Source organism: Salmonella sp. FC25216, assembly GCF_057751355.1.
In genome coordinates, this window is the sequence record NZ_JBDGON010000010.1 from 1 (window position 1) to 115,343 (window position 115,343).

A 115,343-nucleotide genomic window follows, 5' to 3' on the forward strand; every position below is an offset into this window, starting at 1 on the left:
ATCCGTATCTTCGAGTGCCCACACAGATTGTCTGATAAATTGTTAAAGAGCAGGTGCGACGCGGCTTTCAGCTCACCGTCGCGAGGTGGCGTATATTACGCTTTCCTCTTTTTGAGTCAAGCATTTATTTTTGCTTTCCTCACCGACTTCTTAACGAAGCCTTCCTGACCCGGCGGCCTGTATGCCGTTGTTCCGTGTCAGTGGTGGCGCATTATAGGGAGTTATTTGGGGCTGACAAGACCTAAATGCAAAAAAAAGCTCAATCGGTCACCTTTCAAACAACATTTGAACCAAAAGCTTATTTTTGCCTGGTTTTTAAACAAAAACGAGCCCGTCAGGGCCCGTTTTATTCAAATTTGTGACTTACTGCACTGCCACAATACGATCACCATTGGCTTCAAGGCGAATCACTTTGCCAGGAACCAATTCACCAGACAGGATTTGCTGCGCCAGTGGGTTTTCGATCTGCTGTTGAATAGCACGTTTCAACGGACGTGCTCCGTAGACCGGATCGTAACCGTTGGCGCTCAACAGTTTCAGCGCCTCGTCGGAGATATGGATTTCATAACCACGCTCTTCCAGACGTTTGTACAGACGCTGCAGCTGGATCTGAGCAATAGAAGCAATGTGTTGCTCACCTAACGGATGGAATACCACGACTTCATCAATACGGTTGATAAATTCCGGACGGAAGTTTTGGCTAACCACACCCAGCACCATCTCTTTCATCCGACCGTAATCCAGTTCGCCAAAACGCTCCTGAATGAGATCAGAACCGAGGTTAGAAGTCATAATGACGACCGTATTACGGAAGTCGACCGTTCTCCCTTGCCCGTCAGTCAAACGACCGTCGTCCAGCACCTGCAACAGGATGTTGAATACATCCGGATGCGCTTTCTCCACTTCATCCAACAAGATGACGGAATAAGGGCGACGGCGCACCGCTTCCGTCAAATAACCGCCTTCTTCATAACCGACATATCCCGGAGGCGCCCCGACCAGACGAGACACCGAGTGTTTCTCCATAAACTCAGACATGTCAATACGCACCATCGCGTCGTCGCTGTCGAACATAAAGTTAGCCAGCGCTTTACACAGTTCGGTTTTACCCACCCCCGTCGGCCCGAGGAACAGGAAGGAACCAATCGGACGGTTCGGATCGGACAGCCCCGCGCGGCTACGACGTATGGCGTTCGAGACCGCTTCAACGGCTTCATTCTGTCCGATCACGCGGCTGTGTAACTCTTGTTCCATACGCAACAGTTTTTCACGTTCGCCTTCCAGCATTCTGGCAACCGGAATACCGGTCCAGCGCGCCAGTACTTCGGCAATTTCCGCATCCGTCACTTTGTTACGTAACAGACGCATGGTTTTGCCTTCGGACTGGGTGGCTGCTTCCAACTGTTTTTCCAGCTCCGGAATTTTGCCGTACTGCAACTCGGACATCCGCGCCAGATCGCCAACACGACGCGCCTGCTCAATGGCGATCTTCGCCTGCTCCAGCTCCGCTTTAATGGTTTGTGTACCAGAAAGTGACGCTTTTTCCGCTTTCCACTCTTCTTCTAACTCAGAGTACTGACGCTCTTTATCGTCCAGTTCTTCATTCAGCATATCGAGGCGTTTTTTGCTCGCCTCGTCAGACTCTTTCATCAACGCCTGCTGTTCCAGTTTGAGCTGGATAATGCGGCGGTCGAGCCTGTCCAGCTCCTCCGGCTTAGAGTCAATCTGCATACGAATGCTGGATGCCGCTTCATCGATGAGGTCGATAGCTTTATCCGGCAACTGACGGTCGGCGATATAGCGGTGAGACAACGTTGCCGCCGCCACAATCGCCGGGTCAGTGATCTGCACATGGTGGTGCAGCTCGTAACGTTCTTTCAGGCCACGCAGAATCGCGATGGTGTCTTCAACGCTTGGCTCAGCCACAAACACTTTCTGGAAGCGACGTTCCAGCGCCGCATCTTTTTCGATGTACTGACGGTATTCATCCAGCGTGGTGGCGCCCACGCAGTGCAGCTCACCACGCGCCAGCGCCGGTTTCAGCATGTTCCCGGCATCCATTGCGCCATCAGCCTTACCAGCGCCGACCATCGTGTGCAGTTCGTCGATAAACAGAATGACGTTGCCTTCCTGTTTTGCAAGGTCGTTCAGCACGCCTTTCAGTCGTTCTTCAAATTCGCCGCGATATTTTGCCCCGGCCACCAGCGCGCCCATATCCAGCGCCAGTACGCGGCGGCCTTTTAAGCCTTCAGGGACTTCACCATTAATAATGCGCTGCGCCAGTCCTTCAACAATTGCCGTCTTACCGACCCCTGGCTCACCGATTAACACCGGGTTGTTTTTAGTACGGCGTTGCAATACCTGAATGGTACGGCGAATTTCTTCATCACGACCAATTACCGGGTCAAGCTTGCCTTGTTCAGCCCGCTCGGTCAGATCGACAGTATATTTTTTCAAGGCCTGACGTTGGTCTTCAGCCCCTTGATCGTTCACGCTTTCACCTCCACGCATCTGTTCAATTGCCTGAGTGATATTGGCCGTGGTCGCACCGGCTGATTTCAGCAGATCGGTTAACGTGCCGCGAGACTCAAGCGCCGCCAGAACAAACAGCTCTGACGAAATAAAATTGTCCCCCCGTTTTTGCGCCAGCTTGTCGCAAAGGTTCAGTACGCGTACCAGATCCGAAGAAGGCTGTACGTCGCCGCCGGTGCCTTCCACCTGCGGTAAACGGCTCAGCGCCTGATCGATAGCGGTGCGCAACTGGCCAGCATTAATGCCGGCAGAGGTTAATAAAGGACGTATTGATCCCCCTTCCTGGTTCAGCAAGGCGCTCATTAAATGAAGAGGTTCGATGAATTGGTTGTCGTGCCCCAGCGCGAGCGACTGGGCATCGGCAAGAGCAAGCTGGAATTTATTAGTAAGACGATCCAGACGCATAACTCCTCCCATAACAGGTCAAAATTGCTACTGGAGATTAAATGAGGTCATCCCTCAATTATTCAAGGTGAATGACCTGAATTATGTGAAAAGAAAGTTACCCGTACCGGATCGTCTTGATTCTTTAGGTTATATCAGCCAAATAAAACTTGCCATACGACCTGTCGTCTTGTCGCGACGATAAGAGAAGAAAGTCTCACTTTCGCTAAAGGTGCAGCGATCCCCGCCATAGACATGTTCAACGCCGGTATTCGCCAGACGTTGGCGTGCAAGCTGATAAATATCCGCCAGAAATTTTTCCCCGCGCGGCAAAAATGCGCTATCGGCTTGCGCATCTTTTGCTAAAAATGCGTCACGTACTTCCGGCCCCACTTCAAACGCGGTCGGGCCGATCGCCGGGCCTAACCAGGCGATGATATTTTCTGGGTTGTCAGCAAAGCAGGCGACAGTTTCCTCCAGTACGCCTTCACATAATCCGCGCCAGCCCGCATGAGCCGCCGCCACTTCTGTTCCCTCACGGTTACAGAATAGCACAGGCAGACAATCTGCCGTCATTACCGCGCAGACGGTTCCTGGCGTATTGCTGTAAGACGCATCCGCACGTTTGGAGGCATACGGTTCCCCGGTAAGCCTCAACACATTTTTACCGTGAACCTGTTCAAGCCAGACAGGTTTCGAAGGCAGATTGCCCGCCGCAAACAGACGCTTGCGGTTCTCTTCAACATGCTCCGGGTTATCGCCGCAATGCGCGCCCAGATTCAGCGAGTCGTAAGGCGGTAAACTCACCCCGCCAATACGGGTAGAGCTACAGGCTGCGACGCCTTTCGGCAGCGGCCACTGCGGGACAATCAGTGCATTCATAACCAGTCCACATCATCTTTATGAGCTTCGAAATCGGCGCGCATCGCATCGATAAGGTCCACCATATCTTGTGGAATCGGCGCGTGCCACTCCATTTCGATACCCGATACAGGATGGTAGAGACGCAGCATCGTTGCATGAAGCGCCTGTCGGTCAAACTTACGCAGCGTGGAAATAAATTCTTCCGATGCGCCTTTCGGTGGACGTGGACGCCCGCCATATACCTGATCGCCCACCAACGGATGCGTAATATGCGCCATATGCACGCGGATCTGGTGCGTACGTCCGGTCTCCAGACGCAGCCTAAGGCGCGTGTGCACACGGAAATGTTCCATAATACGGTAATGAGTCACCGCCGGTTTGCCCATCGGATGCACCGACATATGCGTACGTTTGGTCGGGTGACGACTAATTGGCTCATTCACCGTTCCTCCCGCCGTCATATGTCCGATCGCGACAGCTTCATATTCGCGGGTGATCTCGCGCAACTGTAAAGACTCCACCAGGCGCGTTTGCGCCGGAACGGTTTTCGCCACCACCATCAGCCCCGTCGTGTCCTTATCCAGACGATGCACGATGCCCGCGCGCGGGACATCCGCAATCGGCGGATAATAATGTAGCAACGCGTTCAGTACCGTACCGTCCGGGTTACCGGCGCCAGGGTGTACCACCAAATCGCGTGGCTTGTTGATAACCAGAATATCGTCATCTTCATAAACAATATCTAACGGGATATCCTGCGCTTCAAAACGAATCTCTTCATCGATCTCCGCATCAATAGCCACCCGCTCGCCGCCTAACACTTTTTCTTTTGGTTTATCGCAAAGTTGACCATTGACCAACACGCGCTGATTCAAAATCCATTCTTTTATACGCGAACGTGAATAATCCGGGAACATTTCGGCCAAAGCTTGATCTAAGCGTTGACCGAGTTGGTTTTCGGAGACCGTTGCGGTGAGTTGTACTCGTTGTGCCATATACAGCTTCTTCGTTTAACGTTGGGTTTTACGGCTTTGCCGTTTAATATAGTGTGCTATTGTAGCTGGTCTTAACCGGGAGCAGGAACAGAGAATCTCCCGTAAAACATTTTGAGGAAAGTCAAAACGTCATGACGCGCATGAAATATCTGGTGGCAGCAGCCACGTTGAGCCTGTTTCTGGCGGGTTGCTCGGGTTCAAAGGAAGAGGTGCCCGATAATCCGCCGAATGAAATCTACGCGACTGCTCAGCAAAAGCTGCAGGACGGTAACTGGAAACAGGCAATAACGCAATTGGAAGCGTTAGATAATCGTTATCCATTCGGACCGTATTCTCAGCAGGTGCAGTTGGATCTTATCTACGCCTATTACAAAAACGCCGATCTGCCGCTAGCGCAGGCCGCCATCGATCGTTTTATGCGTCTTAATCCAACGCACCCTAATATTGATTATGTCATGTACATGCGCGGCCTGACGAACATGGCGCTGGATGATAGCGCGCTGCAAGGTTTCTTTGGCGTCGATCGCAGCGATCGCGATCCGCAGCATGCGCGGGCGGCGTTCAATGACTTTTCGAAACTGGTACGCAACTATCCTAATAGCCAGTACACAACCGACGCCACTAAGCGTCTGGTATTCCTGAAAAACCGTCTGGCGAAATATGAATATTCCGTCGCAGAGTACTATACCGCGCGCGGCGCATGGGTTGCGGTGGTAAACCGGGTAGAAGGTATGCTACGCAATTATCCTGATACGCAGGCCACGCGCGATGCGTTGCCGCTGATGGAAAACGCCTATCGTCAGATGCAGCTAAATACGCAAGCTGACAAAGTAGCGAAAATTATTGCCGCTAACAGCAAAAACACCTGAAGCAATACAAACAAGCAAAACGGCAGCCTCCCGGCTGCCGTTTTTTTATTCGGTATCTGATGCAACAGAAATGATTTCACTGCAATACATCCAGTCAAATATGGCCTGCTTTCAGGCATTCCTCAAGTAAAAGATCGCTTCTTCCTGCGATGCCTCACAAAAAGTTCGCCTTGACAAAAAGTGACAAAATAATGTGATTTACATCACACATTTTGACATTAAGAACGGTATGCTGGAATCACCAAGACGGGAAAGACAAGAGGTAAAATTTATGACAATGAACATTACCAGTAAACAAATGGAAATTACTCCGGCAATCCGCCAACATGTCGCAGACCGTCTCGCCAAACTGGAAAAATGGCAAACTCACCTGATTAATCCCCATATCATTCTGTCCAAAGAGCCACAGGGCTTTATTGCTGACGCCACCATTAATACACCGAACGGACATCTGGTCGCCAGCGCAAAACACGAAGATATGTACACCGCTATTAATGAATTGATCAACAAGCTGGAACGGCAGCTCAATAAAGTGCAGCACAAAGGCGAAGCCCGTCGTGCCACCGCATCGGTGAAAGATGCCAGCTTCGTCGAAGCAGAAGAAGAGTAGTCCCTTACATTGAGTGTATCGCCAACGCGCCTTCGGGCGCGTTTTTTGTTGACAGGATTAAAACAGTACGGGTACTGTACTTACGTACACAAAGGAAACAGTTATGAAGCTAGCCCGGTTTTTCTTCGCATTCTTTTTTACCTTCCCCTGACCGGGAGGCGTTTCGTCATGTGATAAAGAATGCGAAGACGAACAAGAAGGCCTCCCCCCACCGGGAGGCCTTTTTTATTGATAACAAAAAAGGCAACACTATGACATCGGAAAACCCGTTACTGGCGCTGCGAGATAAAATCAGCGCTTTAGACGAAGAGTTACTGGCTCTACTGGCAAAACGACGCGCGCTGGCGATTGAAGTGGGACAAGCGAAGCTACTGTCACATCGTCCGGTTCGGGATATCGATCGTGAACGCGCGCTGCTGGACAGGCTCATCCATCTCGGTAAAGCTCACCATCTCGACGCACACTACATTACCCGTCTGTTCCAGCTTATCATTGAAGACTCCGTGCTTACTCAGCAGGCGCTGCTGCAACAACATCTGAATAATACTCACCCTCATTCGGCACGTATTGCGTTTCTTGGGCCGAAAGGCTCTTATTCTCATCTCGCGGCGCGCCAGTATGCCGCACGCCATTTTGAGCAATTTATTGAGAGCGGCTGCGCAAAATTCGCCGATATTTTTCATCAGGTCGAAACCGGCCAGGCCGATTACGCCGTGGTTCCGATAGAGAACACCAGCTCCGGCGCCATCAACGATGTGTACGACTTATTGCAACACACCAGTCTGTCGATTGTCGGTGAGATGACCGTAACTATCGATCACTGCGTACTGGTTTGCGGCACCACGGATCTGAATACCATCGAAACGGTGTACAGCCATCCGCAACCGTTCCAGCAGTGTAGTAAGTTTTTGAGCCGCTATCCGCACTGGAAAATCGACTATACCGAAAGTACGTCGGCAGCGATGGAAAAAGTCGCGCAGGCGAACTCTCCGCGCGTCGCGGCTCTCGGCAGCGAGGCAGGCGGCATGTTGCACGGTTTACAGGTGCTGGAACGCATCGCCGCAAACCAGACGCAGAATATCACCCGCTTTCTGGTACTGGCGCGCAAAGCCATCAACGTTTCCGATCAGGTTCCGGCAAAAACCACTCTGTTAATCGCCACCGGGCAGCAGGCTGGCGCGCTGGTTGAAGCGTTGCTGGTGCTGCGTAACCACAATCTCATCATGACGAAGCTGGAGTCGCGCCCAATTCACGGCAATCCGTGGGAAGAGATGTTTTATCTCGATATTCAGGCGAACCTGGAGTCGCAGGTAATGCAAAGCGCGCTAAAAGAGCTGGGCGAGATCACACGCTCAATGAAAGTGCTTGGCTGCTATCCCAGCGAAAACGTCGTGCCGGTAGAACCTGCCTGACGTTCAATAAAGCGGCTTTTCTTCATCCCTGCGACGGTTACCTGCAGGGTGAAGATGGCGCCTGAGAGCGGATAATCCGCCACTTCCTGAGCAGACATATTTTCTCTGGTAGTCGTAATAAACAACGTTTTCATGTCTGCGCCGCCAAAGCAAACCATCGTCGGACAACGTACCGGCAACCGGTACTCTTCCAGTGGCTCTCCTTGCGGTGAGAAACGCGCCACGCGCCAGCCGTCAAACATCGCGCTCCAGTAGCACCCTTCGCTATCCATCGCCGCGCCGTCGGGAAGTCCTTCTCCTTCGCCAAAATGGCGAAAAAGTTCACGCTTACCCGGTTCGCCATGCTTATCAAGTAACGTGCGGTAAATCACGCCATTCGGCGTATCGGAGGTATACATCCACTGGTTATCCGGGCTGAACGCCAGGCCGTTGTGTCCCTGGATATCGCACTGGATCACTTTTGCCGTCAGATCATGATCGATCCGCATCAGCAACGCGCCATTATAGTCACCCGGCGCCCAGAACGTCCCGGCATAAAAACGCCCATCGCCATCGGTGCCGCCATCATTGAAACGCGCCAGTTTCGCATTAGAGGGATTGTCGCAAACCTTACGCTGCAATAATCCATTTTTATCGGCCAGCCAGATAGCATGACGCATGGCCACAATAAATCCACCCTGCTCACGCAAGGCAAAACATCCCACCTCTTCCGGAAACGCCAGCACGCTATGCGCCCCACTCGCCGGATGGTAACGATGGATCTCCTGTTCCAGGATATCGGCCCAATACAGCGCGCTTTCATCTTCGCTCCATGTGGGGCATTCTGGTAAATGTCCGACATAATCAAATAAAACGTGCGGCGTAGTCATACGGTTCCTTAAACGAAAAAAGCCAGCAAAGCTGGCTTTCAGTATAGATGTCATCATTATTGTCGGCTGTCATTCGCCTGACGCAATAACACACGGCTTTCATTCTGAAAATGTCTGGCATAATCGCCAAACCAGTGTTCGACTTTGCGAAAACTGTCGATAAAAGCCTGCTTATCGCCCAGCTCCAGTAAACCGATCGCATCGCCAAAACGTTTATAGTAACGCTTGATAAGCGCCAGATTGCGCTCCGATGACATAATAATGTCAGCGTACAGTTGCGGGTCCTGGGCGAACAGACGCCCGACCATCGCCAGTTCTAGTCGATAAATCGGCGATGATAGCGCCAGAAGCTGCTCAAGCTGGACGTTCTCTTCCGCCAGATGCAGCCCATAAGCGAAGGTAGCAAAGTGGCGCAGCGCCTGGATAAAAGCCATGTTCTGATCGTGCTCGACAGCGCTAATTCGGTGCAACCGGGCGCCCCAAACCTGAATTTGCTCAAGGAACCACTGATACGCTTCCGGTTGGCGCCCATCACACCAGACCACCACCTGCTTCGCCAGGCTCCCGCTATCCGGACCAAACATCGGATGCAAGCCCAGTACAGGACCATCATGGGCCGCCAACATTGCCTGCAACGGGCCGCTTTTCACCGATGCCAGATCGACCAGAATACAGTCGGACGGCAGGTGCGGCAGTTGGGCTATGACCTGTTCAGTAACATGAATCGGCACGCTGACGATCACCATTCCGGCATCGGCGACAATCTCCCTGGCGCGCGGCCAGTCCTGCTGTTCCAGAATACGGACCTGATAGCCCGACAGCGTGAGCATTTTTTCGAACAGACGCCCCATCTGTCCGCCGCCGCCCACAATGACGACCGGACGCAGAGAAGGACAAAGCGTTTTGAACCCCTTATCATTTTCGCTGGAGTAAGATTCACGCATTACCCGGCGCAAGACATCTTCAATGAGATCGGGCGGAACACCGATCGCTTCTGCTTCCGCCCGTCGCGAAGCCAGCATAGAGGCCTCACGTTCCGGCACGTAAATAGGCAGGCCAAAACGGCTTTTCACCTCGCCGACTTCGGCAACCAGTTCCAGGCGCTTAGCCAGTAAATTCAGCAACGCTTTATCGACATCATCTATTTGATCGCGTAACGCGGTCAATTCAGCAACCATAACAACCTCTTATGCTACACGCACCGCCAGTTGGCCGCTCAAATCTTTATGAATCTCACGTAACAGGGCATCGGTCATCTCCCAGCTAATACAAGCATCGGTGACGGAAACGCCATACTTCATTTCGCTGCGCGGCTGTTCGGAAGACTGATTACCCTCATGAATATTACTTTCAATCATTAAGCCAATGATTGAACGATTGCCATCTTTAATCTGCGCAACTACAGATTCTGCCACGGCTGGCTGGCGGCGATAATCTTTATTGGAGTTACCATGACTGCAATCTACCATCAGCGAAGGACGTAGTCCCGCCTGTTCCATCTCTTTTTCACACTGAGCGACATCTGCCGGGCTATAATTTGGCGCTTTGCCACCACGCAGAATCACATGGCCATGCGGATTTCCCTGGGTTTGCAATAACGCTACCTGACCGGCCTGGTTAATGCCAACAAAACGATGGGGTTGCGCAGCGGCGCGCATGGCGTTAATTGCTGTCGCCAGACTGCCATCTGTGCCGTTTTTAAAGCCGACCGGCATAGAAAGACCAGACGCCATTTCGCGGTGGGTTTGCGATTCGGTTGTACGCGCGCCTATCGCCGACCAGCTAAACAGATCGCCCAGGTATTGCGGGCTGTTCGGATCCAACGCTTCGGTCGCCAATGGCAGCCCCATATTCACCAGTTCCACCAGTAGATGACGCGCTATTTTCAACCCGGCTTCCACATCAAATGAGCCATCCATATGAGGATCGTTAATCAGCCCTTTCCAGCCGACGGTAGTCCGCGGCTTTTCAAAATAGACGCGCATTACCAGATAGAGGCTATCGCTGACCTCTGCGGCAAGGGCTTTAAATCGACGGGCATATTCCAGAGCGGTTTCAGGATCGTGAATAGAACAAGGACCGCATACCACCAACAGACGCGGATCGCGCCCGGCAATAATGTCAGAAATGATTCCTCGGGACTGCGCTATCTGCGCTTCCTGCGCCAGGCTCAACGGAAAGGCCGCTTTAAGCTGCTCCGGCGTCATTAATACCTGTTCATCGGTGATACGTACGTTATTCAGCGCGTCTTTTTGCATGATGGCGATCCTGTCTTTTCTTGTTTGCGATAGTTGATCCTCCACGAGGATGTTTAAACCATACCACAAAAAGTAAAGATTTCAATCCATATTACGTAAAATAAACTTTACACTAAACGCAGGATCAGATTAAAACCCTTCATTTCGTATCAAAAAATTTACACTATAAGTAAATTATTTTATTCCCATCCTCGGAAAAGCGCTAAAATGAGCAATGCTCGCCATTTTTTGATTATTTTTTCTCCGCACGCATAATTTTACTTTCTGATATACGTTAATTAATACCGTTATCACAAAAATTTAATATTAGTGATATCACTTAAGACATTCATATTATCAATAAGAAATAATGACGATATGGCAAAATAATGTTATTTTGCTACAAATAATCATGGATGTATTTTAATGCTTTACGACTGAAGATGGTGGGGACTTGTTAATGCGTTTTTCTCACCTATTTATCTTTCTGTTATCGCTATTATTAGCAAGCTTGCCTCTGTATGCTCAACGCGTCACGGAAGAAGAGAAATCCGTACGCGCCATCGTCTCCGGTATCGTCAGTTATACACACTGGCCGACGTTATCCGGACCGCCAAGGCTATGCATATTTTCATCTTCGCGTTTTGTCAGGGTACTTAGCGAAGAGGCTGGCTGGGCTTTCCCTTATCAACCTCTTGTCATCCGTACAACACAAGAGGCCATGAGCGCCCACTGTGACGGTTTTTACTTTGGCAATGAATCGCCATCTTATCAGGTAGAATTAACGCGTCATTATCCAGTTAACGCCTTGTTATTAATTACCGAACAAAATACCGAATGTATTATTGGCAGCGCATTTTGTCTGATCATTAACAATGATGAAGTCAAATTTTCCGTGAATCTGGACTCCCTCTCGCATAGCGGCGTGAGAGTGAATCCAGAAGTATTAATGCTTGCACGGAATCAAAAGCATGAATAAGGAATTTTCTCTGTCCAGACCAACATTTAAACGCACACTACGGCGGATTAGTATAATCAGCGTGCTGCTCACAATGACATTGATCTGGCTATTAATTTGCGTTGCATCTGTCCTTACGCTCAAACAGTATGCGCAAAAAAATCTCGATTTGACCGCCGCCACGATGACCCATAGCCTTGAAGCGGCGCTGGTATTTTCCGATGACGCGGCCGCGGCGGAAACGCTCGCCACTCTGGGACGTCAGGGACAATTTTCAGCAGCGGAGGTCCGCGATAAAAATGGCCGTATCATCGCCTCATGGCGCTATGATGCGCGAGCCGCAGACGATAAGCTCATCGGTTTAATTAGCCATTGGCTTTTCCCATTACCGGTATCGCAACCAGTCTGGCACAACGGTAGGGCCATCGGCGAAGTACGGTTTGTTGCCCGCGATAGCCTTATTGGCCATTTTATCTGGCTATCGCTGGCAGTGCTGACAGGATGTATTCTGCTGGCATCCGGTATTGCCCTGCTGCTCACGCGTTATTTGCATAATGGCGTTGTGGATGCGCTACAAAATATTACTGAAGTCGTACACGACGTTCGCACTAACCGAAATTTTTCACGCCGGGTACCTGATGAGCGTATCGAGGAATTTCACCTTTTTGCGCAGGATTTCAATAGTCTTCTGGATGAGATGGAAGAGTGGCAGCTACGGCTCCAGGCTAAAAATGCACAACTACTGCGTACCGCGCTGCACGATCCGCTGACAGGGCTTGCCAATCGTGCGGCATTTCGCAGCTGTATTAACGCGCTGATGAAGGATAATTACGCCCGTAGCAGTTCGGCATTGTTATTTCTGGATGGCGATAACTTTAAATATATTAACGATACCTGGGGACATGCGGCAGGCGACCGCGTACTTATTGAGGTTGCCAAAAGATTAGCGGAGTTCGGTGGTAACCGTTATCAGACTTACCGACTCGGCGGCGATGAATTTGCGATGGTGCTTTACGGTGTACATTCGGAGTATGAAGTACAACGTATTTGCGCGGCGCTATCCCAGGCGTTTAATCGACCTTTTGAACTACATAACGGCCTGCGGATAACGATGACCCTGAGTATTGGCTTCGCGCTGACATGGGAACATGCCACTGCCGAAAAACTACAAGAACTGGCCGATCGAAATATGTATCAGGCTAAACACCGGCGTACGGAACGCTCGCTAAACTAAGGAGCGAGCCAGAGCATTTCTGACTCAACGTTGATATCACAGACCCAGCCTAATCATAAAATCTTCTATGAAGTGGAGTAACCTATAAAAAAAGGGGCCAGCATAATGCCAGCCCCTTGTTTTCTACAAGCTTTCGGATGTTGCGAAAGCGCGCTCTTAGTTAAGACGCTCTTTGATACGAGCCGCTTTACCAGTACGCTCACGCAGGTAGTACAGTTTAGCTTTACGAACAGCACCACGACGTTTAACAGCAATGCTGTCAACTACCGGAGAGTGAGTCTGGAAGACACGCTCAACGCCTTCGCCGTTGGAAATTTTACGAACAGTGAATGCAGAGTGCAGACCGCGGTTACGAATAGCGATAACCACGCCCTCGAATGCCTGCAGACGTTTCTTGGTACCTTCAACAACCCATACTTTCACTTCCACGGTATCGCCCGGACGGAAGGAAGGTACGTTCTGCTTCATCTGCTCTTGTTCAAGTTGCTTAATAATGTTGCTCATAATTTAATCTCTTATCCTGGGTAAACTGATATTCGGGGGCCTATGCCATCCCATCATGTTTATGCTGCTGTTGTGCGTGTTCTGTTTTGAACTCCGCCAGCAACCTTGCTTGCTCTTCAGTCAGAGCCAGGTTTTCCAGAAGTTCAGGTCTTCTAAGCCAGGTTCGGCCCAGCGACTGTTTCAAACGCCAGCGACGTATCTCGGCATGGTTTCCCGACAGCAATACCGACGGTACTTCCATCCCCTCTAACACTTCAGGGCGCGTATAGTGCGGACAATCCAGCAACCCATCAGCAAACGAATCTTCGATTGCTGATGCCTCATGCCCCAAAACCCCCGGAATAAACCGGGCAACGGAGTCAATCAGCGTCATTGCCGGCAGTTCGCCACCGCTGAGAACGTAATCGCCAATTGACCATTCCTCGTCAATTTCGGTCTGAATTACGCGCTCATCTACGCCTTCGTAGCGACCACACACCAGAATTAGCTTCTGATTCGTGGCCAGCTCGCTAACGCCCGCTTGATCAAGCTTGCGTCCCTGAGGCGACAGATAAATCACTTTAGCGTCTTCGCCAGCCGCGGCTTTTGCTGCGTGAATGGCGTCCCGCAAGGGTTGCACCATCATTAACATCCCCGGTCCGCCGCCGTAAGGACGGGAGTCCACGGTACGGTGCCGATCATGCGCGAAGTCGCGAGGACTCCAGCTTTGGACGTTCAGCAGGCCTTTTTTTACTGCCCGGCCAGTTACCCCGTAATCGGTAATTGCGCGGAACATTTCAGGAAACAGGCTAACTATGCCAATAAACACAAGCCAATCCCCATAACGCCATTTATTACCGTTTATCCGGTGGTTTAAAAACCAGGATCCCAGTCTACTTCGATAGTACGAGTAGCGAGATCGACTTTCTTGATAACCTGCCCATCGAGGAACGGTACAAGTCGTTCCTTGATACCAAATGCATCTTTCAGGTTCGCCTTAATGACGAGAACGTCATTCGACCCGGTTTCCATCATGTCGATGACTTTACCGAGATCGTAGCCTTCAGCGGTGACTACCTGGCAGCCCATCAGGTCTTTCCAGTAGTAGTCTCCCTCCTCAAGCGCAGGAAGTTGCGAGGAATCCACGACAATTTCGCAATTCGTCAGAAGATTCGCGGCATCTCGATCGTCAACGCCTTTCAGCTTGATGATCAGATCCTGATTGTGGTGCTTCCAGCTTTCCAGCTGTACCTGCTGCCACTGACCCGCCTTCTGGATAAACCAGGGCTGATAGTCAAAAATGCTTTCGGCGTCTTCAGTGGAGGAAAACACTCTGAGCCAACCACGAATACCGTATGAAGAACCCATTTTCCCCAGTACAACCGGTTCAGCGGGTACTTGTGCGGTGAGTTGCTTGCTCATCATGACCACCGTGACAGATTAGGCTGCTTTTTTTACTTCTTTGATCAGCGCCGCAACGCGATCGGAAATGGTTGCGCCCTGGCCAACCCAGTGAGCGATGCGATCCAGATCCAGGCGGGTGCCTTCTTCTTTTTCGCTAGCGATTGGGTTGAAGAAACCAACGCGCTCAATGAAGCGACCGTTGCGTGCATTACGGCTGTCGGTGACAACAACCTGGTAGAACGGACGCTTTTTAGCGCCGTGACGAGCTAAACGAATAGTTACCATAACATCCTCTTGTGTGAATAAAACAACCGGGCCCCATCGAGGAACGGAGCCCGGCGTCATATTAAAAGCCCGAAAATTTTACTGATTTCTGGGGAAAATGCAATCAGCATCTTGCTACTGAACACGAAACAAGGGATAGAAGGCGTATATCGGTGCAGCCAGTTTAGTTCCGGCGTGCGCGCAGAAAGCGGAGCGTACACGCAGTACGTGAGCATTTCGAGCACACCCCGGGACTAAAATGGCAAACAAGATAGCCTTATACCCTTGTTTTAGCGGCCACGCAGTACGTGAGGATGGCGAGCACACCCCGGTGCCGAAATAGCAAGTGAGCCAGGCCGGAAAAAAATTAGCGTCCAGGGAAGCCGGGCGGCATCATCCCCTTCATACCTCTCATCATCTTAGCCATCCCACCCTTCTTCATTTTCTTCATCATGCGCTGCATGTCGTCGAACTGTTTCAGAAGGCGGTTAACGTCCTGCACCTGCATCCCACAGCCCTGCGCGATACGACGCTTGCGGGAACCTTTGATGATTTCCGGCTTCGCGCGCTCTTTCAGCGTCATTGAGTTGATGATCGCCTCCATGCGCACTAACACCTTATCGTCCATCTGCGATTTGACGTTGTCCGGAATCTGGCCCATGCCCGGTAATTTGCCCATCAGACTGGCCATACCGCCCATGTTTTTCATCTGTTTGAGCTGTTCGAGGAAGTCGTTCAGGTCGAAACCGTCGCCTTTCTTCAGTTTGGTCGCCAGCTTTTCAGCCTGTGCGCGGTCAACTTTGCTTTCGATATCTTCGATAAGCGACAGCACGTCGCCCATGCCGAGAATACGCGAGGCGATACGATCCGGATGGAACGGCTCCAGCGCGTCGGTTTTCTCGCCCACGCCGAGGAATTTGATCGGCTTACCGGTGATATGACGAATAGATAACGCCGCGCCGCCGCGAGCGTCACCGTCAACTTTGGTCAGTACCACGCCGGTCAGCGGCAACGCTTCGTTAAACGCTTTAGCAGTATTCGCCGCATCCTGACCGGTCATCGCATCGACGACAAACAGGGTTTCTACCGGATTGATAGACGCATGAACCTGTTTGATTTCGTCCATCATCGCTTCGTCAACGTGCAGACGACCAGCGGTATCCACCAGCAGCACGTCGTAGAATTTCAGCTTCGCTTCTTTCAGCGCGGCGTTGACGATATCAACGGGTTTCTGGCCGACATCAGACGGGAAGAAATCCACGCCAACCTGCTCAGCCAGCGTTTCGAGCTGTTTGATCGCCGCCGGGCGATAGACGTCGGCAGAGACGACCAGCACTTTCTTCTTGTGCTTCTCGCGCAAGAATTTACCCAACTTACCGACGCTGGTGGTTTTACCCGCCCCCTGCAGACCCGCCATCAATACTACGGCTGGCGGCTGTGCGGCCAGATTCAGCGTCTGATTCTCTTCGCCCATCGCCGCAACCAGTTCGCTACGGACAATCTTGACGAACTCCTGCCCTGGGGTCAGGCTCTTGTTAACTTCATGACCAACCGCTTTCTCTTTTACGCGATTGATAAACTCACGCACTACCGGCAGCGCAACGTCAGCCTCCAGCAGCGCCATACGCACTTCGCGCAGCGTCTCTTTAACGTTGTCTTCAGTAAGGCGCCCACGGCCACTGATATTGCGCAGCGTGCGCGACAAACGATCGGTTAAATTATCAAACATTGTCTCTCGCCTGGGGTGGAAACGGTTGGTCGCCGCAGCGACACAGTTACAGAATTTCGCCACAGTATACCATGAAGCCGCCTTTGTTGTTATGCAACGGTTGGAGCTGCGGTCACGTAACGCTATACTGCTTTTCTTTCTCACTGGTCAACTGTCGACACAACTATGCCCGTTTTTGCTTTACTTGCCCTTGTCGCCTACTCCTTCAGCCTCGCGCTGATCGTTCCCGGACTGTTGCAAAAAAACAGCGGCTGGCGGCGTATGGCTATTCTTTCTGCGGTCATCGCGCTGGTGTGCCACGCTGTCGCGCTGGAATCGCGTATTCTGCCCGGCGGCGACAGTGGACAAAACCTGAGCCTGCTGAATGTCGGTTCGCTGGTCAGTCTGATGATCTGCACGGTGATGACCGTTGTCGCGTCGCGTAACCGCGGCTGGCTACTTCTGCCCATCGTCTATGCCTTTGCGCTGATTAACCTGGCCTTCGCTACGTTCATGCCTAATGAATATATTACGCATCTGGAAGCGACCCCAGGCATGATGGTGCACATCGGACTGTCGCTTTTCTCTTACGCAACGCTGATAATCGCCGCTCTGTATGCGCTACAACTGGCGTGGATCGACTATCAGTTGAAGAACAAAAAGCTGGCGTTTAGTAATGAAATGCCGCCATTGATGAGCATTGAGCGCAAAATGTTTCATATTACGCAGATTGGCGTCGTACTGCTGACCCTTACCCTGTGTACCGGCCTGTTTTACATGCATAACCTGTTCAGTATGGAAAATATCGATAAAGCTGTGCTCTCTATCGTGGCATGGTTTGTCTATATTGTTCTGCTGTGGGGGCATTACCATGAGGGCTGGCGGGGTCGTCGGGTCGTGTGGTTTAACGTCGCAGGCGCGGGTATTCTGACGCTGGCCTATTTTGGTAGCCGCATATTACAGCAATTTGTAAGCTAAGCTTTTAAAGGAGTTTCCCCTGGAACACATCTCCACCACCACGCTGATTATCATATTAATCATCATGGTGGTCATCTCGGCCTATTTTTCCGGTTCCGAAACTGGAATGATGACGCTAAACCGTTACCGTTTACGCCATATGGCAAAGCAAGGTAATCGTTCGGCAAAACGGGTAGAAAAATTACTGCGTAAACCCGACCGACTGATAAGTCTGGTGCTGATCGGCAATAACCTGGTCAACATTCTTGCCTCGGCGCTCGGCACAATTGTGGGTATGCGGCTTTACGGCGACGCCGGCGTGGCTATCGCCACCGGCGTACTGACATTCGTCGTACTGATATTCGCCGAAGTCCTGCCCAAAACTATCGCCGCGCTCTATCCGGAAAAAGTGGCCTATCCCAGCAGCTTCCTGCTTGCGCCGTTACAGATACTGATGATGCCGCTGGTGTGGTTACTTAACACCATCACCCGCCTGCTGATGCGCCTGATGGGAATTAAAACGGATATCGTGGTCAGCGGGTCGTTAAGTAAAGAGGAATTACGCACTATCGTGCATGAATCCCGTTCGCAAATTTCTCGCCGCAATCAGGATATGCTGCTGTCGGTTCTCGATCTGGAAAAGGTCAGCGTGGATGACATCATGGTGCCGCGTAATGAAATTATCGGGATCGATATCAATGACGACTGGAAGTCTATCGAGCGGCAGCTTACCCACTCGCCGCACGGACGTATTGTGCTCTATCGCGATTCGCTGGATGACGCCATCAGTATGCTGCGCGTACGTGAAGCCTGGCGGTTAATGGCCGAGAAAAAAGAGTTCACTAAAGAGATGATGCTGCGCGCCGCCGATGAAATCTATTACGTCCCGGAAGGTACGCCGCTCAGTACGCAACTGATTAAATTTCAGCGCAATAAAAAGAAAGTCGGACTGGTCGTCAACGAATATGGCGATATCCAGGGGCTGGTTACCGTTGAAGATATTCTCGAAGAGATCGTCGGCGACTTCACCACGTCAATGTCGCCGACACTGGCGGAAGAGGTCACGCCGCAGAACGACGGCTCGGTTATTATTGACGGTACCGCCAACGTCCGGGAAATCAATAAAGCGTTTAACTGGCACCTGCCGGAAGACGACGCGCGTACCGTCAATGGCGTGATTCTGGAGGCGCTGGAGGAAATTCCGGTCGCTGGCACTCGCGTGCGCATTGAACAGTACGATATCGATATTCTCGACGTACAGGAAAATATGATTAAGCAGGTGAAGGTTGTACCGGTAAAACCGTTGCGGGAAAGCGTGGCGGAATAAACAGATAGCGATAGTAGGCCGGGTAAGGCGTTAACCGCTACCCGGCGCTACGAGAAGCAATTAGCCTTTGGCTTTCGCAACAGTTACCATCGCCGCGCGAATGGTACGGCCGTTCAGCGTATAGCCTTTCTGCATAATACCCAGCACATTGCCTGCCGGAATCTCTTCCGACTCCACCATCGCAATCGCCTGATGCACGTTCGGGTCCAGCGGCACGTTGGTTTCAGCAATCACTTCCACGCCGAACTTACGCACCACATCCAGCATAGACTTCAGCGTCAGCTCAATCCCTTCGACCATTGCCGCCATATCCGGATTGGCTTTGTCGGCGACTTCGAGCGCGCGATCCAGGCTATCGATTACCGGCAGCAATTCGTTGACGAACTTCTCCAGAGCGAATTTATGCGCTTTTTCGATATCCTGTTCGGTACGACGGCGCAGGTTTTCCATTTCCGCTTTGATACGCAACACGGTGTCGCGTTCGCGAGTCTGGGCTTCGGCAAGCTGAACTTCCAGATTCGCAATTTTTTCATCGCGCGGATCCACCTGCTCAGCAGAATCGTTTGGTTCAACTGCCTCAACCTCTTCGTGCTGATCCATGATAATTTCTTCCGGGGCTTGCCCCTCAGGCGTTTTCTGTTCTTTACTACTCATGAATTTCTCCGCGTTTTTTTTCGCATTCATCTCGCTAACTTCGCTTATTATGGGGATCAGATTCAGGGTTTCAAGGGAAGCACTCACATTGTCATCAATCTTCGCTACAAGGACCTCAGAAAAATGAATAATCATTTCAAGTGTATCGGCATTGTGGGGCATCCGCGTCATCCCACCGCACTCACGACACATGAAATGCTCTACCGCTGGCTATGCGCTCAGGGTTATGAGGTCATTGTGGAGCAACAAATCGCCCACGAATTACAGTTGAAAAATGTGCCAACCGGCACGCTGGCGGAAATTGGTCAACAGGCGGATCTGGCGGTAGTCGTGGGCGGCGACGGCAATATGCTTGGCGCAGCGCGTACGCTGGCGCGTTATGACATCAATGTGATTGGCATTAACCGCGGTAATCTTGGTTTTCTGACCGATCTCGATCCGGACAACGCCCTGCAACAGTTATCCGATGTGCTGGAAGGACGCTATATCTCCGAGAAACGTTTTCTGCTGGAAGCGCAGGTCTGTCAACAGGATTGCCAAAAGCGTATCAGCACCGCCATTAATGAAGTAGTACTGCATCCAGGAAAAGTGGCGCATATGATCGAGTTCGAGGTTTATATTGATGAAACCTTCGCTTTTTCGCAGCGATCTGATGGTCTGATCATCTCTACGCCGACCGGCTCCACCGCCTATTCGCTCTCCGCAGGCGGCCCTATTCTGACCCCTTCACTGGATGCGATCACCCTGGTGCCGATGTTCCCGCATACCTTGTCGGCGCGCCCGTTAGTCATTAACAGCAGTAGCACGATTCGTCTGCGTTTTTCGCATCGCCGTAGCGATCTGGAAATTAGCTGCGACAGCCAGATAGCGCTGCCTATTCAGGAAGGAGAAGATGTGCTGATTCGCCGCTGCGACTACCATCTCAACCTGATACATCCCAAAGATTATAGCTATTTCAATACATTAAGCACAAAGCTCGGCTGGTCAAAAAAATTATTCTAATTTTACGTCAGCCTCTTTACTGTATAAAAAACCAGTTTATACTGTATTTAATTACAGTTATGGTTTTTCATACAGGAAAACAGCTATGTTGGCGCAACTGACCATCAGCAATTTTGCTATCGTTCGTGAGCTTGAGATCGATTTTCAGAGCGGAATGACCGTCATCACCGGTGAAACCGGCGCGGGCAAATCTATTGCGATTGACGCCCTGGGCCTGTGTCTGGGCGGTCGCGCTGAGGCCGATATGGTCCGTACCGGAGCGACCCGCGCCGATTTGTGCGCCCGCTTTTCTCTGAAAGACACGCCTGCGGCATTGCGCTGGCTGGAAGAAAACCAGCTTGAAGAAGGGCGCGAATGCCTGCTTCGCCGCGTCATCAGCAGCGATGGTCGCTCACGGGGATTTATTAACGGCACCGCTGTGCCCCTGTCTCAATTGCGTGAGCTCGGTCAGTTGCTGATTCAAATTCATGGTCAACATGCGCACCAGCAGCTTACCAAACCCGAACAGCAAAAATCGCTGCTGGATAGCTATGCTAACGAATCCGCTTTAGCGCAGCAGATGGCCGCCCACTACCAATTATGGCATCAAAGCTGCCGCGATCTCGCCCATCACCAGCAACAAAGCCAGGAACGCGCCGCACGCGCGGAACTGCTGCAATATCAGTTAAAAGAGTTGAACGACTTTACCCCGCAGGCTGGCGAATTCGAGCAAATTGACGAAGAGTACAAACGGCTGGCTAACAGTGGGCAGTTGCTTACGACCAGCCAGAACGCTCTGGCGCTACTCGCGGACGGCGAAGACGTTAACCTGCAAAGCCAGTTATATAGCGCAAAACAACTGGTCAGCGAGCTGGTGGGTATGGACAGCAAGCTTTCCGGCATCCTGGATATGCTGGAAGAGGCCACTATCCAACTCACCGAAGCCAGCGATGAATTGCGCCACTATTGCGAGCGTCTGGATTTAGACCCTAATCGCCTGTTTGAGCTTGAACAGCGCATCGCTAAACAAATTTCGCTGGCGCGAAAACATCACGTCAGCCCGGAAGCGCTGCCGCAGCTTTATCAGTCACTGCTCGAAGAACAGCAGCAGCTCGACGATCAGGCCGATTCGCTGGAAACTCTGACGCTGGCGGTCAATAAGCATCACCAACAGGCGCTGGAAACGGCGCAAGCGCTGCATCAACAACGCCTGCTTTACGCCCAGGAACTGGGGCAGTTGATCACTGAAAGTATGCATTTACTTTCGATGCCGCACGGTCTGTTTACTATCGATGTGAAGTTTGATGAGCATCATCTGAGCAACGACGGCGCCGATCGCGTGGAGTTTAAAGTGACTACAAACCCAGGTCAGCCGCTACAACCTATTGCTAAAGTAGCATCTGGCGGTGAACTGTCGCGCATTGCGCTGGCTATTCAGGTGATTACCGCGCGCAAAATGGAAACGCCGGCGCTGATTTTTGACGAAGTCGATGTTGGCATCAGCGGCCCAACCGCCGCCGTGGTCGGTAAGCTCCTGCGTCAGCTTGGCGAATCCACCCAGGTGATGTGCGTCACTCACCTGCCACAGGTCGCCGGGTGCGGTCACCAGCACTTCTTTGTGAGTAAAGAAACGGACGGGGCAATGACCGAAACACATATGCAGCCTTTAGATAAACGTGCGCGTTTACAGGAACTGGCCCGCCTGTTGGGAGGAAGTGAAGTTACGCGTAATACGCTGGCAAACGCAAAAGAACTGCTGGCAGCGTAAACTTTTTTATCTCCCGAAGGTCTGAGTTCACAACAAAAACGCCGTAAGACCCGACAGCAAAAGGTTTTAAAGTGATGAAAGGTCTATTATCATCGGCATATTACATATGAGCCACGTACTGCTCAGGCCCGAAAAGGAACCCAATCACTATGCGCTGTAAAACGCTGACTGCTGCCGCAGCAGTACTCCTGATGTTGACCGCAGGCTGTTCCACTCTGGAGCGAGTGGTTTACCGACCTGACATCAATCAGGGGAACTATCTTACACCTACGGATGTTGCCAAAGTGCGTGTTGGTATGACGCAACAACAGGTGGCGTATGCTTTAGGCACGCCGATGATGTCCGATCCTTTTGGTACGAACACCTGGTTTTATGTTTTCCGCCAGCAGCCAGGACATGAGAACGTGACGCAGCAGACTCTGACGCTCACCTTTAACAGCAGCGGCGTGTTAACGAATATTGATAACAAACCGGCGTTGACGAAGTAATCTTGTGATATCGCCTGATGACGTTACGTTCATCAGGCCTGCAAAACTCTTCCCCGCCATTCGGTACGAGTTTGCCTGATGGCGCTACCCTTATCTGGCTTACAGACACACCTGCGCTTCAGGCCAGGTACGGCTTTCACACCGTTATCCGACAAAAGAGGCTAATTATCTGCCAGCCGATTTTTCGGCGCGCTGGCGGCGTAATGCCTTTGGATCTGCGATTAAGGGACGGTAAATTTCAACCCGATCGCCATCCTGCACCGTATCGGTGAGTTTTACCGGGCGACTGTAGATACCCACTTTATTTTTCGCCAGATCGATATCCGTGCGCAATTCCAGCAAGCCGGAAGCGCGAATCGCCTCTTCGACCGTCGCACCCTCTTCCAGCATTACGCGCTGCAAATACTGCTTTTCCGGCAGCGCATAAGCCACTTCAACTATAAGTTTATCCGGCACGGTAAACCTCTTTGGCACGGACCGTAAAAGCCTGCACCATGTTGGACGCTAACTCTTTGAATACACGACCAAACGCCAGCTCAATGAGTTTATTAGTAAACTCAAAATCAAGCTGAAACTCAATACGGCACGCCTCGGGGCTGAGCGGGGTAAATTTCCAGCCGCCGATCAACTTCTTAAAGGGACCATCAACCAGATGCATCAGAATGCTCTGGTTACGCGTTAGCTGATTACGCGTCGTAAACGTTTTGCTGATACCCGCCTTCGATACGTCAACAGCCGCCGTCATCTGTGCTGGCGATGATTCCAGGACACGACTGCCAACACACCCAGGCAAAAACTGGGGATACGATTGAACGTCATTCACTAACTGATACATCTGTTCCGCACTGTAGGGGACTAAAGCAGTCCGACTAATCTGAGGCATAGCAATTCCCATCAACATAAATCGTGTAAATAATACCACTTATCAGCGAGTAAAAAAAATGCTGTCCCCAACCGTCATGCCTTAATTGTGCGTGCATAGCCCAACTCATGCTAAGATAGATTTTTGCACCTCGTCAGGACGCAATGGGGTGTTTTCGATATCAGATTACCTATGAATTCACGACACTTATGACGAAGAAAAAAGCACATAAACCGGGCTCAGCCACCATCGCGCTGAATAAGCGCGCCCGGCACGAATACTTTATCGAAGAAGAGTTCGAGGCTGGTCTCGCCCTGCAAGGCTGGGAAGTAAAATCTCTGCGCGCAGGAAAAGCGAATATCGGCGACAGCTACGTTATCCTCAAAGATGGCGAGGCCTGGCTGTTTGGCGCAAACTTTACGCCGATGGCGGTGGCCTCTACACATGTCGTATGCGACCCAACCCGAACCCGCAAACTGTTGTTAAATCAGCGTGAGCTGGATTCGCTGTATGGCCGTATTAATCGTGAAGGTTATACTGTCGTCGCGCTTTCTCTGTACTGGAAAAATGCCTGGTGCAAAGTGAAGATCGGCGTGGCGAAAGGTAAAAAACAGCATGATAAACGTTCCGACCTTAAAGAACGTGAGTGGCAACTGGATAAAGCACGCATTATGAAAAATGCAGGCCGATAATAGACATTTTTTGTGACCAGCCTCTCAGTATGAAGCTGGTCAATATTCATATCTAATTAATGTGCCGAAAATATATTCTCTGCGTCTGGTACTTATCAAGAACAATAAATACCACATTTCATTAAGAATATATTCTTTGTTTTTAAAAAAGGTTTGTAGCCTAATAACGCAACATTTCAAATGATTTTTTTAAAATTTATTATCGTTGAATACCTTCACAAAAGGTATTGCTTTTATGTTAAAAAACAAAAACAAGAAAAAATAAAAAGTAATTATAAAACATAAACATAAATAAAAAATTATCTTTAGTTGTTAGCCTACCCTCCCCGCCTTAACACAAACTTCGTTATATTTCAGACGCACTAACATTTCTATCAATAGATCTTAATTTGCAGAAAAGTTTTTTTCTGACTATATCATCTAATACGAAAGCACTAGTCAGGCACAAAAAACAAAGGGTTATTCGGCGAGAAAACTACACCTTCACCTACGCTCATAAAAAAGAATATGGCTACGGAAATTCATCTCTCACGGTGAACGGGAAGGCTCGTCTACGCATTTTGCCCTGAACGTCGTGCCCGTTAATTAATACACAGAGCAAATCCATCAGGAGCTAATTTATGCGTCTACTCGCCGTGGTTTCGAAATTGACTGGCGTCTCCATGACTGTGGAATCCTCAGCGGTCACTCTTAACGCGCCTTCAATTGTTAAATTATCAGTGGCCCGGGATGAAATTAGTCAACTTACGCGCATTAATCAGGATCTGGTGGTGACGCTCCATTCCGGCGAAACGATCACGATTAAAAACTTTTACGTTACCAACGATCTGGGCGCAAGCCAGTTGGTACTGGCGGAAAACGATGGCACGTTATGGTGGGTGGAAAATCCGCAAGCGGGGCTACATTTTGAACAAATCGCTGATATTAATGAGCTGCTGGTCACTTCTGGCGCTTCCCATGAAGCAGGAGGCGCCGTTTGGCCGTGGGTACTGGCTGGCGCGGTGGCGGCTGGCGGCATTGCCGCTATCGCGTCTTCCGGCGGCGGCGATTCTCATCATCATTCGGATGGCGATAATCCGCCTCCCGATAACACCAATCCTGACGGTAATCCCCCTGATAACAGCAATCCCGGCGGCAGTAACCCCAACGGCAATAATCCAGGTAGCAGTAATCCTGTAGATACTACGCCGCCTCTCGCTCCCAGCGAATTATTGATTTCAGCGGACGGAAAAACGGTGAGCGGCGAGGCCGAAGCGGGCAGTACCATTACGATCAAAGATCCTTCAGGCAACGTCGTTGGCGAGGGCAAAGCGGATAGCGACGGTAAATTTAGTATTGATCTGACCGCGCCACAGCTTAGCGGCGAACAACTTACCGTGACCGCTACTGACGATGCCGGCAATACAGGCCCATCCGCAACCATCGATGCGCCCAACATTCCTCTCCCCGATACACCTGTTATCACCGCCGCTATCGACGATGCCGCTCCACTCACCGGCACGCTGAGCAATAACCAGTTTACGAACGATAATACCCCCACTCTGGAGGGAACCGGCAGCGCAGGCGCAGTCATCCATATTTACGCCAATGGTCAGGAAATAGGCTCAACAACGGTTGATACCAGCGGAAGCTGGCGTTTTGCCATTCCCGGCGCGCTAGCAGACGGAGAAAATCGTTTCACCGCCATTACAACTAATGTTAAAGGCGAAAGTAGCGAATCAGCCAGCTTTACGCTGACTATCGACACACTCAGCCCCGATGCCCCACTCGTTGAACTGATTGCCGATAACACCGGTTTGCTCACCGGGCCGCTACAGAATAATGACCGAACTGACGAGGCAAAACCGCTATTTTCCGGGCAGGGAGAGGCAGGCAATACCATCACGATAAAAGAAGGATCAACCGTTATCGGCAGCGCTATCGTAGACGAAAATGGACGCTGGACCTTTACGCCGACTACGCCGTTAAGCGATGGCGAACATACCTTTACCGTCGAACAGATCGACAAAGCCGGAAACGTGAGCAACGTGACCACAACGCCTACTATCATTGTGGACACTACGCCGCCTGACGCCGCTACCATTGATAATGTCGCGAAAGACGGCACAACCGTTAGCGGTACCGCTGAAGCTGGCAGTACCGTGTCGATCTATGACCCGGCGGGAAATTACCTGGGCTCCACGATTACCGGAGAAAATAACCAATTCAGCATCACGCTGAATCCGGCCCAGACCCACGGCGAGCGCCTGGAAGCGCGTATTCAGGACGCCGTCGGTAACATCGGCCCCGCCACAGAATTTACCGCTTCTGATTCACAGTATCCTGCCCAACCGATTATCCTTACCGTGACGGATGACGCTGGCACCGTTACCGGGCTGTTGAAAAATGGCGATGCCACGGATGATAACCGTCCAACCCTCAGCGGTACTGCCGAACCAGGCAGTACGATATCGATTAACGATAACGGCTTTCCTGTACCGACCCTTCCGCCCATTGTCGCTGATGCTGACGGCAAATGGAGCTTTACCCCCTCGCTTGCGCTTCCCGATGGCGACCATGTCTTCACCGCTACCGCGACAAACGATCGCGGCACCAGCGGGCAGTCCGTCTCCTTTACCATTGATATCGACACGCAGCCGCCAGTGCTGGAAAACCTGGCGGTTAGCGACGTCGGCGACAGACTCACCGGCACCACGGAAGCTGGCAGCACGGTGGTTATCAAAGACAGCCAGGGAAATACGCTCGGTAGAGGAACGGCAGGCGACGACGGCACCTTCTCAATAGGTATTAGCCCGGCGAAAATTAACGGTGAAACATTAAGCATTAGCGTTACCGATAAAGCCGCGAATAGCGGTCCGGTAGAAACTCTGAGCGCACCGGATAAAACTGCGCCTGCAGCACCGGACGGCCTTATTGTGGCGACCGACGGTCTGTCCGTAAGCGGTCAGGCGGAAGCCGGGGCAACGGTCACTATCCGCGACAGTAGCAATACCATACTTGGCAGCGCCGTCGCTAACGGCAGTGGACAATTTATCGTTCCGCTGAATACGGCGCAAACTAACGGCCAGGCGCTTATCGCTACCGCCACCGATATAGCGAACAACGAAAGCGCCGCCGCGACGGTCATCGCGCCGGACAGTACCGCGCCGGAAATGCCGAAAAACGTGGTAATTAGTGAGGATGGCGCCAGTATCAGCGGCACCGCCGAACCGGGTAGCTCCATTACGATCACCACGCCGGACGGCACGCCGCTCGGTAGCGGAAAAGTAGATAGCGAAGGTCATTTTACCCTTCCCCTCGTCCCCGCACAGACGAACGGCGAACAGGTTACCGTCACCGCCACCGACAACGCCAACAACGTCAGCCCGCCAACCACAGCGCAAGCGCCCGATATCACCGCCCCGGATAAGCCCATTATCACTCAGGTGCTGGACGATGTTGAAAGTATTACCGGGCCACTGGTTAACGGACAAACCACCAACGACAACCGCCCCACCCTTAGCGGTACGGCGGAGGCTGGCGCGCGCGTCGAAGTCTTTGATAACGGCGTTTCGCTGGGACTCGCCACGCTACAGCCCAACGGCGGCTGGACGTTTACGCCGTCGCAAAATTTAGGCGAAGGCGCGCATCGACTAACCGTAATCGCAACCGACGCTAAAGGCAATGCAAGTCCAGCCGCTTCATTCGACCTGGTGGTCGATACGCAATCGCCGCAGCAGCCGGTAATCACCTTCATTACAGATGATGCGCCGGGTATTCTCGGTAGCGTCGCGCATCTGGGGCTCACTAACGACAGCACGCCAACGATTAACGGTACAGGTGAACCGGGCTCCACAGTACACCTGTATCAGAACGGTACCCGGATGGCCGATATTATCGTCGGTAATTCCGGCGTCTGGAGCTACGCCTACACCACGGCCTCGCCACTGGCGGACAACACCTACACCTTTACCGTGACGGCCAGCGACAGTAACGGCAACACCACGCCTTTTTCCGCCGATTTTACGATTACCATTGATACTCAGGCCCCTGCCGCACCCGGCGTTATCGGCGTGGCTGACGGCGACGGAAATACGATTGATACCAATCAGATTACCCAGGAATCCCGGCCCCGGTTGAGCGGTAGCGGCACCGCAGGCGACACAATCATCCTTTACGATAACGGCAATGCTATAGGTCAGGCGTTGGTCGGCGCGGACGGTCGCTGGCAGTTTACACCGCCTGCCGCACTGGGCGACGGCACCCACCTTCTGACTGCTCGCGCCAACGATCCGGCGGGGAACGAAAGCCCCGAATCCATCAGCTTTACCCTACGCGTAGATACCCAGGCACCGGATGCGCCGCAGATCGTGTCAGCCGCTATCGCAGGCGGAGAAGGCGAGGTGTTGCTGGCAAACGGCAGTATTACCAATCAGCGTATGCCGACCCTCAGCGGCACCGGCGAACCCGGCGCCATCATCACCCTGTACAACAACGGGGCTGTACTGGATACCGTCCAGGTCAATCCACAGGGTAGCTGGACCTATCCGCTAACCAGTAATCTTAGCGAAGGGTTAAACGTACTGACGGCCACTGCCACGGATGCCGCGGGCAATAGTAGCCCGACCTCCGGTGTCTTCTCCGTCACGCTTGATACCCTGCCTCCAGCGCAGCCTGACGCGCCGCTGATCAGTGATAACGTCGCGCCGGTTATCGGCAACATCGGCAATAATGGTGCAACGAACGACACCACGCCGACCTTCAGCGGCACGGGAGAGATCGGCAGCACGATTATTCTCTACAATAATGGCAGTGAAATTGGCCGCACAACGGTAAGCGATAACGGAAGCTGGAACTTTACGCCTGCGGCACTGACGCCAGGAACCTATATCATTACCGTCACGGAAACCGATGTAGCGGGCAATATCAGTCCACCTTCCGCCTCAGTCACTTTTGCGGTAGACACGACTGCGCCCGCAAATCCGGTTATCACTTTTGCCGAAGATAACGTCGGCGATGTACAGGATAATATTGTCAGCGGCGCAACCACTGACGACAATACGCCAGTCATTCACGGCACTGGCGACATCGGCAGCGTAATTACGCTCTATAACGGCAGCAGCGTTTTAGGCGTCGTCACCGTCGATGAGACCGGCACCTGGACGCTGCCGGTGACCAGCGCGTTGCCGGATGGCGTCTACACCCTGACCGCCATTGCCGCCGATGCCGCCGGAAACAGCAGCGGCGTATCGAACAGCTTTACCTTCACCATCGATACCGTACCGTTGCAGCCGCCCGTCGTTAACGAAATCCTCGACGATGTTGCGCCAGTGACCGGGCCATTAACCGATGGCGCCTTTACTAACGATCGGACGCTGACTATCAACGGCAGCGGCGAAAACGGCAGCATCGTCACGATTTACGACAATGGCGCAGAAATCGGTACGGCGCTTGTTATCGACGGAAACTGGACATTCAATACGCCAGTATTGTCAGAAGCCAGTCATGCGCTAACCTTCAGCGCGACTGACGGCGCTGGAAATACCACGGCGCAAACCCAGCCGATCACCATTACCGTGGACGTCACCGCCCCGCCCGCGCCAACAGTCCAGACGGTGGCTGACGATGGTACGCGCGTCGCCGGACTTGCCGATCCTTACGCGACCGTTGAAATTCGTAATGCCGATGGCACCCTGGTCGGCAGCGCTGTCGCTAATAGCACTGGTGAATTCGCCGTCACGCTCAGTCCGGCGCAAACCGATGGCGGTACGCTAACGGCGATCGCTATCGATCGCGCGGGGAATAACGGCCCGGCTGCGGATTTCCTCGCCTCCGACAGCGGTCTGCCCACCGTCCCGACCATCACTGCGATTGAAGATAATGTCGGGAGCGTACAGGGGAATATTGCGGCGGGCGGCGCCACGGACGACACCACGCCGACGCTGCGCGGAACCACCGATATCGGCTCTACCGTTGAAGTCTTCATTGATGGCGATTCGGCAGGCTTTGCCACCGTTGACGCCAGCGGGAACTGGATCTTTGAGATCGCTACGCCATTAAGCGAAAGCGCACATAACTTCACCGTCCAGGCAACCAATGCGCAGGGCCAGGGCGGCCTGTCCGCACCGGTCGGGATCACTATCGATCTTAGCGCGCCGGCGCAACCGGTTATTACCAGCGCAACGGATGATGTCCCCGGCGTGATCGGTACGCTGGTTAACGGCGCGCTCACCAATGATTCACGCCCGACGCTCAACGGGACGGGAGAAGCTGGCGCCACGATCCGCATTCTGGATAACGGCGTAGAAATCGGTTCCGCCACGGTAGATCAAAGCGGTAACTGGCGCTTCACCCCGAACGCGCCGCTGGAGAGCAACACCCATCTATTCACCGCCGTGGCGACCGATCCCGCCGGCAATAGCGGCCAGCCTTCTGATGGCTTTACGCTGAACATTGATGCGCAGGCGCCAGATGTACCGGTTATCACCTCCGTGATTGACGATAACAATCAACCAACCGTCCCGGTGTTACCGGGGCAATCAACCGACGATCGGCAGCCAATACTGAACGGAACTGGCGAACCTGGCGCGACAATCACCATTTTTGACAACGGTACGCCGCTTGGCACAGCTCTGGTAGGCGAAAACGGTAGCTGGACCTTCCCGGTGTCCGGCAATTTGTCAGAGGGAAGCCATAATCTGACGGTTAGCGCTACCGATCCGGCGGGCAATACCAGCGCTGTCTCCGCGCCGTGGACGATCGTGGTCGATATTACGCCTCCCGCGAGCCCGATTCTCACCTCCGTCGTGGATGACCAGCCCGGCATTACCGGCAACCTGGTCAGCGGGCAGCTAACGAACGATGCGACGCCCACCCTGAACGGGCGCGGAGAGGCTGGCGCGACGATTAATGTCTATCTTGACGGTAATCCAACGTCCATCGGTACAACGACGGTGAATAGCGACGGCACGTGGAGTTTCACACCGCAGACGCCGCTTGCAAACGGCAACCACACGCTCACCCTTAGCGCCACCGATCCGGCGGGTAATAGCAGCGCGGTGTCCAGCGGATTTGTGCTGACGATTGACGCTACACCGCCCGCCGCGCCGGTTATCGCCAGCGTGGCAGACAATACGGCACCGGTAACGGGCATCGTCCCCAATGGCGGCTCGACGAACGAAACCCGACCGACGCTCTCGGGTACCGGTGAGGCGGGTGCAACCCTCTCGATTTATAATGGCAGCGCGCTGGTCGGCACGGCGCAAGTTCAGTCCAACGGTAGCTGGAGCTTTACACCGTCTACCTCCCTGGGTGCGGGTGTCTGGAACCTGACGGCGACAGCAACCGATGCGGCCGGCAATACCAGCGCCGCGTCCGAAACACGCTCGTTCACTATTGATACCACGGCTCCCGCCGCGCCTGTTATTGACACGGTTTACGACGGTACGGGACCCATTACCGGCAATCTGAGTTCAGGGCAGATCACCGACGAGGCGCGCCCTGTCATTAGCGGCACCCGTGAAGCCAACACAACTATTCGTCTCTACGATAACGGCACGCTGCTGGCTGAAATTCCCGCCGACAATAGCAGTAGTTGGCGCTACACGCCCAACGCCTCTCTGGCGACGGGAAACCATGTAATTACCGTCATTGCTGTTGATGCCGCAGGCAACGCCAGCCCCGTTTCGGACAGCGTTAATTTCGTCGTCGATACCACGCCGCCGCTGGCGCCGGTAATCACGTCAGTCAGTGACGATCAGGCGCCAGGCCTCGGCACAATCGCGAACGGCCAAAGTACCAACGATCCTACGCCAATCTTCAGCGGCACCGCAGAAGCCGGCGCCACGATCACGCTCTATGAAAATGGTACGGTCATTGGCACGACAACGGCTCAGCCTGGCGGCGCATGGAGCGTCTCCACCTCAACGCTGGCAAGCGGAACGCACGTCATCACCGCCGTCGCCACCGATGCCGCCGGAAACAACAGCCCGAACAGTACAGCCTTCACCCTGACGGTCGATACCACCGCGCCGCAGACGCCGATCCTGACGTCCGTGGTGGATGACGTAGCGGGTGGGGTAACAGGAAATCTCGCTAATGGTCAGATAACCAATGATAACCGCCCTACTCTGAACGGTACTGCCGAAGCGGGCAGCGTGGTCAGTATTTATGACGGCGGCACTCTGCTTGGCGTTACCTCGGCTAACGCGGACGGCGCGTGGAGCTTCACGCCGACTACAGGGTTAAGCGACGGCACGCGTACGTTAACAGTGACCGCCACCGACCCGGCAGGCAATATTAGCCCGGCAACCAGCGATTTTACTATAGTGGTCGATACCCTTGCGCCAACGGTTCCGCTTATAACCAGCATCGTTGATGATGTACCGAACAATACCGGCGCCATTGGCAATGGACAATCGACCAATGACACACAGCCGACGCTCAACGGTACCGCGGAAGCCAACAGCGCGGTAAGTATCTTCGATAATGGCGCGCTGGTCGCGACCGTGAACGCCAATGCCAGCGGCAACTGGAGCTGGACGCCAACCGCCGCGCTCGGCCAGGGAAGTCACGCCTATCGCGTTAGCGCCGCCGATGCGGCTGGCAACGTTAGCGCCGCTTCGCCATCGACAACGATTATCGTGGATACCATTGCGCCCGGCGCGCCCGGCAACCTGGTCATCAATGCTATCGGTAATCGCGTGACGGGCACCGCGGAAGCGGGTAGTACGGTGACAATTACCTCTGATACTGGTGTGGTACTGGGAACCGCCATCGCCGACGGTACAGGCAGCTTCACCGCCACACTCACGCCCGCGCAGACCAACGGTCAGCCGCTGCTGGCATTTGCCCAGGATAAAGCAGGCAACACGGGTATTGCCGCCGGATTTACCGCGCCCGATACGCGCGTACCGGAAGCGCCGATCATCACCAACGTAGTGGATGATGTGGGTATTTATACCGGCGCTATCGCTAATGGTCAGGTCACTAATGACGCACAACCCACATTGAATGGTACCGCTCAGGCGGGCGCCACGGTGAATATTTATAACAACGGGGCGCTGCTCGGCACCACCACGGCGAACGCCAGCGGAAACTGGAGCTTTACCCCGACAGGCAATTTGACCGAAGGCAGCCACGCCTTCACCGCCACCGCGACTAACGCCAACGGAACAGGCAGCGTCTCCACCGCCGCGACGGTGATTGTCGATACGCTGGCGCCCGGAACACCGTCAGGTACGCTCAGCACCGATGGCGGTTCACTTTCCGGACTGGCAGAGGCAAACAGCATCGTAACCGTCACGCTGGCGGGCGGCGTGACGCTCACCACCACCGCCGGCAGCAACGGCGCATGGTCTCTTACCTTGCCGACAAAACAAATTGAAGGTCAACTCATTAACGTGACGGCGACTGACGCTGCGGGTAACGCCTCCGGCACGTTAGGCATTACCGCGCCGGTTCTGCCGCTGGCGGCAAGGGATAATATCACCAGCCTTGATCTGACCTCTACCGCCACTACCAGTACGCAAAACTATTCGGATTACGGCCTGCTGCTGGTTGGCGCGCTTGGCAATGTCGCCTCGGTTCTGGGTAACGATACCGCTCAGGTTGAGTTCACCATTGCTGAAGGTGGTACGGGAGACGTAACCATCGATGCCGCCGCAACGGGAATCGTGCTTTCGCTTCTCAGCACTCAGGAGATTGTGGTACAGCGCTACGACACCAGCCTCGGCGCCTGGACGACGATCGTCAACACCGCCGTTGGCGACTTCGCGAACTTGCTTACCCTGACCGGGAGCGGCGTCACCCTGAACCTGAGCGGACTGAGCGAAGGCCAGTACCGGGTACTCACTTATAACACCAGTCTGCTCGCCACCGGGTCGTATACCAGCCTGGATGTCGATGTACACCAGACCAGCGCGGGTATTATTAGCGGGCCAACGAGTAGTACTGGCAACGTCATGGCCGATGATACCGCACCGACGGGCACTACGGTCACCGCCATCACCAACGCCAACGGCGTCAGTACGCTGGTCGGCGCGGGCGGCGTGGATATTCAGGGGCAATACGGCACGCTGCACATTAATCAGGATGGCAGTTACACCTACACTCTGACTAACCCTACGGCAGGATATGGACATAAAGAGAGCTTCACCTACACCATCACCCAGAATGGCGTCGGTAGCAGCGCCGCGCAATTGGTTATCAATCTGGGTCCCGCGCCTGTAGCGAGCAGCGTGGTGGCGACAGACAATAACGCCTCTCTGGTCTTTGATACCCACGTTAGCTACGTCAACAACGGTCCCTCGACACAAAGCGGCGTCACGGTATTAAGCGTCGGACTTGGTAATGTACTGAACGCGAATCTGCTTGATGATATGGCTAATCCGATCATCTTTAACGTTGAAGAAGGCGCTACGCGAACCATGACGTTACAGGGAACCGTCGGTGGCGTCTCACTGGTCTCCACGTTCGATCTGTACGTTTATCGCTTCAACGATGCCATTCAGCAATATGAGCAGTTCCGGGTGCAAAAGGGCTGGATTAACACCCTGCTGTTAGCCGGACAGTCCCAGCCGCTGACCCTGACGTTGCCTGGCGGCGAATACCTGTTCGTGCTGAATACCGCCAGCGGCATTAGCGTCCTCACTGGCTATACGTTGGCGATTTCCCAGGATCACACCTATGCCGTTGACAGTATCACCGCCAACACCACCGGCAACGTGCTGACCAATGATGTCGCCCCTTCCAACGCCCTCCTCACTGAAGTGAACGGCGTGGCGATTTCTGCGACCGGCACGACGGAGGTAAACGGGCTGTATGGCACGCTCACCATTGACGCAAGAGGCAACTATACCTACACGTTGAAGAACGGTGTCGGCGCCGACAGCATTAAAACGCCGGACAGCTTTATTTATACGGTCAAAGCGCCAAACGGCGATACCGATACGGCCTCGCTCAATATCACGCCAACCGCCAGGGCGCTGGATGCGATTAATGATGTCAGCGATACCCTTAGCGTCGCCACGCTTCAGGACACCGCCGCCTGGCTGGACGCCAGCGTCGGCAGCGCCAGTTGGGGACTACTCGGCAAATCGGGCAGCGGGAGCGGCACCTTTGACGTTGCAACGGGGACCGTGCTTAAAGGCGCATCACTGGTCTTTGATGTCTCCACGCTCATTACGCTGGGCAATCTGAATATTAGCTGGGCCATTCAGGAGAACGGGACCGTCATACGCAACGGAACCGTTCCGGTGGCGAATATCACGCTGGGTGGCGCGACGGTGACCGTCAACCTGAGCGGCCTGGAGCTGGATGCAGGAACGTACACGCTTAACTTCACTGGCACCAATACCCTGGCCGGGGCGGCGACGATCACACCACGCGTCATCGGCACCACCGTCGATCTGGATAATTTTGAAACGTCCGGAACGCATACCGTTCTCGGCAATATTTTTGACGGCAGCGATGCGGCGGGGGCGATGGATCAGCTTAATACGGTGAATACCCGCCTGAGCATTAGCGGGTATAACGGCAGCGCCGCTACGCTGGACGCCGCAGCGAATACCACCAGCGCTACAATTCAGGGACATTACGGCACATTGCAAATTAACCTCGATGGCGCCTACACCTACACCCTGAATAATGGCGTCGCGATGTCGTCCATCACCAGTAAAGAGGTCTTTACCTATCAACTGGATGACAAGATGGGTCATACGGATAGCGCCACATTGACCATTGATATGGCACCGCAAATCGTCAGTACCAACCAAAACGATGTTCTCATCGGCTCCGCCTATGGCGATACGCTGATTTACCACCTGTTAAACGGCGCGGACGCGACCGGCGGTAACGGCGCCGATCGCTGGCAAAACTTCTCCACCGCGCAGGGCGATAAGATCGATATTCACGAACTACTGACCGGCTGGGATCACCAGGCGGCGACGCTGGGTAACTTTGTTCAGGTTCATATCAGCGGCGCCAATACGGTGATATCCGTCGATCGCGACGGTGCCGGCAGCGCGTTTAAATCAACTGACCTTGTCACTCTGGAGAATGTGCAGTTCACGCTAAATGATCTGTTGCAGAACAACCACCTGATCACCGGCGGTTGATGAAAAAAGCCCCGGACGCTACGACGTTCGGGGCAACAAGCTGTGATATTTAAAAGGGATAAACTATGGGAAAAGTCGCGCCTGTCGCCATCGTACTGGCATTTGCTTTGTTTCATCATCAGACCCGGGGCGCAGAAGTGCCGCCGATCATTACATCCGAAGGATTAGCAACGAACCAGATGCTTCCTTCGCTGGATGGCTCCGCCGCCGAGTTACCGCTCAGCGCCGCCGCGCCGGGCAACCTGACGCTCAATGACGCGGTCAATCGCGCCGTTAACTGGCATCCTTCTATTCGCGAAGCCGTCGGCAAACTGCTCGCACAGAATCAACAAATAGAGGTCGCCAGATCGAAATATTATCCGCAAGTCAGCGCTGGCGTGAACAATGGGTACAGCAATACCTACACCGATCACGGGTATAGCCCCTCGCTGGTGCTGTCGGTATCGCAAATGCTTTATGACTTCGGCAAAGTGGCAAGCCAGGTTCGCGCCGAAACCGCAGGCGCAGCGCAGCAACAGGCCAATGTGTTGCTCAGTATTGATACCGTCGCGCACGAAACCGCCAACGCCATTGTTCAAACGCAGAGCTGGCAGCAAATGGTAGAAGCGGCGGAAGAACAGCTCGTCGCGCTGGACGGCATCGGTAAACTTATCCGGCAGCGCAGCGATGAAGGCGCCACGTCGCTATCTGACGTAGTGCAAACCGAAGCCAGAATCGAATCCGCCCGCTCGCAACTGGCGCAGTATCAGGCCAATCTCGACAGTGCGAAAGCATCACTGATGAGCTGGCTGGGCTGGAATTCGCTTAATGGCATCAATAATGACTTCCCGGCAAAACTCGCTCGCAGCTGTGAGACGTCGACTCCCGACGATCGGCTGGTGCCCGCGGTACTGGCCGCCTGGGCGCAGGCCAACGTTGCGCGGGCGAATCTGGAATATGCCAACGCGCAAATGACGCCGACGATTTCGCTCGAACCTTCCGTACAACATTATCTCAATGATAAATATCCCAGTCATGAAGTGCTCGATAAAACCCAGTATTCCACCTGGGTGAAAGTTGAGATGCCGCTTTACCAGGGCGGAGGGTTGACCGCCCGGCGCAACGCTGCCAGCCATGCGGTAGACGCGGCTCAATCGACCATTCAGCGCACCCGGCTTGATGTCCGCCAGAAACTGATGGAGGCGCGCAGCCAGGCAATGAGTCTTGCCAGCGCGTTACAAATCCTTCGTCGGCAACAGCAGCTTAGCGAACACACGCGTGAACTGTATCAGCAGCAATACCTTGACCTCGGTTCGCGCCCACTGCTTGACGTGCTTAATGCGGAACAGGAAGTTTACCAGGCGCGCTTTGCCGAACTGCAAACGGAAAGCCAGTTGCATCAGTTGCAACTGAACTGTCTGTATAACACCGGCGCGCTTCGTCAGGCGTTCGCGTTAAATCATCGCAGTATTCAATCCGTGGAGATCCAGCCATGACCCGCGCCGCCCCCGATATAGAAGAGGTACTCAGTGAGCGCGCGCTGAGCCAATGGGCGCAGGCCATCAGCCATGTCGCCGGTCATTATCGCGTTGCCTGTTCTCCCGGTTCGATTCAGGCCAACGCCCCGTGGTTTAGGGGGAAAAGCAGAACGACCGCCTTAACGCAGCTCGCGCGGCAGGCGGGTTTATCCTTTCATGCGCCGGGCATAGACAAAACGGCATTTAGTCAGTGGCGATTGCCATTGGTTGTCGAGCTCCGGGACGGGCAGTTATTGGTCATCGAACATGTTGATGGCGAAGATGCGGTAGATGTTTTTGTGATCGAAGAAGAGGGTCAGCGTAACCGCCTGACGCTCAACGAGTTATTGCCGGAGATCCGCTATGTTGCCGCGCTACGCCCGCTATCGGCGCTCAAGGATAGCCGCGTCGACCGCTATATCTCCCGCTTTAAACCCGACTGGATGCGCGAGTTGGTTCTGCAGGATATCCGCCCTTATTTACCGGTAATGGTCGCCGCCTTTCTAATTAACGTGCTGTCGCTGGCCGGGATTGTCTTTTCTATGCAGGTTTACGATCGGGTGATCCCCGCACAGTCGTATCCTACCCTGTACGTTCTCTCCTTCGGCGTGCTGGTAGCGGTGTTGTTCGGTTTTCTTCTGCGTGAAGCGCGTACGCACATTATGGACGTGCTCGGTAAACGTGCCGATATGCGCATTTCCGATCGGGTATTCGGTCATGCGTTAAGGCTGCGCAACAGCGCTATCCCCCGTTCCACCGGCAGTTTTATCTCGCAGTTACGCGAACTGGAGCAGATCCGCGAGATGATCACCTCTTCAACGCTGGCGACCATTGTCGATCTGCCTTTCTTTTTCCTGTTTATGATAGTCCTGGCGATTATCGCCCCACCGCTGGCATGGATAGCGCCAGTGGCGGCTCTGCTGATGATCCTGCCGGGCGTCGCACTGCAAAAAAAACTGGCTGTCCTTGCCAACCAGGCCGCCCACGAAGCGACGCTACGCAATGCAGTCTTAGTTGAAAGCGTTCAGGGGCTGGAAGATATTAAACTGATGCAGGCGGAGAACCGCTTTCTCCAGCAGTGGAATAGCTATATCCGTATTACCGGTGAGTCGGGTCTACGCACCCGCAAACTCACGCAAGGGCTTATCAGTTGGGGGATGTCGGTACAAAGTCTGGTGTATGCCGCGGTGATTATGTTCGGCGCGCCGATGGTCATTGAAGGCAGTATGACTACCGGCGCGGTGGTCGCCGCGTCGATGCTCGGCTCGCGGATGATCGCGCCAATGGCCAACCTGTGCGGCGTGCTGGCGCGCTGGCAGCAGGTGAAAGCGGCGAAGATGGGTCTCGACAACATTATGCAACTGCCCACCGAGACACAGCATGACGATAGCCTGATACACCGCGACATCCTCCACGGGCATTACCTCTTTGAAAACGCTCAGTTTCGTTACCATAACGACGATCAACGCATACCGCTGCGCCTCGTGCGTCTGGAGATCATGCCAGGCGAGCGGATTGCGATACTAGGGCGTAACGGTGCGGGTAAATCCACACTTTTACAGGCGATGGCGGGTGGCCTGGAGATGATTCAGGGAGAGGCCCGGATTGATAATCTCAGCTTGCCGCACATCGATATGGCGGATTTGCGCCGCAACATCGGCTTTCTTAGCCAGAACGCGCGGCTTTTTTTCGGTAGCCTACGTGAGAACCTGACGCTCGGCGCGCCACACGCCAGCGATGAACAGATTTTTGACGCGCTCGAAGTCAGCGGCGGCGCCGTCTTCGTCAGACGGCTGGCAAAAGGGTTGGATCATCCCATTATGGAAGGCGGTAACGGCCTGTCCGGCGGGCAGCGTCAGTCCCTGTTGCTGGCGAGAATGCTGCTGCGCTCCCCCAATATTGTGCTACTTGACGAACCCAGCGCCTCGCTGGACGAACATACGGAACGAGAGTTTATTCAGCGGTTACATCAATGGCTTGGCAACCGTACCCTGATCGTCGCGACGCACCGGGTACCAATACTGGAGCTGGTTGAGCGTGTCGTTGTCCTGAAAGAAGGGCAACTGGTGATGGACGCGCCAAAAGCGCAGGCGCTTAACGCGGATCGGATGCAAAGTCACCGTAGGGAGTGGAAAAATGAAAATCAGTCAGCATGATGCCGCGATGGACGATCCCGATATTCAGCGTGAACGGGCGTTTTCCGGCGCGGGTCGTATTGTTCTGATCTGCTCACTGTTATTTCTCATTCTCGGCATCTGGGCGTGGTTTGGCCGGCTGGATGAGGTTTCCACTGGCAACGGGAAAGTGATCCCCAGTTCACGCGAACAGGTTCTGCAGTCGCTGGATGGCGGCATCCTGGCGCAATTGACGGTGCGGGAAGGCGACAGGGTCCAGGCTAACCAGATTGTCGCCAGGCTTGATCCTACGCGTCTGGCGTCCAATGTCGGCGAAAGTGCGGCAAAATATCGCGCTTCACTCGCCTCCAGCGCACGGTTAACCGCGGAAGTCAGCGACTTACCCCTCGCCTTCCCCGATGAGCTAAACGGCTGGCCGGATCTGATTGCCGCAGAGACGCGTCTCTATAAAAGCCGCCGTGCGCAACTGGCCGATACTGAAGCCGAACTACGGGATGCTCTGGTATCGGTTAATAAAGAGCTGGCCATTACCCAGCGGCTGGAAAAAAGCGGCGCGGCCAGTCATGTTGAAGTACTGCGACTGCAACGACAAAAAAGTGATTTAGGCTTAAAAATTACCGACCTGCGCTCACAATATTATGTACAGGCACGCGAAGCGTTGTCGAAAGCGAACGCCGAGGTCGATATGCTCTCCGCCATTTTAAAAGGACGCGAGGATTCCGTTACCCGCCTCACCGTACGTTCGCCGGTACGCGGTATTGTTAAGAATATCCAGGTCACGACGATTGGCGGCGTGATCCCGCCTAACGGCGAGATGATGGAGATAGTACCGGTAGACGATCGTCTGCTGATTGAAACCCGTCTTTCGCCGCGTGATATCGCCTTTATTCATCCCGGCCAGCGCGCATTGGTTAAAATCACCGCTTATGATTACGCCATTTACGGCGGGCTTGACGGCGTAGTAGAAACCATTTCACCGGACACCATTCAGGATAAGGTGAAGCCGGAAATTTTCTACTATCGTGTGTTTATCCGCACCCATCAGGACTATCTACAAAATAAAATTGGACGCCGTTTTTCGATTGTTCCAGGCATGATCGCCACGGTGGATATCAAAACCGGTGAAAAAACCATCGTCGACTATTTAATCAAACCGTTTAATCGAGCGAAAGAAGCGCTGCGCGAGCGGTAAATCGTTGAGGATAAGAAGATACGGGGGCTGGTCACGCGTGTCACAAGTCTGTTATACTCAACTTACACATTGGGGCTGATTCTGGATTCGACGGGATTTGCGAAACCCAAGGTGCATGCCGAGGGGCGGTTGGCCTCGTAAAAAGCCGCAAAAAAATAGTCGCAAACGACGAAAACTACGCTTTAGCAGCTTAATAACCTGCTTAGAGCCCTCTCTCCCTAGCCTCCGCTCTTAGGACGGGGATCAAGAGAGGTCAAACCCAAAAGAGATCGCGTGGATGCCTTGCCTGGGGTTGAAGCGTTAAAACGAATCAGGCTAGTCTGGTAGTGGCGTGTCCGTCCGCAGGTGCCAGGCGAATGTAAAGACAGACTAAGCATGTAGTACCGAGGATGTAGGAATTTCGGACGCGGGTTCAACTCCCGCCAGCTCCACCAAAATTCTCCATCGGTGATTACCAGAGTCATCCGATGAAGTCCTAAGAGCCCGCACGGCGTAAGCCCTGCGGGCTTTTTTGTGCCCTCAATTTGTCCCGCGAAGTCCGAAGAGAACTAATTAAATCCGAACCTTTTAGGCCCATTGATAGGCCCAACGAAAAGCTCTATTGTTTTCGTTGGGCCTAAACGCATGGAGACTCCCATGGCAAGAAAAACCAAGCCGTTAACCGATACGGAAATCAAAGCCGCCAAACCTAAAGATGCCGATTACCAGCTGTATGATGGTGACGGGCTTACTCTGTTAATCAAGTCCAGTGGTAGTAAGCTCTGGCAGTTCCGTTACTATCGACCTCTGACAAAGCAGCGAACCAAGCAGAGCTTCGGTGCCTACCCTGCTGTCTCACTTTCTGATGCGCGTAAACTCAGAGCCGAATCTCGAGTTTTATTGGCAAAAGATATTGATCCTCAGGAACACCAGAAAGAACAGGTGAGGAATTCTCAAGAGGCCAAAACCAACACCTTCTTGTTAGTTGCCGAGCGTTGGTGGAATGTGAAGAAAACCAGCGTAACAGAGGACTATGCCGACGATATCTGGCGCTCGCTTGAGAGAGATGTTTTCCCAGCAATCGGTGATATCAGCGTCACTGAGATTAAGGCTCATACTCTGGTTAAAGCTGTTCAGCCGGTTCAGGCCAGAGGTGCATTAGAGACTGTTCGCCGCCTTTGTCAGCGTATTAACGAAGTGATGATTTATGCGCAGAACACAGGCCTAATTGATGCGGTTCCCAGCGTAAACATCGGGAAAGCATTCGAGAAACCGCAGAAGAAAAACATGCCAAGTATCCACCCGGATCAACTTCCACAATTAATGCAGACTATGCGTACGGCCAGCATCAGTCTGTCAACACGGTGCTTGTTCATGTGGCAACTTCTCACCATTACCCGCCCTGCCGAAGCCTCTGAAGCGAGATGGGATGAGATCGATTTTGATGCCAACGAATGGAAAATTCCTGCTGCTCGAATGAAGATGAACCGGGACCATACGGTTCCATTATCTGATGGAGCTCTCGCTATTCTGGAATTGATGAAGTCTTTCAGTGGTGGCCGAGAATTTATCTTTCCCAGTCGCATCAAACCAATCCAGCCGATGAACAGCCAGACAGTGAATGCAGCTCTTAAGCGTGCTGGCTTAGGAGGCGTTCTCGTATCACACGGTTTACGTTCTATCGCTAGTACGGCACTCAATGAGGAAGGATTTCCACCTGATGTCATTGAAGCAGCACTGGCTCATGTGGACAAAAATGAGGTACGTCGCGCTTATAACCGCAGCGATTACCTTGAGCAACGCCGTCCGATGATGCAGTGGTGGGCTGATTTTGTTAGCAAGGCCGACAGAGGGAGCATTGTTGAAACTGGGAAAACGGGGTTAAAACTTGTGGGCTGAATTTTGAGCTGGACTGGTGTTTTCCCAGCAAAGGTGCATTGGCTCAAACCTGTCCTGGAATAGATCGCCATCGAATCTGACAGTCTGGTTTGTGCCAGGAGCGGACGCTGCAGTATATTCCGCTTTCGGCTCGAATCGGACTGAGGTAACGTAGCGGAAATATTGTTCCGGACTCTACCAAGATGCCTTCCATCGAAACGTTTATAACTTTTCTTCTCGCGCTGACGCTTCTGGAGATTTCTCCGGGGCCAGACATGATGCTAACTATCGCCAGAGGAGTCGGTCAGGGAAGACGTATTGCACTGCTTACGGTACTGGGTAATGTATTTGTAGCAGGCTTTGTGCAAGTTTCTTTTCTTGTCCTGGGGCTGGTAACCGTTGTTCATGCCTGGCCGGTTGCGCTAGATCTGTTAAGGTGGGCTGGTGCGGCTTATCTGATGTGGCTGGGCATAAAAATGATTGCGACTTCAGGCACTGATACGCGGCTGCGGAAAACAGCAAAAATTTCTGACTGGAATGCCGTTAAGGAAGGCGCCCTGAACAGCCTGACTAACCCAAAATCCCTGCTGTTCATGTTTGCTTTTCTTCCTCAGTTTGTCGATCCCGCAGCGGGTCCTGTTTGGTTGCAATTGCTCGTTCTGGGTAGTATCCAGAAACTGGCAGGAATTGTTTCCCTGGGGTCAGTCGCGATGGCATCAGGAACATTTGGAAACTGGCTAAGTAAACACCCAGGCTTTATCAAATGGCAGGAACGATTTACTGGCGTTGTCATGATAGGCCTCGGTATCCGCATGTTATTTAGCGGGTCTGGTGTCGTATCGAAATCTGCCAATTAAGTTTTTCCGAATCGGTAAACCCAGGTCCGCTTCTCGCTCACAGCGGACCTTCAGCTCAATAACCTGGTCCGCATCGTGCCAATAGCGGACGTTGTTAAGCTCATGCAGTATGGATTCACGAAGAACAGACGTTATATTTTGTCCTGATTGACACGGGATGAAAGCTCATGATGGCTCTCTTTTCGCTCGCTGTAACGATCCGCAAGATAACCGGTTTGTCCCTTAAGCAGCAGTGTGATTTTAAACAGCTCCTCGGCTACATCGACGATGCGGTCATACCATGACGAAGGTTTCATTCGGCCGTTTTCGTCGAACTCTTGCCATGCCTTGGCTACGGAGGACTGGTTGGGGATCGTAAACATCCGCATCCACCGACCCAGAATACGCATCTGGTTCACTGCATTGAAGGACTGGGAACCACCGCAGACCTGCATTACCGCAAGTGTTTTTCCCTGCGAAGGACGAACTGCGCCTTCACTTAATGGTATCCAGTCAATCTGCGCCTTCATAACTGCGCTCATAGCCCCGTGCCGTTCCGGAGAACTCCACACCATCCCGTCACACCATCTGACCAGACCGCGCAGCTCGGTGACTTTAGGATGCGTGTCCGGTGCATCATCCGGCAGGGGTAAACCTGAGGGGTTAAAGATTTTTACCTCCGCGCCCATCGCCGTCAGCAGGCGACCAGCTTCTTCCGCGGCAAAGCGGCTGTAGGAGCGCTCTCTAACTGAGCCATATAGGATCAGAATCCGCGGCGGCTCGTGCAGGTGCAGGCGCTCGGCGATGTGTTGATCAAAGCATTCACTATTCAGGGCTGGAAATTGTTCCATTTTTCTACTCCGGAGAGATCAGAAGATTTCAAATTTAACATATATGATTTACCATATATATATTCTAAAGGGAACGGAGTGAAAAATGCTACAACCTGTTCAGCTTTTCAAAATCCTGTCGGATGAAACCCGGCTCGCCATCGTCATGATTCTCCGGGAGTCAGGAGAACTGTGCGTCTGTGATATCTGTGCAACCATTTCCGAATCGCAGCCCAAAGTCTCGCGACATATGGCTATCCTTCGCGAGGCTGGGCTGGTTCTGGATCGTCGTGAAGGCAAATGGATCCACTATCGTCTGTCCCCCCACATACCGGCATGGGCTGCTGAGACAATCACGACGTCCTGGCAGTGTATGCGGGAGGATGTGCGTGAATGGCTGGATAAATCAGCCTGCACCTCATGCTGAGAAAAGAAAACACATTTACATAATCATATATAACGGAGTCTGAGATGCTTTTGGCAGGGAGTATATTTTTACTGACGCTGATACTGGTGATCTGGCAACCCAGAGGCTTGAGCATTGGCTGGAGTGCGAGTATCGGGGCTGTGCTGGCGCTAGTAACCGGTGTCATCCATATCACTGATATTCCCGTTGTCTGGAATATCGTCTGGAACGCGACAGCGGCATTTATTGCTGTCATTATCATCAGCCTGCTGCTCGATGAGGCCGGCTTCTTTGAGTGGACCGCACTGCACGTCTCCCGCTGGGGGAACGGACGTGGTCGCCTGCTGTTTACCTGGATAGTGTTGCTCGGTGCCGCTGTCGCTGCTTTGTTCGCCAATGATGGTGCTGCGCTGATCCTGACGCCGATTGTGATTGCGATGCTGCTCGCACTGGGGTTCAGCCAGGGCACGACACTGGCCTTTGTCATGGCTGCAGGATTTATTGCAGATACGGCCAGCCTGCCACTCATTGTTTCTAACCTGGTTAATATCGTCTCGGCGGACTTCTTCGGTCTGGGTTTTACGCAGTACGCTTCCGTTATGATCCCCGTGGATGCGGCAGCGATTGCGGCCACGCTGATCATGCTGCATTTCTTCTTCCGCAGGGATATTCCGGCAACGTATGACGTTTCGCTGCTGAAGAAGCCTGCCAGTGCAATCAAGGATCCGGCAACCTTCAGGGCGGGCTGGATTGTTCTGTTATTGCTGCTTGTCGGTTTCTTTGTTCTGGAGCCGCTGGGGATCCCGGTCAGTGCGATAGCAACGGCTGGCGCAGCAGTGCTGTTTGTGGTGGCGAAACGAGGCCATGCCATCAACACCGGGAAAGTCCTGCGCGGTGCGCCATGGCAGATCGTTATTTTCTCGCTGGGCATGTACCTCGTGGTCTATGGCCTGCGCAATGCAGGACTCACGGAGTACCTGTCTGGTGTGCTGAATCTGCTGGCAGACAAGGGGTTATGGGCAGCGACGTTCGGCACCGGCTTCCTGACGGCATTTCTCTCATCAGTGATGAACAATATGCCGACGGTGCTGATTGGCGCGCTGTCGATTGACGGTAGTACGGCGACTAGCGTCGTCAAAGAGGCAATGATTTATGCCAATGTGATTGGCTGTGATTTAGGCCCGAAAATCACCCCGATAGGCAGTCTGGCAACCCTGCTGTGGCTGCATGTGCTTGCCCAGAAAAATATGACGATCACCTGGGGATATTACTTCCGCACCGGCATTATCATGACTCTGCCCGTGCTGTTTATCACTCTGGCCGCGCTGGCGTTGCGGCTCTCCATCACTTTGTAATGAGATACAGATATGAGCAACATTACCATCTATCACAATCCAGCCTGTGGCACCTCACGTAACACGCTGGAGATGATCCGTAACAGCGGTAACGAACCAACCATTATTTATTATCTCGATACTCCCCCGACTCGTGATGAACTTAGCAAACTGATTTCAGATATGGGTATTTCAGTACGTGCATTGCTGCGTAAGAACGTCGAACCTTATGAGCAGTTGGGTCTTGATGAAGACAAATTTTCTGATGAGCAGTTGATTGATTTTATGCTTCAGCATCCGATCCTGATTAATCGGCCGATTGTCGTTACGCCGCTTGGCACTCGTCTTTGCCGCCCTTCAGAAATAGTGTTGGATATTCTACCGGAAGGCCAGAAAGGAGCGTTTATCAAAGAGGATGGCGAGACGGTCATTGACGAAACGGGGAAGCGGGTTAATTAATCTACCCACTTCAAAATATCGGACGCCTGTTTACGCTATGCGGGCGTCCGCTTTTCGCTCATAGCGGCCAATCAGGTCAGGTATATGTCATAGGTGCGTCAGGTCAAATTTGATTTGAAAACAGAGTTACAGGGGCAATGAGCCCCTTTCGTTATCAAATAATCAAACTATAAGCTGACTTGTACCGAAGTTACGATAACCATCATGGAAATCTTTACTGTACTCTTTTGCCATGTAAGCAACCCGCAGCAGGAAGTCGTAATAATCGGGACTTAACGTTAACGCATCCTGCCGGGTGAACCAGGCACTGTGATTCTCAGGGAATTCAACCCGACTGGCATAGTAAGGATATTCTAGACCAATCGCACTGCACCATGCTTTCTGTATCCGGGTCCCCATATTATCAGCGTCAGGCTTACTATAATCGCCCAGATAACCGTAAACGTCTTTGTTGAACAGCAGAACCAGATGGTAGTGAGGGCGTTCCCCGGTTACACGCTCTCTTGCCCAGATATACCCGAATGGTGAAGGCTTACCAGCCCGACCTGAACGTTTGTGTTCTTCCCGTAGCTGGCTTTTCAGGGATTCTATAGCCCGAGTAATGGCTTTCTCATCATCTTTCTGAAAACATATCGGCATATCTGGCTCTCCAGACACATGGGACTGAGCAAACCGAAAATCAGCCCGTAACGTGAATATCCGGTCATGTTTCTCTGAAAAGTTAAATATGACATCGAGCGTTCTACGGAGCATATGCCATGATATCGAAGAGTCATATTTCTCTTTTGCTTCCTGTTGCAGGGCCTTAAATTCTTTTTCAGTTAATCTGTAAGGTGATTTCATAATATGAGTTCACTGGGTAATGGGTAGCCGATAGCTACCCAGGTTATTGTGGGGATGGTTTAAGCTGTGGTTACGGTACCCTATTGCAGTAGGATCACCTTAATTCACTGGTGTGTATTATGCTGTTTTATATACTTATTCTTGGTTGACATAGGTATGTATGGAAGACGGACATATATTACATATACCGGACTTACCAGGTGCCTAATACAACTGATTAGTGATAAGGGAAGCCGCTGCACACCTGGTCAGGACAAATGCATAACCAGTTGATATTTAACACTAATTACTCTGAAGTTATACTTACCTAGGTAGCTTGCTTCGCGTAATTTCAGGCAATTTTTCTAATGGAAGATTCAATCGGGCCCATAATTCATCAGGAGTGGTCTCCGAACCGACAAATTTGACACAATTTATCCCAGTAACGCTCTCTTTATACTGTTGAACCATACTATCCTCTTCAAGTTTCTCCAGCGCAGGCATAAGCCGTTCTGAACTTCTGATTGCAGCTGGACCATATTTGATGATTTTATTTCTTTGAAAAACGAAAGAGCGATTGTTGTCAAGCTCAGCCTCAAGCCAGTTCAGTAGTTTTTCAACATCGCTGAGCTCCCTTGTTGCATCCAATTTTGTGATGGTGTGAGTGATAAACCAATCCGTCAGATGCAAGGCAGATAGCAGATTTTCATTTGTAATTGCTGTCGAGTCAGGGTCACAAGAAATCTGGAATACACCAGCGATTCGGAGGCTTTGCTCGATATAACGAGCACCTATATCATCATAATGATGCAGGGAACCTCCAGGCTTCATGTGTTGCTGTAAATTCGACGAAGTATTATCCAGTAGTACCTGTGCATCAGGTGTCAGGGTAAGATCTGTATATTCATCGTTATTTTCTCTACGCTCAACCCCAGCCTTCATAAGTTCCGTCATCACTGAATAAAGTTCATCCATCGCAGCTTCATCCTGTGCATAGTGCTCATTGAAGGTGCACAATTCTGTAATCTGCTCCAGATCTATCATTAGAGTACGGGCCAGCAATCCGGTATATCTGATTTTTGATCTTTTCTGTCTGCTGCCATTGTTATATGGATAAGGTTGCATCATCAAAAAAGATGAAAAAACATAATTTTCAATAACAAAGCTTTCCCGTGACACCCTGTTAATGGTGACTTTATCCCAACACCAGAATGTATTGAAAGGTGCTGGATCATTATACAAACCGCTCGTATATACACCTGCTGCTTCATCGTTAAAGAGTGCCTTATTTGGATATCCCAGCCCGAGTTCTTTGGCGAGAGCTTCAGATGTCGGGTTTGTTAAAATAATAAATTTTCTTATGGGTTTCTTCGGCTTTCGGCGGAGACATTCGTCAAGGTTCTTCATCGACGCGGTGGAATCTACCCGCTGGCTCAGCTCTTTTTTATAAAGCTTGTTTAATACTTTAAACTCAGCCTCCCAGAGAATAATTTTTCGTTCATATTCCTCAAGCTCAGCACGATAAGCATCTTCAAACTCCCGCTCCAGTTGTTCAACAGGAACCTTTAGCAATCTGAATATCCGTGACTTGCCACTGCCAGACCTTGAAAGTAGCAGCAGATATAATGCCAGAGGAGATCGCTGTTTATTGCCCAGTTGAACACAGCACAAATCCTGACAGGCCAGTCCTAAAAAGGCTAATAACGTAACAACGATTATCTCGACAGCCACTCCAGTTATGTAGTGTAAATGCAAGGCCCAACGCCTAAAGTGGCTGGGTAGCAGCTCAAATCGCAGGTTATGCTCTTGATTATTTTTGTGTGCATTTTTTTTGTTCATTGCATCATCCTTTGTTTTTTTGCAAAAAAATTAGACGGTTCGGGAAGCAATCCACTCGTCAATAGCAGTAGATCGCCACCCTACGGATGCAGCCCCTAACCGGACCGGTTTGGGAAACTCGGCATCGTAGTACCTGGATTTCGGATTCAATTTCTCGTAGATACTTGAGCGTGAGATCCCCAGTATTACTGTCAACTCAGTCATGCGCAGGATGCGTAGCGATTGTGCTTTTTGTTCACTAATGTTCGACATTTTCACTTCTCCTGTTGGATGTCTTTAGCTGGATTCGAACTTTCTCACACCATCTGAGATACTGTCCTCGTCAAAAAATGGAAACCAACCGGAGGGAAAATGGCGACTCATGTTTTTGCAGATATGATGCATCATCTGTACCAGGCCTTTGATTTATTCGAAAAAGGCGATAAGCGGCGTGCTGTGCTCAGGAATGGCAACTTTTCGTACCATCAATCTTTTTTTGGCAAAACTCGTAATACTCCTGATGAGGAAAAAGCTGAGTCTGGTGATGGTGATGGTGATGGTGATGGTGATGGTGATGGTGATATTTTTGATAGCGGCTATGATGACATCATAAAAAAAATAGACCCCAAACAAGTTTTTGATCACTATAAAAGGCGAGCGATTTTTTTCAAATATGAGCAACTGTATAATGCGTTAATGCGTATCCCTGTTTTTTCGCATTTAGACAACAAAAAAGTAGCAGAACGATATATCCGTTCTGCATTGCCTCCGATTGTGGCTTTGGATATATACAACACCTTAGAACCAGATGATGAGTCACATTTCTATTATCATATCCATTGTTTTTTAACAAGCGAACATTGCCCTTTCGAATTAGATGACGCGAGACCTATTTATAAGAGCGTACAAAAATATCTGCGAGAACTTATAAGCCATCTTCAATTTTCAACCGAAGCCAATCTCGGCTCAATTAAGAACTTCATTTCAAACATAAAATTAGATCGTGGACAAAGCAATGCAAGTATTAAACAAAAAATAAATTTATGCCGAGCCGAGCATAAAGAAAACATGATCCCCAGAGAAGATGTCTCTGCTCACGAACATAATTTAGACATCATCGAGCGAGCCTATTTATCACTCAATCTATTATTGGTCTTCGAACGAGAAACTTCAGCAGTAAACCCGTTATCCAGAAATTACAGATACACTGTTACTAACGGAATCAATTATAATTCTAGCTATGGCATTTTATGTCGGTACCTATACTCTTCAGGTTATGATGAAACACTGATTCATGACATAACACTGGCATTCTTTAAAGAGGCTATCTGGCCCATAACAATTAACATAAAAGATAGAGAGTTTTATTACATCCAACTTTTAAAGAGAATTGTTTTCAGTGCTAACACCGAATACTCCTGGCATCATTCTATCTTTTTAGATATGTCTTCATACCTAAATCACACCGTACATTCCGATGTTCTAAAACCTTACGCAAAACTATCAAACATAATTTATTTCCTCTGCCATAACAAACTTAATGAAGCATATCTATTGCTTAATGACATTGATTTTAAAAATTTACCATTTGGCTATTTACCATCAGCCTTCGCGATCATAAAGCTTGCTCTAAAAATAAAGATTAAAAGGAATACAATCAGAAACAAAACATTGCTGTCACTTATAAACGGCGCAATGGTTAATCAAAGCATTACACCAGATCATATTGCATTAACTAAGGGGGAAATAGAAGGTCCAGTCGTTTCGTGCGCAAATAACATGATTATCATGCGTGCAATAAAAACATACAACTGTATGATAATAAAAATTAACGCCCCCGATGAGGCGGAGCCCTTTGACATTTATCCACAGGCTATATATGGTCTATTGGATGAGATAGAATGTGCATTAGATAAATTGAATCGATTGCTTAAAGAAACCGATGAGAATATTCAAAGCGAAGAACTTTCTGAACTTATTCTACAAAATAAAATTTTGACAGCACGCGAACTGAGTGAAAATCTGATCGGTTTTCTTGATAACTGTACACTACATAATTGTCTTACTAGTCTGAACATTCTTATTCATTATTTGAGATATCCTAAAGAACCTATGGTAAATATTGTGATGTTTGCAGGAACAACAGATAGATCGCAACATGTTAGAGAGAAGATATGTAAGGCATTACAACTCGCTATCAAAAAAGCTTGCTGATCTTAAGGGGGAAGGCAATGCAGGGTAAACCAGAGACATGTTCCCCCCTGCTACAGCCGCTACATGTAGCGGCTGTAGCAGGGGGGAACTGGATTTTTTTTCAAAATTTCAGTTAATATTAATATAGATAACCAACATTAAGAAAATCTATCTCACGCTATACTTGATCGATTAATCTGTATTAGCTCAGACCTGAGCTAATACTACTAACCCCAAATTAAGCCCATTTTAAAATCACAATATATCGTAATGTTGCATTTAAAATCTTTGAATCTCTAAACATGCCAGACAGGCTACCAAGAATTCCCCAAGAACTTACTCGTCAACATCATCGAAAATACTCCGCCCCAATTGCAAATCTGTACTCTGGGCTTCTTCAGCTTCTAGTTCATCGTAATCCACTGCTTCGGATTGCTGAAGCTTGAGCTTATCTTTCCTAATTTCGATTTCACGAATGAATTGTTCAGATTTTTGCCATTCATCTTCATCATAAAAATCCTCACAGTACAATTCATTGTTCTCGTCACGAAATCGCTCCAAAAGGCGTGTGACATCGTAAAATGCTTCGTCTACATCGTCGTCAGTAGCCCAAGAGTCCTCTATATCTTGGATTATTTCATTCATATTAGAGTAAAACTCGACTTTTTGGACAGAAAGTCTGGCTTCATTCTCTTCTTTTGAAAGTAAAACTCCGACAAAGTCGGCGTCAATGAAACAATCTGAATGGTTTATTGAGGCAAGAACGCTCAGTTTATCCAGCACTTTTCTTCTGAGGTCATCCCCGAGTAGACCATTTATATTCAGCCTACTCAATATTGTCAGGCTATTATCGTATCTTCTCGCAGAGCTAATTAAATCAAGCAAATATGTCTTTGCTTCGTCGCTATTGAAATAAAGCCCCAAGAAATCAGTTGAACATCTACTTGCCAAAAATGTGAGTATTGGCCTACTGATGAGGGCTCTGTTACCACTGGGATCGATGATGTTCAGAACACTGTTGAACATACTGTGCGGCACAACCAGTTTTATCCCCTCGATCCCCATATCCCCACAACTGATTTCCTCGATTAATCTTTCCTTTGTGACTCCTGAAAGGTAGATATCGATGAGTTCTGGATTCCCCGCAACATCAGTTGCGAAAGCATCGCGAATGGTTGGATGGCGGAATTTCCAGTAGTGTTCGTCTTGTGTTTTACTTATTCTGATAAGTGAATCATCCAATGCTGACAATGCTGCTTTTACGTCGCCAAGATTTGATTGCATGGACGTGATGATATTGGTTGTCTGAGGGTTTTCAATCCGAAGTGGGATTGGTAGTTCCCCTCCATTTGAAAATACAAGGGCTAATGCCGCTCTTTCAGCGGGCGCTAGTCCACCAATAATATCTGCCATGATCCCTGTAGGATTTGAGAAAAAACCAACGACTGCAGCTTCGTTAGGCACAAGCTTATTTGTGAACTGCGGATTGGCGAATCTCCGGGCAATTTCTGGAAGAAATTTGGGTACTGATACTACCGACGGTAGAAAATTTTTTATTGCCCTTCGAAAAGTCTTAGTCTGTTTCCCAAGCTTCAAGTGGTTGTACAGAATCATGGCTTTTTCAGGATCGGAGAGTTTCTCAACTTCAATTGTGACTCTACTATCTCTGAATAACTCGAATTTATTTGTATTTAAGCGATTCTGAGCTGCACGGAAGATATAGCTGCGTGAAGTGAAAATCACTCGTGCTCCCTTGTGTATAGCAGCTTTCAACTTAGGGAGCCTTTGATTCCATTCCTGGACTCGGTTAAAGTCACAATGATTAGATCCAAAAGCATCGTCAACCCAAAAAAATTGTCCTGGATCATCTGGATTCCATTGCCTATCCAAATCTTCCGGCGAACTTAAAATCAACGTTTGCAGTCCCCACTCATCAGCCGCTGAGAGCGCTAACAAGTTAGCTATCATCGTTTTACCACTTGCTGGCTCACCTATCAGCATTATAAATCCGTAATCCCTGATAGCGTGTGCACAACGGCGGTATGCCTCTGTGGGGACGAAGCATGCAAGATCTGGAGCAATTGAATCGAGAACACTTTTCGCCTGCCTAAATGCCTGATTAGTAATTATTTGAGAAAGGTCACCAAGGCCATATATTCGGGGTACCATGCGCCTAAGACTTGGGTATAAGGATATGCTGTGGTTTATCCATTCTGCCCCATAAATCTTTGCGAACTTTACACCAGTTTTACGTATATCCTCTTCCATCACAGCTGCTGTTTCTGCGGAAACTGAACAATTAGTGAATAGAAGGTACACATCGGCTAGCCCTTCACTCACAAGCCGCTCAATCTTAGGAAGTTCATCACTAACAACTCCCTTTGAAAGCTTCATACCTTGTTTGCTAGTGTGTTTACATTGGGTAGTAAAGCTATTACTTATGCCATCGCCGAACCCAGTTCCAGACCAAGTGCCATAGAAAGCCCCGTCGCGACCGCCATCAACACCGTCAGAGAATATTTGAAATGTCTGCCCAAAGGTCTCTTTCAAGATACATGACACGAGATCCTCGAAAGCCTTCCATCCAAGTTTGTGTAGGTCGAATTGGATTGATTGCATTGATTTTCTTGGTATTCAGGATTGAATTAATACCTATTTTAAAGCTCATGTTGGGGATGTCTAGTGATTGCTTACAAGGACCGAGCAAGGTAATTGTGGCTACTGTGTTAGTAGCCACATTTCTGACGTAATCCATCCCGTTAGATTTCTACTACCACTGAAAAATCATACACATGCCGATTCTCTTATCTTTGGCTCTTAAAGCGCAGATCCTCCGCATATCCATTCGCCTCGGCCCACCCAGAAACAACTCCCTGTAGCTTTTCCATATAGCGATCGTGATCGATTTCATTCCCAAACGAGCAATGTTCATCAGAGTTCAGAAGGGAATCCATGAGCCTCTGTACCCGTTCCGCTAACTCATCATCCAACTTGATCTGGAGGTAAGCATTCAATGGCTTATCCTTATATGCTTCCCGATGACCAAGGAAGCGCTCGAAGTCAGGTACACTGACTCGATGGCGGACTGTTAGTCCCGCGTTTCTGGCTTGACACAATGCTTCATGGATTTTTCGGTTTTCAGTCCACATTCCATTTTTAACTCCATCGGAGCGGTTAGGTGAATCCGAATCATGGACAAGACTGAAATGGATTTTAAAGTGAGTCAGTACCTTGATTAGCGGTACCAGTATGGCCTTCCCTCTGGCTCGTATGACCGCAATCTGATCCATCAATGCATTATCACGCTCGATGATCGAGGCCATAAATGCAGCATGTTCGGTATCTCCTTCAACGAGAATTGGATGAGAACCGAAGAATACCTCTGAAAAGCTGGGGTCAATATGTTGCAATGCCTGCAAGCGCTGTTTTTCATCACCCTCAAAAGCTATATGGTCAGAGCGGTAAGTTCTTGGTGTAACTGCTGAATTTTCTTCCGGATTATCGCGTTCAAGCCTCACAATGGTTGTGTGATCTTCAAATGGATTGATAAAGCACGGAGAGTGAGTAGTCATAATCACCTGCCAGTCTGGGTTCTTAGCCAACTGATACAGATGTCTCTGTGCTGCACGAGCAGCCATAGGATGAAGGGCATTCTCGGGTTCATCAATTAACAGTAAATAGCCGGGGAAAGCTGGATCATCAGGACTATCAGGGATCGGAACACCGCTATCATGGGCATCCAGTTGAGCTCTAACCTGAGCAAGCTCATCATGGAGGGCATTCAAATCAGCGTTTTTAGGCGGCTTTTTTAGTTTCTTCTCAAGTTCAGTTACTTCTTTCTCAAGCCGCTTGCGGAATTCAGCACGTACTTCTTTGTCGCGATTAAGTTCATTGTGAACTTGCAACATTGACCAGAATAGTGCGCGGCGAGCGCCCGTGCCCTGCTGACTAAGAGAGGTATTAGCCCTCCCGTCAGTGATTTTTAAACTGGAGCCATTCTTGATGAGATCCGCAACTTTAGGAGCCAGAGGGGCAGCACCGATGCTCAGACTAACATCCAGCCCCGGAAAAATACCTTTAAACCCTTCGGAAACTCGGCCCGCAATACCATTAAAATGTTCTTGATGCTGTTCACTAAGCAAGTTGATACTTCCAGAAACACTTTCAATCGCTTTTGCTAATGGCGATTCGGGATTAAGCCGCGCGTTCTCAAGCTCTTTCTGTAAAGGGGCGAGAGCAAAACTCAAAAGCACATCTTCTGTTTTCCCTGCATCATCCAGAGATCCTATACGCAAAGGTCTTGGCAGACGTGAGTTGAAAACTGAATCAGCGCCGCCTGCTTTAGTGTCCTCTGCCCAGTCCCCTTCACCATGTTCTCCAGCGGTAGGATCCCAAGTTGTACGGACTTTCAAAAAATCAGGTGCTTTCCACTGCCAACGGCTTTTAACGACGAGAAAACCGTCCCTTTCTTCTTTCCATTTTGCATCTACATTACCAATACCGTCAGGAATGTGAACTTCGAGCAAAATCTCTGAATGTTCATCCTCTGAAGCATGCTGATGTCGATCGCTACTGGCATCAAATGCTGTTGGCCCCTTAGCTAACTCATATGCTCGCAAGACTGTTGATTTACCAGCGTTGTTTTTACCTACAAGACAAACAATGTTATCAAGTGCAATATCGATGCCTTCATTCCCTATACATCCAATGTTCCGAATGGTCATGCGAAGCAATTTTGAACGATTCTCTGCTGCCATATATCCCTCTAAATTACAAACAGATAGCTATCTCACTCTACACAAACGAGCGACCTCAAAAGGTGATGCCGACTGTAAACCTGCATTTTTACGAATAGCAGAACTGATTCTGGCGGTATTTTTTCCGGTAAGAGACTGATAGAGGGATGTGATGGATGAGCTTAATTACAAAGCTACTGAGCAGGGTATAAGCAAACTATGGCTTGTTAGTTAAGATGAGAACAGCCCGTAGGTGGTTGATCGTGGCTGCTTTTTCAGCCACGATCAATATCTGGTAATAATTAACTGTTTTTTTGTTCAAACAATGGAGCTAAACACTGAACGTCTTGTAAAGCCTCTGCATTTAGCACATCAAAGTATAACCACTTATTATTTTCATCATTGACCAAGTCAATTTTCCAATTGGTTTTTACATAACAGGCCAATGCTGCACGGCAAGTGACGGAATGGACGTTACCATTTATAGAGAACTCGCGCGATATCTCATTAATTGTTTCTTTTGGTAAATTCTTTTTAAATTCAATGATAAAAGTGACTTCTTCGTCCCACTCTCTATCCGTCTTCTCAGCAAGAGTCGGCGAAATTGTTGTATCTAAATGAGCATCAAAAAGCCTGGATAGTTTGAAGTTCTTAAAACCACTGCGCTGTGGTTGTTCCTCATTTCGGTCATAAGCTCTGAAATACCAGTTCTTACGGTCAACAAACAATGCTAATGGAAACAGTATCCTTTCCCTGTGATCACCACTTTTTGAACCGTAGGAACATCTAATGGCACATTGTCCCTTTATTGCCCTTGTTACCGCCGCTACCTGTTCTTCTTTGAGACGTTCCGGCTGATAGAGCGGGTCCACTTCATCAATGGGTAGCATTGGCCGCTTTTGCATTAATTCGGAGCGTGTAAACCCATACTGAATAAGGTTAAGGGCCGTGTGAACACCAATCCTAATTAATGGGGTATAGCTGTCTGCAAGGATAACTGTTCTTTTGGTTGCAGTATCAATGCTGCAGTTATCCGGTTTTAGCTCCCGATAGAGAGCAAGATCCTTAGATGCTGCAGCCTGAGCAACCTTGAACTCAGCCATAATCTCAGCTCTGGAGATGCTGCCAAGATAGCGAATACAGAGGTCTATGTACGCAAGTCGTTCTGCCTGGGGAAGTGAATAGGCGTCGACCAGCAGTTCCAGATGAACATCATGAAACATTGTCATCGATACGCTCCGCTTTATGATCTATTAAATATACTGTTCATTATCACATGTTGCACTGCTTTACGCAATGAGATAGGATTATCTCAGTCGAGAAAGTAATCAAATCGACATGATAGCTCAGGAAGGTTCATTCAGGTGAAGTCGTTGATCTGGTTGGATTAGCACTGAGGGGGGAGTGAGGGACTGTCTGCAAACAATCCCTCACCAGAAAAACAAAAACTCTGCGGAGCGTCATTCACCACTGAGCCTTGCTGATCAGAATGTTGAGTATACGTTAATTATAGCGTAGCCGACAAGCCTGCCTCTGGTGAAATGACACTCCTTGCAACATAAGGAGTGGTAAATGACCACACCACGAATGGGCTACTGCCCACGCTGTAAACAGGATTGTGAAATCTCTTTTGCTACAAAAGCCATTCATGAAAAGACGGGTAAGGTAATTTTGCCGAAAAAGGGTAAAGTCCTTGTCATTCCTCATTGTACGGCTTGTCGTAAGACTAAATAGTTCAACCAGTGCCAGGCAGGTCAATGTGGCCTGCCTTTAATTGCTATACATAGCTCAACTTCTATTTTAAGAGTAATGCAATGAAAAAAATTCTTCGTAATGTCATTCTTACTACAGCTGTGGTTTCTGGTTCAGTATTCGCAGCAGATAGTAGCCAGAAGGTCGCACTTTCTGATCTTCATTTTGCCACAACACCAAATGGAATGCAGCAAATTGAAGGTAATGGTATTAATACTACTAGTCAGACACTCAAGCATGTGTTTGTGAAATTTAACCTTCTTCAAAATAATACTGTAGTGGGGCAAACCATCGCTATGGTAGAGAATCTTGAGGCCGGACAGAACTGGAAAGTACAGGCTCCTTATAATAGTTTTGCTGTTAAGCCTGATAGTTTCAAGGTTACTGAGATTAACGTTATAAATTGATGTTTTTATTGAATGTTTGTTCTCAAGAGCAAATTATCAGGAATGTAAATGAACACACTGACAGTATCTCTGGTAACAATAATGATCCCTGGTGTCATTATGGCACTAATTTATGATACTTACACTCAACATAAATCCTGGGATTCATTTCGATATGTTCTGATGTCGGTTGTATTTGGTATCGTTACTTATCTGGCAATGCAGGCAGCAGTGAGCTTATTTCAACTGATTGCTGGGATCGGTGATACCAAATCCATTAATTGGAGATTACTGTCAGTCTGGTCAATTCCCAATGAGGAAAAGATAGCGATTAATCCACTGGAGATCTTACTGGGCGGGCTTTGTGCTATCCCTTTAGGGCTGATTGCTGTCTATCTTGCGACCAAACGGACATTTCATGAACTGTTACTGCGTAAGGGCATTTCAAATAAATACGGTGATGATAATGCCTTTATACGGTCAGTTGAGATCATGCACAGAAATACAGGGCAATGCTACGTTCTGTTGCATGAAAATAATATGCTCATTCATGGAACAGTCTATCTGTATAACGAAAATGAGAAAACGCAGGAGCTGGGGCTTCTAAATGCTACTGTACTCAGTTCGGAAACAGGTACAGTTCTCTGGACGACGGGATTTATCTATCTTTCAAAAGAATACGGTAAAATGGTCGTATTTGAAAATTACATTGAGGTTCCACATGACAAAGAATCAGATGCCGAAAATAACCAGAATGCCGACCTTTGATGGCCGGGAGTTAGGTGCACAGGCCGGGCTACAAATGGCAGTGAATGGTGCTCAAGTTGAAACCAGGGGAATCCAGATGGTTGCGCGTCCGCAACAAGGTAATCAAATTCCGGGGTATGGTCGTCAAACTTCTGCTCAGACAACATCTCAGGGTACTTTTGCCCCTGTGAGTGGCCCGAAGATCCCGCCGATGAAAAAATAATTGCATTAAAAATTATTTCAGACAGATATCATCTCGGTGAATCCCCCCGCATCCTTACCGGATAGCGGGGATTTTTGTTTTTTACGCTGAGATATCCGTATGAATAAATCTGTCGGCCTTCAGGCCCTTGAAAAACCACTGGCTTCGTTACCGCATACCCTACGCAATCTCGTTTTTGAACGTCTCCAACATCTGACTCACTACGAACCCGTCATTGGCATTATGGGCAAAACAGGTGCCGGTAAATCATCACTTTGCAATGCTCTGTTCCAGGGTGAAGTCACTCCGATCAGCAATGTGGAGGCCTGCACGCGTGAGGCGCTAAACTTTAGACTTCGTAATGGCAATCACAGCCTAATGGTTGTTGATTTACCTGGTGTGGGTGAAAGCGAGCAACGTGACGAGGAATATACAGCACTTTATCGTCACATTCTGCCAGAACTGGATTTAGTGCTGTGGGTTATCAAAACCGATGACCGGGCACTGTCAGTGGATGAACACTTCTATCGCAAGGTGATGCAGGATTATCAGAAGAGGGTTCTGTTCGTGGTTAATCAAGCTGACAAGGCCGAACCCTGCCATCAATGGAATACCACCAGCAATACACCATCCCATAGCCAACAGTCGACAATTGAGGCCAAGCAGAGCGCTGTACAACAGATCTTCCTGCCGCACCATCCAGTCTGTGTTGTATCGGCCCGAACTGGTTGGGGGCTGGATGCGATGGTCGAGACAATGATGCGCAGCCTGCCTGACCGGGCCACCAGCCCACTGACGACACAGCTGCATGGCAGGCTCTGCACGGAGCCGGTAAAAAAGCAGGCCAGGGACAGTTTCAGCCATGCCGTGGGAAAGGTGTTTGATGGCGTGGAGTCATCCCCTCTGCTTCCGGTCCCGGTTCGGGCGGTCATTCGTACCGTACGGGAAACCGTTGTGTCAGTCGCACGGGCCGTCTGGGACTGGATATTCTTCTGAATCAATAAAACACCCTCAGGGAGGTGGTGGATTATTTCGTTTATTCGATGCTGAACCGATGATTTTCATTCATCAGACACAACCTGTCCTCACCAGCAGCATATACCACCAGACATAAGCGCATCATTTCTCTCTGTGGTGCATCAGTGCTTCCTTTTTGTGCCAGGTATTTCGCCACGTGCTGTGGACACAACCTGTCAATCCCCTCCTTTACAGTAATACCTTCTTTATTAATTACTTACCTAATACGGAGATAATACATGTCTCAGGCTGAGCGTCGTTATGACCGCCTGTCTGTCCGGCTGTCGCTGATTATCAGCCGTCTGCTCGCGGGGGAAACGCTGAATGTGCGTCATCTGGCGGCAGAATTCGGGGTTTCAGAACGCACCCTGCACCGTGATTTTCGGGAGCGGTTGATTTATCTCGATCTCGAATACCGGGATGGCTGCTGCCGTCTGCTGACCGGGGGCCGTCACGAGATTCGGGAGGAGGCTGCATTGCAGTTCGCCCGGCAGTCAGGCACTGGCGTGTTGTTTCCTGATATGGACCACCATCTGGTCAGTTCGTTGCTCAGCGGCCAGGACTCCTCGCCATGCCTTATTTGGCATCAGGGGGGCTCCGTACCGCCTTCCCGACCGGGCATCTTCACACGACTGGTCCGGGCGGTATCAGAAAACAGGAGGGTAACCCTGCTGGCCGACGGGTGCCGTTGCGACAGCCTTGCTCCCTACCGGCTGATTTTCAGCGCCGGTGAGTGGTTTCTGGTGGGGGAACACCTTGCCCGAATAACCATTTTTGCGCTGTGCACCGTTCACTCCGTGACGTTTCACCCGGAAACGTTCACACCAGAAGGGCATTTCATCCGCATTCTGTCCCGCCCTGATTTTTTACAGGCGTTGCCTCATTTTCATGTTTTTCATTCATTACTCGCTGACGGAAGTTACGGGCAGCTTACCCATAAGGATCAGGTATGAAATTACTCATCACGGCGGCGCTGGCCGCCAGCCTCTGCATTATCTCTGTGAGCCCGGTTCTCGCAGAAAATATCGTTGGTTCAGTCAGGGCCTGGCAGTACATGCAGGCTGATGGCTGGAAATCGGCTGACGGTACGGATAACAACACGCTGCATAACGCACTTTATCAGGCTGATGTAATAGGCAATTATCCCTGGACGAAACAGTTTCTGCTGCGTGCACGTGGTGGCGGTGACTATTACCTTGCCGACAAGAAAACGCACACGGTACGCAGGCTGGATGTGAAACCGGCCAGCGGCTACTACGCTGACCTGACCTCGGTGTACCAGGGGGAGAACCGGGGGAAAGGCTGTTCTTTCGCCATTATTGATAGTCAATACCGGCTGAGGGATGAAGCTGAGCGAGATGCTGTAGTGGCAGAGGATCCAGGAAAAGCCATAGAGCTTGCATGGCAGCAATTTAGCCCAAAAGTAGTCATGACAATTCCGGATAACTGTGCGAATAAACATCAGCAGGCCGATCTTGCAGCCAAGAGTTCGGAAGACGACAGGAAATTACAGCAGTGGGTGGCGCAACAAAGCCTAGCGGAATTATGCCGTCGTACAGGCAACTGCTGACCCGCTGAAAACAACCATAACAGGGAGTTTTAACATGAATATATATAATACGCGTCTGACGACCTTACTGGTGGTCATCGGCACGCTGCTGGTCTCTGGCTGCGACAGCAAGGAAGATGCAGGCGTGAAAACGATAGCCAGATTTAAGGATTTGACCCCACCACCATTCAGCAAGGTTGTCTCGCATAAATCCGATATTGCCCAGGAATGGGTAAAAAAGGATGCCTTCGGTACACCGCAATATACGGTGATGAAAACCCGCCAGTCACCAGAAGGATGTGAGTCAGGCAATTATTACTACATTGCGGATATGCAGCAGAAAACGGTGCAGCCACTGATGGCAGCTCTGTGCCTTGCCGACAATATCACTCTGAGTTTCAGGATTGAAACCGACAGCTACACGGGTGAGAAATCGGTAGTGTATTCACACGATGGTAAGGAAATGGGGAAACTCTATCTGCCGGAGAATCAGGAGAAAAATCCATGATGAAGCTGAAAGGCGTTATCTCAGTTTTCGCTCTGAGCCTCAGTTTGCTGTCACCTGCTAAGGCCGAAGAACAGCGTTACATCAGTATCCGCAACACAGACATGGTCTGGGTGCCGGGCAATGTCTGCGTGTGGCAGTTTCGCCTGGACAACGGCGGAAGTGGCGAAGGATTCGGGCCTCTGACACTCTCCCTGCGTCTGATAGACAAAGGCGGAAACACGCTGGTTATGGGGAATATGGCGGTGGCTGCATTTGGTGAGAGCGATGCGACTCGCTCTCAGGAAGCCTCGCTGGAGAACGAATGCGTGGAAAACGTCAGCTCTGTCGAAATCATGAAGGCAACGGAAGAGCGTAATGGTTACCAGATTGACCTGCCACTGTCTGTTTTCGACCCGCAGTATTACCAACCGCTGCAAGTCACGGTTGTCGGAGGTAAGGCGTCTTAGCCAATTCTTTACCCGTTTGATTCAGCCCCTGTCGCTTATGCCACAGGGGCTTTTTGTTTTAAGGAGCCTGTATGCCTGAACTCACTGAACTACCTGAGGGACCGTTTTCGCGCCAGCAGGCAGAGGCGGTTGCGGCTCAATATTGCAACGTTGCGATAGAGGATGACCAGGGGTCGCATTTCCGTCTGGTTATCCGTCATGAGCGTTGCATGGTCTGGCGAGCCTGGAACTTTGAGCCGGATGCCGGTTACTGGCTGAACCGGTATATCACTCGTTATGGCATCCGCAAATTTCCTGCATAACCACCACCAGCACATCATCGATATAAACAAAGTCAGGCCACACCTCCTTCGGGAAGTGTGGCCTTTTGTCTTTTTACCCACTGCATAAGGAGTTACCCATGCGATTAGCCAGCCGCTTTGGCCGTATAAACCAGATACGCCGTGACCGGCCTCTGACCCACGAAGAGCTGATGAGTCATGTTCCCAGCGTGTTCGGGAGTGACAAACATGAATCTCGTTCAGACAGGTACACCTACATCCCGACCATCACCATCCTCGAAAGCCTGCAGCGTGAAGGCTTTGAGCCGTTCTTTGCCTGCCAGACAAAGGTTCGCGACCAGAGCAAGCGTGAACACACCAAACACATGCTTCGTCTTCGTCGTGCCGGGCAACTGACCGGGCATCAGGTTCCGGAAATCATTTTGCTCAACAGCCATGACGGCTCCTCGAGCTACCAGATGCTGCCGGGGCTGTTTCGTGGCGTCTGTACCAACGGTCTGGTCTGCGGTCAGTCATTCGGCGAAGTGCGGGTACCACATAAAGGGAATGTCGTCGAGAAGGTGATTGAAGGGGCTTACGAAGTGCTTGGGGTCTTTGACCGGGTGGAGGAGAAGCGCGATGCAATGCAGTCACTGGCACTGCCAGAACCAGCCCGTAACGCCCTGGCGAATGCCGCACTGAAGTATCGATTTGGGGAAGACCACCAGCCGGTCACGGTATCGCAGTTGCTGACTCCGCGTCGTCGGGAGGACTACAGCGATGACCTGTGGACTGTCTACCAGCGCGTGCAGGAGAACCTGATGAAAGGTGGTCTGTCAGGGCGAACCGCGCTGGGAAAAAGTAATCGCACCCGTGCTGTTACCGGTATTAACGGCGATGTGAAGCTCAACCGCGCCCTGTGGGTGATGGCAGAAAACATGCTCGAGTTTTTCGGGTGTTAAACAACAGTGACAGCATAAGGAGATAGTTTAATGGATACACAGCACCTTCAGTTCGCTGAGCAGGGAGCAATTACAGCCTCAGTGGTCCCGGACGAGTTACGCATTGACTTCTGGCCGAAACATTTTGGCTCCATCCCGCAATGGATAACCCTTGAACCCCGAATCTTTACCTGGATGGACCGCCTGTGCACTGACTATCACGGCGGTATCTGGAACTTTTCGACGCTCAGCAACGGCGGCGCGTTTATGGCCCCTGAGGCAGAGAGCAACGAGAAGTGGACATTGTTCAACAGTATGAACGGCAATGGAGCAGAACTCACCAGTGAAGCTACAGGGATAGTCGCCTGCCTGATGGCATACAGCCACCATGCCTGTCGTACCGAATGTGACGCTATGACTGAGCACTATTATCGCTTACGCGACTACGCGCTGAACCATCCGGAATGCAGCGCCATTATGCATCTTATCGACTAAGGAATGCCTGACATGAATACTGTATTATCCCCGGAGCCATCGCAGCCTGAACTTTTTCCGCTGGCGGTTATGGCTCAACATGATTACCTGCTTACCGCGACATCCGGATTAACACCCTATGCCCAACGCACCATTCGCCGCGCTATCAATCTGCTGGATAAATATCTGCGCCAGCCCGGTATATCCTTTACCTCAAGTACTGCTGCCCGTGACTGGCTTCAGTTACAGCTGGCAGGGCAAGAACGGGAAGTGTTTATGGTGCTCTATCTCGATAACCAGCACTGTTTACTGGAGAGCGAAACGCTGTTTGCCGGTTCGGTTAACCATGTACAGGTCCATCCTCGTGAGGTGGTGAAGTCAGCGCTTCGCTTCAATGCTGCTGCTGTCGTGCTGGCACATAACCATCCGTCCGGCGATCCAGAGCCCAGCAAAGCCGATCGCCAGTTGACTGACAGGATAAAAGAGGTTCTAGGACTGGTTGATGTGAAAACGCTCGATCATCTGGTTGTCGGCCAGGATGGGATTGTGTCGTTTGCAGAACGAGGCTGGATATGAAAATCATCAGTAAACGTCAGGCAATGGCTTTGTACCGACAGCATCCAGGCTCCCGGTTGTTTCGCTTCTGTACCGGCAAATATAAATGGTCTGGCAGTATCTGCCATTATGCTGGCCTAGAAGTTCAGGACATACGCGGCGTTCTGGCCGTCTTTGCTGAGCGCCGTCAGGATCGCAATGGTCCCTATGTCATTCTTCGAAGTGTCACTCTTAATTAATCCTTCCCTTTAATCAGGAACAATAATGAACAATCACTCTGAATCCGGTACCAAACCGGAGAATCTTACCTGCCAGCAGTGGGGACTAAAGCGCACGATCACACCCTGTTTTGGCGCTCGTCTGGTGCAGGAAGGCAACCGGGTGCATTTTCTCGCTGACCGGGCCGGATTCAACGGTGCTTTCAGCGACAACGATGCATTGCGCCTCGACCAGGCCTTTCCGTTGATGCTCACCAGCGGAGAACTCTCTCCCTTGCATCAGCACTGCGTCACGCTATATCACAATGGACTGACTTGCGAAGCCGACACACTCGGCTCCTGTGGCTATGTCTACATCGCTATTTATCCCGACCAGCCTGAACCCCATTAACTCTACGCTTATCCCTTAAACTCATAGAGCAAACATCATGCAAATCTTATCATCACACCCGACACGGGCGACTCAGCCCTATCTGTCACCCGTTGAAACCTGGCAACGGCTGCTGACTCATCTATTCTCGCAGCACTATGGCCTGACGCTGAATGACACACCGTTCAGTAATGAAACCACCATACGAGAACATATTGATGCTGGAGTATCGCTCAGCGATGCGGTGAACTTTCTTGTCGAAAAATACGAGCTTATCCGTATCGATCGGAAGGGATTTTCGTGGCAACAACAGACTCCGTATATTTCCGTAGTGGATATTCTACGAGCAAGACGCAATACCGGCTTGCTAAAAACTAATGTGAAATAAACGCTTAAATACAGAGCAGACTAAAGGAAAGCAAAATGCTAATCTCTTAGACGAAGAGACTCCTGCTATAACCTCCCCTCCCCTGCAAAAAACCTGACATTTTCTTTTAGGACCAACAATAGGACCAAAATGAAAATTGAACTCAAAGTTATCAGCTAATAAACAACAAGTTACAAAACCAATTCAGACTCCGCCAGCCCACCAAATATTGATGTACTGAAGTTCAGTAAAGTCTACTAAGCCCGCATAGCACAAGCTCTGCGGGCTTTTTTACGTCTATGGTAGTCTACCGAGAATTGCTAGAAACTACCGATTATGACACCCTTTTTGGGACCCAACATAAAGGGTCCAAAAACCGAGGGGCTCAAAATGGCAAAAATCGCTAAGAAGCTCACTGACACTGAAATCAAAAGCACGAAGCCCTCCGGTTAACTTGTTTGATGGCGATGGTTTGATCCTGCGAATCGCTCCTTTGTCGAAAGGAGGAAAGAAAAATTGGTATGATGTCGATCATAACCCCAATACCGTAATGAACGACGCCTGATGCAGAACACTATCCATAAAACACGAGACAAAAACCATGCCCGCAGACTAACTGCTATGCTGATGCTGTTTCAATGACAAATACCATTAAGGGGCAAGCAATCTCAGGAACATAACTAAAGATAAACGTATAATATACTCTAAGACGCGTTGCTGAGATTTTTAAAAAGCAACGGACGATTTTTCCCTTGCTACAAGTGCTACGTATAGCAAACGTAGCAGCTCTCAGAGAAAAAACATACATTTTTGGTTAAATATATTCCTTATTTCTCGGGGCATAATTATCATTCATGTGATAAAGGGTTCTGCACCACAACACAACAGGAAAATAAATACTACAATAGAATTGTAATTTCTCATCCCCGAAAAATATCATACAATAATATGCTCCTAACCGGTCTTACATCCCATTACCTGAATAAAATCAAGCAATGAATAGATGACATTGATAACATAAACAATACGTTATCAGTGAAGTTGCAACTCCAAAAACGCCAACAATAAATAAACTAAATATTGAGATATTAGGTTTTCCTCATAGTAGATACAATAAAATTTTTTTAACATCCCAAACAGCAAACGTTGGTACTAAGGTTTTACTTTTAAGTAACAGTATAAAATCTAAGCATGCTGTTATCAATATTCAATCCAGACCATGACGGCCTGGTTTGGTTGTGTTTAATTTAAAAAATAACTCAGTACCAGGTATATTATTTGGTGCGTATGCAAGTCAATATGGCACTAACTTATTGAGAATCAATGTTCATCGAAATAGCATTTTAATTCAATACGCATGCTATTAAAAAATAGTGTTCCACATCACAGAATCAATATCTGATATATCTGTAAACAATATTAGTATTATGAATGTTTTTTGCCACCATCCTCCTGTAAAAACGCTCTGACTGTAATCCACATAAAGATTGTTATTTATTTCAAATAATACATGCCAATGCATTACCTAAATAATAAAATACATGATAAGATGATAAATAAGTTAGGTTTTGTCTGTTAAACGTGCAAGGAGTGCATAATGAATCCTGTCGAAAACATCACCCTATTAATTAATAACCTTTCTAAAAAAGAAAATATCAATCACTCACAAAAACAAGAAATAATTCCATTAGTTTCAGAGGGACATGCACGCTGCATTATCATTCACTCTGGAACATTTGGAGTGTACCGACGTGAAGAGCGCTTGCTTCTCAGGGTAATAGAAGGACCAGAAATATTAGGGGTTGCATCAATCTTTCAACATATTGGAATGGAGCAATATGAATCTCTCTATTTATATACCTACACGTCTATAGATTACGAATTCATAGATCCGCTGCAATTTTCCAGAATTGTGAGTGAGCGCAATTTATGGGAGCCCGCCATGTTACATTTCGGACACCTTTTATCTGAGGCAGTGAATTCACTTAAGAATTACACAGGAAGAGATACGAAAGCGCTCGTCACCCGTGCCTTACTGGCATTATCTTCTCATTCTGAGGAATTTCGAAGAAAAATCATCGCCAGTGATTATATTAAAGAAAGAACGTCACTGTCCCGTAGCGTAATAATGAAGATACTAAAACAACTTCGGGATGAAGGAAAGATAGAGATAGAAAAAGGTATCCTGATAAAAACTACACTATAATAATATTGCCCTTTAACAGTCACCTTATTAAAGGGCATGAGGTTAAATATATTTATCTTTCAACTATTGCGTTAATACTATAACGTCTGTGTAGATGATAAATGGCAGTTTTGTCAGCTAAAATGTTTTTTAGTAAAAAACAGCGCTAATTTAAAGCATCAAATAAATAAATTACATCAGTACCATTCGATACAAGAAATTCGCAATGTAAAAATGGTTGCAATAATGTATGAGAATTAATCACTATTGGCCCATGTATTTCACCAGTCATTTTCCCAACATGTTTCCAATGAAGATAACCGGTTCCCTTTAAAACTGAAAAAACGTCATCGCTTGCATCAAAAAAGTAGGTTGAAAATATAGGGTCATCCGATGTCTCTATCTGTAATGAGAGCGGAAGTAAAGCCTGATAAATCAGCGCTATTTCATCTTTTATGTCAGCCATAATCCACCCTGCATGATCAATAAATGATAAATAAGCGCTCCCTGACTATAAAATTTTAATGATAATTAATTCGTAATAAAACAACGATAGTGAAGGAGCCTGGCTTAATATCCTGGCCCGGCACCGGGCTCAGTTCCGCGTGATATTCTTTCTCCACGCTGAGTTCACCTGTTGTAAAGTCGGCAAAACTATTAAAGCGTTCAAAACCCACGGGCTCAGTCCCGGATAACAGTTGCAACTGCAGTCCATTCCCGGGGCGCAACAGCAGTCGGTCTGCAGACAGGTGCTCATCGGTAAAAAAAGCCGCATTCAGTTTAAAACCGTCAGAGCATTCAGCATCCTCAGCCCGGGTCGCTTTGACGGTAAACGTCCTGGTAATATTGTGCCGCTGAATATCTCTGGTACTGAAAGTACCGAAATTCACCACTTCATTTTCCGGGGATACGCTCAGATGTACTCCACAATCCAGTACCCGAATATTATTCAGCCCGGTCAGGGTATACTTCAAATTGTGGCCGTTACTACTGACATCATCATAACCGGCAAATGCAATTAACGGAATTGCTGATAATGTACTAACATAATCATGAGGTGGCCGCTGTTTCAGTCTGACATAGAACCTTATCCGGGCAACAAACCGACGGGAAGTTGGCGTTCCGCCTGTACACTGACTTCCTGATGAGGCGCTACCCACGCATTGGCCGGTATCCACGGCATCCGGCCCACCTTCGGCATCATGATCGGCGCCTTCAAAGGTGATGCCGGGTTGAAGATAAGGATCGCTGGCTCCCGACTGCGGTGAGACCCACAGCGCAATTTTCTCATCCTGTCCGTCAGGCTGGGTATTGTTATCACAATAGACAGGCACTTTTATTATGGGTGAGACCCAGATTTTTTCGCCGGTTCCTATCGTGGACGGAATAGCAAATGAAGGGATTGTGACACTCTTATCCACCGGGCCGCCTTTGCCTCCATAGTAGCAATCTATTGCCAGCGTGCCGGGTGACCAGCACACGGTAAACATCAGCAGAATAAATGACAGGACGAGTTTCATGGTTTCTTCACCTTATATTCACTCAGGCTGCAGGTCGAAGAAGGGCAGGAAACCACCAGCGTTCTCATTGCGCCGTAGTCATCCAGGTAACCCAGCAGGTAACGCGTGCTGCCAGTCGCCTTCACGCTGATGGAATCGAACGGGGCCACCATATCACCTTTAAATCCGTTCAGCGTTTGTCCTTCCTGCCCCATCCAGGCAATGGTGATGTGGTAGGGAGTGGGATTGTTGATAGTCAGCCAATTACCATTCTGAGTGACCTTCAGTTTGATTGCCTGGTCCTGGATATTTTCTGTCTGTAGAGCGGCCGGGCGATAAAACAGTTTGATGCGACTCTGCATGGCGAGCTGCATTACGGCGCTGTTTTTTCCCTGAAGGTCGGGCTGTGGCGGTATCTCACGCAGGTCGAAGTAAAACAGTGACTCCCTGTCCTGCGGCAGTCTGGCGGTATTCTGTTTCATGATGCGCACCTGAGACATTGCACCAGGCTCCAGGCGCTGGATAGGTGGCAGGGCGATAAAAAAATCATCGTTTTTCTGCCCCTGACTGTCCGTGACCCACGCATAAGCCAGATAAGGCAACTTTTTACTCTCGTTTTCAATTTTCAGACTGACGGCTTTATCCCTTTCATTAAATACCAACCGCGTCCGGTCAATATTGACAGCCGCGTGTGCGGTCATACAGGTCATCAGTACAGCAAGCACAACAGACAAATAAGTTTTCATTCCATTTCTCACTCATTGCAGGGAAGAATCAGACGAGAACCGGATACCGCAAGGTTATCCGGCAGAGTAAAGCTGCACTGATGGCTGCCACTCCAGCGAACGTGATAGTGTTGACCCCCTTTAACACCACTCAGCCAGAGATGCCCATCATCGCTAATCATGCCAATATCTGTATTTCCGCCTTCCGGTATCACTTCGGCACCGACGGGAGGGACACCATCCCGGGTACGAACCTCGCCAAAAATATCCAGGCCGGAGCGGGAAACCAGATGGCGATAGCCAATCGCCCCCTCCGTCCAGGTGGTCTGTAATACGGAATCATCCACCGATGCCCCTTCGGGCAAATGGTTCATATCCACACTGACGCTTGTAGGCTGATAACTGGTAACGACCGGTACGACGGCATATCCCCAGGCATTCGTTGCACCTGATCCGTTATTAATCGGGATATCTTTCACCCCGTCGGTACTGACCAGCAGACGGGGCTCATTGCTTACACTTTTACGATGGAAGGCATAGCCTCTGGGAGTCACGGTCAGCGAGCCATTCCAGCTTCCGTTAACCGAGCGGTAGTCCTGATCCTGCCAGCCACCGGATAGCTGCAGCTCCCCGGAAGAGGTCAGGTGCTGATAATTCGCACTAAAATTCGCTTCGGTATGAGGTGAATTACTGTCCGTTCCAGCGGAAATTCCCCAGGTATTTTCAGGATCGGCGGAGTCATTCCATGACAATGACTGGGAGGCATGTTTGTCATGCCGCAGGTCGTACCCCAAACGGTGCTCATTATCGAAAGGCAACGACAGGGATAAATAGATCTGCCGATCCTCCTCTTCATCGTCATCATGCTGCGTATCACTGAGCGAAATACTGGTCGTACAGCCTTTAAACCGGCCCATATCGAAGGTATAACCAAGAGTGGAGTTGAACGTAGTGGACGCTGATTTGTTCCACCAGGTTTGCCGAAGCACGCTGATATCCAGATTAAGATTCAGTGCGGCAATATTCTGACTGCCGCTCACACTGACAGACTGCTTTTCCAGATCGTCATCATCACCGTATTTCATGTCGGTATAACTGGCATAACTGAGAAAGTGTCGATCGGAGTGGCGCAGTGCTGCAACCGAAATCTGGCTGTCCGTTTCATCAAATTGTTTGCTGTATATCATTCGATAGCTGTTACCGGTCTGTTTCGGCATAGCCGGTAGCTGGCTGGTCGCCCGGGTTATATCGACAGAAATGGCCCCCAACCAAAGGAGGTTCTGACCTATCCCCAGGGCAAACGACTGATAATGATTGCCCGCGCCCAGAAAACCACCATACAGGGAGGTCTGCGACAACATCCCCCAGGATGCCTCGCCCAGCGTGAACACCTCGCCAGCCGTATGATGTGAGATATCGGGGCGAACCTGGCCTGCTGACACGTTATAGCGCACCTGCCCTTTGCGAGTCAGAAACGGAACCGTGGAGGCCGAGATCTGAAAGGTACTGACCTGGCCGTTGTCCTCTGTTACCCGGACATCCAGTGTTCCCTGTACGGTCTGATTCAGATCGCGGATCACAAACGGACCTGGTGCTACTTTCGTCTGGTAAATCATCCGCCCCTGCTGACTAACGCTGACCGTAGCATTACTTCGGGCCGTGCCGGTGATCTGCGGCGCATAGCCACGTAACTGCCAGGGCAACATTCGATCGTCGCTGTTGAGGGAGATCCCGGTGAAGTCAAACGTATCAAATATACCTGACTGCAGGTTCGTCTCTCCGGCGACAAAACGGGATCCGATACCCGGCAATGGACGGAACAGATAGGTTCTGGAAACTGAACCGCCCTGTGTAGTGTCATCCCCCTGCCGGGAGGACGAATACTGAAAATCGCTGCGCAGGCGCCATGGTCCGGCATTAAGTCCGGCGATACCATAAGTGTTGGCGTTATCCGACCTGGCTTCACCCTGTGACTGATAAGTTCCCGCAAACAGATTGTAATCAAGAAGAAATCCCGGGATACCATCAGACCATTCGGAAGGGGACGTCCACCCTTTCGGGTGGTACATCAGCCAGGCCTGCGGCACGGTGATGTGTAATTGCTGGGCCTGTTGATCAAATTTAAAATGGATATCCGGTCGGGAGGAAAAGTCTGTACATCCACCGAGATCCGACAGCGACTGTCGCACCGAAAGCTGTAACCCGAAGCGATCCGCCATCGTTGGAGGGATACAGACCTGTGAACCCGTATCGGATTCGTGCCAGGACAACACCTGTTGTTCAGACAGTAGCGTATCATTCAGCGCTACGGAAACCAGGTAGCGCCCGGGGGGGACCGATGCCGGATTTCTGAACCAGCTTAAATCCACATGAGAACGGGCATCTTTGTCGATAACACTAAGGTTAAAATCAGTCGCACCTGCCCGAACTGAAATCAGTAAGCAGCATCCCGCCACCATTGCCATCCATCCCTGCATTTGATTACCACTGAAACGGACCTTTCGTTTAGATAAGGTCTGCTGCATTACAGATAGGTGATAACATACGTGGCATTGGTCGCAACTTGCCCCGGAGTGATATCAGGAGCCCCGGAATTAATAGTCGCAATATTTACCATTCGTCCCTGAAAAGTCAGGGTTTGCTCAGTGGAGGTTACCTGTAAAGGGACATCTGGTGTGCTATTACTCCCCATGGTAATAATTTCACCGCTACTTGTTAGAATTTCTACACCAACCCCCTGCGCACCGTCGGCTACCGTATTCGCCAGTACCGAGTTGTCATTATCCTGAACTGCTGAGCTATCGAATCTAAAATGCGCTTTGGTGATATCAGCACCATCGGTTCCGGCTCCAGAAAGAGCACAGTTGGTCAGATGGATATTGATATCAACAGGTGTTGAGTTGGTGTTTTTATTCAGATAATCAACAGTGGTTTGCCCCAGAGGAACATTCATATCCACACTGTCCTCTGCGAGAATGCAGGGCGCATTAATAACGGTTCCGGTAAAGTTTACCGTGCCACCGTTCACCGGCTCATCCGCAAACGCGGGAGTAACCATTAACACACCAATCAGTATCTGCCCCATCCTGGTTTTAATTCGCATACGCCCCCCCATAAAAAAGCTTCCATCCCTGGATTTTCAAAAAACGTGTTACTTGTAAGCAATGGTATAGGTAGCATTTGCCGCGACTGAGCCAGGGGCTAATGTTTCGCCAGGAATTGTTTCCATTCGGGCATGAAAAACCAGCGTTTGCTCTGTAGAGGAAACCTGCAGAGGCACCTCACTGCTGGTTCCCAGCGTCAACGGAGCGTCTTCACTGGTCAGCAAACGAACACCAACGCCAGTTGCCCCGGCTGAATTAGTATTTGCCAGCAAGCCTGCATCAGAGGTATCCACCGCTGATGAATCAAAAGTAACATCCGCTTTAGTGATATCGGCGTTATCAGTACCTCCCCCCTGAAGGGTGCAGTTAGTAAGATTAATATTCACATCAGCCGGTTTCGAACTACCGTACTTGGTTATGTAATCGACCGTTGTTTGACCTAAATCTACTGACATATCAATACTATCCTGTGCAACAATACACGGCGCATCGACCACCGTACCGGTGAAGTTAATTGTGCCGCCATTAGCAACATCATCCGCCATTGCCACACCTGAGAATGCCGAGCATGCGATTGTCACAAATAATAAGTTTTTAATCATAATTCTTCCCTTTAATTTAAAATATTAGAAAAATTTCCAACCCACTCCAGCAATTAATAAAACAAGAGTGATCTCTTCAGATCCTAAAAAAGATTACCAATTCAAAAAGATTACATTGATATAAATTATGAGACTGACAAAATCATTCACAACAACATGAAAGAACAGGCCACCAATAATTCACCAGCAAGCAATGCAGTGATTAAATGCATAATTTTTGCTCAATGTGGTTTTTAAAAAAAAAGATAAAAAACAAACTTAGAAATGGATCGTCTATTATTATTCGTTCCGGGTGGATTATATTGCTAATTGTTTGTACAGATCGATAAATCAATTGTGATAGATAAAAACTATCATTAATCATTAAATGATCGATATAAGCGATCATTTAATGTGGATTGTCTCTAATATTATTCGCTGAGTGAATGAATATATTATTTGCTATATTTTATATTACTTATACTCCACTACGTAAGTTGTGTTTGCAGCTTCTGTCTGGCTGATTTCACTCTTAATTTTTCCCATATCCCCCTGAAATATTAGCGTTTGTTCGGCAGATGAAATCTGTAATGGCACCTTACTGCTGATTCCCGGCTTCAATGAATTGTCTTCACTGGTCAGCAAACGAATACCAACATCAGTTACCCCTGTAGAAAAGGTAGTTGCCAGCAGATTTGTATCAGTGGTATCCACCGCTGAAGAATCGAAAGTAACATCCGCTTTGGTGGTATCGGCACCTTCTTTTCCTGCACCAAAAAGAGCACAGTGAATAAGATTAATATTCACATTAACGAGCTTTACTGTTTTATTTATTCAGCTAACCAATTATTTACAGTCCTAAATCCACGGACATATCAGTGCTGTTCTCTGCGATAACACATGGTGCCTCAACCACCGTATCGCTGACATTAATTGTGCCGTCATTCGCTGTGTCGTCAGCCACTGCAGCACCAGAAAATACAGCGCATGTCATTACCATAACTTCATGTTCTGGTAATGACAGATAACGAAAAAGGTAATTTCCGTATTCATTTGATGAATGAATGTGGACAGTGAAATTGAAATGTCACACGAAAGAAAAATCTGTAGAAATTGACGAAAAGTAATACCATTTTATTAAAACGCCCCCATCCCTTATCTATTATCCCGTCTATATGGCCTTCTTGTATAATCGTTTAGATAGATCAATTCCGATACAACCATAACATAAGACGATCAAACGATATTAATTAATCGTTTTATTCGATCTTGTTTTGACAGGGATTTATCAGCATTTTCTACTAATGAAAGCAATTTAAGTACAGCAGGGATGGCACATTTGATTGGCCCTCAGGCAAGCTGGCTGGGCCGGAATAATGACTCCGCTTTGGTGATGGCCACAAGCCGATTACCAAAGCGCAGGCCCTGATCGCCCGCCGCCGGGAGGATAAGAAAATACCTCCGTGGACCACGTTTCAGCGGGTACAGGAGAACCTGGTGCGGGGACGAGTCAGACCACTGGACAAACGCAACCCTACCCGCGCCATCCAGGGTATTGACGGCGACCTGAAACTCAACCGGGCCCTGCGGCTTTTTTTGTGTCTGTTGTCGTCTGGTGATATTTACTAAGGACCACGAGTACGGCACCCTTTTGGGCCCTATCGCGGAGGAGTCCCAAAATCGAGGGTCCAAAAATGGCAAAGACGGCTACACTGAAATCACAAGCGCCAGGCCAGCCAACAAAGAAATCAGCCGGTTCGATGGTGATGGTTTGATTCTGCGAATCGCTCTCCAGGCGAAGGGAAGGAAGAAAAATGAGTGTTTCCGGTATGCGCTACCTGTAAGTAAGCGAAGAACCAAAAAGCGAGTAAACGCTCAATATTGGCAGTTCTCCATTCATCAGGTACTCTCCGGTAAAGCAACCCCCTAACTTTTATTTTCCTCACCGAATTTATTATTACCGTATGCGTTATTCAACGTAATCCGAAGATGTGATCCTGCTAACCCAGTCAAACATAACTTGCATATGATTGCCATTGGATTTCCTCACACCAACCTGACAAGCATTTACACCTGTCGTTTTACCAGTCAAAACTTGTCCATACTTCATATAGATTTTGATACCGACGCCCTGTTTATAGCACTTATTACAAATCGAGAAATAATCTTTTCTTGATGGAGTATATTGCTGAAGATTAAATTTATCAGCCAGCACCAGTGAAACATTAAAAGCGTCATTACCTGATAATTCTTCAAGAATTGCCAGAGACTCCAATTTGACGTCAATGCGATTATTTCCTTTAGGTTTATCCGAAGCCAGAATCAAATTTTCTTTCGGATTAAACTTCGCAATGTAGCCTGTGATTAGCTGGGTATTATTACTCACTAACCGAACGGGGACATCATTAAAACGTAGAAATTGAATTCGACGAGCAAGCATTGAATAATCTCGCGGCCATGTTTCAGCCTCTCGCCCGTAGGAAATATCGTTTGCAACCATACATTCCATAAAGGTATATATCTACGCTGAATGAAAAAGCCCCGGATTTACGGGGCTGAATAAAACTAAATAAATTAACGTAACAGAGACAGCACGTTTTGTGGGACCTGGTTAGCCTGCGCCAGAACGGAAGTCCCCGCCTGCTGCAGAATCTGCGCGCGAGACATGTTGGAGACTTCAGTCGCGTAGTCAGAATCTTCGATACGGCTACGTGCAGAAGTCAGGTTGTTTACGGTGTTGCCCAGGTTGGTGATGGCGGAATTAAAACGGTTCTGTACCGCACCTAGGTCAGAACGTAACGTGTCAACCTGTGCCAGCGCAGCATCAATTTTCTGCAGCGGGTTTTCGGTGGTTTTAGCGGCTGCTTCAGCCAGCTCTGGCTGTGCTTTGAAATCATGACCAGCAGCTTTGCTGGCATTATAGGTTTTACCGTCGATAGTAACGACTTCGGTTTTACCGTCTGCGCCACCAAGTTGGTTCAGGGCAGTTTTGGATGTACCGTCCGCTGCGGTGTAAGACGTGGTGTTAACACTAAAGCTACCATCTTTTTTCTGGGTAGCGGCATAGTAGTTATCGCCCACTTTTACAGCGTAACCGCCATCAATCGTCTTACCGTTTTTATCGGTATAAGACATTTTGACCATTTCAGCAGTATCAGCTCCGGTCACATGGGCAGCTGTCAACTGAGCCTGAATAGCGGCTGGAGCGGCTACAGGTTTTTGAACCTGAGTAACTTCAGTAATACCAGTAGGAGTTGTAGCCTCTTTAGTGGTAGAAGCTGTCATTGAGACTGTACCATCATCAGCAACATTGACTTTATAGTAACCACTCTTAGCAGCATCGGCTGATGTACCAAAATCAACCTCTACGTAATAGTTCTTAGAGGTACTATTATAATAAACTTTGCCATCTTTAATGGAGCCAGTATCAACCGTAGCGCTATCAACGCCCGTTTTAATTGCAGTTCCAGTTAATCCTGCAATATCAAGTTTTGCCGGAGGTGTCACAGCTTTGCTATCTACATCATACGCTTTTTGCACATTCAACGTATCCAGACCCAGAGTCTGAGAGTTGATCTGCTTCAGATCGATATCGATGGTTTCACCGTCATTGGCACCAACCTGGATGGTCAGGGTGTTATCCTGCGCCAGAACTTTCACGCCGTTGAACTGAGTCTGACCGGATACACGGTCGATTTCGTTCAGACGCTGGGTGATTTCAGCCTGGATAGAGTCGAGGTCAGACTGGGAGTTGGTGCTGTTAGCAGACTGAACCGCCAGTTCACGCACACGCTGCAGGTTGTTGTTGATTTCGTTCAGCGCGCCTTCAGTGGTCTGCGCAATAGAAATACCGTCGTTAGCGTTACGGGAAGCCTGAGTCAGGCCTTTGATGTTCGCAGTGAAACGGTTAGCAATCGCCTGACCTGCCGCATCGTCTTTCGCGCTGTTGATACGCAGACCAGAAGACAGACGCTCGATAGCGGTGCCCAGTGCGGACTGGGATTTGTTCAGGTTATTCTGGGTCAGCAGCGACAGACTGTTAGTGTTGATTACTTGTGCCATAAAATTTTCCTTTTGGAAGGTTTTTGATAAATCAATCCCCCATGAGAAAAGCGACTAAAATTCTTCCTTGTCTGATGTAAAGGAGAGAATCATGGCTACTATTGGGTATATTCGTGTGTCAACAATTGACCAAAATATCGATTTACAGCGTAATGCGCTTACCTGTGCAAATTGTGACCGCATCTTTGAGGACCGTATCAGTGGTAAGATTGCAAATCGCCCCGGTCTGAAACGAGCATTAAAGTATGTAAATAAAGGAGACACCCTTGTTGTCTGGAAACTAGACAGACTGGGCCGCAGCGTGAAAAACCTGGTGGCGTTAATATCAGAATTACATGAACGTGGAGCTCACTTCCATTCTTTAACCGATAGTATTGATACCAGTAGCGCGATGGGGCGATTCTTTTTTCATGTAATGTCAGCACTGGCTGAGATGGAGCGAGAATTAATTGTCGAGCGAACCCTTGCCGGGCTGGCTGCCGCCAGAGCGCAAGGACGATTGGGAGGGCGCCCCCGGGCGATCAATAGACATGAACAGGAACAGATTAGCCGGCTATTAGAGAAAGGCCATCCTCGGCAGCAATTAGCTATTATTTTTGGTATTGGCGTATCTACCTTATACAGATACTTTCCGGCAAGTCGTATAAAAAAACAAAATTAATTAAATGAAGATTACAATAGGGGGATATAGCATTCTTGTAATACAGGCATGTTGTATAAATAAATCGAAGGGGTATACGAAAGCGATAGTTTCCAATTAAAAAGAGAAAAAATTCAATGTATTAAAATATACAGGGTAACATGCTCACGCTAAAGCATATGTTACATCCGGCTATAGACGGCATCGCTCAAAACACTAGCAGGTACTGCGTTCACATAGAAAGGCTTTTTAATCAAAACGTTAGGCGTAAGCAATTACAGACAGAAAAAGTAGTAAAGTTTATGCCTCAAGTGTCGATAACCTGGATGACACAGGTAAGCCTGGCATAACATTGGTTATCAAAAACCTTGGTTTTCAAGAACCAATAAATCGTGTTGCTGATGCGTTACAAAAATCGCGGATTGGTAACGATATTCCACATAAAGAGCTGGTCGTGCGCAACATTAGAACGGTGACGTTAAAGCCGGTTTCATTGGTTAATAAAGACGGAGGGTACAAAATTACTACAGAGCTGACGCCACAGCGATAATCCTGGCTCGCAGGTGGTACAGGATTTAACGCCGGAAAGTCTGCACAGAACACGATCCGCCGCCGAACACACTAAAATTGCCCCCAGCGCGTTATTAATACTAATACCTACGTTTCCCGTTACCTTGCCGTCGATACGTTTACCGTATTGTCTGAAAGGTTATTTGCGAAGTTATCATTAATAATCCACGGTCTGTTATTCGAATCCCGTTCCCCAATCCTGACGCTTTGACTTCGCGGCCATACGTGCGTAAACAGGGCTGAAACCAGACTTCACCGGTTAACACTCTCCTCTTCCTCGATTTTTACGAAAGCAAATCATCACGTTATCAAGAGTCGTATTTGTTATTGCATTTTTCAAATGATATTGGTAATTATTATCATTCTCATTAACGACCTGTTTGATTTATGACGTGGAGAGAGGATTTCTCATGCGTATTCTGTTTGTAGGTCCACCACTGTATGGACTGCTATACCCTGTGCTGTCCCTGGCGCAAGCATTTCGTGTTAATGGCCATGAAGTGCTGATTGCAAGCGGTGGAAAATTTGCACAGAAAGCAGCAGAAGCTGGGTTGGTGGTATTTGACGCTGCGCCAGGTTTCGATTCGGAAGCTGGATATCGCCGTCAGGAGGCATTACGAAAAGAAAATAAGATTGGAACAAAAATGGGGAACTTCTCGTTCTTCAGCGAAGAGATGACCGACCCGCTGGTCGCGTTCGCCGGGCAGTGGCGGCCAGATCTCATCGTCTACCCTCCCCTTGGGGTCGTTGGACCATTGATTGCCGCTAAGTATGACATTCCGGTAGTGATGCAAACCGTCGGCTTCGGTCATACGCCCTGGCACATCAAAGGCGTGACGAGATCACTTTCTAACGCCTACCGCCGCCATGGGGTCAGCGCTCCACCAAGAGATCTGGCGTGGATAGACGTCACGCCGCCCAGCATGAGCTTACTGCAAAATGACGGTGAGCCGGTTATCTCCATGCAATACGTCCCGTATAACGGCGGCGCCGTCTGGGAAGAATGGTGGGAACGTACACCTGATCGCAAGCGTCTTCTGGTCAGCCTCGGCACCGTCAAACCGATGGTGGATGGCCTGGATCTGATTTCCTGGGTAATGGATTCTGCCAGCGAAGTAGATGCCGAGATAATCCTGCATCTTCCGACAAACGCCCGCTCGGATTTACGTTCACTGCCGCCGAATGTCCGCCTGGTCGACTGGCTTCCGATGGGCGTTTTCCTCAACGGCGCCGACGGTTTTATCCACCATGGCGGCGCAGGCAACACCCTGACGGCGCTGCATGCCGGCATTCCGCAGATAGTCTTTGGTCAGGGTGCCGACAGACCCGTCAATGCCCGCGCCGTGGTCGAGCGCGGATGCGGAATTATTCCCGGTAAGAGCGGACTTACGAGCAGCATGATCAATACCTTCCTCGGTAATAGCGCGCTTCGCGAGGCGTCGCAAGAGGTCGCGACAGAAATGGCGGCCCAGCCTTGCCCGACCGAGGTGGCAAAAAAACTGATCGCCATGCTGCAACACGGCTAACCGCGGCAGCGCAATGACAATATGGCGGCTGAGCCCAGCCGATGTCGCCATATCTCATCTTTCACAGATAAGGAGGCTTAATGCCCGCGACTCATTCCCCCATGCCCGCTCGTGCCTGGATAGTTCGCCTTGCCCGCGTGTGTTGGGAACGTAAAATACTGAGCATCATTGTCATCGTAGCATCAGTATTGACCATTTTACTGGCTGCGCTGACGCCGCTGATAACGCGTCAGGCCGTCAATGACGCGATAGCAGGCGATACAACCCGCCTGCCGTTGCTTGCCTGCGGCCTGCTGCTAATTGCCCTTTTTGATTTCATCGGGAATTACGTGCGCCGCGGCTATGCCGGGGAACTCTCGTTGTGGGTTCAGCATACGTTACGTAGCCGCGCGTTCGACAGTATTCAAAAACTGGACGGCGCAGGCCAGGACGCCTTGCGTACCGGACAAGTCATTTCGCGTACCAACAGCGATCTTCAACAGGTACATGCCTTGCTACAGATGTGTCCGGTGCCGCTGGCAGTGCTCACTTATTATGTTGCCGGTATCGCAGTGATGCTATGGATGTCGCCATCCATGACGCTTATCGTGATTTGTGTACTGGCAGCCCTTGCCATTACCGCCCTGCGCGCCCGTCGCCGAGTTTTCGCGCAAACGGGGCTGGCCTCAGACCGACTGGCGCACATGACGGAACATATGCGCGAAGTATTGGAACAGATCTCGGTGGTAAAGTCCTGCGTGGCGGAGTTGCGCGAAACGCGCTGGCTCGATGGTCAGTCGCGGCAGATGGTACGGGTACGCATCGGCGCCGCTATCTCGCAGGCGATGCCGGGCGCAACCATGCTGGCGCTACCGGTGATAGGGCAAATCGTCCTGCTGTGCTATGGCGGCTGGTCGGTGATGAACGGGCGCATCGATCTGGGAACCTTCGTCGCGTTCGCAAGTTTTCTCGCTATGCTGACTGGTCCCACCCGCGTACTGGCATCGTTTTTGGTTATCGCACAGCGCACACAGGCGTCGGTGGAGCGCGTCTTCGCGCTTATCGACACTCGTTCTCTAATGGAAGACGGTACCGAGTCGGTTGAAGGTCAGATTATCGGGCTGGACGTGGAGAAGATGAGCTTCCACTACGACAACGGCAGCCGTATCCTCAATGAGATCTCGTTTTCCATTCACGCCGGTGAAACCGTGGCAGTGGTGGGCGCATCCGGCTCCGGGAAATCAACGTTGCTGATGTTGCTGGCGCGCTTTTATGATCCTACCTCCGGTGGGGTGTGGCTCAACACCACTACGGGTCAACAGAATATTCGCGACCTGAAACTGACGGCACTCCGTCGTCGCGTCGGCGTAGTTTTTGAAGACGCGTTTCTGTTTGCTGGCACGGTGGCGGAAAACATCGCCTATGGGCACCCGCAGGCGACTCAGGACGACATTCGACGCGCCGCCGATGCCGCAGGCGCCAGCGGGTTCATCAATGCTCTACCGCAGGGGTTCAACACCCGCCTGACCGAGCGCGGAAGCAACCTCTCCGGCGGCCAACGCCAGCGTATTGCGTTGGCCCGGGCATTGATTACCGCGCCGGAACTGCTGATTCTCGATGACACTACCTCGGCGGTCGATGCCGGTACTGAAGCGGAAATTAATACGACTCTTGGCCGTTATGCTGATAATGAACATATGCTGCTGGTGATTGCGCGCCGCCGTTCAACACTGCAGTTAGCCGATCGGATCGTAGTGCTCAATAAAGGCCGCGTCGTGGACATCGGGACCCAGGCGGAGCTGGATGCAAGGTGTCCAACGTTTCGCTCGCTGATGAGCGGCGAGGGTGATTTTCTCGCTCTCGCCCCGGCGGAACAACGTGAGCGATGGCCAACAACGCAGGCGGCAAAATCCGACGACGCGCATGAGCGCCAGATGCCCGCCGGAAAAGGTTTTGTCGACCGGATGACGCGCGTTCCGGAACGCGCCGTACAGATGGCGCTGGCAGGCCACGGGCGTCAAGTCTCATCACTGCTGACGCCAGTAGCCTGGATGTTCGTCATCGCCGCCCTGCTTATCGCGCTTGATTCCGCCGCTGGCGTTGGCGTGCTGGTGCTTTTGCAGCGCGGTATTGACTCAGGCGTTGCCGCAGGGGATATGTCGACTATTGGCATATGCGCTCTGCTCGCGCTGTGCCTGGTGGCGACCGGTTGGTGCTGCTATGCGCTGCAAACGATCTTCGCTGCCCGCGCGGCAGAGTCGGTACAGCATACGGTACGCTTACGCAGCTTCAGCCACCTGCTACGCCTGAGTCTTCCCTGGCACGAGAAGAACATCGACTCGCGGCTTACTCGCATGACCGTCGATGTTGATTCACTCGCCCGATTTCTGCAAAACGGTCTTGCCAGTGCGGCCACCAGTATCGTGACGATGGTCGCTATCGCCGCGGCAATGTTCTGGCTTGATCCCATTCTTGCGTTAACGGCATTAAGCGCCGTACCTGTAGTGATGCTGGCGACGTGGATTTACCGCCGTCTGAGCTCGCCTGCCTACGCGCAGGCACGCCTGGAAATTGGTAAGGTTAACAGTACGCTTCAGGAAAAGGTCTCCGGCCTGCGGGTAGTACAGTCGCACGGCCAGCAGGAGCAGGAAGCCGCCAGGCTACGGGCGTTATCAGACAACTTCCGCGCCACCCGCGTGCGGGCGCAAAAATACCTTGCCGTCTATTTTCCGTTCCTGACCTTCTGCACCGAGGCCGCCTATGCCGCCGTGCTTTTAATCGGGGCGACCCGGGTCGCCGGAGGCGAAATGACGCCCGGGATACTGGCGGCGTTCTTCCTGCTACTGGGACAATTTTATGGCCCGGTACAGCAGTTGTCAGGCATTGTCGATTCCTGGCAGCAGGCGACCGCCAGCGGCAAACATATCAATGCGCTATTGGCGACTGAAGAAACGGAGAATATTGAACCGTCATCCATAACGCCCACCACTGGCGCGCTCCGTCTGGAGGCATTGACATTCCGCTATCCCGGAGAAACGCAACCTGCGCTTAATAATCTCTCGCTCACCATTCCGCCAGGAACGGTAGTCGCGGTGGTCGGACGTAGCGGCGCCGGCAAATCGACACTGATCAAGCTGCTGGCCGGGCTCTACTCTCCCACCAGCGGGCAAATCCGTATCGGTGAGCGCCTAATTAATGCGGCGTCGCTTAGTGATTATCGTCACCAGACGGGGCTGGTCACTCAGGATGTCGCATTGTTTAGCGGCGATATTGCCGAAAATATCCGCTATTCGCGGCCAGACAGCAGCGACACGGAGGTGGAAATCGCGGCGCGACGGGCGGGACTGTTTGAAACCGTGCAACATCTGCCGCAGGGGTTTCGTACTCCGGTCAATAACGGCGGCACAGATCTGTCTGCGGGCCAGCGTCAGTTGATTGCCCTCGCCCGCGCCCAACTGGCGCAGGCGCACATTCTACTGCTCGACGAGGCGACAGCGCGTATTGACCGCAGCGCCGAGGAGCGCTTAATGACCTCGCTTGCCGGGGTGGCGCATACCGAGAAACGCATCGCGCTTATCGTCGCGCACCGACTGACCACCGCCCGCCGCTGTGATGTTATTGTCGTGATCGACAAAGGGCATATCGCCGAATATGGCAGCCATCAGCAGTTGATGGCGACTCATGGCCTGTATGCTCGTCTGTGGCGGGACAGCGTCGGCCCGGCCGCCAGCCACACACGTGATACGCAAGGAGAGGTCGTGGGCTAGTTTATCGACACGACTTATTCAAAATAAGCCCGCAAGCGGCTGTTCCTGTAACAGCCGCTTTAGCTATTGATATTGACCGAAATATAAATGAGATGGAATACAGAGAATGAGACTGAGCCCGCCCATCGATCCTGTCGCTATGCAGACTGCCGCGCGCCTTCGCCGCCAACTCGCCGCCGAAAGCCAGGTTGACGCTTCTCACTTCTGGCGAGAAACAAACTCGCTCGCGCTGCCGCTGGTGACAGCCATTGACGGCGCAGACGATGAACGGGAAGTCACCTTCCTGTGGCGTGCCACCTATCCTCTACAGGGGGTTTATGTTCGTCTGAACCGTGTCACCGACAAAGACAACGTGACGAAAGGTATGATGACGCAACTGCCCACAACCGATATCTGGCATCTGACGCTTCGCTTACCGGCGTCCTACTGTGGCTCCTATACGATGGTCGAAATACCACCGGAAACCCCGAACGAGAAGGTGTTGCAGCTTGGAAGCCGTTTCGCCTCCCTTGTCGGGCAGGCGGACCCGCTGAACAGCACGCCGGGGATAAATGTTCGGGGCAATGCGCAGGAATCCATTCTGGCGCTGGATCATGCCCCGGCACAGGAAGAGTGGTCAAACTGCCGCTCTCACACCGGGCAGCTTTTCACCTCAGAACATCGGCTCGCCGGACAACTTCGCCGTGTGCGGCTGTATCTTCCTGAAGTTCCTGTCGTACAACCGCTGGGCTTACTGGTACTCACGGATGGCGAGATCTGGTTCGACCATCTTGGGGTGAGCGCCGCCATTGACGCCGCCATCCGCAGCGGACGCATCGCACCGGTGGCCGTACTCGGCATTGATAATATCAATGAGCGTGAACGTGTCGCGATACTCGGCGGTCGCCGCGAACTGGTGCTCGATATCGCCGAACGCCTACTGCCAACCATTCGCGCCAAACACCCGGAACGACGGTGGGCGGACCGTACACAAACGGTGCTGGCCGGGCAAAGTCTCGGCGGCGTAACCGCGCTGATGGCTGCCCGCCACGCGCCAGAGAGCTTCGGCCTGGTGCTGAGCCACTCCCCTTCAATGTGGTGGACGCCGGACAACCGCAGTCGCCCAGACCACTTCAGCGGGGAAGAACTCTCCTGGATCAGCGAACATATGCTATCCGCGCCATCGCCAGCCGTACGCACGCATCTGTGCGTGGGATCGTTAGAAGGCTCGACGGTCCCGCAGGTAAAACAGTTGCATGAAAAATTGCGAGGCGCTGGCGTCGAAAGCCATTGCAGCGTGTACACCGGCGGTCACGATTACGCGTGGTGGCGCGGCGCGCTGATTGATGGCTTACATCTACTGCTCCGATAAAACTTCACCTGCCTAAAAGGAATAACATCCGATGTATGGTCACCAGTACCACAACAAGCGCTATTGTATAGCGCTATTTTTAGTGAGTTTTTGTTTTAGCACGCTGACTTATGCGAAGCCGGATATGCAGCCATTAGGACCGAATATCGCCGATAAAGGTTCAGGATATTACCATTTCAGGGTCAATGATTTTCAATCTGCCGATGCCGCAAGACATTACCGGGTGTGGACCGCTATCCCCAATAAAGACGCCCCGCCATCCGGTTATCCTGTCTTATATATGCTGGACGGCAACGCGGTGATGGACAGGCTACCGGAGGCGCTGCTCAAACAGTTGACAGAACACTCGCCGCCGGTGATTGTAGCGATTGGCTATCAAACTAACCTGCCGTTTGATCTTAACGGCAGGGGTTATGACTATACGTTGCTGCCGGGCACCGATCGCGAAGGCAATGAAAACAACCCACGTTTTCATCGTAAGACCGGCGGCGGGCCAGCGTTCCGCCAGCTACTGGAGAGACATATCGCGCCGCAGGTGGAACAAGGAATAACCATCAACCCCGAACGGCGCGGGGTGTGGGGGCATTCTTATGGCGGCCTGTTCGTTTTGGACTCCTGGCTATCGTCATCATTCTTCCATATGTACTACAGCGCCAGCCCGTCGCTCAGCAGGGATAACTTTGCCCTGTTGAATCGCCTCGCGACAGTGAAGCCATCGCCGTTCTGCCATAAAAAACTCATTATAATGGAAGGTTCAGCGTCGAGTGGGGATAGCAGGCAACGCCAGATGGCCGAGCTCCTGCAAAAAGTTCAGGAGACCGTGATAACGCTTGAGAACAACGGCGTTAACGCGGCCTTGCAGGATTATCCGGGCCTGGGCCATGGGCCCATGTTTAACGCCTCTTTTCGTAGTGCATTGCTGGATATCAGTCGCGAACAGGCAAGCACAAAGTCACGCTGCCATTAACCCGTCGCCAGAACATGCCCGCCAGCGGCGGGCATAACCCATCAAAACGAGGCCGTCACACCGGCATAATAAGCCCGACCGGGTTCGTTATAGGTATTTGCCCCTTCGGCGGAGCGATAGATCTGTTTATCGAAGATATTGCTGATACCGACATTAAGACGCAGGTTCTTGTTGATATCGTAGTTAACGTTGGTGCCGACCAGTGAGTAAGCCCCCAGCGCTTTCCCGGACAGTCCTTTGACTTCACTGCGCGACTCCGCATGCGTTCGCGGTTTTTGCTTGCCGTATAACGTCCAGTTGACGTTAGCAGAGAGCGCACTGGTGATAGTCCAGTCGAGGAAGGTATTCACCGTATATTTCGGGATTATCGATAACGGATTGCCGGTATCTTTTTGCTCAGAAGTGATCATATAAGTCGCGTTGGTATTCCAGTTCAGACGGTCCGGCATCAGCGGAACAGCCATGCTGGCTTCAATACCTTCAATCAGCGCCTTACCACCATTCTGCCACGGCAGTACATAAGCGCCAAATGCGCTTTTGCCAATAATCTTATCGCCTGCAACAATCTTATTCTGATAATCGTTACGGAAATACGTTACGCTTGCGTGGTAATCGTCTACGGTAAATTCCAGCCCAATCTCTTTATTGATGCTAATTTCAGGATCGAGGTTCTTATTACCGACCAAATAGCATCCTATTCCTCCTGACGGAAGATCTTTGGGGCACCCATTACCTTTCGAATAAAGTAAATACCCCTCACTGGTCTGATACAAGTTCGGTGCCTTAAAGGCCCGGGCGATACCTGCCTTCACCTTGACGTATTCACCTAACACCTGGGAAAGGTTAAGACTGGGACTAAAATTACTACCGGATTTGCTCAGGTAGTCAAAACGCAGGCCCGGAATAATGTTGGTACCGGCCATGGGTTCGATATTATCTTCAACGTACAGCGCGCTGATTTCCGATTTATTTTTGCTGCTACGATTAGCCGCCGAACCGGAAATCCCGCCGATATTATAATCCTTAACCGTCAGACTGGTAGAAGAAGGATCGTTCAGCTCATCCCGGTTCCACTCCGCGCCGACGGTGAGCGTTTGCTCAAATAGCCATGTCATTGGGACATTCACCTCGCCGCTGGTGCGATACGAGGTCAGGCGGTTAGTGGTGAACGTCTGGTCGTTGGTGATACGCCCCTCGCCGCCGCCGGAGAGTCCCTCATTCATGCGGGTATTATCGGTTTTTTCATAGTAGAACCCAAGCCGGCTTTGCCCCCAGTCCCAGATGCCGTTATGAGTTAGACCGTAATTCTGCCGGTACAGGCGATTGGTCTCCCGCCCGGACTGCGCCAGACTTTTGGTAACCGCGTTTGAAGTACTGTTTTGCGTATCGCCGGCATAGATATTCCCCTGCCGACTGTATCCCGCTTCAAAATCGAGGATTTGCTGTGGGGTCATTTTCCATGAGAGGACGCTATTAATATCTTTATTAGTGACCCCCTCCCGTCCGGCGGCATTTTTGGTACCGGCGGAGGAGTTAATATCCCAGCTATCGGCGTCGGTTCTGTTGAGATTACCGTACAGGCGCATCGTCAACGTATCGCCAGCCAACGGGCCGCTAAGGCTGAAGTTACCACGCCGGGTGTCGCCCTCTTTGCTGCTTTCCGGCTGGTTGGTATAGAGCGACAGCGAGCCGTGCCAGTCGTTAGTCGGACGTTTGGTGATGATGTTCACCACTCCGCCTGCGGCACCAGAACCATAGCGCGCGGCGGCGGGCCCGCGGATGACTTCAATGCGTTCTACCAGCTCCGGCGGCACCCAGTTCGTATCGCCACGGGTGTCGCGTTCCCCGCGCCAGCTATAGCGTACCGAATTTCGCGACGTCACCGGCACGCCGTCAATCAGCACTAAGGTATTTTCCGGCCCCATGCCGCGAATATCAATTTGTCGGTTATTCCCGCGCGTCCCCGAGGCGCTATTACCGGTAAGATTAACCCCCGGCATCTTACGAATAATATCGGAGAGATCGTTAACGGGAGGATTCTTCTGAATATCATCGCGGGTAATAATCGAAACGCCTGGCTGCTGTTTTAATACTTGCTCGGCGGTGGATTCAACCACCATAGTTTCGCCGTTGTCGTCAGTAGATTCTGCTGCTGATAATGGACTATTAACCCCTGTAGAAACCACGGTTATTAACCAGAGGAGCTTATTAACTCTCATACCCATTCCCTAAATAATGTCTAAAGTAAAGCTGTTGTTCTCAAACTCACATCCTTGCCAGGTTACGACTATATAGTAATAATTATCACTTGCTAATGATAATTATTATCATTCAATAAAGAAAAAGGCAATCTTTCAACCGCAAAAATCTGGTTATAAGAAAACGTAAACGGGATTTTGAAATATGACTCTCTGTCTGGGCTCAGCTTTGCCGGTAAATCTGGCAAGGGGTGGCAGAATGCGCCCTACTGAACGGAGGTTTTACAAAACAGGAATGAATGGAATAGCATTACTTTTCAAACAGTTAATTAAAATCAAGAAACAATCAGGTGAGATGGTATAGCGCGGTTCAGAGTTCACCGACGCTTCCCTGCCGACGGTGGACTGTTCTTACATTTTGTCAGGGATTTTTCGTCTGGTGTTTAATGGTGGGCTCGGACACTATTGTGATCATTCGATAGATAGCCATGCCTGGCTCCAGAATACACAGCGCCTGATAATATTTATCAGGCGCTTTACAACAAAAAATCGTCAGTCTGTATCAGGTCTGACCGCTATAATAATAGCGCGACTACCTCGCAAAATCCCTTTATATTGTATGTGGTTAACCTTGCACATCGCTTTCCCGTTCTCCAGATTCTACGGGCAAGAATGACAACCAACCGTTATTAGATTTTACTGTCGGGTGTTGTTCATATAATTATCTCATGCTTGATACAGATAGTTATTCTTACATTTCTTTTATTTCAGATTTACGTCAAAAAGGACTAAAAATCTTCACTATAAAATTCGTTAAAGAGAGTTTATGTACTTGTAGACATTCTGGTTTCTTCGGTAAGCGAATGGGTTAGCGTAGAATCTTTAAGGTTGGCATTTTTTAAATTGGCCTGAGACAAATCAACTTCGGCCAGGTTCATAGAAGTTAAATTAGCCTTTTACAGATTTGCCCGGGCTAAAATGGCCCCTTCCATATTAGTGGCCATCATAGTATTACATTTTAACGTTGCATCGCTCATATTGGCACATATAAGGGTTGCACCTGAAACATTGGCGTTTAGGCGTATTATTGCTGCCATTGATAAACTGTTTAACAATATCGTCTGTATGGCCTTCCTCGTTGCCTTTACGTTTAACTCAATCAGGCTACCGTCTCGGTTATGAGTCTATCGAGTAGTAGGACCGTAGTATGACGATGCATCAGAGTGATGATATAGAAAGATACAATCCGTTATTAATGTTAAAAGAAGTCATGGCGCAAACGCCTTATCGGCATAAGCGCTGGGGAGAGCGTAAGTTTCGCTATAAATTTGTATTACGTTGTCTTATTAACCCCGTAACGACAATTAAATACTTCAATGAATTATGTAATCTGAATCAGCCCAGAACGCTGATAATTCATCGTCCGCTGTTGCCGGCAAAAATCCAGCGGCCTTATTTGTATACCGGACTTAGCATACGTTGCCGGGCAAGAGCTATTCTGGAACACTACCAGTTCGTGCAGGCCTTTCCGGAAAATAAAATAAAAAAAATCCTGTTGTCCGAGGAGCAAACCTTGCTCGCTCACCTGGAAGGGAAAAACGGTGCTCTGGTGGATATCTACTGCGGTCCCTGTGGCTATGACAGGGAAGGCGAACTGACATTAACGTTGTGCTTCAATGATACGCCGCTGGCGCGTTTGTCATTTTCCTTTATCCACCATCAAGGGAAGCAAATAGCGCTGGTTGCCGGGTTACAAGGGCCCAGTAAACATGTTGGCCCTCAAGTCATACGTAACGCTACCAAAGATTGTTACGGACTCTTTCCTAAACGGATGCTGTATGAAGCATTTACGACATTTATTCAGTCCTGTAATGTAACGGAGATTTATGCGGTAAGTGAAAACAACCATGTTTATCGCCAACTCAGATACTTATTCCAGAAGAAAAAGACCTTTGTGGCCAGCTATAGTGAATTCTGGGAGTCGCTAAACGGCGTTAAGGAAGGTGCTTTATACCATCTGCCATCACAGGTGATGCGTAAAGCGCCTGAAAGTATCCCCAGCAAGAAACGTGCAGAATACCGGAACCGCTATCATATTCTGGATACAATAGTACAAGAGGTTAAAAGCCTCTCCCATTAGGACTAATTCAGATATGGATTTGCAGATCCTGCCACCGTTCAGCGGCTTTCTCTGAAATCTATAACTAATCTTCATTGCTACTGAATGGTTAAATATAAAGTAGCCTGTGAGTGAAAAGCGCGGTATTAAACCGTGGCTTTCACTCATACTATTATCAACGACTTAATCTTATTCTCTTCACCATAACATCATCAATTAGCGTGTTAACCAGTAAATACAAGTTAAACATCTGTCACATTTTTATTTGCCTGGACAACAAAATAATTCAAAATAGAATTTTCAGTGATCTACATCAGGAGTTTTGGTGAAAATACAAGAAGTTAAACGTATATTAACCCGCTGGGAACCATCTTCCTTTTCCCTGTACCGGGAGGCGTTTACACAATACGGTGGTAGTATCAACATGCACCCAGATATTGTTGACTATTTTATGAGGCGCCATAACTGGCATTTTAAATTCTTCCACTATAAAGAAGATGATGTCATTAAAGGCGCATACTTTATCTGTAATGATCAGAATATTGGCATCCTGACGCGCAGAACCTTCCCGCTATCTTCAGATGAGATACTTATTCCGATGGCACCAGATTTACGCTGCTTCTTACCCGATCGTACTAACCGACTTTCGGTGTTACATCAGCCACAAATACGCAATGCGGTATGGAAAATTGCCAGAAAAAAACAAAACTGTCTGGTCAAAGAAACGTTCTCTTCAAAATTCGAAAAAAGGCGCCGTAATGAATACCAAAAATTCCTACGAAACGGAGGAAACGTCAGAACGGTAGATGAACTTTCTACCGAAGAGTTGTCGCACACCTTTATCTCATTGTTCCAGTCACGCTTCGGTGACACGCTAAGCGGTTATCCACCCGAAAATTTAATAGATTTTTTTACCCAGTTGCGCCACCTTTTGTTCGGTAACATTCTTTATATTGAGGGTGCTCCCTGTGCGTTTGATATTGTGCTGAAGTCTGAAAGTCGCCTGAACATTTACTTTGATGTTCCAAATAGCGGTGTAAAAAGTGAATACATGAATCTTAGCCCCGGTAGCATACTAATGTGGCTAAATATTAACCGCGCCAGACATTATTGTCATGAAAGACAGAAAAGATTAATTTTTTCCATTGGCATACTGAAGCCTGAATGGGAATATAAACGCCTGTGGTCGACCCCCTATTTTACTGGAAAATCGATTTGTTAAAATAAAACATGGACGTAAATATATTTTACGTCCTGACTTTTCATAAATCCTGATGAATTGATAAAAAAACAAAAAATCTCATCAGAATTTAAAAAATAAGTTAACATCCATATAATCATAATGACAATTACTCGAAATTCACTTACACTATACTCGGTTTTATGGAATTGATTAACACGGTATGTTGCAGATAACGTGCTAAAAAGAGTGCAGCGGTTATACACTGTCATGCCTGTGTCATTAACTCGGTATCAGGCGCAGATGATGGTTACAGCCACCATTTTATCTCTTCTGGCTGGGCGTACCGCCAGTAGATTAAAGGTGTAGCCTTGCTTTATGGCATTACGAAAATGCGGGTGAGGTCTATGCTCAATGTATAGGTTATTTGTAACAACTCTCTTGTGCATAACAATTTTACCGTCAACAGCGTTGAACTGTTACTGTGGTTCTTGCTGACAGCAGGCTTAAAGATTGCCTTAACGCGGGATATCTGATAACTGGATTATATTATGACACATGCAGACTGGCTGATTCTTGGGTATACGACTGTTATTATTATTTTTGGCATCGTATGTTATATCGGATTGCTTAAGCTGATAATGAAATGCAAGCACGAAAAATAACGTACTTACCGCGAGGAATACACTCTCAGGAGATACGATTCTTCGGCAATGATTTACACCACTGCCGGAATACTATTTTTACATAAATCAATCAGGTATTGAGAGTGATGTTATCATAGCCGCGCCAGCGATAATTCAGCAACGAGAGCAGCCAGAATAGTACAAAAGCGCCCACCACCCAGAAGCCCACATTCCCCATATGATCGTTAAGCGTGCTGACGGTCTGCCAAAATGTTCCGCTTAACTGTAACGCATCATCAATCAGCCCCAGCGCCTCAAGCCCGCCAATCGCCAGCGCAACAATGACGGACGCGGCGGTAATGGTCATATTGTAATAAAGTTTACGTAATGGATGCGAGAAAGCCCAACCATAAGCGCCTACCATGACAAAGTTATCCAGGGAATCCACCAGCGCCATCCCTGCGGTAAACAGCACAGGAAAAATCATCATCGACCATAGAGATAACCCTTGATTGGCTGCCGAGGCGGAAATACCCAGCAGCCCAACTTCGGTTGCGGTATCAAATCCCAGACCAAACAAAAAACCGACAAAATACATATGCCAGCTTGAAGTGACCAAACGAAACGTACGCTGAAATATACGCGTCATCAGCCCGCCAGGTAACGCCTTATCATGCGCCCCTGCTGGCTCGCCACGCGTAACTGAACGAAACTGCCGCCACACGCTGAACAAAATAAACAGGTTAAGCAACGCCATCGCCAGCAGAAAAAAAGCTGAAACAGCCGTACCGATCAATGAACCATATTGATGCAGAATATCAATACGATCACGAAATGCCATCGACGTCACAACAATCGCCAGACATGCCAGAATGACAATGGTTGAATGTCCCAATGAAAAAAATGCTCCCACGCCTAAAGGCGTTTTGCCCTGCTGCATCAGCTTGCGGGTGACGGTATCGATAGCTGCGATATGATCGGCATCAACCGCATGACGCAACCCAAAACTATACGCCAGTAGAGCTGCGCTCAGCATGACCGCATGGTGATGAAAAACACAGAACGCCCAAATCCAGGCCAGGATGTTAACCCCGACAAGAAAGACGGTTAATGCTATTCCCCGTCGTTTAGTATGATTATTCATGCTCCTGCACCCACTACATTTTTGATTAACGCTACGGTTTGTAGGGGGACTGTATGATCATTTGATAAAAACGTCACACATCAAGATGCATCTTTTTGTAAACGCTATTTACCGTTGAAACATTTGTGCGCATTACTGCGGGGCAATGCTTAAAAAGCGTATCCGTATGTATAACCCTCCCAGCGCTTTGCTACGGGAAAAATGGGGATGAGTACGGTGCAGGCGCGCGATATCATTGACCAATGCCAGACCAATGCCTGCCCCTACCACATTTCCTACGTTATCGAGTCGATGGAACGGCTGTAGCGCCAGATGGATGTGCCCATCATCAATGCCGGGGCCGCTATCTTCGACAACCAGCGTCACGGCATCGCCATCCCGTTCAAGCCGCGCGGTGACGATGCCACGCTCAGGTGTGTATTTCAGCGCATTATCCAGCAAGTTTCCGCACAGCTCGCCAAGCAATACTTCATCCCCGTCGATCCACATCGCCTCCTGTTCACCTTCATAGCCCAGGTCAATATGTTTACTGCGCGCCTGCGCCAGGCGGGTAAAGCAGCCGTTTTGTACGACATCGTACAGATTCACCGGCGAGAAACGCCGCTCGCCCTGCTCTTTATGCTTTACCGCAGAAAGTTGTAACAATCTTTCCGTGAGCTGAATGGTACTATCCAACGTTACGCTCATCGCCTCCAGACTTTCGTACCAGTGGCGAGGTTGCTGGCTGGCTAACGCCACCGCCGCCTGCGTTTTTAACACTGCCAGCGGCGTTTTTAACTGGTGAGAGGCGTCGGCGCTGAAGCGTTCCTGGCGGGAGAGGATGCCGCGAAGCCTGTCAATGTAGCGATTGAACGCCACGATTAACAAGCGCGTTTCCGACCACGGCAGCAGTTCTGGTAGCGGCGTTAGCAGACCCGGTTCACGGCGTACCATTAATGACGAAAGTTGGCGCATAGGCCGCAGGACCCGGCGTAATAACCAGCCAACCAGCACCAGGGTCAGCAACACCAGCAAACCCTGTGAGATCCAGGAAGAGAACAGCAGTTGGCCCGCCAGATAACGACGGGACTGTAGCGTCTCTGCGACATAAATCTCCGCCATGCCGATAATGCCGCCTTCGTTGACTGGCTGTAGCAAACGCGCCACGCGGATCGCCTCGCCGCGATACTCGGTATGATAAAACCACGCCAGTGCCGGATAAAGCCGGGTACGGGGCGTAGCAGGCGGCATGGCGGGTAGATCGTCATAACCGGATATTACCTTTCCAGAAGGGTCTACGACTTTGTAATAGAGTCGATCATTCATATTAAGTTCGAAGCTATCCAGCACCACCCACGGCACGTTAACTTCCAGATGGTTATTGCGCACCACCAGCCGTTCCGATACCGTTCGCGCCGAGGAGAGCAGCGTACGATCATAAGCCTGAGTGGCGGCCTGTAGCGCATTGACATAACTGTTAAACGCCGACAGCCCCCACAGCAAAATCAGCGGCAGTCCCAGGAACAGCAAGAGTTGCAGGTACAACGATTGCGGCTTAACCCACTTCATCGCCGCGCTCCAGCACATAACCCAGGCCGCGCAGCGTCGTAATTCGGACATCGCTTCCCTGGAGTTTTTTACGCAGTCGATGAATATAAAGTTCGATGCTTTCAGGGCTTACCTCATCGTTCAGGCTGAACACCTGTTCAAAAAGCTGCTGACGCGAGACCGGCCGCGTTCGTCGGTACATCAATACGGTTAAGAGCGCCTGCTCACGCGGCGTCAGCGCTAACGGCTGTCCCTGTAACAGAAAATACCCTTCATCATGAAAGATCAGTTCGCCCAGTTGCTGAACTTCATGAATCTGACCTGCGCTGCGCCGGAGCAAAGCCCGTAAACGGGCATCCAGCTCTTCCAGTTCAAAGGGTTTCGGCAGATAGTCATCCGCGCCGACGTTGAGACCTTTTACGCGATCCGCCACCGCGCTTCGCGCTGTGAGCAGTAAAACGGGCAAGGTCTGACCGCGTTTACGTAGCCGTTGCACCACCTCCAGTCCGTCCATTCCCGGCATATTGATATCCAGCACCGCCAGCGCGTACGTTTCACTGTGCAAAAGATGGTCCGCCGCCAGCCCGTCAAATACGCAATCCACGGCAAAGCCGTTTTGCACCAGCGCTTTCTCCAGCCAGTGAGCCAGCTCACGGTTATCTTCCGCCAATAAGAGACGCATATCACATCCTGTAAAGTTTCTGCCGCATTGAAAGGGAATTGAAAGGTTATTGTTTTAACAATCACGCAACCGAACTGCTACATGTCGGCTCACATAATCACAAAAATCTTCTTCCGATCCTGAAAAATCCGGACGTCCGGCGTGAGGATAAAAAAATGAAAAAACAATTACTTCGTACCCTTACTGTAAGCCTTTTATTAATGAGTACCTCTGTTCTGGCGCAACAGGCGCCATCGCGAACGGAATGTATCGCGCCAGCCAAACCCGGCGGCGGTTTCGATCTCACCTGTAAGCTGATTCAGGTGAGTTTGCTGGAGACCGGCGCTATTGAAAAACCCATGCGGGTAACGTATATGCCCGGCGGCGTCGGCGCTGTGGCTTATAACGCGATAGTCGCTCAACGCCCTGGCGAACCCGGGACTGTGGTCGCCTTTTCCGGCGGTTCGCTGCTCAACCTGTCGCAGGGGAAATTTGGTCGCTACAGCGTGGATGATGTGCGCTGGCTGGCAAGCGTGGGAACCGATTACGGCATGATCGCCGTGCGTGCGGATTCTCCGTGGAAAACGCTGAAAGATCTGATGACGGCGATGGAAAAAGATCCTAACAGCGTGGTCATCGGCGCTGGCGCCTCTATTGGCAGCCAGGACTGGATGAAGTCGGCGTTGCTGGCGCAAAAGGCGAACGTCGATCCGCACAAGATGCGCTACGTCGCCTTCGAGGGCGGCGGCGAGCCGGTGACGGCATTAATGGGCAACCATGTTCAGGTTGTCTCCGGCGATCTCAGTGAAATGGTGCCTTATCTGGGCGGCGACAAAATTCGCGTGCTTGCCGTCTTTTCGGAAAATCGTCTGCCGGGTCAGCTTGCCGATGTCCCTACCGCTAAAGAGCAGGGCTACGACCTGGTGTGGCCGATTATTCGCGGCTTCTACGTCGGACCAAAAGTCAGCGATGCCGATTACCAGTGGTGGGTGGACACCTTCAAGAAGCTCCAGCAAACCGACGAGTTTAAAAAGCAGCGCGATCTGCGCGGCCTGTTTGAGTTCGACATGACCGGCCAGCAGCTCGATGACTACGTGAAAAAACAGGTCACCGATTACCGTGAGCAGGCGAAAGCCTTCGGACTCGCGAAATAATCGCGGAGGTAATGATGAGCGATCGTATCTTTGCGGGTATCTGGCTATTGCTCTGTATCGCCGGGCTATTCATCGCCTGGCAGATCCAAAGCGAATACAGCTATGAACCCGTCGGACCCCGTCCTTTTCCGCTGGGAATTATCGGCCTGATGGCGCTATGCGCGCTGGCGCTTTTATTACGCCATCCCGACACGGTTAGCTGGCCGCGCCGCCATGTTCTGCAAAAGCTAGTTACCATGGTCATCATCCTGTTGATGTATGCCTGGGGATTCGAATGGCTGGGTTTTCCCATCGCCACCGCGCTTCTCACCATGGTTATCGGGATGCTGTTCGGCGCCACGATTCCGGCGGCGGGCATCTCCGGCGCGGTACTGGGCATTCTGCTGTGGTATGCCTTTGACCGGCTACTTGATGTCACCTTACCTCTCGGCGCCTGGCTGAGTTAACGGAGCAACGATGGATACCTGGATATATCTTTCTCAGGGCTTTGCGGTGGCGATGACGCCGGAAAACCTGGTTATCGCGTTGATTGGTTGCTTCGTGGGCACGATCGTCGGTCTGCTGCCAGGACTGGGACCGATCAACGGCGTGGCAATTTTACTGCCGCTGGCCTTTGCGTTGCATCTGCCTGCGGAGTCCGCGCTAATTCTGCTGGCGACGGTGTACATTGGCTGTGAATATGGCGGCAGGATCTCCTCCATATTGCTCAACGTTCCCGGCGATGCGGCAGCGATCATGACGGCGCTGGACGGTTATCCAATGGCGCAGCAAGGAAAAGGCGGCGTGGCGCTGTCGATTTCTGCGGTCAGCTCATTTTTCGGTTCATTAATTGCTATCGGCGGCATCATTCTGTTCGCCCCTGCGCTGGCGCAATGGTCGCTGGCCTTTGGTCCGGCAGAATATTTCGCCTTAATGGTTTTTGCTATTGCCTGTCTTGGCAGCATGATGGCGCAAAACCCGCTTAAATCATTTCTGGCAGCGCTAATCGGTCTTGGCCTTGCGACCGTCGGCGTGGACGCCAACACCGGGGTTTATCGTTTTACCTTTGACAGCGTTCATCTTTCCGACGGCGTACAGTTTATCGTCGTGGTAATCGGCCTGTTCTCGGTATCAGAAATACTTTTAATGCTGGAACATACCAGCAGCGGGCAAACACTGGTCCGTAAAACAGGGCGTATGTTGTTCAACCTGAAAGAAGGCGCGCAGTGTATCGGCACCACCCTGCGTTCTTCGGTAATCGGCTTTTTTGTCGGCGTACTACCGGGCGCCGGGGCGACCATCGCCAGCGCCATTACCTATATGACCGAGAAAAAACTCAGCGGCAACAGCGATAGCTTCGGCAAAGGGGATATTCGCGGCGTCGCGGCGCCGGAGGCGGCGAACAACGCCTCTGCCTGCGGCTCCTTCATTCCGATGCTGACGCTGGGCGTTCCCGGCTCCGGTACTACCGCGGTGATGATGGGGGCGCTGACGCTGTACAACATCACGCCAGGCCCGGCGATGTTCACCGAACAGCCGGATATCGTCTGGGGACTCATCGCTGCGCTGCTGATTGCAAACGTGATGCTGCTGATCATGAATATCCCATTGATCGGCCTGTTCACCCGTATGCTCACCATTCCACTGTGGTTCCTGGTACCCGCCATCGCCGCAGTATCGGCGGTAGGGGTGTATGCGGTACACAGCACCACCTTCGATCTGGTGCTGATGGTCTCGCTCGGCGTATTGGGGTACATTTTGCGTAAAATGCACTTCCCGATGTCGCCGCTGATCCTGGGTTTCGTCCTGGGCGAAATGCTGGAGCAGAACCTGCGTCGCGCGCTTTCCATCAGTAACGGTAATATGGCGATACTGTGGCAAAGCGGTGTCGCCAAAGCCCTGCTGATCATGGCGATCATGGTCATTGTCGTACCGCCAGTGTTACGCCTGATCCGTAAACACAGCCGTAAACCGCAGGTTGACGCCGGTTAATTTACTGCTGAAAAACGTTATGCTTGTCCGGCCTATGCGCTTATGCGCCTGGCCGGACACCCTCACCAGCATCACTATCCTCATAACTCGCTGATTTTAAATCCCCTTTTTTGCAGTTGTCAGGCTCGTTGCACGCCTAACCTCACCTCCACATTGTTAAATATTTGTTGCTTTCGATCACAATAATTAAACAAAAGCGATTATTTCATACGCGTTCCTGGAAAATGTCGATATTTTTAATTTATGGCTACGAAATGAGCATCGCCATGTCTCCCTGACCATCTACCGAGAGGAATGATTCTGATGAATGCACTGACTGCCGTAAAAGCGAACACAGATGATTTAGCCCAACGCCATACTGGTTTCACCCTTGCCCCCTCGGCGCAGTCGCCGCGCCTGCTGGCGTTAACGTTTACGGCGGATACCACGACGCAATTTCTCCATCAAGTTGCACAGTGGCCGGTGCAGGCGCTGGAATACAAATCCTTCTTACGTTTTAAAATCGGCAAGCTCCTCGACGATCTGTGCGGCAATCAGCTACAACCGCTGTTGATCAAAACGCTACTTAACCGTACGGAAGGCGCGCTGTTGATCAGTGCCGAAGGGATCGATGATGTCGCACAGGCAGAAGAGATGGTCAAACTGGCGACGGCGGTGGCGCATCTTATTGGTCGCTCTAACTACGATGCGATGAGCGGCCAGTACTACGCGCGTTTCGTAGTAAAAAATGTTGATAATTCAGACAGTTATCTGCGACAGCCCCACCGCGTAATGGAACTGCACAATGACGGTACCTATGTTGAGGAAGTGACCGACTACGTGCTGATGATGAAAATCGACGAACAAAATATGGAAGGCGGTAACTCGCTGCTGCTGCACCTTGATGACTGGGAACATCTTGAATCGTTTTTTACCCATCCGCTGGCGCGTCGCACCATGCGCTGGGCGGCACCGCCAAGCAAGAATGTTAGCCATGACGCCTGGCATCCGGTGTTTGATGTCGACCAGCAAGGCCGCCCGGTCATGCGTTATATCGACCAGTTTGTCCAGCCAAAAGACTTTGAAGAAGGCGTCTGGCTCAGCGAGCTTTCAGACGCGCTGGAAACCAGTCAGAACATCCTCTCAGTGCCGGTACCGGTCGGCAAATTCCTGCTGATTAACAATCTGTTCTGGCTGCATGGACGCGATCGTTTTACGCCGCATCCTGACTTGCGCCGCGAGCTGATGCGCCAGCGCGGTTACTTCGCCTACGCCGCCAGCCATTATCAAACTCACCAATAAGCGCCACGGCGAAGGAATTACGCGGATGTATGATTTTGTGATTATCGGCGGCGGCATTATCGGCATGTCGACCGCCATGCAACTTATTGATGTATACCCGGATGCGCGCATCGCGTTGCTGGAAAAAGAGTCCGCGCCGGCCTGCCACCAGACGGGGCATAACAGCGGTGTGATCCATGCCGGGGTGTACTACACGCCCGGCAGTCTCAAAGCGCGATTTTGTCTGGCGGGCAATCAGGCGACCAAAACCTTTTGCGATCAAAACAACATCCGCTACGACACCTGCGGCAAAATGTTGGTCGCCACCTCGGAGCTGGAAATGGCGCGGATGCGCGCGCTATGGGAGCGGACGGCGGCCAATGGTCTGGAGCGCGAGTGGTTAAGCGCGGCGGAGTTGCGTGAACGCGAACCCAATATCATTGGTCTGGGCGGGATTTTTGTTCCTTCCAGCGGGATTGTTAGCTATCGCGATGTCGCGACGGCCATGGCGAACCGCTTTCAGGCCAAAGGCGGCGAGATTATCTACCATGCCGAGGTGAGCGCGCTAACAGAACATGACGCCGGCGTTGTTATTCGCACCTCGCAAGGTCGGGAAATCGAAACCGCTACGCTTATCGGCTGTGCGGGACTGATGGCGGATCGGCTGGTCAAAATGCTGGGCGTGGAGCCCGGTTTTATTATCTGCCCTTTCCGCGGCGAATATTTTCGTCTGGCGCCGCAACACAACCGGATCGTTAACCATTTGATCTACCCGATCCCCGATCCGGCAATGCCGTTTCTCGGCGTCCATCTTACCCGCATGATCGACGGCAGCGTCACGGTCGGGCCGAATGCGGTGCTGGCGCTTAAACGCGAAGGCTACCGTAAGCGCGACGTTTCCTTCACCGACACCCTGGAGATTTTCCGCTCCGCCGGCATTCGCCGCGTACTGCAAAATCATCTGCTTTCCGGACTGGGCGAGATGAAAAACTCGCTGTGCAAAAGCGGCTATTTGCGGCGGGTACAAAAGTACTGCCCCAGCCTGACCGTCAACGATCTCCAGCCCTGGCCGGCGGGCGTGCGGGCGCAGGCGGTTTCGCCGGATGGCAAACTGATTGATGATTTTCTGTTTGTCGCGACGCCGCGTTCCATTCATACCTGTAATGCCCCCTCCCCGGCGGCAACATCGGCGATACCTATCGGCGCGCATATCGTCAGCAAAGTTCAGGCGCTACGCGAAAGCCAGAGCAACCCCGGACGTACGCTGCGTGCGGCACGCAGCGTGGACGCATTACACGCCGCATTTACCCGTTAACCCTTCAGACAGGAAGCAATTATGCAACTTAACGACTCTACCCTGTTCCGCCAGCAGGCATTTATCGATGGCGACTGGCGCGACGCGCGCGGCGGCGATGTCATCCCCGTGAGCAACCCCGCCAACGGGAAACCGCTCGGCAATGTGCCCAAAATGGGAGCGGAAGAGACCCGCGACGCCATCGACGCCGCCAATCGCGCCCTGCCCGCCTGGTGCGCGCTCACCGCCAAAGAGCGAGCCAATATCCTGCGTCGCTGGTTCAATCTGATGATGGAACATCAGGACGATCTGGCACGTCTGATGACGCTGGAGCAGGGCAAACCGCTGGCGGAAGCGAAAGGCGAAATCAGCTACGCCGCCTCGTTTATTGAATGGTTCGCCGAAGAGGGGAAGCGTATCTATGGTGACACGATTCCCGGTCATCAGGCCGATAAGCGGCTGATCGTGATTAAACAGCCCATCGGCGTCACCGCCGCGATTACCCCGTGGAACTTTCCCTCGGCGATGATCACCCGTAAAGCCGGCCCCGCGCTGGCCGCAGGCTGCACGATGGTACTCAAACCCGCCAGCCAGACGCCGTTTTCCGCGCTGGCGCTGGCGGAACTGGCCCAGCGCGCCGGACTTCCCGCAGGCGTATTTAACGTCGTTACCGGTTCGGCAGGCGATATCGGCGGCGAGCTGACCAGCAATCCGCTGGTACGCAAACTGTCGTTTACCGGCTCAACGGAGATTGGCCGCCAACTGATGGAACAATGCGCCAAAGACATTAAAAAAGTATCGCTGGAGTTGGGCGGCAATGCGCCGTTTATCGTCTTTGACGATGCCGATCTGGATAAAGCCGTCGAAGGCGCGCTGGCTTCGAAGTTTCGCAACGCCGGGCAGACCTGTGTCTGCGCCAATAGATTGTATGTTCAGGACGGCGTTTACGATCGTTTTGCGGAAAAACTCAACCAGGCGGTGAGTAAACTCGCGGTCGGCGACGGCCTGCAAGCCGACGTCGCTATCGGGCCGCTGATTGATGAAAAAGCCGTGGCGAAAGTCCAGGAGCATATCGCCGACGCGCTGGAAAAAGGCGCCCGCGTCATTACGGGCGGTGAAGCGCACAAATTAGGCGGCAACTTCTTTCAACCGACCATTCTGGCGGATGTCCCTGATAACGCGAAAGTCGCCAAAGAAGAGACGTTCGGGCCGCTCGCGCCTCTGTTCCGCTTCAGCGACGAGGCAGACGTCATCAAGCAGGCTAACGATACCGAATTCGGCCTGGCAGCCTATTTTTATGCACGCGATTTAAGCCGCGTTTTCCGCGTCGGCGAAGCGCTGGAATACGGCATCATCGGTATTAATACCGGCATTATCTCCAACGAAGTCGCGCCTTTCGGCGGCATTAAGGCCTCCGGATTAGGCCGTGAAGGTTCCAAATACGGCATCGAAGATTATTTAGAAATCAAATATATGTGCATCGGCCTTTAACAGGAGAGTCGCTAATGAATACCCATAAAGCTTTAATGCAGCGCCGTCATAACGCCGTTCCCCGCGGCGTGGGTCAGATTCACCCGATTTTCGCCGAGCGGGCGGAAAATTGTCGGGTCTGGGATGTCGAAGGCCGTGAGTATCTCGATTTCGCGGGCGGCATTGCCGTCCTGAACACCGGTCATTTACATCCGGGCATTGTTTCAGCGGTCGAAGCGCAATTGAAGAAATTGTCGCATACCTGCTTTCAGGTGCTGGCCTATGAGCCATACCTGGCGTTGTGCGAACGCATGAACCAGAAAGTACCGGGCGATTTCGCCAAAAAAACGTTGTTGGTCACGACCGGTTCCGAAGCGGTTGAAAACGCGGTGAAAATCGCCCGCGCGGCGACTAAACGCAGCGGCGCTATCGCTTTTAGCGGCGCTTACCACGGTCGTACCCACTACACGCTCTCTCTGACCGGTAAAGTACACCCATACTCCGCTGGCATGGGATTGATGCCAGGCCATGTCTACCGCGCGCTTTATCCTTGCCCGCTGCACAACATCAGCGACGACGACGCGATCGCCAGCATTGAACGCATCTTTAAAAATGATGCCGCGCCGGAAGATATCGCCGCCATTATTATTGAGCCGGTACAGGGCGAAGGCGGATTTTACGCCGCCTCTCCCGCGTTTATGCAGCGACTGCGCGCGCTATGCGACCAACACGGCATTATGCTGATCGCCGATGAAGTACAAAGCGGCGCGGGCCGGACCGGTACTCTGTTCGCCATGGAACAGATGGGCGTTGCGGCAGATATTACCACTTTTGCGAAATCGATCGCCGGCGGCTTTCCGCTGGCAGGCGTCACCGGTCGGGCAGACGTGATGGACGCCATCGCGCCGGGCGGTCTGGGCGGCACCTATGCCGGAAACCCGATTGCCTGCGCCGCCGCGCTGGCGGTACTGGACATTTTCGAGCAGGAAAATCTGCTGCAAAAGGCGAATACGCTTGGCAAAACGCTACGCGATGGCCTGATGGAGATAGCGGAAACGCACCGTGAGATTGGCGACGTTCGCGGACTGGGCGCCATGATCGCCATTGAGTTGTTCGAAAATGGCGACCCCGGCAAACCGAACGCGACTCTGACCGCCGACATTGTAGCCCGCGCCCGCGAGAAAGGGTTAATTCTGCTCTCCTGCGGTCCTTACTACAACATCTTGCGCATCCTCGTGCCACTCACCATTGACGCCTCGCAGATTCGGCAAGGTCTGGAGATTATCGCCCAGTGCTTTGATGAGGCGAAACAAGCGTAATGTCCAATAAGCAGCGTCGGATGGCGACGTAACTGTCTTATCCGGCCTACAAAAACCGTTCCGATTGTAGGCCGAATAAGCGAGGCGCCATCCGGTAAACGAGCGCAATAACAATAAAGAGGTTTTAGGATGGGGCAATTGTCAGAATCACATGCATTAGGGGGCGGGCTGAAATCACGCCACGTCACCATGTTATCGATCGCCGGCGTCATCGGCGCCAGCCTGTTTGTCGGTTCCAGCGTGGCGATTGCGGAAGCCGGGCCTGCGGTACTGCTGGCCTATCTGTTCGCGGGACTTTTGGTCGTCATGATTATGCGAATGCTGGCTGAAATGGCCGTCGCCACGCCGGATACCGGTTCTTTTTCCACCTATGCGGATAAAGCGATCGGCCCCTGGGCCGGGTATACCATCGGCTGGTTATACTGGTGGTTTTGGGTGCTGGTTATTCCGCTGGAGGCCAATATTGCCGCCATTATTCTGAATTCATGGATACCGGGTATTCCGGTCTGGCTATTTTCATTAGTGATTACGCTTGCCTTAACCGGAAGTAATTTATTGAGCGTCAAAAATTACGGCGAATTCGAATTCTGGCTGGCGCTGTGTAAAGTGATTGCCATTCTGGCGTTTATCGCGCTGGGCGCGGCGGCGATTAGCGGTTTTTATCCGTATGCTGAGGTAAGCGGTATCTCCCGGCTGTGGGATCACGGCGGTTTTATGCCTAACGGCTTCGGCGCGGTGTTAAGCGCCATGTTGATCACCATGTTCTCTTTTATGGGTGCGGAGATTGTCACTATTGCTGCCGCAGAATCCGATACGCCGGATAAACATATCGTACGCGCCACCAATTCTGTTATCTGGCGAATTTCCATCTTTTACCTGTGTTCCATTTTTGTGGTGGTGGCGCTGATCCCGTGGAATATGCCAGGCCTGAAAAGCGTAGGCTCATACCGCTCGGTACTGGAGCTGCTTCATATTCCACACGCAAAATTCATTATGGACTGCGTGATTTTGTTGTCGGTGACCAGTTGTCTGAACTCCGCATTATATACCGCGTCCCGGATGCTCTATTCCCTTAGCCGCCGCGGCGATGCGCCTGCGATAATGGGAAAAACTAACCGTAGCAAAACGCCCTGGGTGGCGGTTCTCCTCTCTACCGGCGCGGCGTTTTTAACCGTTATCGTCAATTATTACGCCCCGGCAAAAGTGTTTAAATTTCTCATCGACAGTTCCGGTGCCATCGCGCTGCTGGTCTATCTGGTGATTGCGATTTCGCAATTACGGATGCGTAAAATTCTGCTGGCGCAGGGCGGAGAAATTAAGCTGAAAATGTGGCTCTATCCGTGGCTCACCTGGCTGGTTATCGGCTTTATCTGCTTTGTCCTGGTGGTGATGCTATTTCGACCGGCACAACAATTAGAAGTCATTTCGACGGGGCTGTTAGGGCTGGGAATTATATGTACCGTGCCCATTATGTCTCGCTGGAAAAAACTGATAAGGTGGCAAAAAGCCCCCTTGCAAACCCTACGTTAGCGTTATTCCCGGCGTCAGCCGGGAAGCTTCTCAGGAGTAAAAGATGACCGCCCTTTCCCAACCGACGGCCATAGATGGATATCGCTGGCTGAAAAATGACATTATTCGTGGCACTTATCAGCCGGATGAAAAACTGCGGATGAGTTTATTAACCTCCCGCTATGCGCTCGGCGTAGGGCCGCTGCGCGAGGCGCTGTCACAACTGGTAGCGGAACGGCTGGTCACCGTGGTGAATCAAAAAGGCTATCGCGTGGCCTCCATGTCAGAGGCGGAACTCCTCGATATTTTTGACGCGCGCGCCAATATGGAAGCGATGCTGGTGCGCCTGGCGATTGAACGCGGCGATGATGCGTGGGAGGCGGAGATCCTGGCGCGAGCGCATATGCTCAGCAAACTGGAAGCCAGCGATGCCAGTGAGCATATGCTCGATGAATGGGATCAGCGCCACCAGGCGTTTCATTCCGCGATTGTCGCCGGGTGCGGCTCCCACTATCTGCTACAGATGCGCGAACGATTATTCGACCTGGCGGCCCGCTACCGCTTTATTTGGTTACGTGAAACCGTCCTGTCTGTCGAGATGCTGGAAGATAAACATATCCAGCATCACACGCTAACAGAAGCGATACTGGCGCGCGAGGCGTCACGCGCCAGCGAATTAATGCGTCAGCATTTGCTGACGCCGATTCCCATTATTCGCCAGGCGATGACAGGAAAAATGCAGCCAGGAGTGACCTGATAGCCATTATTCTTCAGGAATACGCAACACTTGTCCCGGGTATATTTTTTCCGGGCTTTTCAGCATCGGTTTATTTGCCTCGAAGATTTTATTATACAGATTGGCGTTACCATACACTTGCTTTGAAATAGCGCTCAGGGTGTCGCCTGATTTTACGGTATAAAACTGACTTTCAGCCGAGGGCGTCGTGGTTTTAACCTGATCGTCAACGCTGCTAATCCCGGCGATATTCCCCACAGCAACCAGAATTTTTTCTTTTGCCTCCTGACTCAACCCATCACCCGTGACTGTCGCTTTTCCATCGGCAATTTGCACATTCACTTTGTCAGCGTCGGGTATCCCCGTTTTATTTAAATGTTCCTGGACTTTTTTCGCCTGTTCGTCCTTATCATGATTCGCGGTTACCGCGTCCCAGAGTTTTTCACCTGCATCTTTTACAAAATTGAAGAGACCCATATTCACCTCGCTTGTCAAAAATATACACAGAGAAAAGTGTAGCAGAGGGAATGAGGTTATCCTGATAAGCGGCGCTTACGCGCCGCCGGTGGCCGATAATTAATGACGCATCTGAACCCAAAATGCGTGGATAAGTCCCGGAATATATCCGAGTAATGTCAGCAGGATATTAAGGATAAATGCCCAACCGAACCCTTTTCCTAAAAGCACGCCGAGCGGAGGCAAAATAATCGTAAACACAATTCTCCAGAACCCCATATACACTCCATACAAGCAAAATTAGTCATTGTTTAAAAAGAGATTTTATCTCTAAGCATAGTCAGTTTACCTGAGCCTGCCAGTCGCGCATCGCGCTTTTACCCTCCTTTACGCTCTTTACGCTGGCATTAGGTTGACGTTTATTTTAGAATTAACTAAATTTAGAAAATTCTTAAATAACGATGACAGAGCTTGAACAACTTCAGGCCAGCGCAGAACAGGCGGCGGCCCTGCTCAAAGCGATGAGCCACCCAAAAAGATTACTGATTTTATGTATGCTTTGTGGTTCGCCCAAAACCAGTGCAGGCGAACTGGTGCGCATTACCGGGCTAAGCCCCTCCGCGACGTCGCAACATCTGGCGCGGATGCGGGAAGAAGGACTGATTGATAGTCAACGCGATGCCCAACGCATTTACTATTTCATTAAAAATGAGGCGGTTAATACGCTTATCGCCACGTTAAAGAATCTCTATTGTCCATAAGGAGGCACGATGTCCATTGGGATAGTTTCCCCTCGTGAGGCGCAAGCGCTGATAGCGCAAGGCGCGAAACTGATTGATGTGCGCGACGCCGACGAATATCTGCGCGAGCATATTCCACACGCACAACTGGCGCCGCTCTCCCGGCTTGAACAAGGCGCTTTGCCCGCCAACCTGCGAGCGGAACAGATTATTTTTCACTGTCAGTCAGGTAAGCGAACCAGCAGCAATGCGGCAAAACTACAGGCCATTGCCGCCCCTGCTCAGGTCAGTTTACTGGAAGGCGGCATCGACGGATGGAAAGCGGCAGGATTGCCCGTCACAGAAGACAAATCGCAACCGCTGCCGCTGATGCGTCAGGTGCAAATCGCCGCCGGCGGGTTGACGTTACTTGGGGTGATTCTGGGCTATACGATCCACGGCGGCTTTTTCCTCATTAGCGGTTTTGTCGGCGCCGGGTTAATGCTGGCAGGCATGACAGGCTTCTGCGGAATGGCGCGACTACTGGAAAAAATGCCCTGGAATACCCGTACTCATTAAGCGGTACATTCACCGCACATTGGTAAGTTTATAGTAGACTGAATCCGAGCTTATGGCTTTCGTTTAACTGTGTTCTAGTCAGTGTATAATAGAGTGAATCCGTGTTTATAACATCATTCAACAGGAGGATGTATGTTCGCTCCCGGTGATATAGTACAGCCCCGAATGGGAGGGCCGAAACTGAAAGTCATTGAAGTGAATGAGGATCAAATTGTTGCCGTACAGGCCCGCAATGAGCAGGGCGAAAAATTGACGCTCAAAGCGGTGGACGTCACCCTTTATTCTGAAGAAGATGATTTTGGCCTGTGCTGATTTATCAAAATGATAATGGCGCAACGTTTCCTGATGGTCATGCCGGAGTTACCGTTAATAGAGATCGGAAACGAAGCGCCATTTGTTAAATACAATCCGTGCTTAAATTAAGAAATCATCCAGGGATTTCCCCGCAGCCAGCGCCTGGGCAATCGGTTTAGGCGTACGACCTTGTCCGGTCCAGGTTTTTTCTTCGCCATTGAAATCGGTAAAACGATATTTTGCCGGACGCGGCTGGCGCTTCTTAGCTGAACGCGGCATCGCTGAATCCATCGCAAATAACTCTTCCGGGTTAATACCGTCTGCTTTCATCAGCTCCAGAAAGGTATTAATTTTCTCTTGCTTCTCCGCAAGCTGGCGTTGCTGCAATTCCTCTTCTTCGCGTCTTTCTTTAGTGACAGCCCTGAATTTTTCGAGCATTTCTTCAAGGACGTCAATGGAGAATTCGCGAGCCATAGCACGCAGCGTACGGATATTATTTAAGTTCTGTAACATCAGATTCATATCAATAAAAACCTTTTAACGCAGAAAACAAAAAACTATTACAGGCAGTATTGTATGCCATTATGAATTATATTTCCAGAGCCTGAAGTTCATACAGATATACCCAGAGGGAATCGATTAATTATATTAATCCGTTAACTTGACGGCTATATTCATTCCCTCCATGTATTTCAGGTTATCCTGTCTGCAGTATATCTGTAGGTTTCCCGTTCGGCTGTTTATAGCGTATTGCACATCTCAGTAACAGCGGCAACCCCCACTGTGGCCGACTTCATGTAAAATGAATATTTCATCACAATAACAGACTAATCATTCAAATCTGGTCATCAGAGCTTTATGCTAAAAAACACCCAACAACAACCTTAATTATGCTGGAAAATGACGAGAACGTTCCGTTAGCCGAGAGTACATGGCATCTGACAACATTCAGAATGCTGCTGAAAATCGCCAGAAAAACAGTGCATTATAATATATTTATTTAAAAAGAATTAGTTATCACCAACAACGAAAATCCCGTTGCGAGCAAAAAACAAACAACCACAGAGTATTTTATCGACAAAAAGCCCATAAATAAAAACTTTACACTAGTTGATAGTTACTATCCAGGAACATACTCTATGCAAAAGCAAAAGTGCTTCGTGATTTCACTACAAACCATAACCTCATTCTGATTGATACGTTACAAGGAGCATTGACATGTTCTCTCCACAGTCACGCTTGCGTCATGCCGTAGCAGACACGTTTGCGATGGTTGTTTACTGTTCTGTTGTGAACATGTTGATCGAGATATTCCTCTCCGGAATGAGCTTTGAGCAGTCGCTTTCTTCCAGGCTGGTGGCGATACCTGTCAACATTTTGATTGCATGGCCATACGGCGTTTATCGCGATCTGATTATGCGCGTCGCGCGTAAGGCAAGCCCGGCTGGATGGGCAAAAAGCCTGGCGGATATATTGGCTTATGTCACCTTTCAATCACCCGTTTATATTATCATTTTGCTGACCGTCGGCGCCGGCTGGCACCAGATAATAGCCGCCGTGAGTTCAAACATTATCGTTTCAATGTTAATGGGCGCGGTTTATGGCTACTTCCTGGATTATTGTCGTCGCCTGTTTAAAGTGAGCAGCTATCATCAGGCTAAGGCGTAAGTTAGCGTCGCGACTGGCGTTGCCAGTCGCGCTTTTAGTTGGTTTTTTCGTCGCCAAATAGCCCATTCAGATAACGTTCTAACGCTATTCGTGAGCTAAAGCCGTGGGGAATACCGTAATGTTCGTGGGTCTCGCCGCCTAAATAGAGCGGAAAATTTTGGTAGTGATCGCAGGTTTTAATATCCGAAGCCGGGTCAGCCAGTGATGAGCTTCGGTCTTTTAATCTGGGGTGAATGATCAACGCGGTACGCCCCATACGCGCCTCGCGGTTAACATAAACATAATTCTCGCCGCGTCGATAACCATACGTCTTATTCGTCACCACATCGACGGTAAACCCTGCCTTTTCCAGTACGCGCGCCACCTCGTCAGGTCGTAAATACATATTTTATCCTCATTCTCTTTTACTGCGGGCTTACCTTACCCGATAGACCGTTATCAGCGCTTTCAGAAAAGTCCAGAAACGCAATGATATCGCCGTAACGAACCTCAGCAGGTAAAAATATGAACTACACTGAAAGCTACATCGAAATCAATGGAGGATCATATGCTTAACAAACCGAACCGAAACGACGTCGATGATGGTGTTCAGGATATTCAGAATGATGTCAATCGATTAGCCGACAGTCTGGAAGATGTCCTTAAATCCTGGGGAAGCGATGCGAAAGACGAAGCCGAGGCTGCGCGACGTAAAGCACAGGCGCTGCTGAAAGAGACCCGAGCGCGGATGCATGGCCGTACTCGCGTAAAACAAGCCGCTTGTGATGCAATGGGGTGCGCGGATACGTTTGTGCGTGAAAAACCCTGGTGTAGCGTAGGAACCGCCGCAGCGGTAGGTATTTTTATCGGGGCGCTGCTCAGCCTGCGTCGCTAACGGCGTGCGCTGCCGGATGGCGACATACTTTATTTGGCCTGCATCATTGCCGCAGGCCAGAGTCGTGCCATTCGGCGAAACAGTTACTGTATCGCCTGTCGAAGCTGCCATGCGACCTGTTTCGCCATGGCAGCGGAAGTAATATTAGTAAACGACAGTAAAATGCCCCCCTTTCCTGCCGAAATCACTCGCCAGCGGCTTAGCGCCTGTACCGCCAGTTCCGCCTGATTCGCCTTCGCTACCTGCGCTTTATCATCACCTTCAACCTCAATAACCAATTGAATGCCGCCTTTCTGTAAAGTCACAACAAATCCCTGTTCTGCCAACGCCTCCTCTATCCATAACCGTCGCTGAGCATAATGTTGACGCATCTTTTTCAGATGTCGCCAGAAATGGCCATCATGGATAAAATCAGCCAGCGTGTGCTGCCATAACAACGGTACGCTGCAGGGCATCAGCGACACCTGTTGCCGGAAATGCTCAATCTGCTTTATCGGCACCACCTGCCAGGCGGTACGTAATGCCGGAAAGAGCGACTTACTGAACGTTCCGGCGTAAATCACGCGCTGCGGGGCATCCAGACTCTTGAGCGGCGGAAGCGGTTTACCGTGATAACGAAATTCGCTGTCGTAGTCATCTTCAATAATCCAGGCCTGCACATTCGCCGCCCATGCCAGAAGTTGCCGTCGGCGAGTTAACGACAGCGCTACACCCAACGGACTTTGATGGGCGGGCGTCACCAATACAAAGCGCCCTTGCGGGCAATCCCGCATCCCCGCCGCGACATTCAGCCCATCGGCATCGACCGGAATCGGCGCCAGCGTAACCCCCTCCTGAGTTATCACCGGGCGAATTAACGGAAAGCCGGGATCTTCCACCCACATGCTGTCTCCCGGCACAGACAATGTACGCAGGATTAGCCGCATAGAATCCGCATAACCGGAGGTAATAAATACCTGCTCCGGCAGACATTCAATGCTACGCGAAACCCGCAGGTAATCGACTATCGCCTGGCGCAAAATCGCCTCGCCGCAGACGTCGCCTAATGCCAGATCAAAGCGCGTCTGCGTGCGCAACCGACGTCCCATCACTCGCGCCCACTTTTCGCGCGGAAAAAGATCCAGCGCCGGTAACCCCATCTGAAAGGGTTGCGGTTCCGGGCTTTCTCCGGCAAAAACAGCGGGTATCGGCGGCGCCGTCTCAAACCGTAGAGCGTTGCTCACAAACGTGCCTGCCTGGCCACGTCGCTCCAGCCAGCCCTGCGCCACCAGCTCGCCATAGGCATTTTCCACCGTGGCGCGAGAAACGCCCAGTTCCTGCGCCCACGTCCTACTGGAAGGCAAGCGCGTTCCGGGCGCGAGTTCTCCTTGCTCAATGGCCGTTTTTAACTGACGAGCGATGTGCTGATAGCGCGGCATATGGTCTGCTTTTTCTGTAAAAATATGGCTCTCTTTTACAGACCATTATAGTGCTACAGTGCTCGTCATCAACACGAGGAGAAACATGATGACGACGTTACGCCAACCCTATTATGAACTGAGCCCGGAGGTTTACAGCGCTCTGGTGCAGGCGAAAAACGCGCTGGAAAAGAGCACGCTTGACCCTACCCTGATGGAGCTGATTTACCTGCGCATTTCGCAAATTAATGGTTGTGCATTTTGTCTGGAGATGCACAGTAAGACCCTGCGTAAGGCTGGCGTGAATCAAGCTAAACTGGATGCGCTGGCAGGCTGGCGGGTAAGTCACCATTTCAGCGAGCAAGAGTGTACGGCGTTAGCCTGGGCGGAATCGGTGACGCACATTGCTGAAACCCACGCTGAAGATAATGTTTATCTGCCGCTGCTCGCTCACTTTAGCGCGCGTGAAATCAGCGATCTGACCTTCGCCATCGGTTTGATGAACTGCTTTAACCGTCTGGCGATCGGTATGCGCATGTGACGCATTTTTGCTGAATGGCGCTGATGCTATCCGGCTCTGTTATGCGTGAACCTGTAGGCCGGATCGGGCGTTCACGCCGCCATCCGGCAAAAATTAGCCATGCCATCCCTACCCCGCTGTGTTCATCAGCGACGTTAAAATTAATCGGAAATTCCCATATCTTGTATGGTTGAATCTTAATTCAACTACATCTAGTATTGCCTGTATCAGCACACGACAACCCGACGCGTTTCATCGCGCCGTTTTCTCATTCTAAACGGAAATACGAATCATGAGCATTACTATTTACACTCGCAATAACTGTGTTCAGTGCCACGCCACGAAACGGGCGATGGAAAGCCGTGGATTTGAATTTGAGATGGTGAACGTCGACCTGGTGCCGGATGCAGCGGATACGCTCCGGGCGCAAGGGTTTCGTCAATTACCGGTGGTGATGGCGGGCGATTTGAGCTGGTCTGGCTTCCGCCCGGACATGATTAACCGTCTGCATACAACGCCTCACGCGGCAAGCGCATGAGCGCGCTCGTCTACTTCTCCAGCAGCTCTGAAAATACGCACCGCTTTATGCAGCGTCTGGGGCTGCCCGCCACGCGTATTCCACTCAATGAACGGGAGCGAATTCGGGTAGACGAGCCGTACATTCTGGTTGTGCCGTCATACGGCGGCGGCGGGATGGCCGGTGCGGTGCCGCGACAGGTGATCCGCTTTTTAAATGATGAACACAACCGGGCGCGCATTCGCGGCGTCATCGCCTCCGGTAATCGCAATTTCGGCGATGCCTGGGGATGTGCTGGCGATGTGATAGCACAAAAATGCGGCGTACCCTGGCTGTACCGCTTTGAGCTCATGGGCACACAACGCGACATCGATAACGTCCGAAAAGGAGTAAATGAATTTTGGCAACAACAACCCCGGAGCGCGTAATGCAGGAAACAATGGATTACCACGCCCTGAATGCGATGCTGAATCTTTATGATAAAGCAGGCCATATTCAGTTCGACAAGGACCAGCAGGCGGTCGATGCCTTCTTTGCCGCCCACGTCCTCCCACATTCCGTGACGTTTGCCAGCCAGCATGAACGTCTGGACACGCTGGTTCAGGAAGGTTATTACGATGACGCGGTCCTCGCGCGTTACGA

The 115,343-nt window shown here is 50.7% G+C and carries 104 protein-coding genes, 1 other RNA gene, 4 pseudogenes and 1 other annotated feature (1 of these 110 running past the window's edge); of the genes and pseudogenes, 68 read left to right on the top strand and 41 right to left on the bottom strand.

Features of this window, described 5'->3' with window-relative positions:
- Positions 1 to 363: 363 nt before the first annotated feature.
- The 3 genes from clpB to rluD form a co-directional block, all read right to left on the bottom strand.
- Complete coding sequence (clpB, locus tag AC3G3F_RS18540) at positions 364 to 2,937, bottom strand: ATP-dependent chaperone ClpB (RefSeq protein ID WP_023246168.1); 2,574 nt, start codon at positions 2,935 to 2,937, stop codon at positions 364 to 366.
- 129 nt (positions 2,938 to 3,066) lie between these two features.
- Positions 3,067 to 3,798, bottom strand: coding sequence for a purine nucleoside phosphorylase YfiH (gene yfiH, locus AC3G3F_RS18545; protein WP_063390709.1), 732 nt, complete (start codon positions 3,796 to 3,798; stop codon positions 3,067 to 3,069).
- Positions 3,795 to 4,775, bottom strand: coding sequence for a 23S rRNA pseudouridine(1911/1915/1917) synthase RluD (gene rluD / locus AC3G3F_RS18550; protein WP_023246170.1), 981 nt, complete (start codon positions 4,773 to 4,775; stop codon positions 3,795 to 3,797). Before rluD ends, yfiH begins: the two co-directional genes overlap by 4 nt.
- A 131-nt stretch (positions 4,776 to 4,906) precedes the next feature.
- Between rluD and bamD the strand changes: the two genes are divergently transcribed.
- The 4 genes from bamD (at position 4,907) to pheA (ending at position 7,666) form a co-directional block, all read left to right on the top strand.
- Positions 4,907 to 5,644 carry an outer membrane protein assembly factor BamD gene (bamD, locus tag AC3G3F_RS18555; protein ID WP_023246171.1) on the top strand — a complete coding sequence of 246 codons (738 nt, stop codon included), beginning with the start codon at positions 4,907 to 4,909 and terminating at the stop codon, positions 5,642 to 5,644.
- 271 nt (positions 5,645 to 5,915) lie between these two features.
- Entirely contained in the window at positions 5,916 to 6,254 is a 339-nt protein-coding gene (gene raiA, locus AC3G3F_RS18560) for a ribosome-associated translation inhibitor RaiA (protein WP_000178449.1), read from the top strand.
- Between the two features lie 102 nt (positions 6,255 to 6,356).
- Positions 6,357 to 6,483 (top strand) — a sequence feature (Phe leader region).
- Positions 6,358 to 6,405, top strand: coding sequence for a pheA operon leader peptide PheL (gene pheL, locus AC3G3F_RS18565; RefSeq protein WP_102025861.1), 48 nt, complete (start codon positions 6,358 to 6,360; stop codon positions 6,403 to 6,405). It overlaps the preceding feature by 48 nt.
- A gap of 22 nt (positions 6,484 to 6,505) precedes the next feature.
- Complete coding sequence (gene pheA, locus AC3G3F_RS18570; protein ID WP_023246172.1) at positions 6,506 to 7,666, top strand: bifunctional chorismate mutase/prephenate dehydratase; 1,161 nt, start codon at positions 6,506 to 6,508, stop codon at positions 7,664 to 7,666.
- On the opposite strand, the gene AC3G3F_RS18575 is transcribed toward pheA, so the two are convergent.
- The 3 genes from AC3G3F_RS18575 to aroF are packed head-to-tail and all read right to left on the bottom strand — an operon-like array spanning position 7,627 to position 10,793.
- A complete protein-coding gene (locus tag AC3G3F_RS18575; RefSeq protein WP_023246173.1) occupies positions 7,627 to 8,535 on the bottom strand; it encodes an SMP-30/gluconolactonase/LRE family protein in 909 nt (302 codons plus the stop codon). The two genes, pheA and AC3G3F_RS18575, sit on opposite strands and share 40 nt — an antisense overlap.
- A 56-nt stretch (positions 8,536 to 8,591) precedes the next feature.
- Positions 8,592 to 9,713 (bottom strand): bifunctional chorismate mutase/prephenate dehydrogenase, encoded by a 1,122-nt coding sequence (gene tyrA, locus AC3G3F_RS18580; RefSeq protein ID WP_079796160.1) that lies wholly within the window; start codon positions 9,711 to 9,713, stop codon positions 8,592 to 8,594.
- 9 nt (positions 9,714 to 9,722) lie between these two features.
- The gene (gene aroF / locus AC3G3F_RS18585) at positions 9,723 to 10,793 is read right to left on the bottom strand and encodes a 3-deoxy-7-phosphoheptulonate synthase AroF (protein WP_023246175.1); all 1,071 of its coding nucleotides are present in this window, start codon (positions 10,791 to 10,793) and stop codon (positions 9,723 to 9,725) included.
- Positions 10,794 to 11,232: 439 nt separating this feature from the next.
- Between aroF and yfiR the strand changes: the two genes are divergently transcribed.
- Positions 11,233 to 11,751 (top strand): regulatory sequestration protein YfiR, encoded by a 519-nt coding sequence (gene yfiR / locus AC3G3F_RS18590; protein WP_070790047.1) that lies wholly within the window; start codon positions 11,233 to 11,235, stop codon positions 11,749 to 11,751.
- Complete coding sequence (gene dgcN / locus AC3G3F_RS18595; protein WP_079836881.1) at positions 11,744 to 12,964, top strand: diguanylate cyclase DgcN/YfiN; 1,221 nt, start codon at positions 11,744 to 11,746, stop codon at positions 12,962 to 12,964. The genes yfiR and dgcN overlap by 8 nt, the downstream gene beginning before the upstream one ends.
- A gap of 156 nt (positions 12,965 to 13,120) precedes the next feature.
- Here the strand turns inward: dgcN and rplS are convergent, their stop codons facing one another.
- The 5 genes from rplS to ffh form a co-directional block, all read right to left on the bottom strand.
- Complete coding sequence (rplS, locus tag AC3G3F_RS18600; RefSeq protein ID WP_000065257.1) at positions 13,121 to 13,468, bottom strand: 50S ribosomal protein L19; 348 nt, start codon at positions 13,466 to 13,468, stop codon at positions 13,121 to 13,123.
- A gap of 40 nt (positions 13,469 to 13,508) precedes the next feature.
- A complete protein-coding gene (gene trmD, locus AC3G3F_RS18605; RefSeq protein ID WP_488395517.1) occupies positions 13,509 to 14,276 on the bottom strand; it encodes a tRNA (guanosine(37)-N1)-methyltransferase TrmD in 768 nt (255 codons plus the stop codon).
- Between the two features lie 44 nt (positions 14,277 to 14,320).
- A complete protein-coding gene (gene rimM, locus AC3G3F_RS18610) occupies positions 14,321 to 14,869 on the bottom strand; it encodes a ribosome maturation factor RimM (protein ID WP_023246179.1) in 549 nt (182 codons plus the stop codon).
- 18 nt (positions 14,870 to 14,887) lie between these two features.
- Positions 14,888 to 15,136 carry a 30S ribosomal protein S16 gene (gene rpsP, locus AC3G3F_RS18615; RefSeq protein ID WP_000256453.1) on the bottom strand — a complete coding sequence of 83 codons (249 nt, stop codon included), beginning with the start codon at positions 15,134 to 15,136 and terminating at the stop codon, positions 14,888 to 14,890.
- Positions 15,137 to 15,482: 346 nt separating this feature from the next.
- Positions 15,483 to 16,844, bottom strand: coding sequence for a signal recognition particle protein (gene ffh, locus AC3G3F_RS18620; RefSeq protein WP_000460056.1), 1,362 nt, complete (start codon positions 16,842 to 16,844; stop codon positions 15,483 to 15,485).
- Between the two features lie 165 nt (positions 16,845 to 17,009).
- On the opposite strand from ffh, the gene AC3G3F_RS18625 reads away from it, so the two are divergent.
- Positions 17,010 to 17,801 (top strand): cytochrome C assembly family protein, encoded by a 792-nt coding sequence (locus tag AC3G3F_RS18625; RefSeq protein ID WP_001664422.1) that lies wholly within the window; start codon positions 17,010 to 17,012, stop codon positions 17,799 to 17,801.
- A 19-nt stretch (positions 17,802 to 17,820) separates the two neighbouring features.
- A complete protein-coding gene (locus AC3G3F_RS18630; protein ID WP_127624524.1) occupies positions 17,821 to 19,107 on the top strand; it encodes an HlyC/CorC family transporter in 1,287 nt (428 codons plus the stop codon).
- A gap of 60 nt (positions 19,108 to 19,167) precedes the next feature.
- Here the strand turns inward: AC3G3F_RS18630 and grpE are convergent, their stop codons facing one another.
- Positions 19,168 to 19,761: a nucleotide exchange factor GrpE gene (gene grpE, locus AC3G3F_RS18635; RefSeq protein ID WP_023180624.1), complete on the bottom strand. Its 594-nt coding sequence runs from the start codon at positions 19,759 to 19,761 to the stop codon at positions 19,168 to 19,170.
- Positions 19,762 to 19,884: 123 nt separating this feature from the next.
- Between grpE and nadK the strand changes: the two genes are divergently transcribed.
- The 3 genes from nadK (at position 19,885) to bamE (ending at position 22,998) form a co-directional block, all read left to right on the top strand.
- Positions 19,885 to 20,763, top strand: a complete 879-nt coding sequence (nadK, locus tag AC3G3F_RS18640) for an NAD(+) kinase (protein WP_053508969.1) — start codon at positions 19,885 to 19,887, stop codon at positions 20,761 to 20,763.
- An 85-nt stretch (positions 20,764 to 20,848) separates the two neighbouring features.
- Complete coding sequence (gene recN, locus AC3G3F_RS18645; protein ID WP_053508971.1) at positions 20,849 to 22,510, top strand: DNA repair protein RecN; 1,662 nt, start codon at positions 20,849 to 20,851, stop codon at positions 22,508 to 22,510.
- Positions 22,511 to 22,659: 149 nt separating this feature from the next.
- Positions 22,660 to 22,998 (top strand): outer membrane protein assembly factor BamE, encoded by a 339-nt coding sequence (gene bamE / locus AC3G3F_RS18650; RefSeq protein WP_001203442.1) that lies wholly within the window; start codon positions 22,660 to 22,662, stop codon positions 22,996 to 22,998.
- 165 nt (positions 22,999 to 23,163) lie between these two features.
- Here the strand turns inward: bamE and AC3G3F_RS18655 are convergent, their stop codons facing one another.
- Entirely contained in the window at positions 23,164 to 23,454 is a 291-nt protein-coding gene (locus tag AC3G3F_RS18655) for an RnfH family protein (RefSeq protein WP_053508972.1), read from the bottom strand.
- The gene (locus tag AC3G3F_RS18660) at positions 23,444 to 23,881 is read right to left on the bottom strand and encodes a type II toxin-antitoxin system RatA family toxin (RefSeq protein ID WP_001543334.1); all 438 of its coding nucleotides are present in this window, start codon (positions 23,879 to 23,881) and stop codon (positions 23,444 to 23,446) included. The genes AC3G3F_RS18655 and AC3G3F_RS18660 overlap by 11 nt, the downstream gene beginning before the upstream one ends.
- A 188-nt stretch (positions 23,882 to 24,069) precedes the next feature.
- On the opposite strand from AC3G3F_RS18660, the gene smpB reads away from it, so the two are divergent.
- The 8 genes from smpB (at position 24,070) to AC3G3F_RS18700 (ending at position 44,184) form a co-directional block, all read left to right on the top strand.
- Positions 24,070 to 24,552, top strand: coding sequence for an SsrA-binding protein SmpB (gene smpB / locus AC3G3F_RS18665; RefSeq protein ID WP_001518569.1), 483 nt, complete (start codon positions 24,070 to 24,072; stop codon positions 24,550 to 24,552).
- 620 nt (positions 24,553 to 25,172) lie between these two features.
- Positions 25,173 to 36,647 carry a biofilm-associated protein BapA gene (gene bapA, locus AC3G3F_RS18670; RefSeq protein ID WP_488395521.1) on the top strand — a complete coding sequence of 3,825 codons (11,475 nt, stop codon included), beginning with the start codon at positions 25,173 to 25,175 and terminating at the stop codon, positions 36,645 to 36,647.
- Positions 36,648 to 36,712: 65 nt separating this feature from the next.
- Positions 36,713 to 38,122 carry a TolC family outer membrane protein gene (locus AC3G3F_RS18675; protein WP_488395523.1) on the top strand — a complete coding sequence of 470 codons (1,410 nt, stop codon included), beginning with the start codon at positions 36,713 to 36,715 and terminating at the stop codon, positions 38,120 to 38,122.
- Complete coding sequence (locus AC3G3F_RS18680; RefSeq protein ID WP_023248980.1) at positions 38,119 to 40,299, top strand: type I secretion system permease/ATPase; 2,181 nt, start codon at positions 38,119 to 38,121, stop codon at positions 40,297 to 40,299. Before AC3G3F_RS18675 ends, AC3G3F_RS18680 begins: the two co-directional genes overlap by 4 nt.
- 7 nt (positions 40,300 to 40,306) lie before the next feature.
- Entirely contained in the window at positions 40,307 to 41,470 is a 1,164-nt protein-coding gene (locus AC3G3F_RS18685; protein WP_077918489.1) for a beta-barrel domain-containing protein, read from the top strand.
- Between the two features lie 71 nt (positions 41,471 to 41,541).
- Positions 41,542 to 41,904: a transfer-messenger RNA gene (gene ssrA / locus AC3G3F_RS18690) on the top strand.
- Between the two features lie 202 nt (positions 41,905 to 42,106).
- Positions 42,107 to 43,348 (top strand): integrase, encoded by a 1,242-nt coding sequence (locus AC3G3F_RS18695; RefSeq protein WP_153259196.1) that lies wholly within the window; start codon positions 42,107 to 42,109, stop codon positions 43,346 to 43,348.
- 182 nt (positions 43,349 to 43,530) lie between these two features.
- Positions 43,531 to 44,184, top strand: coding sequence for a LysE family translocator (locus tag AC3G3F_RS18700; RefSeq protein ID WP_333121443.1), 654 nt, complete (start codon positions 43,531 to 43,533; stop codon positions 44,182 to 44,184).
- Positions 44,185 to 44,315: 131 nt separating this feature from the next.
- On the opposite strand, the gene arsH is transcribed toward AC3G3F_RS18700, so the two are convergent.
- Positions 44,316 to 45,014 carry an arsenical resistance protein ArsH gene (gene arsH, locus AC3G3F_RS18705; RefSeq protein WP_047052018.1) on the bottom strand — a complete coding sequence of 233 codons (699 nt, stop codon included), beginning with the start codon at positions 45,012 to 45,014 and terminating at the stop codon, positions 44,316 to 44,318.
- A gap of 85 nt (positions 45,015 to 45,099) precedes the next feature.
- Here arsH and AC3G3F_RS18710 point away from each other — a divergent pair, with 85 nt between their 5' ends.
- From AC3G3F_RS18710 to arsC, 3 genes are read left to right on the top strand one after another with little or no spacing between them, the layout of a single operon-like run.
- Positions 45,100 to 45,420, top strand: coding sequence for a transcriptional regulator (locus AC3G3F_RS18710; RefSeq protein WP_047041444.1), 321 nt, complete (start codon positions 45,100 to 45,102; stop codon positions 45,418 to 45,420).
- A gap of 44 nt (positions 45,421 to 45,464) precedes the next feature.
- Complete coding sequence (locus tag AC3G3F_RS18715; protein WP_047041442.1) at positions 45,465 to 46,754, top strand: arsenic transporter; 1,290 nt, start codon at positions 45,465 to 45,467, stop codon at positions 46,752 to 46,754.
- A 12-nt stretch (positions 46,755 to 46,766) separates the two neighbouring features.
- On the top strand, positions 46,767 to 47,192 hold the full coding sequence (arsC, locus tag AC3G3F_RS18720) for a glutaredoxin-dependent arsenate reductase (protein ID WP_047041439.1): 426 nt from the start codon (positions 46,767 to 46,769) through the stop codon (positions 47,190 to 47,192).
- Positions 47,193 to 47,354: 162 nt separating this feature from the next.
- On the opposite strand, the gene AC3G3F_RS18725 is transcribed toward arsC, so the two are convergent.
- From AC3G3F_RS18725 to AC3G3F_RS18735, 3 genes are all read right to left on the bottom strand, one after another.
- Positions 47,355 to 48,035 (bottom strand): inovirus Gp2 family protein, encoded by a 681-nt coding sequence (locus AC3G3F_RS18725; protein ID WP_488395527.1) that lies wholly within the window; start codon positions 48,033 to 48,035, stop codon positions 47,355 to 47,357.
- Positions 48,036 to 48,338: 303 nt separating this feature from the next.
- Entirely contained in the window at positions 48,339 to 49,853 is a 1,515-nt protein-coding gene (locus AC3G3F_RS18730) for a DUF3987 domain-containing protein (RefSeq protein WP_488395529.1), read from the bottom strand.
- Between the two features lie 30 nt (positions 49,854 to 49,883).
- On the bottom strand, positions 49,884 to 50,105 hold the full coding sequence (locus AC3G3F_RS18735) for an AlpA family phage regulatory protein (protein WP_041692650.1): 222 nt from the start codon (positions 50,103 to 50,105) through the stop codon (positions 49,884 to 49,886).
- A gap of 99 nt (positions 50,106 to 50,204) precedes the next feature.
- On the opposite strand from AC3G3F_RS18735, the gene AC3G3F_RS18740 reads away from it, so the two are divergent.
- Positions 50,205 to 52,046 carry a hypothetical protein gene (locus AC3G3F_RS18740; protein WP_488395531.1) on the top strand — a complete coding sequence of 614 codons (1,842 nt, stop codon included), beginning with the start codon at positions 50,205 to 50,207 and terminating at the stop codon, positions 52,044 to 52,046.
- Positions 52,047 to 52,361: 315 nt separating this feature from the next.
- Here AC3G3F_RS18740 and AC3G3F_RS18745 read toward each other — a convergent pair whose 3' ends face one another.
- The 3 genes from AC3G3F_RS18745 to AC3G3F_RS18755 all read right to left on the bottom strand — a co-directional run bounded on the left by AC3G3F_RS18745 (position 52,362) and on the right by AC3G3F_RS18755 (position 57,990).
- Positions 52,362 to 54,644 (bottom strand): nSTAND3 domain-containing NTPase, encoded by a 2,283-nt coding sequence (locus tag AC3G3F_RS18745; RefSeq protein ID WP_488395532.1) that lies wholly within the window; start codon positions 54,642 to 54,644, stop codon positions 52,362 to 52,364.
- 185 nt (positions 54,645 to 54,829) lie between these two features.
- A complete protein-coding gene (locus tag AC3G3F_RS18750) occupies positions 54,830 to 56,782 on the bottom strand; it encodes an ATP-dependent nuclease (protein WP_488395534.1) in 1,953 nt (650 codons plus the stop codon).
- Positions 56,783 to 57,063: 281 nt separating this feature from the next.
- Positions 57,064 to 57,990 (bottom strand): helix-turn-helix transcriptional regulator, encoded by a 927-nt coding sequence (locus tag AC3G3F_RS18755; protein WP_047414871.1) that lies wholly within the window; start codon positions 57,988 to 57,990, stop codon positions 57,064 to 57,066.
- A gap of 585 nt (positions 57,991 to 58,575) precedes the next feature.
- On the opposite strand from AC3G3F_RS18755, the gene AC3G3F_RS18760 reads away from it, so the two are divergent.
- From AC3G3F_RS18760 to AC3G3F_RS18845, 18 genes and pseudogenes are all read left to right on the top strand, one after another.
- Positions 58,576 to 58,920: an FxLYD domain-containing protein gene (locus tag AC3G3F_RS18760; RefSeq protein WP_041692654.1), complete on the top strand. Its 345-nt coding sequence runs from the start codon at positions 58,576 to 58,578 to the stop codon at positions 58,918 to 58,920.
- Between the two features lie 48 nt (positions 58,921 to 58,968).
- Positions 58,969 to 59,667: a hypothetical protein gene (locus tag AC3G3F_RS18765; protein ID WP_047414869.1), complete on the top strand. Its 699-nt coding sequence runs from the start codon at positions 58,969 to 58,971 to the stop codon at positions 59,665 to 59,667.
- On the top strand, positions 59,654 to 59,869 hold the full coding sequence (locus tag AC3G3F_RS18770) for a hypothetical protein (protein ID WP_047414867.1): 216 nt from the start codon (positions 59,654 to 59,656) through the stop codon (positions 59,867 to 59,869). The genes AC3G3F_RS18765 and AC3G3F_RS18770 overlap by 14 nt, the downstream gene beginning before the upstream one ends.
- 99 nt (positions 59,870 to 59,968) lie before the next feature.
- Positions 59,969 to 60,844, top strand: coding sequence for a GTPase family protein (locus AC3G3F_RS18775; RefSeq protein WP_488395536.1), 876 nt, complete (start codon positions 59,969 to 59,971; stop codon positions 60,842 to 60,844).
- Positions 60,845 to 61,104: 260 nt separating this feature from the next.
- A complete protein-coding gene (locus AC3G3F_RS18780) occupies positions 61,105 to 61,818 on the top strand; it encodes a WYL domain-containing transcriptional factor (protein WP_488395537.1) in 714 nt (237 codons plus the stop codon).
- Positions 61,815 to 62,435, top strand: a complete 621-nt coding sequence (locus AC3G3F_RS18785) for a hypothetical protein (RefSeq protein ID WP_047414863.1) — start codon at positions 61,815 to 61,817, stop codon at positions 62,433 to 62,435. The genes AC3G3F_RS18780 and AC3G3F_RS18785 overlap by 4 nt, the downstream gene beginning before the upstream one ends.
- A gap of 34 nt (positions 62,436 to 62,469) precedes the next feature.
- Positions 62,470 to 62,922: a YfjS/YafY family lipoprotein gene (locus tag AC3G3F_RS18790; protein ID WP_015683446.1), complete on the top strand. Its 453-nt coding sequence runs from the start codon at positions 62,470 to 62,472 to the stop codon at positions 62,920 to 62,922.
- Positions 62,919 to 63,368, top strand: coding sequence for an IrmA family protein (locus AC3G3F_RS18795; RefSeq protein WP_488395538.1), 450 nt, complete (start codon positions 62,919 to 62,921; stop codon positions 63,366 to 63,368). The genes AC3G3F_RS18790 and AC3G3F_RS18795 overlap by 4 nt, the downstream gene beginning before the upstream one ends.
- A 71-nt stretch (positions 63,369 to 63,439) precedes the next feature.
- On the top strand, positions 63,440 to 63,670 hold the full coding sequence (locus AC3G3F_RS18800) for a DUF905 domain-containing protein (RefSeq protein ID WP_015683448.1): 231 nt from the start codon (positions 63,440 to 63,442) through the stop codon (positions 63,668 to 63,670).
- Between the two features lie 98 nt (positions 63,671 to 63,768).
- On the top strand, positions 63,769 to 64,590 hold the full coding sequence (locus AC3G3F_RS18805; RefSeq protein ID WP_488395539.1) for a DUF932 domain-containing protein: 822 nt from the start codon (positions 63,769 to 63,771) through the stop codon (positions 64,588 to 64,590).
- Positions 64,591 to 64,620: 30 nt separating this feature from the next.
- Complete coding sequence (locus AC3G3F_RS18810; RefSeq protein WP_047414857.1) at positions 64,621 to 65,064, top strand: antirestriction protein; 444 nt, start codon at positions 64,621 to 64,623, stop codon at positions 65,062 to 65,064.
- Positions 65,065 to 65,076: 12 nt separating this feature from the next.
- Complete coding sequence (radC, locus tag AC3G3F_RS18815; RefSeq protein ID WP_153259203.1) at positions 65,077 to 65,619, top strand: RadC family protein; 543 nt, start codon at positions 65,077 to 65,079, stop codon at positions 65,617 to 65,619.
- Positions 65,616 to 65,837, top strand: coding sequence for a DUF987 domain-containing protein (locus AC3G3F_RS18820; RefSeq protein WP_015683451.1), 222 nt, complete (start codon positions 65,616 to 65,618; stop codon positions 65,835 to 65,837). The genes radC and AC3G3F_RS18820 overlap by 4 nt, the downstream gene beginning before the upstream one ends.
- A gap of 25 nt (positions 65,838 to 65,862) precedes the next feature.
- Positions 65,863 to 66,207, top strand: a complete 345-nt coding sequence (locus tag AC3G3F_RS18825; protein WP_488395541.1) for a type IV toxin-antitoxin system YeeU family antitoxin — start codon at positions 65,863 to 65,865, stop codon at positions 66,205 to 66,207.
- 37 nt (positions 66,208 to 66,244) lie between these two features.
- Positions 66,245 to 66,574: a TA system toxin CbtA family protein gene (locus AC3G3F_RS18830; protein ID WP_488395542.1), complete on the top strand. Its 330-nt coding sequence runs from the start codon at positions 66,245 to 66,247 to the stop codon at positions 66,572 to 66,574.
- A gap of 369 nt (positions 66,575 to 66,943) precedes the next feature.
- Positions 66,944 to 67,076, top strand: a pseudogene (locus AC3G3F_RS18835) (integrase); the annotation flags it as partial.
- Between the two features lies 1 nt (position 67,077).
- Positions 67,078 to 67,186, top strand: a pseudogene (locus AC3G3F_RS18840) (IS630 family transposase); the annotation flags it as partial.
- Positions 67,187 to 68,150: 964 nt separating this feature from the next.
- Positions 68,151 to 68,759: a helix-turn-helix domain-containing protein gene (locus AC3G3F_RS18845; protein WP_023246865.1), complete on the top strand. Its 609-nt coding sequence runs from the start codon at positions 68,151 to 68,153 to the stop codon at positions 68,757 to 68,759.
- Between the two features lie 145 nt (positions 68,760 to 68,904).
- Here AC3G3F_RS18845 and AC3G3F_RS18850 read toward each other — a convergent pair whose 3' ends face one another.
- From AC3G3F_RS18850 to AC3G3F_RS18885, 8 genes are all read right to left on the bottom strand, one after another.
- Positions 68,905 to 69,204, bottom strand: a complete 300-nt coding sequence (locus AC3G3F_RS18850) for a hypothetical protein (protein WP_023246864.1) — start codon at positions 69,202 to 69,204, stop codon at positions 68,905 to 68,907.
- A gap of 55 nt (positions 69,205 to 69,259) precedes the next feature.
- Complete coding sequence (locus AC3G3F_RS18855) at positions 69,260 to 70,258, bottom strand: fimbrial protein (RefSeq protein ID WP_023246863.1); 999 nt, start codon at positions 70,256 to 70,258, stop codon at positions 69,260 to 69,262.
- Positions 70,255 to 70,983 (bottom strand): fimbrial biogenesis chaperone, encoded by a 729-nt coding sequence (locus tag AC3G3F_RS18860; protein WP_063390714.1) that lies wholly within the window; start codon positions 70,981 to 70,983, stop codon positions 70,255 to 70,257. The genes AC3G3F_RS18855 and AC3G3F_RS18860 overlap by 4 nt, the downstream gene beginning before the upstream one ends.
- Before the next feature lie 8 nt (positions 70,984 to 70,991).
- Positions 70,992 to 73,439, bottom strand: coding sequence for a fimbria/pilus outer membrane usher protein (locus AC3G3F_RS18865; RefSeq protein ID WP_488395545.1), 2,448 nt, complete (start codon positions 73,437 to 73,439; stop codon positions 70,992 to 70,994).
- 47 nt (positions 73,440 to 73,486) lie between these two features.
- Positions 73,487 to 74,065, bottom strand: a complete 579-nt coding sequence (locus AC3G3F_RS18870) for a fimbrial protein (RefSeq protein WP_024149566.1) — start codon at positions 74,063 to 74,065, stop codon at positions 73,487 to 73,489.
- Positions 74,066 to 74,113: 48 nt separating this feature from the next.
- Entirely contained in the window at positions 74,114 to 74,668 is a 555-nt protein-coding gene (locus tag AC3G3F_RS18875; RefSeq protein ID WP_023246859.1) for a fimbrial protein, read from the bottom strand.
- A 453-nt stretch (positions 74,669 to 75,121) separates the two neighbouring features.
- On the bottom strand, positions 75,122 to 75,481 hold the full coding sequence (locus tag AC3G3F_RS18880) for a fimbrial protein (protein ID WP_371113475.1): 360 nt from the start codon (positions 75,479 to 75,481) through the stop codon (positions 75,122 to 75,124).
- 516 nt (positions 75,482 to 75,997) lie between these two features.
- Positions 75,998 to 76,294: a hypothetical protein gene (locus AC3G3F_RS18885; protein WP_063390716.1), complete on the bottom strand. Its 297-nt coding sequence runs from the start codon at positions 76,292 to 76,294 to the stop codon at positions 75,998 to 76,000.
- A 13-nt stretch (positions 76,295 to 76,307) separates the two neighbouring features.
- Between AC3G3F_RS18885 and AC3G3F_RS18890 the strand changes: the two are divergent.
- Positions 76,308 to 76,508: pseudogene (locus AC3G3F_RS18890) on the top strand (hypothetical protein); the annotation flags it as partial.
- A gap of 108 nt (positions 76,509 to 76,616) precedes the next feature.
- Here the strand turns inward: AC3G3F_RS18890 and fljA are convergent.
- Together fljA and AC3G3F_RS18900 are read right to left on the bottom strand one after the other, a co-directional pair.
- Positions 76,617 to 77,156 (bottom strand): phase 1 flagellin gene repressor FljA, encoded by a 540-nt coding sequence (gene fljA, locus AC3G3F_RS18895; protein ID WP_024149565.1) that lies wholly within the window; start codon positions 77,154 to 77,156, stop codon positions 76,617 to 76,619.
- Between the two features lie 65 nt (positions 77,157 to 77,221).
- Positions 77,222 to 78,709 (bottom strand): FliC/FljB family flagellin, encoded by a 1,488-nt coding sequence (locus tag AC3G3F_RS18900; protein WP_488395547.1) that lies wholly within the window; start codon positions 78,707 to 78,709, stop codon positions 77,222 to 77,224.
- A gap of 91 nt (positions 78,710 to 78,800) precedes the next feature.
- Between AC3G3F_RS18900 and hin the strand changes: the two genes are divergently transcribed.
- The 6 genes from hin (at position 78,801) to AC3G3F_RS18930 (ending at position 87,509) form a co-directional block, all read left to right on the top strand.
- Entirely contained in the window at positions 78,801 to 79,370 is a 570-nt protein-coding gene (hin, locus tag AC3G3F_RS18905; protein WP_023249030.1) for a flagellar phase variation DNA invertase Hin, read from the top strand.
- Positions 79,371 to 79,701: 331 nt separating this feature from the next.
- Positions 79,702 to 79,899, top strand: a complete 198-nt coding sequence (locus AC3G3F_RS18910; RefSeq protein WP_053529713.1) for a hypothetical protein — start codon at positions 79,702 to 79,704, stop codon at positions 79,897 to 79,899.
- A 430-nt stretch (positions 79,900 to 80,329) separates the two neighbouring features.
- Entirely contained in the window at positions 80,330 to 81,445 is a 1,116-nt protein-coding gene (gene iroB / locus AC3G3F_RS18915) for a salmochelin biosynthesis C-glycosyltransferase IroB (protein WP_023249029.1), read from the top strand.
- An 80-nt stretch (positions 81,446 to 81,525) separates the two neighbouring features.
- Entirely contained in the window at positions 81,526 to 85,191 is a 3,666-nt protein-coding gene (gene iroC, locus AC3G3F_RS18920; RefSeq protein WP_488395550.1) for a salmochelin/enterobactin export ABC transporter IroC, read from the top strand.
- A gap of 106 nt (positions 85,192 to 85,297) precedes the next feature.
- A complete protein-coding gene (locus AC3G3F_RS18925; RefSeq protein ID WP_488395552.1) occupies positions 85,298 to 86,542 on the top strand; it encodes an alpha/beta hydrolase-fold protein in 1,245 nt (414 codons plus the stop codon).
- A 31-nt stretch (positions 86,543 to 86,573) separates the two neighbouring features.
- Positions 86,574 to 87,509 (top strand): alpha/beta hydrolase, encoded by a 936-nt coding sequence (locus AC3G3F_RS18930; protein WP_488395553.1) that lies wholly within the window; start codon positions 86,574 to 86,576, stop codon positions 87,507 to 87,509.
- Positions 87,510 to 87,550: 41 nt separating this feature from the next.
- Here AC3G3F_RS18930 and AC3G3F_RS18935 read toward each other — a convergent pair whose 3' ends face one another.
- Positions 87,551 to 89,728 (bottom strand): TonB-dependent siderophore receptor, encoded by a 2,178-nt coding sequence (locus AC3G3F_RS18935; protein WP_275668829.1) that lies wholly within the window; start codon positions 89,726 to 89,728, stop codon positions 87,551 to 87,553.
- Positions 89,729 to 90,531: 803 nt separating this feature from the next.
- A pseudogene (locus tag AC3G3F_RS18940) lies at positions 90,532 to 90,783 on the bottom strand (pentapeptide repeat-containing protein); the annotation flags it as partial.
- Between the two features lie 131 nt (positions 90,784 to 90,914).
- Between AC3G3F_RS18940 and AC3G3F_RS18945 the strand changes: the two are divergent.
- The gene (locus AC3G3F_RS18945) at positions 90,915 to 91,847 is read left to right on the top strand and encodes a VirK family antimicrobial peptide resistance protein (RefSeq protein WP_024149740.1); all 933 of its coding nucleotides are present in this window, start codon (positions 90,915 to 90,917) and stop codon (positions 91,845 to 91,847) included.
- Between the two features lie 304 nt (positions 91,848 to 92,151).
- A complete protein-coding gene (locus AC3G3F_RS18950) occupies positions 92,152 to 93,048 on the top strand; it encodes an antimicrobial resistance protein Mig-14 (RefSeq protein WP_070801726.1) in 897 nt (298 codons plus the stop codon).
- Between the two features lie 714 nt (positions 93,049 to 93,762).
- Here the strand turns inward: AC3G3F_RS18950 and AC3G3F_RS18955 are convergent.
- The 3 genes from AC3G3F_RS18955 to tctD form a co-directional block, all read right to left on the bottom strand.
- Positions 93,763 to 94,776, bottom strand: a complete 1,014-nt coding sequence (locus tag AC3G3F_RS18955) for a HoxN/HupN/NixA family nickel/cobalt transporter (RefSeq protein WP_023249021.1) — start codon at positions 94,774 to 94,776, stop codon at positions 93,763 to 93,765.
- A 132-nt stretch (positions 94,777 to 94,908) separates the two neighbouring features.
- Complete coding sequence (locus AC3G3F_RS18960; protein WP_488395569.1) at positions 94,909 to 96,324, bottom strand: sensor histidine kinase; 1,416 nt, start codon at positions 96,322 to 96,324, stop codon at positions 94,909 to 94,911.
- Positions 96,311 to 96,985 carry a transcriptional regulator TctD gene (gene tctD, locus AC3G3F_RS18965; protein WP_023249019.1) on the bottom strand — a complete coding sequence of 225 codons (675 nt, stop codon included), beginning with the start codon at positions 96,983 to 96,985 and terminating at the stop codon, positions 96,311 to 96,313. The genes AC3G3F_RS18960 and tctD overlap by 14 nt, the downstream gene beginning before the upstream one ends.
- Positions 96,986 to 97,140: 155 nt before the next feature.
- Here tctD and AC3G3F_RS18970 point away from each other — a divergent pair, with 155 nt between their 5' ends.
- The 9 genes from AC3G3F_RS18970 (at position 97,141) to csiR (ending at position 107,698) form a co-directional block, all read left to right on the top strand.
- Complete coding sequence (locus tag AC3G3F_RS18970; RefSeq protein WP_488395556.1) at positions 97,141 to 98,118, top strand: Bug family tripartite tricarboxylate transporter substrate binding protein; 978 nt, start codon at positions 97,141 to 97,143, stop codon at positions 98,116 to 98,118.
- An 11-nt stretch (positions 98,119 to 98,129) separates the two neighbouring features.
- Positions 98,130 to 98,564, top strand: coding sequence for a tripartite tricarboxylate transporter TctB family protein (locus AC3G3F_RS18975; RefSeq protein WP_077918491.1), 435 nt, complete (start codon positions 98,130 to 98,132; stop codon positions 98,562 to 98,564).
- Between the two features lie 10 nt (positions 98,565 to 98,574).
- On the top strand, positions 98,575 to 100,089 hold the full coding sequence (locus AC3G3F_RS18980) for a tripartite tricarboxylate transporter permease (RefSeq protein WP_023249016.1): 1,515 nt from the start codon (positions 98,575 to 98,577) through the stop codon (positions 100,087 to 100,089).
- 303 nt (positions 100,090 to 100,392) lie between these two features.
- The gene (glaH, locus tag AC3G3F_RS18985) at positions 100,393 to 101,370 is read left to right on the top strand and encodes a glutarate dioxygenase GlaH (RefSeq protein ID WP_088733740.1); all 978 of its coding nucleotides are present in this window, start codon (positions 100,393 to 100,395) and stop codon (positions 101,368 to 101,370) included.
- Between the two features lie 25 nt (positions 101,371 to 101,395).
- Positions 101,396 to 102,664 (top strand): L-2-hydroxyglutarate oxidase, encoded by a 1,269-nt coding sequence (lhgO, locus tag AC3G3F_RS18990; protein WP_063390725.1) that lies wholly within the window; start codon positions 101,396 to 101,398, stop codon positions 102,662 to 102,664.
- Positions 102,665 to 102,685: 21 nt separating this feature from the next.
- The gene (gabD, locus tag AC3G3F_RS18995) at positions 102,686 to 104,134 is read left to right on the top strand and encodes an NADP-dependent succinate-semialdehyde dehydrogenase (RefSeq protein ID WP_023249013.1); all 1,449 of its coding nucleotides are present in this window, start codon (positions 102,686 to 102,688) and stop codon (positions 104,132 to 104,134) included.
- A 14-nt stretch (positions 104,135 to 104,148) separates the two neighbouring features.
- On the top strand, positions 104,149 to 105,432 hold the full coding sequence (gabT, locus tag AC3G3F_RS19000) for a 4-aminobutyrate--2-oxoglutarate transaminase (protein WP_488395559.1): 1,284 nt from the start codon (positions 104,149 to 104,151) through the stop codon (positions 105,430 to 105,432).
- Between the two features lie 129 nt (positions 105,433 to 105,561).
- Positions 105,562 to 106,962, top strand: a complete 1,401-nt coding sequence (gene gabP / locus AC3G3F_RS19005) for a GABA permease (RefSeq protein WP_023249012.1) — start codon at positions 105,562 to 105,564, stop codon at positions 106,960 to 106,962.
- A 43-nt stretch (positions 106,963 to 107,005) separates the two neighbouring features.
- On the top strand, positions 107,006 to 107,698 hold the full coding sequence (gene csiR, locus AC3G3F_RS19010; RefSeq protein WP_488395561.1) for a DNA-binding transcriptional regulator CsiR: 693 nt from the start codon (positions 107,006 to 107,008) through the stop codon (positions 107,696 to 107,698).
- A 6-nt stretch (positions 107,699 to 107,704) separates the two neighbouring features.
- Here the strand turns inward: csiR and lysM are convergent, their stop codons facing one another.
- Positions 107,705 to 108,154: a peptidoglycan-binding protein LysM gene (gene lysM / locus AC3G3F_RS19015; RefSeq protein WP_023249010.1), complete on the bottom strand. Its 450-nt coding sequence runs from the start codon at positions 108,152 to 108,154 to the stop codon at positions 107,705 to 107,707.
- A 99-nt stretch (positions 108,155 to 108,253) separates the two neighbouring features.
- Complete coding sequence (locus tag AC3G3F_RS19020; protein WP_000508175.1) at positions 108,254 to 108,412, bottom strand: YqaE/Pmp3 family membrane protein; 159 nt, start codon at positions 108,410 to 108,412, stop codon at positions 108,254 to 108,256.
- Positions 108,413 to 108,594: 182 nt separating this feature from the next.
- On the opposite strand from AC3G3F_RS19020, the gene AC3G3F_RS19025 reads away from it, so the two are divergent.
- The 3 genes from AC3G3F_RS19025 to AC3G3F_RS19035 all read left to right on the top strand — a co-directional run bounded on the left by AC3G3F_RS19025 (position 108,595) and on the right by AC3G3F_RS19035 (position 109,743).
- Positions 108,595 to 108,894 carry an ArsR/SmtB family transcription factor gene (locus tag AC3G3F_RS19025; protein ID WP_070803730.1) on the top strand — a complete coding sequence of 100 codons (300 nt, stop codon included), beginning with the start codon at positions 108,595 to 108,597 and terminating at the stop codon, positions 108,892 to 108,894.
- 9 nt (positions 108,895 to 108,903) lie between these two features.
- Positions 108,904 to 109,431 (top strand): rhodanese family protein, encoded by a 528-nt coding sequence (locus AC3G3F_RS19030; protein ID WP_023249008.1) that lies wholly within the window; start codon positions 108,904 to 108,906, stop codon positions 109,429 to 109,431.
- A 132-nt stretch (positions 109,432 to 109,563) separates the two neighbouring features.
- Entirely contained in the window at positions 109,564 to 109,743 is a 180-nt protein-coding gene (locus AC3G3F_RS19035; RefSeq protein ID WP_023249007.1) for a YodC family protein, read from the top strand.
- Between the two features lie 102 nt (positions 109,744 to 109,845).
- On the opposite strand, the gene stpA is transcribed toward AC3G3F_RS19035, so the two are convergent.
- Positions 109,846 to 110,247, bottom strand: a complete 402-nt coding sequence (gene stpA / locus AC3G3F_RS19040) for a DNA-binding protein StpA (protein WP_023249006.1) — start codon at positions 110,245 to 110,247, stop codon at positions 109,846 to 109,848.
- A gap of 696 nt (positions 110,248 to 110,943) precedes the next feature.
- On the opposite strand from stpA, the gene alaE reads away from it, so the two are divergent.
- Positions 110,944 to 111,393: an L-alanine exporter AlaE gene (gene alaE, locus AC3G3F_RS19045; protein ID WP_023249005.1), complete on the top strand. Its 450-nt coding sequence runs from the start codon at positions 110,944 to 110,946 to the stop codon at positions 111,391 to 111,393.
- Positions 111,394 to 111,427: 34 nt separating this feature from the next.
- On the opposite strand, the gene AC3G3F_RS19050 is transcribed toward alaE, so the two are convergent.
- Positions 111,428 to 111,778 carry a DUF2002 family protein gene (locus tag AC3G3F_RS19050; RefSeq protein ID WP_023249004.1) on the bottom strand — a complete coding sequence of 117 codons (351 nt, stop codon included), beginning with the start codon at positions 111,776 to 111,778 and terminating at the stop codon, positions 111,428 to 111,430.
- Positions 111,779 to 111,940: 162 nt separating this feature from the next.
- On the opposite strand from AC3G3F_RS19050, the gene AC3G3F_RS19055 reads away from it, so the two are divergent.
- On the top strand, positions 111,941 to 112,267 hold the full coding sequence (locus tag AC3G3F_RS19055; protein ID WP_001650455.1) for an ElaB/YgaM/YqjD family protein: 327 nt from the start codon (positions 111,941 to 111,943) through the stop codon (positions 112,265 to 112,267).
- An 83-nt stretch (positions 112,268 to 112,350) separates the two neighbouring features.
- On the opposite strand, the gene pdxR is transcribed toward AC3G3F_RS19055, so the two are convergent.
- Positions 112,351 to 113,685 carry a MocR-like pyridoxine biosynthesis transcription factor PdxR gene (gene pdxR, locus AC3G3F_RS19060; RefSeq protein ID WP_488395563.1) on the bottom strand — a complete coding sequence of 445 codons (1,335 nt, stop codon included), beginning with the start codon at positions 113,683 to 113,685 and terminating at the stop codon, positions 112,351 to 112,353.
- Between the two features lie 88 nt (positions 113,686 to 113,773).
- Between pdxR and AC3G3F_RS19065 the strand changes: the two genes are divergently transcribed.
- The 4 genes from AC3G3F_RS19065 to nrdE form a co-directional block, all read left to right on the top strand.
- Positions 113,774 to 114,205, top strand: coding sequence for a carboxymuconolactone decarboxylase family protein (locus tag AC3G3F_RS19065; RefSeq protein ID WP_053509013.1), 432 nt, complete (start codon positions 113,774 to 113,776; stop codon positions 114,203 to 114,205).
- 271 nt (positions 114,206 to 114,476) lie between these two features.
- The gene (gene nrdH / locus AC3G3F_RS19070; protein ID WP_023249001.1) at positions 114,477 to 114,722 is read left to right on the top strand and encodes a glutaredoxin-like protein NrdH; all 246 of its coding nucleotides are present in this window, start codon (positions 114,477 to 114,479) and stop codon (positions 114,720 to 114,722) included.
- Positions 114,719 to 115,129 (top strand): class Ib ribonucleoside-diphosphate reductase assembly flavoprotein NrdI, encoded by a 411-nt coding sequence (gene nrdI, locus AC3G3F_RS19075; RefSeq protein WP_053509016.1) that lies wholly within the window; start codon positions 114,719 to 114,721, stop codon positions 115,127 to 115,129. Before nrdH ends, nrdI begins: the two co-directional genes overlap by 4 nt.
- Positions 115,102 to 115,343 carry the start of a class 1b ribonucleoside-diphosphate reductase subunit alpha gene (gene nrdE, locus AC3G3F_RS19080; protein ID WP_070801731.1) on the top strand. It continues 1,903 nt past the right edge of the window, so 242 of the gene's 2,145 nt are visible here — the first part of the coding sequence; the start codon lies at positions 115,102 to 115,104; its stop codon lies beyond the right edge, outside the window. Before nrdI ends, nrdE begins: the two co-directional genes overlap by 28 nt.

Bases quoted from the DNA above. Each gene is read 5' to 3' on its own strand.
- clpB (WP_023246168.1), bottom strand. From the start codon at position 2,937: ATGCGTCTGGATCGTCTTACTAATAAATTCCAGCTTGCTCTTGCCGAT.
- yfiH (WP_063390709.1), bottom strand. From the start codon at position 3,798: ATGAATGCACTGATTGTCCCGCAGTGGCCGCTGCCGAAAGGCGTCGCA.
- rluD (WP_023246170.1), bottom strand. From the start codon at position 4,775: ATGGCACAACGAGTACAACTCACCGCAACGGTCTCCGAAAACCAACTC.
- bamD (WP_023246171.1), top strand. From the start codon at position 4,907: ATGACGCGCATGAAATATCTGGTGGCAGCAGCCACGTTGAGCCTGTTT.
- raiA (WP_000178449.1), top strand. From the start codon at position 5,916: ATGACAATGAACATTACCAGTAAACAAATGGAAATTACTCCGGCAATC.
- pheA (WP_023246172.1), top strand. From the start codon at position 6,506: ATGACATCGGAAAACCCGTTACTGGCGCTGCGAGATAAAATCAGCGCT.
- AC3G3F_RS18575 (WP_023246173.1), bottom strand. From the start codon at position 8,535: ATGACTACGCCGCACGTTTTATTTGATTATGTCGGACATTTACCAGAA.
- tyrA (WP_079796160.1), bottom strand. From the start codon at position 9,713: ATGGTTGCTGAATTGACCGCGTTACGCGATCAAATAGATGATGTCGAT.
- aroF (WP_023246175.1), bottom strand. From the start codon at position 10,793: ATGCAAAAAGACGCGCTGAATAACGTACGTATCACCGATGAACAGGTA.
- yfiR (WP_070790047.1), top strand. From the start codon at position 11,233: ATGCGTTTTTCTCACCTATTTATCTTTCTGTTATCGCTATTATTAGCA.
- dgcN (WP_079836881.1), top strand. From the start codon at position 11,744: ATGAATAAGGAATTTTCTCTGTCCAGACCAACATTTAAACGCACACTA.
- rplS (WP_000065257.1), bottom strand. From the start codon at position 13,468: ATGAGCAACATTATTAAGCAACTTGAACAAGAGCAGATGAAGCAGAAC.
- rimM (WP_023246179.1), bottom strand. From the start codon at position 14,869: ATGAGCAAGCAACTCACCGCACAAGTACCCGCTGAACCGGTTGTACTG.
- rpsP (WP_000256453.1), bottom strand. From the start codon at position 15,136: ATGGTAACTATTCGTTTAGCTCGTCACGGCGCTAAAAAGCGTCCGTTC.
- ffh (WP_000460056.1), bottom strand. From the start codon at position 16,844: ATGTTTGATAATTTAACCGATCGTTTGTCGCGCACGCTGCGCAATATC.
- AC3G3F_RS18625 (WP_001664422.1), top strand. From the start codon at position 17,010: ATGCCCGTTTTTGCTTTACTTGCCCTTGTCGCCTACTCCTTCAGCCTC.
- grpE (WP_023180624.1), bottom strand. From the start codon at position 19,761: ATGAGTAGTAAAGAACAGAAAACGCCTGAGGGGCAAGCCCCGGAAGAA.
- nadK (WP_053508969.1), top strand. From the start codon at position 19,885: ATGAATAATCATTTCAAGTGTATCGGCATTGTGGGGCATCCGCGTCAT.
- recN (WP_053508971.1), top strand. From the start codon at position 20,849: ATGTTGGCGCAACTGACCATCAGCAATTTTGCTATCGTTCGTGAGCTT.
- bamE (WP_001203442.1), top strand. From the start codon at position 22,660: ATGCGCTGTAAAACGCTGACTGCTGCCGCAGCAGTACTCCTGATGTTG.
- AC3G3F_RS18660 (WP_001543334.1), bottom strand. From the start codon at position 23,881: ATGCCTCAGATTAGTCGGACTGCTTTAGTCCCCTACAGTGCGGAACAG.
- smpB (WP_001518569.1), top strand. From the start codon at position 24,070: ATGACGAAGAAAAAAGCACATAAACCGGGCTCAGCCACCATCGCGCTG.
- bapA (WP_488395521.1), top strand. From the start codon at position 25,173: ATGCGTCTACTCGCCGTGGTTTCGAAATTGACTGGCGTCTCCATGACT.
- AC3G3F_RS18675 (WP_488395523.1), top strand. From the start codon at position 36,713: ATGGGAAAAGTCGCGCCTGTCGCCATCGTACTGGCATTTGCTTTGTTT.
- AC3G3F_RS18680 (WP_023248980.1), top strand. From the start codon at position 38,119: ATGACCCGCGCCGCCCCCGATATAGAAGAGGTACTCAGTGAGCGCGCG.
- AC3G3F_RS18685 (WP_077918489.1), top strand. From the start codon at position 40,307: ATGGACGATCCCGATATTCAGCGTGAACGGGCGTTTTCCGGCGCGGGT.
- AC3G3F_RS18695 (WP_153259196.1), top strand. From the start codon at position 42,107: ATGGCAAGAAAAACCAAGCCGTTAACCGATACGGAAATCAAAGCCGCC.
- AC3G3F_RS18700 (WP_333121443.1), top strand. From the start codon at position 43,531: ATGCCTTCCATCGAAACGTTTATAACTTTTCTTCTCGCGCTGACGCTT.
- arsH (WP_047052018.1), bottom strand. From the start codon at position 45,014: ATGGAACAATTTCCAGCCCTGAATAGTGAATGCTTTGATCAACACATC.
- AC3G3F_RS18710 (WP_047041444.1), top strand. From the start codon at position 45,100: ATGCTACAACCTGTTCAGCTTTTCAAAATCCTGTCGGATGAAACCCGG.
- AC3G3F_RS18715 (WP_047041442.1), top strand. From the start codon at position 45,465: ATGCTTTTGGCAGGGAGTATATTTTTACTGACGCTGATACTGGTGATC.
- arsC (WP_047041439.1), top strand. From the start codon at position 46,767: ATGAGCAACATTACCATCTATCACAATCCAGCCTGTGGCACCTCACGT.
- AC3G3F_RS18725 (WP_488395527.1), bottom strand. From the start codon at position 48,035: ATGAAATCACCTTACAGATTAACTGAAAAAGAATTTAAGGCCCTGCAA.
- AC3G3F_RS18730 (WP_488395529.1), bottom strand. From the start codon at position 49,853: ATGAACAAAAAAAATGCACACAAAAATAATCAAGAGCATAACCTGCGA.
- AC3G3F_RS18735 (WP_041692650.1), bottom strand. From the start codon at position 50,105: ATGTCGAACATTAGTGAACAAAAAGCACAATCGCTACGCATCCTGCGC.
- AC3G3F_RS18740 (WP_488395531.1), top strand. From the start codon at position 50,205: ATGGCGACTCATGTTTTTGCAGATATGATGCATCATCTGTACCAGGCC.
- AC3G3F_RS18745 (WP_488395532.1), bottom strand. From the start codon at position 54,644: ATGCAATCAATCCAATTCGACCTACACAAACTTGGATGGAAGGCTTTC.
- AC3G3F_RS18750 (WP_488395534.1), bottom strand. From the start codon at position 56,782: ATGGCAGCAGAGAATCGTTCAAAATTGCTTCGCATGACCATTCGGAAC.
- AC3G3F_RS18755 (WP_047414871.1), bottom strand. From the start codon at position 57,990: ATGACAATGTTTCATGATGTTCATCTGGAACTGCTGGTCGACGCCTAT.
- AC3G3F_RS18760 (WP_041692654.1), top strand. From the start codon at position 58,576: ATGAAAAAAATTCTTCGTAATGTCATTCTTACTACAGCTGTGGTTTCT.
- AC3G3F_RS18765 (WP_047414869.1), top strand. From the start codon at position 58,969: ATGAACACACTGACAGTATCTCTGGTAACAATAATGATCCCTGGTGTC.
- AC3G3F_RS18770 (WP_047414867.1), top strand. From the start codon at position 59,654: ATGCCGACCTTTGATGGCCGGGAGTTAGGTGCACAGGCCGGGCTACAA.
- AC3G3F_RS18775 (WP_488395536.1), top strand. From the start codon at position 59,969: ATGAATAAATCTGTCGGCCTTCAGGCCCTTGAAAAACCACTGGCTTCG.
- AC3G3F_RS18780 (WP_488395537.1), top strand. From the start codon at position 61,105: ATGTCTCAGGCTGAGCGTCGTTATGACCGCCTGTCTGTCCGGCTGTCG.
- AC3G3F_RS18785 (WP_047414863.1), top strand. From the start codon at position 61,815: ATGAAATTACTCATCACGGCGGCGCTGGCCGCCAGCCTCTGCATTATC.
- AC3G3F_RS18790 (WP_015683446.1), top strand. From the start codon at position 62,470: ATGAATATATATAATACGCGTCTGACGACCTTACTGGTGGTCATCGGC.
- AC3G3F_RS18795 (WP_488395538.1), top strand. From the start codon at position 62,919: ATGATGAAGCTGAAAGGCGTTATCTCAGTTTTCGCTCTGAGCCTCAGT.
- AC3G3F_RS18800 (WP_015683448.1), top strand. From the start codon at position 63,440: ATGCCTGAACTCACTGAACTACCTGAGGGACCGTTTTCGCGCCAGCAG.
- AC3G3F_RS18805 (WP_488395539.1), top strand. From the start codon at position 63,769: ATGCGATTAGCCAGCCGCTTTGGCCGTATAAACCAGATACGCCGTGAC.
- AC3G3F_RS18810 (WP_047414857.1), top strand. From the start codon at position 64,621: ATGGATACACAGCACCTTCAGTTCGCTGAGCAGGGAGCAATTACAGCC.
- radC (WP_153259203.1), top strand. From the start codon at position 65,077: ATGAATACTGTATTATCCCCGGAGCCATCGCAGCCTGAACTTTTTCCG.
- AC3G3F_RS18820 (WP_015683451.1), top strand. From the start codon at position 65,616: ATGAAAATCATCAGTAAACGTCAGGCAATGGCTTTGTACCGACAGCAT.
- AC3G3F_RS18825 (WP_488395541.1), top strand. From the start codon at position 65,863: ATGAACAATCACTCTGAATCCGGTACCAAACCGGAGAATCTTACCTGC.
- AC3G3F_RS18830 (WP_488395542.1), top strand. From the start codon at position 66,245: ATGCAAATCTTATCATCACACCCGACACGGGCGACTCAGCCCTATCTG.
- AC3G3F_RS18845 (WP_023246865.1), top strand. From the start codon at position 68,151: ATGAATCCTGTCGAAAACATCACCCTATTAATTAATAACCTTTCTAAA.
- AC3G3F_RS18850 (WP_023246864.1), bottom strand. From the start codon at position 69,204: ATGGCTGACATAAAAGATGAAATAGCGCTGATTTATCAGGCTTTACTT.
- AC3G3F_RS18855 (WP_023246863.1), bottom strand. From the start codon at position 70,258: ATGAAACTCGTCCTGTCATTTATTCTGCTGATGTTTACCGTGTGCTGG.
- AC3G3F_RS18860 (WP_063390714.1), bottom strand. From the start codon at position 70,983: ATGAAAACTTATTTGTCTGTTGTGCTTGCTGTACTGATGACCTGTATG.
- AC3G3F_RS18865 (WP_488395545.1), bottom strand. From the start codon at position 73,439: ATGCAGGGATGGATGGCAATGGTGGCGGGATGCTGCTTACTGATTTCA.
- AC3G3F_RS18870 (WP_024149566.1), bottom strand. From the start codon at position 74,065: ATGCGAATTAAAACCAGGATGGGGCAGATACTGATTGGTGTGTTAATG.
- AC3G3F_RS18875 (WP_023246859.1), bottom strand. From the start codon at position 74,668: ATGATTAAAAACTTATTATTTGTGACAATCGCATGCTCGGCATTCTCA.
- fljA (WP_024149565.1), bottom strand. From the start codon at position 77,156: ATGGAATGTATGGTTGCAAACGATATTTCCTACGGGCGAGAGGCTGAA.
- AC3G3F_RS18900 (WP_488395547.1), bottom strand. From the start codon at position 78,709: ATGGCACAAGTAATCAACACTAACAGTCTGTCGCTGCTGACCCAGAAT.
- hin (WP_023249030.1), top strand. From the start codon at position 78,801: ATGGCTACTATTGGGTATATTCGTGTGTCAACAATTGACCAAAATATC.
- iroB (WP_023249029.1), top strand. From the start codon at position 80,330: ATGCGTATTCTGTTTGTAGGTCCACCACTGTATGGACTGCTATACCCT.
- iroC (WP_488395550.1), top strand. From the start codon at position 81,526: ATGCCCGCGACTCATTCCCCCATGCCCGCTCGTGCCTGGATAGTTCGC.
- AC3G3F_RS18925 (WP_488395552.1), top strand. From the start codon at position 85,298: ATGAGACTGAGCCCGCCCATCGATCCTGTCGCTATGCAGACTGCCGCG.
- AC3G3F_RS18930 (WP_488395553.1), top strand. From the start codon at position 86,574: ATGTATGGTCACCAGTACCACAACAAGCGCTATTGTATAGCGCTATTT.
- AC3G3F_RS18935 (WP_275668829.1), bottom strand. From the start codon at position 89,728: ATGAGAGTTAATAAGCTCCTCTGGTTAATAACCGTGGTTTCTACAGGG.
- AC3G3F_RS18945 (WP_024149740.1), top strand. From the start codon at position 90,915: ATGACGATGCATCAGAGTGATGATATAGAAAGATACAATCCGTTATTA.
- AC3G3F_RS18955 (WP_023249021.1), bottom strand. From the start codon at position 94,776: ATGAATAATCATACTAAACGACGGGGAATAGCATTAACCGTCTTTCTT.
- AC3G3F_RS18960 (WP_488395569.1), bottom strand. From the start codon at position 96,324: ATGAAGTGGGTTAAGCCGCAATCGTTGTACCTGCAACTCTTGCTGTTC.
- tctD (WP_023249019.1), bottom strand. From the start codon at position 96,985: ATGCGTCTCTTATTGGCGGAAGATAACCGTGAGCTGGCTCACTGGCTG.
- AC3G3F_RS18970 (WP_488395556.1), top strand. From the start codon at position 97,141: ATGAAAAAACAATTACTTCGTACCCTTACTGTAAGCCTTTTATTAATG.
- AC3G3F_RS18975 (WP_077918491.1), top strand. From the start codon at position 98,130: ATGATGAGCGATCGTATCTTTGCGGGTATCTGGCTATTGCTCTGTATC.
- AC3G3F_RS18980 (WP_023249016.1), top strand. From the start codon at position 98,575: ATGGATACCTGGATATATCTTTCTCAGGGCTTTGCGGTGGCGATGACG.
- glaH (WP_088733740.1), top strand. From the start codon at position 100,393: ATGAATGCACTGACTGCCGTAAAAGCGAACACAGATGATTTAGCCCAA.
- lhgO (WP_063390725.1), top strand. From the start codon at position 101,396: ATGTATGATTTTGTGATTATCGGCGGCGGCATTATCGGCATGTCGACC.
- gabD (WP_023249013.1), top strand. From the start codon at position 102,686: ATGCAACTTAACGACTCTACCCTGTTCCGCCAGCAGGCATTTATCGAT.
- gabT (WP_488395559.1), top strand. From the start codon at position 104,149: ATGAATACCCATAAAGCTTTAATGCAGCGCCGTCATAACGCCGTTCCC.
- gabP (WP_023249012.1), top strand. From the start codon at position 105,562: ATGGGGCAATTGTCAGAATCACATGCATTAGGGGGCGGGCTGAAATCA.
- csiR (WP_488395561.1), top strand. From the start codon at position 107,006: ATGACCGCCCTTTCCCAACCGACGGCCATAGATGGATATCGCTGGCTG.
- lysM (WP_023249010.1), bottom strand. From the start codon at position 108,154: ATGGGTCTCTTCAATTTTGTAAAAGATGCAGGTGAAAAACTCTGGGAC.
- AC3G3F_RS19020 (WP_000508175.1), bottom strand. From the start codon at position 108,412: ATGGGGTTCTGGAGAATTGTGTTTACGATTATTTTGCCTCCGCTCGGC.
- AC3G3F_RS19025 (WP_070803730.1), top strand. From the start codon at position 108,595: ATGACAGAGCTTGAACAACTTCAGGCCAGCGCAGAACAGGCGGCGGCC.
- AC3G3F_RS19030 (WP_023249008.1), top strand. From the start codon at position 108,904: ATGTCCATTGGGATAGTTTCCCCTCGTGAGGCGCAAGCGCTGATAGCG.
- AC3G3F_RS19035 (WP_023249007.1), top strand. From the start codon at position 109,564: ATGTTCGCTCCCGGTGATATAGTACAGCCCCGAATGGGAGGGCCGAAA.
- stpA (WP_023249006.1), bottom strand. From the start codon at position 110,247: ATGAATCTGATGTTACAGAACTTAAATAATATCCGTACGCTGCGTGCT.
- alaE (WP_023249005.1), top strand. From the start codon at position 110,944: ATGTTCTCTCCACAGTCACGCTTGCGTCATGCCGTAGCAGACACGTTT.
- AC3G3F_RS19050 (WP_023249004.1), bottom strand. From the start codon at position 111,778: ATGTATTTACGACCTGACGAGGTGGCGCGCGTACTGGAAAAGGCAGGG.
- AC3G3F_RS19055 (WP_001650455.1), top strand. From the start codon at position 111,941: ATGCTTAACAAACCGAACCGAAACGACGTCGATGATGGTGTTCAGGAT.
- pdxR (WP_488395563.1), bottom strand. From the start codon at position 113,685: ATGCCGCGCTATCAGCACATCGCTCGTCAGTTAAAAACGGCCATTGAG.
- AC3G3F_RS19065 (WP_053509013.1), top strand. From the start codon at position 113,774: ATGACGACGTTACGCCAACCCTATTATGAACTGAGCCCGGAGGTTTAC.
- nrdH (WP_023249001.1), top strand. From the start codon at position 114,477: ATGAGCATTACTATTTACACTCGCAATAACTGTGTTCAGTGCCACGCC.
- nrdI (WP_053509016.1), top strand. From the start codon at position 114,719: ATGAGCGCGCTCGTCTACTTCTCCAGCAGCTCTGAAAATACGCACCGC.